The organism is Pseudomonas sp. Ma2-10, from assembly GCF_054330215.1.
In genome coordinates this window covers 1-115343 of sequence record NZ_JBTEYL010000001.1, presented here as the reverse complement: position 1 = coordinate 115343, position 115343 = coordinate 1, and the positions used below count along the sequence as shown (strand labels likewise).

General features: G+C 58.5%; 93 protein-coding genes, 1 tRNA gene and 4 pseudogenes (1 of these 98 running past the window's edge). 56 read left to right on the top strand and 42 right to left on the bottom strand.

The genetic code is table 11. The features are described 5' to 3' along the window. The 4 genes from ACXPVS_RS00490 to ACXPVS_RS00475 all read right to left on the bottom strand — a co-directional run. A protein-coding gene (locus ACXPVS_RS00490; protein ID WP_458508164.1) for a putative bifunctional diguanylate cyclase/phosphodiesterase crosses the window boundary here: on the bottom strand, positions 1-1596 show its 5' portion. Its footprint begins 456 nt before the window's first position; the window shows 1596 of its 2052 coding nt (coding positions 1-1596); its start codon is at positions 1594-1596; its stop codon lies off the left edge, out of view. 524 nt (positions 1597-2120) lie between these two features. Then, positions 2121-2717: a superoxide dismutase gene (locus tag ACXPVS_RS00485; protein ID WP_458508163.1), complete on the bottom strand. Its 597-nt coding sequence runs from the start codon at positions 2715-2717 to the stop codon at positions 2121-2123. 177 nt (positions 2718-2894) lie between these two features. Beyond that, positions 2895-3497, bottom strand: coding sequence for a LysE/ArgO family amino acid transporter (locus ACXPVS_RS00480; RefSeq protein ID WP_458508162.1), 603 nt, complete (start codon positions 3495-3497; stop codon positions 2895-2897). A 7-nt stretch (positions 3498-3504) separates the two neighbouring features. Further along, positions 3505-3906 carry an ACT domain-containing protein gene (locus ACXPVS_RS00475; RefSeq protein WP_033057513.1) on the bottom strand — a complete coding sequence of 134 codons (402 nt, stop codon included), beginning with the start codon at positions 3904-3906 and terminating at the stop codon, positions 3505-3507. Positions 3907-4002: 96 nt separating this feature from the next. On the opposite strand from ACXPVS_RS00475, the gene ACXPVS_RS00470 reads away from it, so the two are divergent. The 3 genes from ACXPVS_RS00470 to ACXPVS_RS00460 all read left to right on the top strand — a co-directional run bounded on the left by ACXPVS_RS00470 (position 4003) and on the right by ACXPVS_RS00460 (position 6945). Further along, positions 4003-4896 carry a LysR family transcriptional regulator ArgP gene (locus ACXPVS_RS00470; RefSeq protein WP_458508161.1) on the top strand — a complete coding sequence of 298 codons (894 nt, stop codon included), beginning with the start codon at positions 4003-4005 and terminating at the stop codon, positions 4894-4896. 68 nt (positions 4897-4964) lie between these two features. Then, positions 4965-5957, top strand: coding sequence for an NAD-dependent epimerase/dehydratase family protein (locus tag ACXPVS_RS00465; RefSeq protein WP_458508160.1), 993 nt, complete (start codon positions 4965-4967; stop codon positions 5955-5957). A 118-nt stretch (positions 5958-6075) separates the two neighbouring features. Then, positions 6076-6945 carry an ATPase gene (locus tag ACXPVS_RS00460; RefSeq protein ID WP_458508159.1) on the top strand — a complete coding sequence of 290 codons (870 nt, stop codon included), beginning with the start codon at positions 6076-6078 and terminating at the stop codon, positions 6943-6945. Between the two features lie 190 nt (positions 6946-7135). Here ACXPVS_RS00460 and ACXPVS_RS00455 read toward each other — a convergent pair. Both ACXPVS_RS00455 and pobA read right to left on the bottom strand, forming a co-directional pair. Continuing rightward, positions 7136-7347 (bottom strand): annotated as a pseudogene (locus ACXPVS_RS00455) (MFS transporter); the annotation flags it as partial. A gap of 48 nt (positions 7348-7395) precedes the next feature. Further along, complete coding sequence (gene pobA, locus ACXPVS_RS00450) at positions 7396-8589, bottom strand: 4-hydroxybenzoate 3-monooxygenase (RefSeq protein ID WP_458508158.1); 1194 nt, start codon at positions 8587-8589, stop codon at positions 7396-7398. 179 nt (positions 8590-8768) lie between these two features. On the opposite strand from pobA, the gene ACXPVS_RS00445 reads away from it, so the two are divergent. Further along, positions 8769-9665, top strand: a complete 897-nt coding sequence (locus tag ACXPVS_RS00445; RefSeq protein WP_458508157.1) for a helix-turn-helix domain-containing protein — start codon at positions 8769-8771, stop codon at positions 9663-9665. Positions 9666-9696: 31 nt separating this feature from the next. Here ACXPVS_RS00445 and ACXPVS_RS00440 read toward each other — a convergent pair whose 3' ends face one another. Both ACXPVS_RS00440 and ACXPVS_RS00435 read right to left on the bottom strand, forming a co-directional pair. Continuing rightward, a complete protein-coding gene (locus ACXPVS_RS00440; protein ID WP_458508156.1) occupies positions 9697-9873 on the bottom strand; it encodes a hypothetical protein in 177 nt (58 codons plus the stop codon). A 121-nt stretch (positions 9874-9994) separates the two neighbouring features. After that, complete coding sequence (locus tag ACXPVS_RS00435) at positions 9995-10900, bottom strand: LysR family transcriptional regulator (protein WP_458508155.1); 906 nt, start codon at positions 10898-10900, stop codon at positions 9995-9997. A gap of 114 nt (positions 10901-11014) precedes the next feature. On the opposite strand from ACXPVS_RS00435, the gene ACXPVS_RS00430 reads away from it, so the two are divergent. Beyond that, the gene (locus tag ACXPVS_RS00430; RefSeq protein ID WP_458508154.1) at positions 11015-11896 is read left to right on the top strand and encodes an MBL fold metallo-hydrolase; all 882 of its coding nucleotides are present in this window, start codon (positions 11015-11017) and stop codon (positions 11894-11896) included. 46 nt (positions 11897-11942) lie between these two features. Here ACXPVS_RS00430 and ACXPVS_RS00425 read toward each other — a convergent pair whose 3' ends face one another. Then, complete coding sequence (locus ACXPVS_RS00425) at positions 11943-12824, bottom strand: LysR substrate-binding domain-containing protein (RefSeq protein WP_458508153.1); 882 nt, start codon at positions 12822-12824, stop codon at positions 11943-11945. A gap of 159 nt (positions 12825-12983) precedes the next feature. Between ACXPVS_RS00425 and ACXPVS_RS00420 the strand changes: the two genes are divergently transcribed. The 6 genes from ACXPVS_RS00420 (at position 12984) to ACXPVS_RS00395 (ending at position 20336) form a co-directional block, all read left to right on the top strand. After that, positions 12984-14621: a 5-guanidino-2-oxopentanoate decarboxylase gene (locus ACXPVS_RS00420; RefSeq protein ID WP_458508152.1), complete on the top strand. Its 1638-nt coding sequence runs from the start codon at positions 12984-12986 to the stop codon at positions 14619-14621. 8 nt (positions 14622-14629) lie between these two features. After that, positions 14630-16078 (top strand): aldehyde dehydrogenase family protein, encoded by a 1449-nt coding sequence (locus ACXPVS_RS00415; protein WP_458508151.1) that lies wholly within the window; start codon positions 14630-14632, stop codon positions 16076-16078. A gap of 218 nt (positions 16079-16296) precedes the next feature. Beyond that, positions 16297-17400 carry an extracellular solute-binding protein gene (locus ACXPVS_RS00410; protein ID WP_458508150.1) on the top strand — a complete coding sequence of 368 codons (1104 nt, stop codon included), beginning with the start codon at positions 16297-16299 and terminating at the stop codon, positions 17398-17400. Positions 17401-17511: 111 nt separating this feature from the next. After that, a complete protein-coding gene (locus tag ACXPVS_RS00405; RefSeq protein WP_458508149.1) occupies positions 17512-18420 on the top strand; it encodes an ABC transporter permease in 909 nt (302 codons plus the stop codon). Further along, entirely contained in the window at positions 18417-19265 is an 849-nt protein-coding gene (locus ACXPVS_RS00400) for an ABC transporter permease (RefSeq protein WP_458508148.1), read from the top strand. Before ACXPVS_RS00405 ends, ACXPVS_RS00400 begins: the two co-directional genes overlap by 4 nt. Before the next feature lie 15 nt (positions 19266-19280). Beyond that, entirely contained in the window at positions 19281-20336 is a 1056-nt protein-coding gene (locus ACXPVS_RS00395; RefSeq protein ID WP_458508147.1) for an ABC transporter ATP-binding protein, read from the top strand. A gap of 62 nt (positions 20337-20398) precedes the next feature. Here ACXPVS_RS00395 and ACXPVS_RS00390 read toward each other — a convergent pair whose 3' ends face one another. Continuing rightward, entirely contained in the window at positions 20399-21328 is a 930-nt protein-coding gene (locus ACXPVS_RS00390; RefSeq protein ID WP_458508146.1) for an AraC family transcriptional regulator N-terminal domain-containing protein, read from the bottom strand. A 335-nt stretch (positions 21329-21663) separates the two neighbouring features. Between ACXPVS_RS00390 and ACXPVS_RS00385 the strand changes: the two genes are divergently transcribed. After that, complete coding sequence (locus tag ACXPVS_RS00385) at positions 21664-22017, top strand: putative quinol monooxygenase (RefSeq protein ID WP_458508145.1); 354 nt, start codon at positions 21664-21666, stop codon at positions 22015-22017. 41 nt (positions 22018-22058) lie between these two features. After that, on the top strand, positions 22059-22289 hold the full coding sequence (locus ACXPVS_RS00380; RefSeq protein ID WP_458508144.1) for a hypothetical protein: 231 nt from the start codon (positions 22059-22061) through the stop codon (positions 22287-22289). On the opposite strand, the gene ACXPVS_RS00375 is transcribed toward ACXPVS_RS00380, so the two are convergent. After that, complete coding sequence (locus tag ACXPVS_RS00375) at positions 22290-22919, bottom strand: flavin reductase family protein (RefSeq protein ID WP_458508143.1); 630 nt, start codon at positions 22917-22919, stop codon at positions 22290-22292. It abuts the gene before it with no gap. A 211-nt stretch (positions 22920-23130) separates the two neighbouring features. Here ACXPVS_RS00375 and ACXPVS_RS00370 point away from each other — a divergent pair, with 211 nt between their 5' ends. Continuing rightward, on the top strand, positions 23131-23886 hold the full coding sequence (locus ACXPVS_RS00370; RefSeq protein ID WP_458508142.1) for a COG4705 family protein: 756 nt from the start codon (positions 23131-23133) through the stop codon (positions 23884-23886). Positions 23887-23952: 66 nt separating this feature from the next. Here ACXPVS_RS00370 and ACXPVS_RS00365 read toward each other — a convergent pair whose 3' ends face one another. The 6 genes from ACXPVS_RS00365 to ACXPVS_RS00340 all read right to left on the bottom strand — a co-directional run bounded on the left by ACXPVS_RS00365 (position 23953) and on the right by ACXPVS_RS00340 (position 37656). After that, the gene (locus tag ACXPVS_RS00365; RefSeq protein ID WP_458508141.1) at positions 23953-25272 is read right to left on the bottom strand and encodes an MFS transporter; all 1320 of its coding nucleotides are present in this window, start codon (positions 25270-25272) and stop codon (positions 23953-23955) included. A gap of 212 nt (positions 25273-25484) precedes the next feature. Next, entirely contained in the window at positions 25485-26810 is a 1326-nt protein-coding gene (locus ACXPVS_RS00360) for a sigma-54-dependent transcriptional regulator (protein WP_458508140.1), read from the bottom strand. Continuing rightward, entirely contained in the window at positions 26804-28570 is a 1767-nt protein-coding gene (locus tag ACXPVS_RS00355; RefSeq protein ID WP_458508139.1) for a sensor histidine kinase, read from the bottom strand. Before ACXPVS_RS00355 ends, ACXPVS_RS00360 begins: the two co-directional genes overlap by 7 nt. A gap of 79 nt (positions 28571-28649) precedes the next feature. Beyond that, complete coding sequence (locus tag ACXPVS_RS00350) at positions 28650-31241, bottom strand: RHS repeat domain-containing protein (RefSeq protein ID WP_458508138.1); 2592 nt, start codon at positions 31239-31241, stop codon at positions 28650-28652. A gap of 146 nt (positions 31242-31387) precedes the next feature. Continuing rightward, positions 31388-35929 (bottom strand): SpvB/TcaC N-terminal domain-containing protein, encoded by a 4542-nt coding sequence (locus ACXPVS_RS00345; protein WP_458508137.1) that lies wholly within the window; start codon positions 35927-35929, stop codon positions 31388-31390. Positions 35930-36132: 203 nt separating this feature from the next. Further along, entirely contained in the window at positions 36133-37656 is a 1524-nt protein-coding gene (locus ACXPVS_RS00340; RefSeq protein ID WP_458508136.1) for a fumarate hydratase, read from the bottom strand. A gap of 347 nt (positions 37657-38003) precedes the next feature. On the opposite strand from ACXPVS_RS00340, the gene ACXPVS_RS00335 reads away from it, so the two are divergent. The 3 genes from ACXPVS_RS00335 to ACXPVS_RS00325 are packed head-to-tail and all read left to right on the top strand — an operon-like array spanning position 38004 to position 40672. Then, entirely contained in the window at positions 38004-39110 is a 1107-nt protein-coding gene (locus ACXPVS_RS00335) for a GGDEF domain-containing protein (RefSeq protein ID WP_458508135.1), read from the top strand. Continuing rightward, positions 39103-40038 (top strand): iron-sulfur-binding ferredoxin reductase, encoded by a 936-nt coding sequence (locus ACXPVS_RS00330; RefSeq protein WP_458508134.1) that lies wholly within the window; start codon positions 39103-39105, stop codon positions 40036-40038. The genes ACXPVS_RS00335 and ACXPVS_RS00330 overlap by 8 nt, the downstream gene beginning before the upstream one ends. 28 nt (positions 40039-40066) lie before the next feature. Then, entirely contained in the window at positions 40067-40672 is a 606-nt protein-coding gene (locus tag ACXPVS_RS00325) for an enoyl-CoA hydratase-related protein (RefSeq protein WP_458508133.1), read from the top strand. A 99-nt stretch (positions 40673-40771) separates the two neighbouring features. Here ACXPVS_RS00325 and pyk read toward each other — a convergent pair whose 3' ends face one another. After that, a complete protein-coding gene (pyk, locus tag ACXPVS_RS00320; protein WP_458508132.1) occupies positions 40772-42223 on the bottom strand; it encodes a pyruvate kinase in 1452 nt (483 codons plus the stop codon). 157 nt (positions 42224-42380) lie between these two features. Here pyk and ACXPVS_RS00315 point away from each other — a divergent pair, with 157 nt between their 5' ends. Together ACXPVS_RS00315 and ACXPVS_RS00310 are read left to right on the top strand one after the other, a co-directional pair. Next, a complete protein-coding gene (locus ACXPVS_RS00315) occupies positions 42381-42767 on the top strand; it encodes a tetratricopeptide repeat protein (protein WP_415757667.1) in 387 nt (128 codons plus the stop codon). 242 nt (positions 42768-43009) lie between these two features. Beyond that, complete coding sequence (locus ACXPVS_RS00310) at positions 43010-43369, top strand: PilZ domain-containing protein (RefSeq protein WP_123367856.1); 360 nt, start codon at positions 43010-43012, stop codon at positions 43367-43369. 60 nt (positions 43370-43429) lie between these two features. Here ACXPVS_RS00310 and ACXPVS_RS00305 read toward each other — a convergent pair. Next, positions 43430-43627, bottom strand: a pseudogene (locus tag ACXPVS_RS00305) (DUF6124 family protein); the annotation flags it as partial. 153 nt (positions 43628-43780) lie between these two features. Here ACXPVS_RS00305 and ACXPVS_RS00300 point away from each other — a divergent pair. From ACXPVS_RS00300 to ACXPVS_RS00285, 4 genes are all read left to right on the top strand, one after another. After that, positions 43781-47812 carry a hypothetical protein gene (locus tag ACXPVS_RS00300; protein WP_458508131.1) on the top strand — a complete coding sequence of 1344 codons (4032 nt, stop codon included), beginning with the start codon at positions 43781-43783 and terminating at the stop codon, positions 47810-47812. Positions 47813-47978: 166 nt separating this feature from the next. Further along, entirely contained in the window at positions 47979-52715 is a 4737-nt protein-coding gene (locus tag ACXPVS_RS00295; RefSeq protein WP_458508130.1) for a Tc toxin subunit A, read from the top strand. 101 nt (positions 52716-52816) lie between these two features. Further along, the gene (locus ACXPVS_RS00290; protein WP_458508129.1) at positions 52817-56929 is read left to right on the top strand and encodes a Tc toxin subunit A-related protein; all 4113 of its coding nucleotides are present in this window, start codon (positions 52817-52819) and stop codon (positions 56927-56929) included. A 69-nt stretch (positions 56930-56998) separates the two neighbouring features. Continuing rightward, the gene (locus ACXPVS_RS00285; protein ID WP_458508128.1) at positions 56999-61207 is read left to right on the top strand and encodes a hypothetical protein; all 4209 of its coding nucleotides are present in this window, start codon (positions 56999-57001) and stop codon (positions 61205-61207) included. A gap of 110 nt (positions 61208-61317) precedes the next feature. Here ACXPVS_RS00285 and ACXPVS_RS00280 read toward each other — a convergent pair whose 3' ends face one another. Genes ACXPVS_RS00280 through ACXPVS_RS00255 form a run of 6 tightly spaced genes read right to left on the bottom strand, consistent with a single transcriptional unit; the run spans position 61318 to position 68034 of the window. After that, positions 61318-62649 (bottom strand): DUF58 domain-containing protein, encoded by a 1332-nt coding sequence (locus ACXPVS_RS00280; RefSeq protein WP_458508127.1) that lies wholly within the window; start codon positions 62647-62649, stop codon positions 61318-61320. Then, on the bottom strand, positions 62646-63647 hold the full coding sequence (locus ACXPVS_RS00275) for an AAA family ATPase (protein ID WP_458508126.1): 1002 nt from the start codon (positions 63645-63647) through the stop codon (positions 62646-62648). Before ACXPVS_RS00275 ends, ACXPVS_RS00280 begins: the two co-directional genes overlap by 4 nt. Beyond that, positions 63644-64807 (bottom strand): DUF4350 domain-containing protein, encoded by a 1164-nt coding sequence (locus tag ACXPVS_RS00270; RefSeq protein WP_458508125.1) that lies wholly within the window; start codon positions 64805-64807, stop codon positions 63644-63646. Before ACXPVS_RS00270 ends, ACXPVS_RS00275 begins: the two co-directional genes overlap by 4 nt. Continuing rightward, positions 64804-66348 (bottom strand): DUF4129 domain-containing protein, encoded by a 1545-nt coding sequence (locus ACXPVS_RS00265; protein WP_458508124.1) that lies wholly within the window; start codon positions 66346-66348, stop codon positions 64804-64806. The genes ACXPVS_RS00270 and ACXPVS_RS00265 overlap by 4 nt, the downstream gene beginning before the upstream one ends. Beyond that, a complete protein-coding gene (locus ACXPVS_RS00260) occupies positions 66335-67312 on the bottom strand; it encodes a stage II sporulation protein M (RefSeq protein WP_458508123.1) in 978 nt (325 codons plus the stop codon). The genes ACXPVS_RS00265 and ACXPVS_RS00260 overlap by 14 nt, the downstream gene beginning before the upstream one ends. After that, a complete protein-coding gene (locus ACXPVS_RS00255) occupies positions 67309-68034 on the bottom strand; it encodes an RDD family protein (RefSeq protein ID WP_458508122.1) in 726 nt (241 codons plus the stop codon). Before ACXPVS_RS00255 ends, ACXPVS_RS00260 begins: the two co-directional genes overlap by 4 nt. Before the next feature lie 183 nt (positions 68035-68217). Here ACXPVS_RS00255 and sbcB point away from each other — a divergent pair, with 183 nt between their 5' ends. Further along, positions 68218-69648, top strand: coding sequence for an exodeoxyribonuclease I (gene sbcB / locus ACXPVS_RS00250; protein WP_458508121.1), 1431 nt, complete (start codon positions 68218-68220; stop codon positions 69646-69648). A gap of 100 nt (positions 69649-69748) precedes the next feature. Here sbcB and mvaT read toward each other — a convergent pair whose 3' ends face one another. Then, positions 69749-70126, bottom strand: a complete 378-nt coding sequence (gene mvaT / locus ACXPVS_RS00245; RefSeq protein ID WP_007933316.1) for a histone-like nucleoid-structuring protein MvaT — start codon at positions 70124-70126, stop codon at positions 69749-69751. A 339-nt stretch (positions 70127-70465) separates the two neighbouring features. On the opposite strand from mvaT, the gene purU reads away from it, so the two are divergent. Together purU and ACXPVS_RS00235 are read left to right on the top strand one after the other, a co-directional pair. Beyond that, positions 70466-71314: a formyltetrahydrofolate deformylase gene (gene purU, locus ACXPVS_RS00240; protein ID WP_458508120.1), complete on the top strand. Its 849-nt coding sequence runs from the start codon at positions 70466-70468 to the stop codon at positions 71312-71314. A gap of 86 nt (positions 71315-71400) precedes the next feature. Continuing rightward, the gene (locus ACXPVS_RS00235; protein WP_458508119.1) at positions 71401-71577 is read left to right on the top strand and encodes a hypothetical protein; all 177 of its coding nucleotides are present in this window, start codon (positions 71401-71403) and stop codon (positions 71575-71577) included. Here the strand turns inward: ACXPVS_RS00235 and ACXPVS_RS00230 are convergent. The 5 genes and pseudogenes from ACXPVS_RS00230 to ACXPVS_RS00210 form a co-directional block, all read right to left on the bottom strand. Then, positions 71564-72559: a lysylphosphatidylglycerol synthase transmembrane domain-containing protein gene (locus ACXPVS_RS00230; RefSeq protein WP_458508118.1), complete on the bottom strand. Its 996-nt coding sequence runs from the start codon at positions 72557-72559 to the stop codon at positions 71564-71566. The two genes, ACXPVS_RS00235 and ACXPVS_RS00230, sit on opposite strands and share 14 nt — an antisense overlap. Then, positions 72556-73332, bottom strand: a complete 777-nt coding sequence (locus tag ACXPVS_RS00225) for a DUF2334 domain-containing protein (protein ID WP_458508117.1) — start codon at positions 73330-73332, stop codon at positions 72556-72558. The genes ACXPVS_RS00230 and ACXPVS_RS00225 overlap by 4 nt, the downstream gene beginning before the upstream one ends. Next, positions 73325-74446 carry a glycosyltransferase family 4 protein gene (locus tag ACXPVS_RS00220; RefSeq protein ID WP_458508116.1) on the bottom strand — a complete coding sequence of 374 codons (1122 nt, stop codon included), beginning with the start codon at positions 74444-74446 and terminating at the stop codon, positions 73325-73327. The genes ACXPVS_RS00225 and ACXPVS_RS00220 overlap by 8 nt, the downstream gene beginning before the upstream one ends. A 106-nt stretch (positions 74447-74552) precedes the next feature. Continuing rightward, positions 74553-75317: a methyl-accepting chemotaxis protein gene (locus tag ACXPVS_RS00215; RefSeq protein ID WP_428608872.1), complete on the bottom strand. Its 765-nt coding sequence runs from the start codon at positions 75315-75317 to the stop codon at positions 74553-74555. Between the two features lie 93 nt (positions 75318-75410). Continuing rightward, positions 75411-76442: pseudogene (locus ACXPVS_RS00210) on the bottom strand (HAMP domain-containing protein); the annotation flags it as partial. Positions 76443-76632: 190 nt separating this feature from the next. On the opposite strand from ACXPVS_RS00210, the gene ACXPVS_RS00205 reads away from it, so the two are divergent. Then, positions 76633-78120 carry a helicase HerA-like domain-containing protein gene (locus tag ACXPVS_RS00205; protein WP_458508115.1) on the top strand — a complete coding sequence of 496 codons (1488 nt, stop codon included), beginning with the start codon at positions 76633-76635 and terminating at the stop codon, positions 78118-78120. 19 nt (positions 78121-78139) lie between these two features. Here the strand turns inward: ACXPVS_RS00205 and ACXPVS_RS00200 are convergent, their stop codons facing one another. Then, positions 78140-78595 (bottom strand): DUF721 domain-containing protein, encoded by a 456-nt coding sequence (locus tag ACXPVS_RS00200; RefSeq protein ID WP_111451433.1) that lies wholly within the window; start codon positions 78593-78595, stop codon positions 78140-78142. Between the two features lie 307 nt (positions 78596-78902). Between ACXPVS_RS00200 and secA the strand changes: the two genes are divergently transcribed. The 4 genes from secA (at position 78903) to ACXPVS_RS00180 (ending at position 84649) form a co-directional block, all read left to right on the top strand. Next, on the top strand, positions 78903-81638 hold the full coding sequence (gene secA, locus ACXPVS_RS00195) for a preprotein translocase subunit SecA (RefSeq protein ID WP_458508114.1): 2736 nt from the start codon (positions 78903-78905) through the stop codon (positions 81636-81638). A gap of 122 nt (positions 81639-81760) precedes the next feature. Continuing rightward, positions 81761-82978 (top strand): bifunctional glutamate N-acetyltransferase/amino-acid acetyltransferase ArgJ, encoded by a 1218-nt coding sequence (argJ, locus tag ACXPVS_RS00190; RefSeq protein WP_458508113.1) that lies wholly within the window; start codon positions 81761-81763, stop codon positions 82976-82978. A 97-nt stretch (positions 82979-83075) separates the two neighbouring features. Then, positions 83076-83708 carry a glutathione S-transferase family protein gene (locus ACXPVS_RS00185; RefSeq protein ID WP_458508112.1) on the top strand — a complete coding sequence of 211 codons (633 nt, stop codon included), beginning with the start codon at positions 83076-83078 and terminating at the stop codon, positions 83706-83708. Further along, on the top strand, positions 83705-84649 hold the full coding sequence (locus tag ACXPVS_RS00180; protein WP_458508111.1) for a Nudix family hydrolase: 945 nt from the start codon (positions 83705-83707) through the stop codon (positions 84647-84649). The genes ACXPVS_RS00185 and ACXPVS_RS00180 overlap by 4 nt, the downstream gene beginning before the upstream one ends. A gap of 43 nt (positions 84650-84692) precedes the next feature. Here ACXPVS_RS00180 and ACXPVS_RS00175 read toward each other — a convergent pair whose 3' ends face one another. From ACXPVS_RS00175 to ACXPVS_RS00165, 3 genes are read right to left on the bottom strand one after another with little or no spacing between them, the layout of a single operon-like run. Then, positions 84693-85274 (bottom strand): cob(I)yrinic acid a,c-diamide adenosyltransferase, encoded by a 582-nt coding sequence (locus tag ACXPVS_RS00175; protein WP_458508110.1) that lies wholly within the window; start codon positions 85272-85274, stop codon positions 84693-84695. A 2-nt stretch (positions 85275-85276) separates the two neighbouring features. Next, positions 85277-87313, bottom strand: coding sequence for a sensor histidine kinase (locus ACXPVS_RS00170; RefSeq protein ID WP_458508109.1), 2037 nt, complete (start codon positions 87311-87313; stop codon positions 85277-85279). Positions 87314-87358: 45 nt separating this feature from the next. Next, a complete protein-coding gene (locus ACXPVS_RS00165) occupies positions 87359-88276 on the bottom strand; it encodes a putative 2-dehydropantoate 2-reductase (protein WP_458508108.1) in 918 nt (305 codons plus the stop codon). A gap of 141 nt (positions 88277-88417) precedes the next feature. Between ACXPVS_RS00165 and ACXPVS_RS00160 the strand changes: the two are divergent. The 3 genes and pseudogenes from ACXPVS_RS00160 to ACXPVS_RS00150 all read left to right on the top strand — a co-directional run. After that, a pseudogene (locus ACXPVS_RS00160) lies at positions 88418-88902 on the top strand (YajQ family cyclic di-GMP-binding protein); the annotation flags it as partial. Position 88903: 1 nt separating this feature from the next. Beyond that, on the top strand, positions 88904-88993 hold a 90-nt coding region (locus tag ACXPVS_RS00155; protein WP_458508511.1), incomplete at its 5' end, for a DUF520 family protein. A gap of 147 nt (positions 88994-89140) precedes the next feature. Beyond that, positions 89141-89983: a mechanosensitive ion channel family protein gene (locus tag ACXPVS_RS00150; RefSeq protein ID WP_458508107.1), complete on the top strand. Its 843-nt coding sequence runs from the start codon at positions 89141-89143 to the stop codon at positions 89981-89983. Positions 89984-90122: 139 nt separating this feature from the next. Here the strand turns inward: ACXPVS_RS00150 and ACXPVS_RS00145 are convergent, their stop codons facing one another. Beyond that, positions 90123-91469 (bottom strand): OprD family porin, encoded by a 1347-nt coding sequence (locus ACXPVS_RS00145; RefSeq protein WP_458508106.1) that lies wholly within the window; start codon positions 91467-91469, stop codon positions 90123-90125. Between the two features lie 916 nt (positions 91470-92385). Here ACXPVS_RS00145 and ACXPVS_RS00140 point away from each other — a divergent pair. Next, positions 92386-92811 (top strand): HIT domain-containing protein, encoded by a 426-nt coding sequence (locus ACXPVS_RS00140; protein ID WP_458508105.1) that lies wholly within the window; start codon positions 92386-92388, stop codon positions 92809-92811. A 3-nt stretch (positions 92812-92814) separates the two neighbouring features. Beyond that, positions 92815-93021, top strand: coding sequence for a SlyX family protein (locus ACXPVS_RS00135; protein WP_008029236.1), 207 nt, complete (start codon positions 92815-92817; stop codon positions 93019-93021). Between the two features lie 70 nt (positions 93022-93091). Here the strand turns inward: ACXPVS_RS00135 and ACXPVS_RS00130 are convergent, their stop codons facing one another. Next, positions 93092-93694: a cold shock domain-containing protein membrane protein gene (locus tag ACXPVS_RS00130; RefSeq protein WP_458508104.1), complete on the bottom strand. Its 603-nt coding sequence runs from the start codon at positions 93692-93694 to the stop codon at positions 93092-93094. 307 nt (positions 93695-94001) lie between these two features. Here ACXPVS_RS00130 and ACXPVS_RS00125 point away from each other — a divergent pair, with 307 nt between their 5' ends. From ACXPVS_RS00125 to nadA, 20 genes are all read left to right on the top strand, one after another. Beyond that, positions 94002-94472 carry a Dps family protein gene (locus tag ACXPVS_RS00125; RefSeq protein WP_458508103.1) on the top strand — a complete coding sequence of 157 codons (471 nt, stop codon included), beginning with the start codon at positions 94002-94004 and terminating at the stop codon, positions 94470-94472. Positions 94473-94742: 270 nt separating this feature from the next. Further along, on the top strand, positions 94743-95081 hold the full coding sequence (locus ACXPVS_RS00120) for a ribbon-helix-helix domain-containing protein (protein WP_458508102.1): 339 nt from the start codon (positions 94743-94745) through the stop codon (positions 95079-95081). 136 nt (positions 95082-95217) lie between these two features. Further along, complete coding sequence (locus ACXPVS_RS00115) at positions 95218-95439, top strand: FmdB family zinc ribbon protein (protein WP_010457489.1); 222 nt, start codon at positions 95218-95220, stop codon at positions 95437-95439. A 94-nt stretch (positions 95440-95533) separates the two neighbouring features. Then, entirely contained in the window at positions 95534-97309 is a 1776-nt protein-coding gene (aspS, locus tag ACXPVS_RS00110) for an aspartate--tRNA ligase (protein WP_458508101.1), read from the top strand. A 123-nt stretch (positions 97310-97432) separates the two neighbouring features. Then, the gene (locus tag ACXPVS_RS00105) at positions 97433-98179 is read left to right on the top strand and encodes a YebC/PmpR family DNA-binding transcriptional regulator (RefSeq protein ID WP_149628447.1); all 747 of its coding nucleotides are present in this window, start codon (positions 97433-97435) and stop codon (positions 98177-98179) included. A gap of 127 nt (positions 98180-98306) precedes the next feature. Then, the gene (gene ruvC, locus ACXPVS_RS00100; protein WP_008147379.1) at positions 98307-98831 is read left to right on the top strand and encodes a crossover junction endodeoxyribonuclease RuvC; all 525 of its coding nucleotides are present in this window, start codon (positions 98307-98309) and stop codon (positions 98829-98831) included. Positions 98832-98946: 115 nt separating this feature from the next. Beyond that, positions 98947-99561: a Holliday junction branch migration protein RuvA gene (ruvA, locus tag ACXPVS_RS00095; RefSeq protein ID WP_458508100.1), complete on the top strand. Its 615-nt coding sequence runs from the start codon at positions 98947-98949 to the stop codon at positions 99559-99561. Further along, positions 99562-100623 carry a Holliday junction branch migration DNA helicase RuvB gene (gene ruvB, locus ACXPVS_RS00090; RefSeq protein ID WP_458508099.1) on the top strand — a complete coding sequence of 354 codons (1062 nt, stop codon included), beginning with the start codon at positions 99562-99564 and terminating at the stop codon, positions 100621-100623. Positions 100624-100750: 127 nt separating this feature from the next. Then, positions 100751-101218, top strand: a complete 468-nt coding sequence (gene ybgC, locus ACXPVS_RS00085) for a tol-pal system-associated acyl-CoA thioesterase (protein WP_008147372.1) — start codon at positions 100751-100753, stop codon at positions 101216-101218. Beyond that, positions 101208-101903: a protein TolQ gene (tolQ, locus tag ACXPVS_RS00080; protein WP_458508098.1), complete on the top strand. Its 696-nt coding sequence runs from the start codon at positions 101208-101210 to the stop codon at positions 101901-101903. Before ybgC ends, tolQ begins: the two co-directional genes overlap by 11 nt. A 23-nt stretch (positions 101904-101926) precedes the next feature. Next, the gene (tolR, locus tag ACXPVS_RS00075; RefSeq protein ID WP_458508510.1) at positions 101927-102379 is read left to right on the top strand and encodes a protein TolR; all 453 of its coding nucleotides are present in this window, start codon (positions 101927-101929) and stop codon (positions 102377-102379) included. After that, complete coding sequence (gene tolA, locus ACXPVS_RS00070) at positions 102379-103458, top strand: cell envelope integrity protein TolA (protein WP_458508097.1); 1080 nt, start codon at positions 102379-102381, stop codon at positions 103456-103458. Before tolR ends, tolA begins: the two co-directional genes overlap by 1 nt. After that, complete coding sequence (gene tolB / locus ACXPVS_RS00065) at positions 103455-104756, top strand: Tol-Pal system beta propeller repeat protein TolB (protein WP_458508096.1); 1302 nt, start codon at positions 103455-103457, stop codon at positions 104754-104756. Before tolA ends, tolB begins: the two co-directional genes overlap by 4 nt. Positions 104757-104808: 52 nt before the next feature. Then, the gene (gene pal / locus ACXPVS_RS00060) at positions 104809-105306 is read left to right on the top strand and encodes a peptidoglycan-associated lipoprotein Pal (RefSeq protein ID WP_458508095.1); all 498 of its coding nucleotides are present in this window, start codon (positions 104809-104811) and stop codon (positions 105304-105306) included. 6 nt (positions 105307-105312) lie between these two features. Next, complete coding sequence (ybgF, locus tag ACXPVS_RS00055; protein ID WP_458508094.1) at positions 105313-106128, top strand: tol-pal system protein YbgF; 816 nt, start codon at positions 105313-105315, stop codon at positions 106126-106128. A 166-nt stretch (positions 106129-106294) separates the two neighbouring features. After that, positions 106295-106942 (top strand): 7-carboxy-7-deazaguanine synthase QueE, encoded by a 648-nt coding sequence (queE, locus tag ACXPVS_RS00050; protein ID WP_458508093.1) that lies wholly within the window; start codon positions 106295-106297, stop codon positions 106940-106942. Between the two features lies 1 nt (position 106943). Beyond that, positions 106944-107636 (top strand): 7-cyano-7-deazaguanine synthase QueC, encoded by a 693-nt coding sequence (gene queC / locus ACXPVS_RS00045; protein ID WP_458508092.1) that lies wholly within the window; start codon positions 106944-106946, stop codon positions 107634-107636. A gap of 63 nt (positions 107637-107699) precedes the next feature. Continuing rightward, positions 107700-107775 (top strand) — tRNA-Lys (locus tag ACXPVS_RS00040). Positions 107776-108258: 483 nt separating this feature from the next. Beyond that, complete coding sequence (locus ACXPVS_RS00035) at positions 108259-110157, top strand: glycosyltransferase (RefSeq protein WP_458508091.1); 1899 nt, start codon at positions 108259-108261, stop codon at positions 110155-110157. A 120-nt stretch (positions 110158-110277) separates the two neighbouring features. Further along, positions 110278-111336: a quinolinate synthase NadA gene (gene nadA / locus ACXPVS_RS00030; RefSeq protein ID WP_458508090.1), complete on the top strand. Its 1059-nt coding sequence runs from the start codon at positions 110278-110280 to the stop codon at positions 111334-111336. Between the two features lie 62 nt (positions 111337-111398). Here nadA and ACXPVS_RS00025 read toward each other — a convergent pair whose 3' ends face one another. The 5 genes from ACXPVS_RS00025 to ACXPVS_RS00005 form a co-directional block, all read right to left on the bottom strand. Continuing rightward, complete coding sequence (locus ACXPVS_RS00025) at positions 111399-111887, bottom strand: RDD family protein (protein ID WP_458508089.1); 489 nt, start codon at positions 111885-111887, stop codon at positions 111399-111401. A 95-nt stretch (positions 111888-111982) separates the two neighbouring features. Beyond that, positions 111983-112195: a cold-shock protein gene (locus tag ACXPVS_RS00020; RefSeq protein ID WP_003175786.1), complete on the bottom strand. Its 213-nt coding sequence runs from the start codon at positions 112193-112195 to the stop codon at positions 111983-111985. Positions 112196-112598: 403 nt separating this feature from the next. Further along, positions 112599-113723 carry a glycine cleavage system aminomethyltransferase GcvT gene (gcvT, locus tag ACXPVS_RS00015; RefSeq protein WP_458508088.1) on the bottom strand — a complete coding sequence of 375 codons (1125 nt, stop codon included), beginning with the start codon at positions 113721-113723 and terminating at the stop codon, positions 112599-112601. Between the two features lie 38 nt (positions 113724-113761). Further along, positions 113762-115138, bottom strand: coding sequence for an L-serine ammonia-lyase (locus ACXPVS_RS00010; RefSeq protein ID WP_458508087.1), 1377 nt, complete (start codon positions 115136-115138; stop codon positions 113762-113764). Positions 115139-115228: 90 nt separating this feature from the next. Continuing rightward, positions 115229-115343 (bottom strand): hypothetical protein (locus tag ACXPVS_RS00005; RefSeq protein ID WP_458508509.1); only part of this gene is annotated, 115 nt, incomplete at its 5' end.

The window sequence follows — 115343 nt, the reverse complement described above, 5'->3', positions numbered from 1 at the left end:
GTTGACCACTCGTGGCAATTCGCAGTGATGGAGCTGCACCGTAGACAGATTCACCGCCATGCGCAGGTCGACGAAACCCTGGTCATGCCAGTCGCGCAATTGCTTGCACGCCTGATCCAGCACCCATTCGCCGATGGCGATGATGGTGCCGCTTTGCTCGGCCAAGGGGATGAACAAGTCCGGCGGAACCAGCCCGTGCTCGGGATGCTGCCAGCGAATCAGCGCCTCGACACCCACCACCCGGTGATCTCGATAGCTGATCTGCGGTTGGTAGACGAGGTAGAGCTGATCACGGGCCAAGGCGTCGCGCAGGTCTTTTTCCAGCTCACGGCGGCGGCGCATCTCGGTGTCGACGCTGGCGATATAGAACTGATAACGGTTGCGCGAGCGAGTCTTGGCCAGGGTCATGGTCTGCTCGGCTTTTTGCAGCAGTTTCTCGGTGCTGTCACCGTCCTCGGGGAACAGCGTGATGCCGATGGTGGCACGCAGGCGGATCTCTTGATGATCGAGGGCGAATGCCGCTTCCAGATCATCGAGAATACTTTGGGCCAGCTCGGCCGCTTCGTAGGGTTGTTCGATATCGGCCTGAACCAGGGCGAACTGGTCGCCGCCTAGGCGGGCGAGGGCGCCCAGGCGTCCGCTGTGAGCGCGCAGGCGATCGGCCAGGGCCAGCAGCAGTTGGTCCCCGGTCTGGTAGCTGAATTGTTCGTTGATGCCCTTGAAGTCGTCGAGGCCGACCACCAACACCGCGACCCGACGCTGCAACTTTCCGGCGTCTACCAGGATTTTGTCCAGTTGCTGCTGTAATTGCTGGCGGTTCGGCAGGCCAGTGAGGAAGTCGTACTGAGCCATGCGTAGCAGGCTGTTTTCCGCTTCGTGGCGCAAATGGGTGTTGCGCTCGATGGACTCGAGCAACTGGTTGGCGGTGTTGATCCAGATCCCCAGTTCGTTCTTTTCATGCCCCTTGAGCAGCGGGATTTTGTGTTGGCTGGGGCGATCCGGATTGATTTCCGTGAGGTGTTCGATGATCCGTGACAGCGGCTTGGTCAGCAGCCAGTGATAGACCAGGTACAGCACCAGCCCCATGGCCATTGCACGCAGCACGCCGGAGATGAAGATGATGACCGAGCTGACGATAAAACTCTGGCCATAGGTGGCGGTGTCGAGGGTGATGCTCAAGTCGCCGTAATACTCGCTGTAAGGACCGCGACCCACCAGTTGTGTGGTGAAGGTGCGTTCCTTGCCGAGGATCAGGTCGGTCAGCCAGCGACTGTCGGAGTGCTGCAGCTCGCGGGACTTTTGCGCGAGCATGGCTTCGTTGGGATGGCCAATGAAGGCCTTGCGCACAGCGTCGTCCTGAAACAGGCCTTCGATAACCTGCATACCCATCTCCCGGTCCAGGCTGTAGACGGCCTGGGTCGAGGGGTCGCGGAACATGTCGAGAATGCGTTGGGCATCGCTGGCCACGGCCTGGTGTGTTTTATAAGCATCGAAAACGATCTGCGCGCAGCTCAAGACCACGCCGACGATCAATGCCGACAGGAGCACGACCCGAAGCAACTTCACCGACAAGCTGTTCTTGAGTTCCAGCTTCAAAGAGTCATTCCTTGTTCCGTGCGGGTAGCGTCAAGTTGCCATGAGTATTGGCAATCCGGTGATGGCAGTCAAAGGGACAATCAATCACTTGGGGTTTTGCCTGTAGCTTGGCCGAAATGCTGCGGTCTGGAGTATTTGCGCTATTTGTACTGTGTCGGTTGTTGAGTCCTTCAACTTGAGGGGGATCTGGATATATTTTCCGTTTGGTTGATGTTAGACGGCTGTGGCCTTGGGGCAAGAGGCTGAAGGCTGGTTTCGCTGTAGGAATCTGGTCTGGCCCCTCGCTTAGGCTCGGCGTTCCTTCCCCCCCGGATGAACACCTTTTCCGAGCATCTTTCTGTTTTTCGGTCGCAAGCGGGCTCAATAACCTTTAGCGGCTGCTGAAAACTCAATGACCGAGAGTGAAATTGTGGCTTAACAATTGGATCGGGCACGGGATAACGTCGATCGCGCAGTCGCCCCGACATTCTCCAGGCAATAAAAAACCCGGCAAAAAAGCCGGGTTTTTTTGACTGGCGTCGATCTTAAGCGGTGAAGGTTTTGCCTTCGAACTGCTCAGCCACGAATGTCCAGTTGACCAGGTTCCAGAACGCTTCGACGTATTTCGGACGAACGTTGCGGTAGTCGATGTAATAAGCGTGTTCCCAGACGTCGCAGGTCAGCAGCGGGGAGTCGCCGTTGGTCAGCGGGTTGCCGGCGCCGATGGTGCTGGCCAGGGCCAGGGAACCGTCAGCTTTTTTCACCAGCCAGCCCCAACCGGAACCGAAGGTGCCGATGGAAGTTTTGCTGAATTCTTCCTTGAACTTGTCGAACGAACCGAAGGCTGCGTTGATCGCCTCGCCAAGTGCGCCGGTTGGTTGACCGCCGGCGTTTGGCGCCAGGCAGTTCCAGTAAAAAGTGTGGTTCCAGACCTGAGCGGCGTTGTTGAAGATACCGCCCGAAGAAGATTTAACGATTTCTTCCAGGCTCTTGCCTTCGAACTCGGTGCCTGGCACCAGGTTGTTCAGGTTCACGACGTAGGTGTTGTGGTGCTTGTCGTGGTGAAATTCCAGTGTTTCCTTGGAAATGTGCGGCTGCAAGGCATCGTGTGCGTAAGGCAGCGGCGGCAATTCGAAAGCCATGATGATTCTCCTAATCAGGTCAGTTGCGGTGAGCGCAAGGCCGATCACGGGCGGCCAGACAAGCGCCGGGGAGTTTGTACTCTTTGCGGCGCATCGGATCGGATCATAGCACCGGGGGTGCGGCATAACCACGCAACAACTGTGTGGAATAGAGGTTCCAAAGCCTTTTGGAATAAATCAGGCGCTGGTGATGAGTTGGGCGGCCACGGTGAACATCATTATGGCGACGAGCAGGTCGAGGACTCTCCAGGTGCTGGGTCGGGCCAACCATGGCGCCAACCACGCGGCGCCCAGCGCCAGGGTGAAAAACCACAGCAACGACGCACTGGCCGCCCCCACGACATAAGCGCCTGGCTCGGTTTGCTGGGCGCCGAGGGAGCCGATCAGCAACACGGTGTCCAGATAAACATGCGGGTTAAGCAGCGTTACGGCCAACGCGCTGAGCATCACCGCGCGCAGTGAACGCACGGTCTGGGTTTCGCCTTGTTGCAGGCTCTGTTTCGAGCAGGCACGACGCAATGCCAGGCTGCCATACCAAATCAGAAACGTTGCGCCACCCCAACGGGCGACTGCCAGCAACGTAGGGTTCTGCGCCAGTACCGTCGCCAGGCCGAATACCCCGGCTGCCACCAGCAGGGCATCGCAGATCACGCAGAGTGCCGCCACGGGCAGGTGATGTTCGCGTCTAAGGCTCTGGGCCAACACAAACGCATTCTGAGTGCCGATCGCCATGATCAGCCCCGCAGCCACCAACAGGCCGTTCACATAGCTTTGCCACATAAGATGTTTACTCCGCGTTGGCCGCCAGATCCCGCAGCACATGCAGGGCGCGTTCGGCATCGGCCTGGCCGACGAATAAATGGTCGTGGTAGTAGCCGGCAATCACGTTGCAACTGATCCCCGCCTGGCCTAATGCCGTGGCGAACGCGGCAGTCAGGCCGACGGCTTCAAGGGCCGAATGCACGTTCAAGGTGATCCAGGCCGCGACGTAATCGAAACTGAAGCCGGCCTTCTCGGCGTGGGAACGTTCCAGAATCACTGTCAGACCTTCCTGCTCGCGAAAGCTGCCGACAATCTCAAGGCCTGCCGGCAACTTGCCGTCGCGCAGGGTGCAGAACACGTATTCGCCGACGTTAAGTTGCGGGCTCATGCTGCGCAGCAGCGTTGCCAATGAAGTTTCGCCAGCCATGTCGATGATCCTTGTTCAAGAGTTCTTGCTGGCCATTCTCCGGTGTCTGGCTGTATAAGAAAAACCAATCATGCTGATCGCTCATTAGGAAAACTGATGTTTGACTATAAATTGCTTTCTGCCTTGGCCGCGGTGGTCGAGCAGGCCGGGTTCGAACGAGCGGCTCAGGTGTTGGGTTTGTCCCAGTCAGCGATCTCCCAGCGCATCAAATTGCTCGAGGCGCGGGTCGGTCAACCAGTGCTGGTGCGGGTGACACCGCCAGCCCCGACCGAAATTGGCCGACGGCTGCTCAACCATGTGCAGCAGGTGCGTTTACTTGAACGGGACTTGCAAACACTGGTGCCGGCACTCGATGAAGAAGGTCTGCCGGAACGTCTGCGCATCGCCTTGAATGCCGACAGCCTCGCCACCTGGTGGGCCGCGGCGGCCGGGGGTTTTTGCGCGGAACAGCATTTGCTGCTCGATCTGGTGGTCGAAGACCAGACCGTCGGCCTCAAACGCATGCGTGCCGGTGAAGTCGCGGCGTGCGTCTGCGCCAGCGAGCGACCGGTGGCCGGCGCGCGCAGCGTTTTGCTGGGGGCCATGCGCTACCGTGCGTTGGCCAGCCCGGCATTTATTGCCCGGCATTTTCCTGAAGGTGTGCGCGCCGATCTGTTGTCGAAAGCGCCCGCGCTGGTGTTTGGTCCTGACGATTTTCTACAGCATCGCTACCTCGCGTCCCTCGGCGTCGATGGCGGATTCGAGCACCATTTATGCCCCTCGTCCGAAGGCTTCATCCGCCTCACGGAAGCGGGACTCGGTTGGGGGCTGGTGCCTGAACTGCAGGTGCGCGAGCAACTGGAGCGCGGTGTATTGGTAGAGCTTTTGCCCGATAAGCCGATCGATGTGCCGCTGTACTGGCATCATTGGCGCAATGGCGGTCAGTTGCTGGGGTTGCTCACCGATCAGTTGGTGCGTTCGTCCAAGCAATGGCTGGTGCCGTTGGACTGACGGGCAGCGTCAAGACCTCACGCCTCACGCCTTACGCAATATGCAAAACGAAATATTCGGAGCAATTCATGAAGATTCTGGTTACCGGCGCAAGCGGCTTCATTGGCGGACGCTTTGCGCGTTTTGCCCTGGAGCAGGGCCTGGACGTGCGGGTCAACGGTCGCCGGGCCGAAAGTGTGGAGCATCTGGTGCGCCGTGGCGCCGAGTTCATCCAGGGTGACTTGTGCGACCCGAAACTGGCACGCGATCTGTGCTCAGACGTCGAAGCCGTGGTGCATTGCGCCGGTGCGGTCGGTTTGTGGGGGCGTTATCAGGACTTCCATCAAGGTAACGTGCAGATCACGGAAAACGTGGTCGAGGCCTGTCTGAAACAGCGGGTTCGGCGACTGGTGCACCTGTCGTCGCCGTCGATCTACTTCGATGGCCGCGATCATCTGGGGCTGACCGAAGAACAGGTGCCCAAGCGCTTCAAGCATCCCTACGCGGCGACCCAATACCTGGCCGAGCAAAAAATTTTCGGTGCTCAGGAGTTCGGCCTCGAAACCCTGGCCCTACGCCCGCGGTTCGTGACAGGGGCTGGCGATATGAGCATCTTTCCACGGCTGCTGAATATGCAGCGTAAAGGACGACTCGCGATCATCGGCAACGGCCTGAACAAGGTCGATTTCACCAGCGTACACAACCTCAATGAAGCGTTGCTCAGCAGTTTACTGGCCAGTGGTTCGGCGTTGGGCAAGGCCTACAACATCAGCAACGGCACGCCGGTGCCGTTGTGGGACGTGGTCAATTACGTGATGCGCAAGATGGATGTCCCACAGGTCACGCGCTACCGTTCCTACGGCTTGGCCTACACCGTTGCGGCGCTCAACGAGGGGGCGTGTACGTTGTGGCCGGGGCGTCCCGAACCAACCCTGTCGCGCCTGGGCATGCAGGTGATGAACAAGAATTTCACTCTGGACATCAGCCGCGCCCGGCATTATCTGGACTACGATCCGAAAGTCAGTCTCTGGACGGCCCTCGATGAGTTCTGCGGCTGGTGGAAGGCCCAGGACATTCGCTGACGCATGGGTTAGGGCCGCGACACTGAACCGAGTTTGGGGTTGAGGGTCAATCGATGCGGCAGTGAGGGTTATACTGCGCCGCATCAAGCCATCACCGCGTTCCACAAAGGTTGACTCAATGTCCATGCGTAACGATGCCAACGACGACTTCGATGATGTACCTAGCTTGCGTGCCGACAGCCTCGACGACGATGATTTTCCGACCACCGCTCGCAACGCCGTGCATTCGCGGACCACGCCAGTCGTCAAAGTCCAACGCCCGAGCACCGGCCCGCTGTGGGCGCTGGTTGGCGCCTTATTCTTTGCTTTTGCAGGCCTTGCCTGGTGGAGCTTCCAGCAGCTCTCGCTGATGGAACAGCAATTGGTGGCGACCCAGGAAAGTTTCGCGCGTATTAGTGAGGATGCGGCGGGGCGCTTACAGGATATTTCCGGCAAGGTGGTCGCCAGTCAGACCAACGTCAACAGCGACAGCGAAGCCTTGAAGCTGCAAATCAAGCAGCTTGAAAACAAACTCCAGGATCAAAGCAAACAACAGCAAGGCGTTGTCGGCCTGACCACCGATCTGGACAAGCGTCTGGCGCAGATGAGCGCACAGAGCACTGATCTGGATAAGCGCTTGGCGCAGATGACCGCTCAGACCACTGAGCAACAGACCGCTACCATTCAATTGCAGGCTCAGGTCAAAGTCTTGAACAGCGATGTCGCCGTGCTGAAAAGCCTCCCGGCGGACACAGACAAATTCGACGCGCAACTTAAAAGCCTAGGCTCGGACATCGTTGCACTGAAGAAACAAGGCAACCCGAGCGCCGCCATCGAGCGTCTGGAACAGGAAGTCATTGTCCTCAAAAGCCAACAGGACAATCGCTCGACGTCAGGCGGGACCAATACCGCCGAATTCGATGCCTTCCGTAGCCAGATCACTCGCAACATCAATACCCTTCAAGCGCAGATCCAGAATTTGCAGCAGCAATTGCGCGCCCGGCCTTGAGCCATGACTCATTCCTGGATGCCCCGGGAGTGATCAGGCGGGGGGTATCAGCGGACTTTATCCGCGTGTTCGGCATGGCAATCGCTGCTGCCAGCCCCAGCAGCGATATCGCCGCGCTGACCATCAACACATTCTGGAAGGTCAGCAGTAACTCCGCCCGCAAGGCGTTTTGCGCCCCCCCCCCAGCGCGGCGCCAAGAATGGCCCTGGCCGACGTGGGTGATACCCAGCAACAAAGAGGTCAAACCGATGATCATCAACAATGTGCCGAGGTAATCGATGATCGGTTTGCGTTGCGGCACTGGCAAACCCACCAACGTTCGATTGGCCACCAGCCAGGCACCGGGCCGGCCACGCTGGCCACTGCGTACAGGCTGCTGAAGTAACCTTGATAGCGGCCGCGCCAGCATCAGGGCGAGCGGGGATGCTCGCCAGTGGAAGTCGATACAGGCTATTCGATAGCCTCGTATGGAAGGCCGACGTAGTTTTCTGCAATGGTTTTTCGACCGGCCTCGGAGTCGACGAAGTACCCCAGTTCCGACTCGGCAATCCGCTGGCTGAAGGCGTCGTTATCGTCAAAGCGGTGCAGCATCGAGGTCATCCACCAGGAAAACCGTTCGGCTTTCCACACCCGGCGCAAGCAGACCTCGGAGTACTTCCCCAGTAAATCCACACGGCCTTCTCGGTAAACCTTCAGCAGAATAGTGAACAGCGTACTGACGTCGCTGGCCGCCAGGTTCAGGCCCTTGGCGCCGGTAGGCGGGACGATGTGTGCGGCGTCGCCGACCAAAAACATCCGCCCATACTGCATCGGTTCGACGACAAAGCTGCGTAGCGGCGCGATGCTTTTTTCGATGGAAGGCCCAGTGACTAACGACGCTGCCAACGCGCAAGGCAGACGGGATTTGAGTTCATCCCAGAAACGCTGATCAGACCAGTTCTCGACGTGCTCGTCGGCCGGCACCTGAAGGTAATAGCGAGTGCGGGTGGCCGAACGCATGCTGCACAGGGCAAAACCACGCTCATGCCGGGCGTAAACCAGCTCTTCGTGCACGGGCGGCGTGTCAGCGAGGATGCCGAGCCAGCCAAACGGATAGACCCGCTCAAACACTTTCAGGCACTCGGCCGGAATCGACTGCCGGGCTACGCCATGGAAGCCGTCGCACCCGGCGATGTAGTCGCAATCGAGTCGATACAGCTCGCCGTCCTTCTCAAAAGTGACGAACGTCTCTTCGGTTTTCATCCCATGAGGAACGACGTTGCTTGCCTCATAAATCGTCTGCGCGCCGGCCTCCCGACGAGCGGCCATCAGGTCGCGGGTGACCTCGGTCTGACCGTAGATCATCACCGTTTTGCCGCCGGTCAGGGCTTGCAGGTCGATGTGTACGCGGCGTGCGTCGAAGGCCAGTTCGAAGCCTGTGTGAAGCAGTCCTTCGGCGTCCATGCGCTGCCCCACCCCTGCCTGACGCAACAGCTCTACCATGCCTTGTTCGAGGACGCCGGCGCGGATTCGTCCGAGCACATAGTCCGGGGTCCGGCGTTCGAGAATGAGGGTGTCGATGCCGGCGTTGTGCAGCAATTGGCCGAGCAATAAACCGGACGGACCGGCGCCGATGATGGCGATTTGGGTTTTTAGCGTTTTCATTGTTTTTATGGCTCGCAAGCTTCACGCGACCAAGGCCGGTGAATAATTTTTATGGATCGAGTGCTTGCATTTTTCTCTCGTGAGTCTGTCAATTGAAGGGGAAAACTGAGCCGATACCTGTACATTCTGCCAATCGGTGCGATTATCGCCCGCCTACCCCCGAGGCCTGGATTGAAGTGATGAACAAGCCTGACCTGCCTTCGATTCCCGTGTTCAAGCTCTACGGTGAAAGCCTGGATTGGCCGACCCCGGACTTGCTGCACTGTGAAACAATTTCCAAACGCAGCCGCGAACACCAGTGGGAAATCAAACCCCACCGCCATGCCGATTTGTGCCAGTTGCTCTTCGTATTCAAAGGTCAGGCAGAGCTTGAAATCGAAGGCAAACGTACGCAATTGACAGAGCCGGCGATCCAGATCCTGCCACCGCTGTCGGTGCACGGCTTCCGGTTTTCCGAGGATGTCGAAGGGTTTGTCGTGACCCTTGCCGCGCCGTTGGTTGCTCATCTTCAAGCGCAACTGGGCAACTCGGTGAACGCCCTGGCCCAGGCCGAAAGTTACCCGGCGGGCAAGGAAGGCGAATACCTCAATAGCCTGTTTTCAGCGCTGCAAGACGAATACACCGGTCACCAGCCGGCTCGCGATATGCTCATGCATTCGCTCGTCAGCGTGATCATGGTGTGGGTCAGCCGCCAGGTGATTTCCCGCCGCAACGCCAGCCAGCGTCCGCAGCGTGCCCGGGAATACCTCAACGGTTTTATCCAACTGGTGGAAGAGACCTATCGCCAGCACATCAAGGTCGAGGACCTGGCCCATCGACTGGGGATTTCCGTGTCCCACCTCAACGGCACCTGCCGTGAGCTGGCGGGACAACCGGCGTTGCAGATCATGCACGAGCGTCAATTGCTGGAGGCCAAGCGCTTGCTGACCTACACCAGCATGACCATTTATGAAATGTCCGACGTGTTGGGGTTCTCTGATCCGACCAACTTCACGCGCCTGTTCCGACGTCGAGTGGGGATCTCGCCCAAGGCATTTCGCGACCGTTTGAAGGCCGATCAGGACAACGAGGCCTGATCCCCTTTGTTACATGAGGGTGTTGTTGTTGTTACTTGAGGGCGTTGAGGGTCGCGTTGTGGGGAATACAGCGATCGAAGTTGCAGCTCGCGTATTCACGGGGCAGTTGTCGCAACTGTTCGACGCGCCAGGCTGCGGTGCCATACAGCGCGATCGTGGCGGCGCAGGTGATGAAAATCGCGAGGTATCTTCTTGTTTTGATGTTCATGGCGTTGACCTCTGAACGAATACCCTTCGGTACTGCTTTTTTCAGCATAGGTCAGTGCCGGTGAGTTGCCAGCAACGTGGTGTCCTGATCGTTCCCTCGCGCTGGGGGAACGATCATTCGGTTACAGGCCGATATCCCACGCAGGCTCTTCGGGAAACCTCAGCACCAGAAAATCCAGCATGCTGCGCAATGCCGCCGGCATGTGTTTGCGGGAGGCGTACACCGCGTAAACATTCATCTGCCGGGGTTCGGCGTGGGGCAGCAGGCGCATCAGTTCGCCGCTGTGGATATGCACGCCGGCCTGATAACTGGGGAGCATCGCCACCCCGGCACCGGCCATCGCCGCGCGCAACAACGTGCTGGTTTCGTTGGCGCTGATGTTGCCCTGCACCGGCACTGACACCGGCTCACCGTCCTCCTGGAAATGCCAGAGGCTTTTGCCGAAGTAGGAGTGGGTCAGGCAATTGTGCTGGCTCAGATCCTCGACCCGCAACGGCGTCGGGTGTTCGAGCAGGTAGGCGGGGGAGGCGCAGATCACCGAGCGGCAGACCGTCAGCCGTCGCGCGATCAGGTTCGGGTCCAGGTCGTTGCTGGTGCGGATCGCCAGATCGATGCGCTCATCCACCAGGTTCACCGTGCGGTCGAGCATCTGCAGGTCGATGCTGACGCCTGGAAAACGTTTGACGTAAGCGGCCATGGCATCCGCCAGTTGCGCCTGACCAAACGAGGTGCTGACGCTGATGCGCAACAGGCCGCGTGGTGCCTCGTCCGGTTCGCTGATGGCGGCTTGCATGTCTGTGCACAGGTCGAGCATCTGCCGACAACGGGGCAGGATTTCACTGCCGGCGGCGGTCAGGCTCAATTTGCGCGTGGTGCGGTGCATCAGGCGTGCGCCGACCCAATCCTCCAGCTCCGCCAGATAGCGCGAAACCACTGGCCGCGAGAGGTCCAGATGATCGGCGGCGGCCGACTGGCTGCCGAGGTCAACCACCGTGACGAACACCCGCATTGCTTGTAGACGATCCATCATTTGCCCGCTTTCAGAAACAAACTATGTTCAAGCTTCGCATTTTTTGTACTGAGTCATGCAACTAAGCTCTGTCCCATCGCCAAGCACGGCATTCGGACAACGGAGCAACAGATGATCGGCTTCACCTCGCTTAAACGTATTTTGCTGGCCAGCGCTACCCTCGGTTTCGCCGCCCACGCGGCGGCTGCCTCGACCCTGACCCTGGATGTCTACAACCCGGGCGACAAGGCGATTTTTCCGGTGACCTCGGTGTTGGTCAGCGGCGAGAAAGACGCGATTTTGGTGGATGCGCAGTTTGGCAAATCCCAGGCCGAACAAGTGGTTGAAAAGATCCGCGCCAGCGGCAAGCAACTGACCACCATCTACATCAGCCACGGTGATCCGGATTACTACTTTGGCCTCGATACCCTGACTGCCGCATTCCCCAACGCCAAAGTGCTGGCCTCGCAGCCGACCGTGGATCACATCCAGAAAACCGTCGACGGCAAACTGGCGTTCTGGGGGCCGAAAATGGGTGCCGATGCACCGGCCAACACCATCGTGCCGGCTGTACTCAAGGGCGACAGCCTGATGCTCGAAGGGCATAAGTTGCAGGTTGTGGGGCTTGAGGGCAAACAGCCGGACCGCACCTTTGTCTGGATTCCGTCGATCAAGGCCGTGGTCGGTGGCGTCGTCGTCGCAGAAAACATCCACGTGTGGATGGCCGACACCCAGACGGCGCAGTCCCACGCCGATTGGCTGATGACGCTGCACGCCATCGAAACGCTGAAGCCGAAAACTATCGTGCCGGGTCATTACCTTGGTGAGAGTGCCCGTTCGCTCGCCGCCGTGCAGTTCACAGCCGATTACATCAAGGCCTTTGACGAAGAAACCGCCAAGGCAAAAGACGCCGCCGCGCTGATCGCTGCGATGAAAAAACGCTACCCGAGGCTGGATGAAGAAAGTTCGCTTGAACTGAGCGCCAAAGTCGCCAAGGGCGAAATGAAGTGGTGACTCACCGCACCTGATCATTCCCACGCGCAGTGGGAACGATCAACCATCAGCGGGAACTTGCCTGCTCCACCAACCACCCCATCAGCTCGCGCAACTTCGGTGAAGGCCCGGGTTTTTCCGGGAAAACCAGGTAATACGCCAACCCGGTCTTCACCTTCAATTCAAACGGCATGACCAGCCGCCCCGCATTCAAATCATCGCCAATCAGCGACCAGTCCCCGATCGCCACGCCTGTCCCTTGGGACGCCATCGACATCGCCAGGTCCAGCGTTTCGAAATGCTGGCCCTTGCCGACATTGCTCAAGCGAATATCCGCGGTGGCCAGCCAGGTCTTCCAGTCCCGTTCATCCCGGGTCGGGTGCAGCAACATGTGCTGCTCCAGATCCTCCGGCGTCAGCAGTGGCACCGGACCTTCGAGCAACGGCTTGGAACAGACCGGTGTCAGTTGTTCATCGAACAAATGAAAAGAGGCCAGCGCGCTGTCCGGGGGGGCGCCATACATCACCGCGGCATCGAACTGCTCGCGATGAAAATCCACACCGTGCTTGACCGTGGTGGTCAATTCCACCGGCACATCCGGGCGTTCCCGTTGCCACCGCAACAAACGTGGCAACAGCCAGCGCATGACACACGTCGGGGCCTTGAGTTGCAGGGTTTCGCGCTTCTCGCCGATCTGGTCCACCGCCTCGTCGATCAAGCCGAAAATCTGCTGCACCCGTGGCAGCCATTCCCGTCCTTGGGCCGTCAGGTCAAGGCCCCGGGCCTGGCGGATGAACAGTTCATAACCCAGATGTTCTTCCAGCCCGGCGATCTGCCGACTTACCGCTCCTTGCGTGATGTACAGCTGTTCGGCGGCCCGGGTGAAGTTGCAGCACTTGGCGGTAATCAGAAAGGTGTGCAGGGCCGGGAGGGGAGGCAATCGTTTCATTGGGATCCAAGGTATGACGTGAGGACATGGCTAGTATGACTTTTTATCCATTGTTGCGGCTACGTGTCGCCCGTTCCAATGAGGCCATCCCTGGACCTGCCGGCTCATCATAAACACTGCGCAGGCCCGGCGTCTCAAACGAACAAGAAGGGCAAAGACATGGCGACGTGCGGCGAAGTATTGGTCAAGTTACTCGAAGATTACGGGGTTGAGCAGGTGTTCGGCATTCCCGGGGTTCACACCGTGGAGCTGTATCGCGGGCTGGCCCGTTCGAGCATCAACCACGTCACTCCGCGTCACGAACAGGGCGCCGGTTTCATGGCCGACGGTTACGCTCGCACCCGCGGCAAACCGGGCGTGTGCTTCATCATCACCGGCCCTGGCATGACCAACATCACCACCGCCATGGGCCAGGCCTACGCCGACTCGATCCCGATGCTGGTGATCTCCAGCGTGCAATCGCGTAGCCAGTTGGGCGGCGGTCGCGGCAAGCTCCACGAGCTGCCGAACCAGAGCGCAATGGTGGGCGGCGTCGCGGCGTTCTCCCACACCTTAATGTCGGCGGCTGAATTGCCGGGCGTGCTGGCGCGTGCCTTTGCCCTGTTCCAGGCCGGCCGTCCGCGTCCTGTGCATATCGAAATTCCGTTGGACGTGCTGGTAGAAGAGGCCGACGACCTGCTCAGCAGTCTCCCGGTGAAGATCGAGCGCGCCGGTGCGTCGCCGAGTGCAATCCGCCGCATGACCGCGCTGCTGGCCGGTGCCAAGCGCCCACTGATTCTCGCCGGTGGCGGCGCCATCGATGCCGCCGCCGAGTTGACGGAACTGGCCGAACTGCTTGACGCCCCGGTGGCCCTGACCATCAACGCCAAAGGCATGCTCGAATCCAACCATCCTTTGTTGATCGGCTCGACTCAGAGCCTGGTCGAGACTCGCGCTTTGGTGGCTGAAGCGGACGTCGTGTTGGCGATCGGCACCGAGCTGGCCGAGACCGATTACGACGTGACCTTCGCGGGCGGTTTCGACATTCCCGGCGTGCTGTTGCGTGTAGACATCGACCCCGACCAGACCGTGCGCAACTACCTGCCGAAGGTTGCGTTGGTGGCCGACTCGCGCAACGCGGCTCAAGCCTTGCTGAGCGAACTGTCCCACCACTCGCTGGCCGAGCGCCGTAACGATTGGGGCCAGGTCCGTGCCGCACGCTTGCGCGACGAACTGGCTGCCACCTGGGATGCGCCGACCCTGGCCCAGACCCGTTTCCTGGAAACTGTTCTGCACGAATTGCCAGAGGCGGTTTTCGTTGGCGATTCGACCCAGCCGGTGTACACCGGCAACCTGACGTTTAACCCGGAGCGCCCGCGTCGCTGGTTCAACTCGTCCACCGGTTACGGCACCCTCGGTTACGCCTTGCCGGCAGCCATCGGCGCCTGGCTCGGCGGTAGCGTCGAAGGCGGTGCCCGGCCTCCCGTGGTGTGCCTGATCGGCGACGGCGGCCTGCAATTTACCCTGCCGGAACTGGCCAGCGCCGTTGAAGCGCGCACCCCGGTGATCGTTTTGCTGTGGAATAACCAGGGCTACGAAGAGATCAAGAAATACATGGTCAACCGCGCCATCGAACCGGTCGGCGTGGATATCTACACCCCGGACTTCATTGGTGTGGCCAAGGCGCTGGGCTGTGCAGCCGAAGCCGTCTGCGGTGTCGAGCAACTGCGCAGCGCAGTGCGCGCCGCGGCGGATCGCCAGGGTCCGACCCTGATTGAAATCGATCAGACTTCGTGGATGAAGGCGGTGTCGAAATGACTTCGCGCATGACTTTCCCAACGGTACTGGATGGCCTGTTCATCGACGGCCAATGGTCCGCTGGCAACGAACACCTGCGCGTGATCAACCCGGCGACCGAAGCCTTGTTGACCACCGTGAACGGCGGCGATGAACGTGCTGTCGATCAAGCCGTCACTGCCGCGACCAACGCCTTCAAGGAGTGGTCGAAAACCACCGGCGCCGAGCGCGGTGTAATCCTGCGCAGAATCGCCGCGGGCGTGCAGGCCGGTCGCGAACAGTTGATGCATTTACAGTCGAGCAACAACGGCAAGCCGCTGTTTGAAGCGGCCATCGATGTCGACGATGTGATTGCGACCTTCGAGTACTACGCAGGTTTAGCCGATGGGCTCGATGCCAAGCAAGACCGCAATGTGGAACTGCCGAGCGACGACTTCAGCGCTCGCGTGCGCCGCGAACCCTGCGGTGTGGTCGGCCTGATCGTGCCGTGGAATTTCCCGATGGTCACCACCGCCTGGAAACTCGCCCCGGCCCTGGCCGCCGGTTGCTGCGTGATACTCAAACCGTCCGAAGTCACGCCGTTGCCGGAGCTGGAACTGGCCGCGATCATCGCTGAGGCCGGCCTGCCCAAGGGCGTGTTCAACCTGGTCTGCGGCACGGGTCTGGCCGTCGGCGCGCCGTTGTCCGCTGATCCGCGCATCGCCAAGATTTCTTTCACCGGCAGCAACGCGGTCGGCGTGCAGGTCATGCAACGCGCAGCAGAAACGGTGAAGGGCGTGAGCCTGGAGCTGGGCGGCAAATCCTCGCTGCTGGTGCTCAAAGACGCAGACATCGAACTGGCCGTGGAAGTGGCCTGTGGCGGCGGGTTCTTCAACGCCGGGCAGATGTGCTCGGCCACCAGCCGCGTATTGATCGCCAATGAACTGGCGGACGAATTCCTCATCCGTTTGAAGGCCCGCGCCGAAGCCATTCGTGTGGCCGACCCGTTCGACCCGAACGTGGAAATGGGCGCACTGGTCAATCAGGCGCAATACCAGCGCGTGCTGGGCCACATCGACCGTGGTTTGAGTGCTGGCGCCAAGCTGGTTTGCGGCGGCAATCGTCCGGCAGACCTGCCGCGCGGTTATTTTTTGCAGCCGACGATTTTCACTGACGTGCCCCCAGGCAGTGCGTTGTGGTGTGAAGAGATCTTCGGGCCGGTGATCTGCGTGCGCAGTTTTGCCACCGAAACCGAGGCGATTGCTTTGGCCAATGACAGCCAATTCGGCCTGGTGGCCAGCGTGGTCACCCGCGACGCCGAAGCGGCCGATCGGGTCGCCAACGCCTTGCAGGCAGGGCTTGTGTGGATCAACGCGCCACAAGTGATCTTCCCGCAGACCGCTTGGGGTGGTTACAAACAGAGCAGCATCGGCCGCGAATTAGGGCCGTGGGGCTTGCAGGCTTTCCAGGAAATCAAACACGTGATTCGAGCGCTCTGACGGCTCGAAAAGGCTCAGTGCATGCCCCGTGATGAGGCATGCACTGGCGTCATGGCTTCAATGAGTTTTTATCGATAGTCAGGTTTTTTGCACGACCTCAGGATGAAGCTGTCGGCTCAACTCAAGCCCTTTGATACCGGGGGTTTGGTGCTGATCTGGGCGCGAAGATGCAACGGTTGCGACCCACCTCATACTTACAAAAATAAAGGGAGTCCTTCATGGGCGAGCATGATTTAAACAGGCGTCAATTTATCAAAACCGTGGGCGTGGCGTCCGTAGCCGCGGCGGCCATGAGCTTGCCCTTCGTCAAGGCCAATGCCAGCGACACGCGCTTCCAGGGCAAGACCCTGCGCCTGCTGACCTGGTCCGATGACACGGGCCTGGCCGCACTGCGCAACATCGCGGCAACCTTCGAAGACAAATACGGCTGCAAGGTCATCGCTGACCGCACCGGCAGTACCTCGGAAATGGTCGCCAAGCTCAAGGCCGCCGGTGATCGCCCGCAGTACGACATCATCACCCTGGCGGGCGTCGGCGCCGAAGGTCTGGCCGCGGCCAACCTGCTGGAAAAACCCGACCTCAACCGCATTCCCAACCTGGTCGACGTGCCGGAGAAGTACCGCACCGGCGCCAATGGCCACGGTATCGGTTACCTCCTGTGGTGCAACAGCCTGGTCTACAGCACCCGCACCATCAAGGAAGCGCCGGACAGCTACGCCGCGATGTGGGACGCCGACCTGGCACCGAGCATCTTCCTGCCGCCGCCGAACTGGACCGAAGCGATGGACCTGATCATCATCGCCGCCAAACTGGCCGGTGGTGACGAACACAACATCGAGCCTGGCTTCAAGAAACTCGCCGAGTTGAAAGATCGCGTAGTGACCCTGGGTGAAAACCCGAACCAGATCGCCGAACTGTTCCGTACCGGTTCTCTGGACATGGGCGGCTTGTACGCCCCGGCATTCTTCCCGAAACAGATCCGCGATCCGGCTTACGGTCTGGGCGCCACCTTCGGCATGAAGGAAGGTTTCTATACCGACCTGATGCTCTCGGTGATGCCAAAGAATCGTCCGGGCGATACCGACCTGACCTACGCCTTCATCAACCACTCTCTGGACCCACTGGTGCAGGGCAAAATGGCTGAGGACATCTACAACGGTCCGGTCAACGCCAAGGCGATCATCTCCGCCGAAGCGCGCAAGAGCCCGTACATCCTCACGCCTGAGCAGATTGCCGAGAAGGCGATCATGCACGACAACGCCTTCCTGGCCTCTGTGCATGACCAATGGATTCGTCGTTACACGGAAATCTTTTCTTCCTGATCGAGTGGCGAACACACAGTCTGAAATCACCTCAGATCCCTTGTGGGAGCGAGCCAGGGTGATTTCAAGAGGTGTGTGCGCCAACTGCTTTCCATTGACGAGACCCTTGCTATGGAACACCAACCTCTGACTCATCCGGTCGCTGTCGCTCCAGTGCGCACCAATCGGGGTGTTTCGCCGACGACGCGTGCCTGGTTTTTCCTCTCGCCGTCGATGTTGTTTCTGGGCGTATTGATCGCCGCCAGCCTCTTGGTACTGCGCATGAGCGTGGGCACCAAGGGCGCGGAATGGACCGGGTTCAGCCTGGCCAGCTACGCCCAACTGCTGGAACCGTATTACCTCAAATCCTTGCTGCTGACCCTGCGTCTGGCGCTGATCAGCGCGGTGATTGCGGTCGTATTGGCGATCCCGGTGGCCTACACCATGTCGCGCCTGACCTCACCGTTTGTACGACGGATCTTCCTCGCCGCGGTGCTGCTGCCATTGCTGGTCAACCTGTTGCTGCAAAGCTACGGCTGGCTGGTGATTCTGGGACCTGGCGGGATGCTCAACCAGGCGCTGATGGGCCTGGGCCTGATCAAGCGCCCGATCATGCTGCTCTACAACCAGAACGGCGTATTGATGGGCCTGGTGCAAACCGCGTTCCCGTTGGCCGTGCTGCCGATTGCCAGCGCCATGCGCGGCGTCGCCCGTACTTATGAAGAAGCCGCTGCAACCCTGGGTGCCAGCCGTTTTCAGGTGTTCCGTCAGGTGGTGCTGCCGATGAGTATGCCGGGGATCATCACCGGTGCGACGTTGGTATTCGCCTACAACGCCAGCAGTTTCGTGGTGCCGTTGTTGCTCGGTGGCCGGCGCGTACCGATGCTGGCCGTGATGGTCCATGATCAGATCGCCCCGCTGATGAACTGGCCCGCCGCCTCCGCTGCCGGTGTGGTGCTGATTGTTACCACGCTCGCGATCATGACCTTGTCCGAATTCATCACTGGCCGTCGTCGGCGCATGCTGGAGGCATCCCAATGAGCACCCTGATCAAAAAGCGTTATGGGCTGCTGCCCGGCGAGACCGGCAAGTTTGCCGGCATCCTCTCGGGCTTCATTCTGCTGCTGGCGGTGTTGCCGATCCTGACCATGATTGTGATGTCGTTCAGCGGTGCGTCGAACCTCGACTTCCCGCCGAGCAGCTACAGCCTGCAGTGGTACAAGGCCGCCTGGCACACCTTCGTGTCGCCGGATTCCAGCGATGTACTGAGCCTCGGCAAAGCCATGACCACCAGCCTGATGGTGGCGTGCCTGACCATGGTGTTCGCCACGATTGTGGCGGTGCCGGCAGCCTATGCCCTGACCCGTTGTGAGTTCCGTGGCAAAGCCGTGGCGCTGCAACTGATGTCGCTGCCGCTGGTGTTTCCGATGGTGGTGTTGGGGCTGGCGTTGCTGCTGGTGTTTGACAGCCTGCCCTTTCAAATCACTACATCGCGGCTGGTGATTGCCCACGTGATCCTGGCGCTGCCGTTCGTGGTGAAAAACTGCACCGCCGCGATGCTCTCCATCGGCAGCGAAGTCGAAGAGGCCGCGCAGATGCTTGGCGCTTCACCGACCCGGGCGATTTTCGATGTAGTGGTGCCGCTGATGAAGTCGGGGATTCTGGCGGGGATGCTGCTGGCATTCATCGTCTCGTTCAACGAATTCACCGTGACCTACTTCCTCTACACCATCGACGTCATGACCGTGCCGATCTGGATGTACAGCCGCACCGTGTCATCGCTCGACCCTACCGTCTTCTCGTTTGCCGTGCTGATCGTGCTGATCGATTTCGTCCTGATCTGGGCGTTGGAGAAGCTGGTCGGTGAAGGTGGCGTTTCGTTCTGATTCTTGAGGTGCAACATGACTGGTCTGATTCTGGAAAACGTCGAGAAACATTACGGCTCGGCCTGCGCGGTAAAGGATGTGAACCTGCATTTGCCCGAGGGCAAACTGGTGTGTTTTCTCGGTCCTTCGGGCTGCGGCAAAACCACGTTGCTGCGAATGATCGCCGGGCTTGAAACCCTCAGCGGCGGCGAGATTCGCCTGGACGGTGAAGACATCGGTCACACGCCGGCGCATCAACGTAACTTCGGCATGGTGTTTCAATCGCTGGCGCTGTTCCCGCACATGACGGTGGGGGAGAACATCGCCTACCCGCTGAAACTGCGTGGCGTCAGCAAGGCTGATCAAAAGGCGCGGGTGGTGGAGTTGCTTGAGTTGATTCAACTGCAGGAAATGATTGATCGCCCGGTGGCAAAACTCTCCGGCGGTCAACGCCAGCGCGTGGCGATTGCCCGGGCGATTGCCAATCACCCGAAAATTCTGCTGCTCGACGAACCGCTGTCGGCACTGGACGCCAAGCTGCGTGAATCGATGCAGGTGGAAATCCGTCAGCTGCAACAACGCTTGAACATCACCACCATCATGGTGACCCACGACCAGCGTGAAGCCATGACCATGGCGGATATCGTTGTGGTATTGGGTGAACATCGGGTGCAGCAAGTGGGCACGCCGATTGAAATCTATCGTCACCCCGCCAATGAGTTTGTTGCGGACTTCATCGGCTCGGGCAATATTTTCCCGGCCACGGCACTGGGCAACGGCAAGATTGGGTTGCCGGGTGGCGATGCGCTGCAAGTGCCGATCTGTAGCAGCATTGTGGTGGGTGAGAAGGTGAGGATGCTGATTCGCCCTGAAGACTTGCAACTGTCGCATCCACAGGCGACGGCGGGGAATCGGCTGCTCGGTAAGGTGACGTTTGTGCGCGATATCGGCGCAACCATTGAAACAACAGTGGAGTGTTCCGGGGTGTCGTTTACGGCGTTGAGTACCCCGTGTCAGGGGTTGGGGTTGAGCATTGGCAATTCGGTGTCGGTGACGTTGCCGGCTGAGGCTTGTCGAGTACTCGGCGCCTGACTGACGAGCCCCATCGCGAGCAAACTGGCGATGGGGCCGGCGAAGCCAGCACAAAAATCAGATCAAACCGTCAACCGCAACCGCGCCAGATCCCGGAGCGGCGGAGCCCCGAACAGCCGGCTGTACTCACGGCTGAATTGCGAGGGGCTTTCATACCCGACCCGATACCCCGCTGCCGAAGCCTCCAAGCCTTCCGCCAGCATCAAGCGCCGCGCTTCTTGCAGGCGAAGTTGCTTCTGATACTGCAACGGGCTCATCGCGGTCATCGCCTTGAACCGATGATGCAACGTCGACACACTCAAGTTCACTTCCTTTGCCAGATCATCGATGCGCAGCGGCTGTTCATAGTTGCCGTTCAGCCATTTGATCGCCTGGCTGATGCGATGGCTCTGGCTGTTGGCGATAGCAATTTCGTACAGCCGATGACCCTGCTGGCTGCGCAATAGTCGATACAGGATTTCCCGGCGAATCAGCGGTGCGAGCATGGCGATGTCTTTTGGCGCGTCCAGCAAGCGTGCCAGACGCAACACCGCGTCAAGCATCGCGGTGTCGATCCGTTCGACATACAAGCCGCGTCCCGTCGGCCGGGTGGGCACACCAAGAGGGCCGGCGTCGGCAATCAGCGCAGAGATTTCCGTCGGGTCGATATCCAGCCGCACCGCGAGGATCGGTTCTTCAGGCGTGACGTTCACCACTCGTCCGCTCAATGGCATCGAGACCGAGACCACCAGGTAATTCAGCGGATCGTAATTGAAGTATTCATCGGCCAGCCTGACCTCTTTTCGCCCCTGCGCCATGATGCACAGCGCTGGTTGCGCCAGTACCGGGGCAAACTCATGGGACTGACTGTGGCGAGACATGATCAGCGAATCGACGGCAGTCTCGTAAATGCCATCCTCCTGAGTGTTGCGGCGGATGATGGCGGCCAATTCCGCGCGCTGTTTTTCCATGTCGGCGTCCAGCGGGGTTTGGAAATGATCGAGCGACGTCATGCGAGGCATCCTCGGTGGAGCGTTGGTCATTGGCTGAGCTTAAGTTTGTGCAAGACAAAGCGGTAGACGCATCCTGCCTCAAGCTTGCCTGATTCTGCATGGCGTGAATTAACGGTGCCTCTATGGCTGCACCACACAGGGAAAACTTGCTTGAACGCCGTGTTTCATCGGCACCAAAGCGTTCACAGGTTGTGACAGGTTCTTCGAGACGCTGCGCAGGATTGTGCAACAAGCCGGCAGGAATCGACTAACCGCGCTTTTATCTGCGCGCTTAACCTTTGATCCTGTCGCAGCCCATCCCACGGCTGCTATTCGACTACCTGGGAGGGTTGAACATGTCTACGCAGATCCCCGTCAGTCATATGGCTTTTGTCCGCGCCCGCGCCGGGCGTTCGGCGGAACTCGGTGCGCGCCTGAGCGCCTTGATCGAGCCGTCCCGCAGTGCGCCGGGTTGCCTGAATTTTGCCCTGCAGCATTCGCAGTGCGATCCGGCGTTGTGGCTGGTGTCCGGTTTCTGGATGAACCAGCAGGCCATGACCGCTTACTTCAGCACCCCGGCCATGCAGATTTTTGCCGAGTTGGTGCAAGACTTGGTGGTCAACAGCCTGGATTTTCATACCTTCAAGGATGTGTCGGTTGCGCAGGCGCTGGGACAGTCTCAGTCGTGGGTACACAAAATGGCGGGTTGAGGGTTTAATGGATCAACTCTCAATCAGCCAGGATCCACGACATGGCACGCAAAGCCTTTGAAACCTTCGAAGCCGTATCTGCCGTAGTACCCCGCGAGGGCGGTTATTACGCCGCGATCGCCACCAAAGCCATCGGTGGTTCGGGTGCACCGCGCTTTCACAAGCTACTCGAAGAACAGACCTTCAAAACTGCCCGCGAGGCCGATGACGCCGCGGCGCTGCAGTTGACACACCTCAAAGACGTCAGCGAAGACGGCGACCTGATCTGGTAATTACTTGACGGCCCCAGGGCGATGCATCTTGAACAACGCCTCAGGCCCCAGCTGGAAATAATCCGCTGGCCCGCCGCCGCGCAGAATCGGTTCTGCCGCGGCGGTGTCGTACACCCCCTCCTTCAACAGCCATTTGGCGATATGCACGGCGACCACTTCGCCGAGAATCAGCCAGCTCGGCACCACGTTGCCATCGGCCCGCTGCAACTGAATGATCTGCGTGACCTTGCACTCGAAGGACACCGGGCTTTCGGCGACGCGCGGCACCTGAATGATTTTCGACGCTGCCGGGGTTAGCCCGGACAGCTCGAACTCGTTGACCTCAGGCCCGACCATGGCAGCGCACTGGTTCATCTGCTCGGCCAGTGAACGGGTTGCCAGGTTCCAGGCGAATTCACCGGTTCGCTCGATGTTATTCAGGCTGTCTTTGCGCCCGACACTGGAAAACCCAATGATCGGCGGAATGTAGTTGAAGGCATTGAAGAAACTGTAAGGCGCCAGGTTCAGGCGGCCATCGGCATCTTGAGAGGAAATCCAGCCAATGGGACGCGGGCCGACGATTGCATTGAACGGGTCATGCGGCAGGCCGTGGCCGTTGGCGGGTTCGTAGAAGTGGATGTCGTCGGGCATGGTGCGGGGTTCCTGAGTTCGGTTTGTAGCGAAGAGGGTCATAGTGCAAGCGGTGGCCAGCAATTTCCAGCGCGACGATTAATCTGGCTCTTTTGCATGTGTGACAGATTTTTCATCAAGCACTTACCAATTTTTCACCGTCCCCTCTCCAGTCTGCGCAACGGCCAAAAGTCTTCAAACGGTCGCCATGAACACTGGAGATTTACCCTCGATGAACAAACTTCCTCAAATCACCCTGGCGTTCTGGGTGATGAAAATCTGTGCGACGACCCTGGGGGAAACCGCGGGTGACTTGCTGTCGATGACTCTCAACGTCGGATACGCCATCAGCTCGCTGATTTTGATCAGCGTGTTCGTACTGACGCTGATCACGCAGTTGATGTCCAAAACCTACAAACCAGTGCTGTACTGGATCGTGATTTTGGCGACCAGCACGGCCGGCACCACCATGTCTGACTTCATGGACCGCACCCTTGGGTTGGGCTATGCCACGGGCTCGATGATCCTGATTGCGATTTTGATAGGGATTTTTGCGGCGTGGCGCTTGAGCGGCGATTCGCTGAACGTCACCAAGGTCCAGACCTTTCGCGGCGAGATGTTCTATTGGATGGCGATACTGTTTTCCAACACCCTGGGCACTGCGCTTGGTGATTACCTAGCCGATGATTCAGGCCTGGGCTTTGCCGGTGGCGCGCTGTTGATTGGCTCAGCCATTGCAGTGGTGGTGTTGCTCAAATACTTCACGAAAATTTCGTCGGTGCTGCTGTTCTGGGTGGCGTTTGTGCTGACGCGGCCGTTCGGCGCGACGATGGGCGACTTCCTGACCAAGCCCCATGAAAAGGGAGGTCTGGATTTCGGTACCATCGGTTCGTCGTTGGTGTTGGCGGGGATTTTGGTGGTGTTGATTGCGGGGGCTTCTTACGTGCAGAGCAAATATGCGAAGCAGGTTGCCGCTGAATTGACTTAAGACCGAGGCGTCCTCATCGCGAGCAAACTCGCGATGAGGCCGTCACAGCCACCATCAATGTGCCTGTCAGTCGGTCTCGATCCGCGAATGCTTGCGGGTGTCTTTCATGGTCACGTAGACCAGCAACGACACGGCAATACACGCCGTGACATACCAGTAGTAACCGGTTTCCATGCCGATGCTCTTGAACCACAGTGCGATGTATTCAGCGGTGCCGCCGAAGATCGACACGGTCAGCGCGTACGGCAGGCCGACGCCCAGCGCACGGATTTCGGTCGGGAACAGTTCGGCTTTGACCACCGCGTTGATCGAGGTGTAACCGCTGACGATGATCAGCGCGGCCATGATCAGGAAGAACGCGCCCCACCAGGTCTGCACGGTGTGCAGGGTGGTCAGGATCGGCACGGTGAACAGCGTCCCGAGAATACCGAAGGCAATCAGGATTGGCCGGCGACCGACTTTATCCGAGAGCCCGCCAACGATCGGTTGCAGGCACATGAACAGAAACAGCGTGGCAGCGGAAATGGTGGTGGAGTCGGAGATGCTCATGCCGACGGTGTTCACCAGGTATTTCTGCATGTACGTGGTGTAGGTGTAGAACGCCAGGGTGCCGCCCATGGTCAGGCCGACCACGGTCATCAGTTCCTTCGGATGGCGCATCAAGGTGCGCATCGCGCTTTCCTTGGACTTCTCTTTCTTGGTGAACGACTCGGTTTCTTCCATGCCACGACGCAAGTACAGCGCGACCACGGCACACAGCGCGCCGATGGCGAACGGGATGCGCCAGCCCCAGGCATACAGTTGCTCAGTGGTCAGGGTCTGTTGCAGCACGATCAGCACCGCCAGGGCGATGAGCTGGCCGGAGATCAGGGTCACGTACTGGAAGCTGGAGTAGAAGCCGCGACGTTCCTTGGTCGCCATCTCGCTGAGGTACGTTGCCGAGGTGCCGTATTCCCCCCCAACCGACAAACCTTGCAGCAGGCGCGCGAATATCAGCAGGATCGGCGCGCCGATGCCGATGGTTTCATAACCCGGACTCAGGGCAATCAGCAGCGAGCCGAAGCACATCAGGTAGACCGAGGCCATCAACGCACGTTTACGACCGGCCTTGTCGGCGTAGAGGCCCATCAGCCAGCCACCGATCGGGCGCATCAGGAAGCCCACGGCGAAAATCGCGGCGGTGTTCAGCAGTTGTGCGGTGGTGTCGCCTTTGGGGAAAAAGGCCTTGGCGAAGTACAGGGAGAAGGCGGCGTAGACGTACCAGTCGTACCACTCGACCATGTTGCCGACCGAGCCGCTGAAGATCGATTTGATGCGACTGCCAGTGGTTCTTTCTTTGGCAGGCGAAGCTGCCGACCCAAGAGGCAGGGTTTGTGAGTTATCCATGACGGATCCTTCATTTAATTGTTTTTGTGGAGCGCGTTGAAACGCAGCCTGCTTGGGCTATAGCAGGAGATGTGCCAAGGGGAAGAGGGCCGGTTTAGAAGGGTTTTGCGGCTTTGATGAGCGGAAATCCGCTTGTGGTGCGCAGGGTGATAGGCGGATTTTTGCCGAGCCTGAGGGTTCCTACGAAGTGGGAACCCTCAGTTAACGATCAGTTAGACAAACATTTCGCGGGTCAGGCCATGCCGCTGCATCTTTTCATTGAACGTCCGGCGCGGCAGTTGCAGCTCTTCAAGCACCGCTTTCACATCGCCCTTATGCCGGGTCAACGCCGCGCGTAGACAATGCGCTTCAAAGGCTTCCTGCTGCGCCGCCAGCGATTGCCCAGGATCGATGCCCGCTGGTTCCGGCTCGCCCAGCCCCAACACTTGCCGCTCGGCCACGTTCGCTAATTCGCGCACATTGCCCGGCCAGTCGTGGCTTAGCAGGTGGCTCAACTGCGGGCCGCTCAGCGGTGGAAAAGTGCGGCCCAAACGCTCAGCGGCATTGTGCGCAAACGACTCGAACAACAACGGAATGTCTTCACGCCGCTCGCGCAACGGTGGCAGCCGCAACTCGGCCACGTTCAACCGATAGGCCAGGTCCTCGCGAAAGCGTCCAGCCCGGGCTTCGTCCAGCAAGTCGGGTTTGGTTGCGGCGATGATCCGCAAATCCACGCGGATGCTCTGATTGGAGCCCAATCGTTCCAGCTTCTGCTCCTGCAACACCCGCAGCAATTTCACCTGCTGGGCCAATGGCATGCTTTCGATTTCATCGAGAAACAGCGTGCCGCCATCGGCATATTCGAGCTTGCCGATGCGTTTGCCCGAGGCGCCGGTGAACGCGCCACTCTCGTGACCGAACAGCTCGGCCTCGAACAACTGCTCGGGGATCGCCGCACAATTCAATGCCACAAAGGGTTTGTCGGCACGCGGACCGAAGTCGTGCAGGCAACGGGCAACCAATTCCTTGCCGCTGCCGGTTTCACCGCGGATCAACACATTGACCGGCAGCGTCGCCAGGTCCAGCACTTGCCGACGCAGCGTCTGCAAACCACGGGACACGCCCAGCAGCGTCGCATCGAGTTTGGCGCGGTTGTCCGCCTGCTCGTGCAGGGCGCGGTTCTCCAGCACCAGCCGCCGTTTGTCCAGCGCACGGCGCAGACTGCCGAGCAGGGTCTCGGGGCTGAAGGGTTTTTCAAGGAAGTCGTAGGCGCCATCGCGCATGGCTTCGACCGCCATCGGCACATCGCCGTGGCCGGTCAGCAGAATCACCGGCAAGTCGGCGTCGCGCCGCTGAACCTCGGCCAGCAGTTCCAGGCCGGTCATGCCCGGCATGCGCACGTCGCTGAGGATGACCCCGGGAAAATGCTTGGGCAGCTGCGCAAGGCATTCATCGGCGCGGCTGAACAACTGGACCTCGAACCCCGACAGGCTCAGCCATTGTTCAACGGCGCTGCGAATACTGCTTTCGTCGTCGACCACCATCACTGAATTCAGCATGAGCCAAGAGCTTCCAGGTCGATGGGCAAGGTCACGGTGAATACCGCGCCGTTTGCATGATTGTCGGCGCTCAGGCGTCCGCCCGATTCGTGAACGATGGCAAAGGATACGGCCAGCCCGAGGCCCAGGCCATCACCCACCGGTTTAGTGGTGAAGAACGGATCAAACACGTTGGCCAAGTGCTCTTCGGCAATGCCGCCACCGTTGTCAGCGACCGTCAGGCGCCAGAGCTGTTCGTCGGCGTCGAGACGGATTTCCAGGCGTTTGCAGGGTTTGTCCTGCATGGCGTCTAGGGCATTGCGCAGCAAATTGATCAGCACCTGCTCCAGGCGAATCGCATCGCCACGCACCCAGGCCGGGCGCGTCAAGTGCAGCACCGTGCTGACCTGTTCATCGCGCAACCGTGTGTCGAGCAGCAGCAACGATTGGTCCACCACCGCCGCCAAATCCAGCCGTTCGCGTAAACCGCTGGGGCTTTTGCGGGCGAAGGTTTTCAGGTGGCCGGTCAGGGCGGCCATGCGCGTCAGCATGTCATCCACTGGTTTGAGTGCCTTGTAAGCGTCGTCGACCCGGCCGTGATCGAGCAGCAGGCGCAAGGTCTCCAGTTGCATGCGCTGGGCGGTCAGGGGTTGGTTGATTTCATGGGCCAGCGCGGCAGACATCTGGCCGAGCGCGGCGAGCTTGGCCGATTGCACCAGACCGTCCTGAGCGGTGCGCAGGTCGCGAGTGCGCTCTTGCACCAGTTGTTCGAGCTCTTCACGACTGCGCTGACGCAGTTTGGCAAGACGCCAGCGCTGATTGAGGAACAGCAACAGAAACACCAGCGCCAGCCACAACCCGGCAGCGGCGAGCGCGGCGTTGCGACTGTCTTCGAAAGCGATTTGCGGACGGCGCAGCAGGTGCAACGTCCAGCCTTCAGCGTTCAGCGGCAGTGATTCCCACAGGTAATCCGCCGTCCCGTCAGGACCCACGACCCGCGACAGATCACTGTTGTCGTCGAAGCGCCGCACCGATTGATACTCGAGCGGTGTCAGCGGTTGTTTGTCGTATTGGCGGGTGGTCTTGAGTTCGGCGTGATCGCTGTCACTCAGCGGTTTTAACAGGCGATAGCGCCAGCCCGGCTGGTTGGCGATGAAGATAATCCCGCGTGCATCGCTGACCAGCAGCGTGTCGCTGCCCTGACGCCATTCGCGCTCCAGTTCCGGAAATTCGAGTTTAACCACCATGGCGCCGAGGAACTGGCCGCTGTCACCGGTAACCGCGCTGGACAGGAAGTAACCGGGAATGCCACTGGTCACCCCCACCGCGTAAAAGCGCCCGGTGCCCTGGGTGCGGGTCTGGCTGAAGTAGGGGCGAAAGCCATAGTTGTGGCCGACATAACTGCTGGGCAGACGCCAATTGCTGGCGGCCACTGCCAGGCCGGTGTTGTCGAGCAGTTCCAGGGTCGAGGATTGCGCCGCGCCGTTGATCTTTTCCAGTTTGCGATTCAGTGCGTCCTGCTGTTCAGCGGATACCGGGCCATTGAGGGCTGCACGCAATTGCGGATCCAGCGCGAGCACGGCGGGCAGGGCGCGGTAGCGATCGATCAGGGTGTGCAGGGAATTGGCGTAGAGCGCCAATTGCTGATTGGCGCGGGCGGCGTCTTCGACCAGGGCCTGGCGTTCGGTGTGGCGCATGGCTAAACCGGCAGCCAAAGTGGCGCCTGCGAGAATCAGCAAAGTGTAGAGCGTCAACCTGGCGGTGCGGGAAATCAAAGGCATGCGGTCGGCATCGGATCAGCCATCGGACCGGCAAGATAGCATGCCGGTGTTGAGTCTCTGTAGTAGTCCTGCGCGCGCTTCAGGCTAGCGGTGAAGGTCGCTTGCTTGGCCAGTCTTGTCGCTGTCTATACCTTGCAATATTTTCCTGTGCTCTTTGCAGTTTCGCCTTGAATATCATCATGTCGGCTTTTACGGTTTTGAGCTCTATCAACTCTGCAGTACCTGTCACCTCACCGGTTGAGTACAGCGTTGAGGTACCTAACGCGATAAAGTCTTCCATTACGAGGTCGAAGTCTACCGCGGCATCGGTGCCCAGTTTCGTATAAGCGTCTTCCAGTCCATTGACCTTCATAGGGCTCAAGCCGTCCTCCATATCATTTGCTTCTTCAGATAGTTTTCCGATCCCGATCAACTCTTTTGCACCATATGTTGTGAGTTTCTTCAGGGCCTTCGTTACTAACATCTTGAAGGCACTTTTTTGACCTTCCGACGTCTTCGGATTGTATTCGTCGACCGTGTTTTTTGCGTGTTGAACAGAAAAAAACGGAGCATTGCTCTTCTTGATTGTTTCCCAAGAAAGCTTGGAGGCCTTGGGCGTAATAGAGGGTTCAAGGTTTGTTTTTTTGCCTATTTTTTTCATGAGTTCACTGGCAGCTGTTTTGGCACCTAAGGCACCAACAGCCGCCATCCCGATGGTCCCCGCTACGGGGATGGTAAACGTGCCAGCCAGCGCCCCCGCTGCCCCACCTGCCAAAGCTGCACTCGTAGTCACGACACCACTCACCATGGTGAATGCGGTGGTTTTAGCGATCGTTCCCTTTAGGGCGTTCTTGTCAAAAAGGTTCTCGAACAAGGCATTCTGATTTCCTATGGCTTTCGTCGCTGGGGATAGGTTTTTAGTGAACGCCCGTATTTCTTCGCGTCGTTCGGCCGGGGTCTTGCTGAACCCGACATCATCGATGTATCGCATGGGGTTATTCCCGACAAACTCATACAGATTCAACCCATCCACATCCCCCGCAGGGTCGGCACTGACCCAATGCTGCAACCACGGCGCGTAATAACGCGCGCCGTAGTAATACAACCCACTGTCATCCATTTCCTTGCCCGAATAGCGGATGGTTTTGTAATCGACGTCCACCTCGCTTCCCCGCGCATACCAGGCGGTGGCGCCGAACGGGTAGTAGCCTTCCTCGCTGATCACTTGCGCCTGTTGATCGAGTTCCAGCGCGCAGGATCCCAAGTGGTCATCGAGGCTGTAGCGCAATTGGTCTTCGGCGATTTTTGCGGGTTTGCCGCAGACCCAGTGCAGGCAACGCACGCTGCCGTGCCCGCCGGGCAGGGTGATCACGTGCAGCTCTTCGCCGCCGTCGCGGGTGCGGATTTCCAGCCCCGGCAGGTAGATCACCTCCTGGAAATGGCTGAGCGAAGAGGTGTGGGTTTCATGGCGTTTGAACACGCGCACGCCTTGGCTGTAGCGGTAGAACTCTTCGTCATTGGGGCCGTTGGCGCGTTTGACCAGAGTCGCCGATTCCAGCTGATCCAGGCTGTTCCACGTCAAGATTTTGCCTGGCTGCAAGTCGTTGAGGTTGCCGTGGCGGTCGAACAATGTTTCGAAGTCCGGTGGCGGATCACCGGGTTTCCAGCGCACGCCACGGTTGCTGACAGGGTCGATGAACATCTCGCGGGTATGCGCGGCGCCCGCACGCACGTGACGTAGTGTGATCAGGTTACCGCCGCAATCGTACTCATAGTTTTGTTGGTAGTTGAGCCTATTGCCGGGATCGCCGGGCAGGGGGCGACCCGGAATATCTGACGGCGGTGCATCGTCGTAACCGGTGGCACTGGTCAGCCGGTACAGCGAGTCATAAGTGAAGTCGCGGTGGCCGTCGATGAGCTGGTTGGCGAAAAAAACCGTCTGGAAAGTATGGTCTTCGATGCGGGTGATGTTGCCGACACGATCGTAGAAATATTCGAAGTTTTGCAGCGCCGGTTCGGCGTTTTTTTGCGCGCGCTGCGTGGACAGGCGGCCATCGGCCGGGTCGTAGGTCCAGCTGCTGAGCACGTCATTGCCGGCGCGTTGTTCGATGATCTGGCCGGCGGGGTTGTACTGCGCGTCTTGCAAAACCGGCTGCCAGTTCGAGTTGCCTTTTATCCGCAGCTCAACCTGTTTGAGCTGCCCGGCAATGTCGTAATGCGACTGTTGCTGGTGGCCACCGGCATCGGCCTGGCTCAACAGCATGCCGAGCGGGCTGTAAATCCGGCTGCTGTGGTAGGGCTGGCCTTCGGCCAGGGTTTGGGTTTCGCGCAGTGGCTGTCCGAGCAGGCCGTAGCTGTCGAGGCTCAGGGTGCCGGAGCGGTCGAGCTGCTTGATCAGTTGGCCCCGCAGGTTAAACGCGGGATCGGCGGATGCATCGGCATAGGAGAAGGTCTCGACGTTTGGCTGGCCGTTTTCCTCGATGGCGAGCGGGCGCAACTGAGGGTCGTAGGTGGTGCGCCAATGACTGCCACGCTGATCCCAACTCTGAAGCTCTTCGCCGGCCAGCCCGGCCAGGCTCAAGCGCCAGCCGGCATCTACAGAGGAGACGTTCAGCGGCTCGCCGGAAAGTCGGTAGGTCGTGCTCAGGTTGGGGACGATACCGAACAGTCGTGGGTCCCATTGTTCGAGCAATCGCCCGGCAGCGTCATGCCGTTGTCGGGTAATCAGGGTTTCCAGTGGCCCGCCGTTGACCTTGCGCAAGTACGCGATTTGGCGAATCGGTAAGCCCCGGCTATCAATGGCCGTCACATTCGGGGTCCGCCAATGAACCGAGGTCGTCATGGCTTGCCTGCCTTCAACCCACTTTCAGGCGGCGCAAGGTAGGTGTCATTAAAGTCCAGGCTGGTGGTGTACCAGGGATGGATGATTTCCAGCGCGACATCCCCTTTGGCGTTGATGACTTTGCTCAGGCGACCGAGCACGTCGTAGAACTGTTGATCGTGATGGCCGAACTCACGGAAGGAATGGTCATTGATATAGCGATGTCCATTGGCGAAGTAAGGGCGAAATACCCGAACAGCCAGCCCTTTGTTGTTGTATTCCACACGTTCGCTGACGCGCCAGCGTTGATCGGCGTGCGCGACCTTTGGCTTGCCGTCTTCAATCACCAGTTCACCGTTTTCCACCACAAACGCCTGTCCCGGCTCGACCAACTGTTTGGTCTGCAATGGCCGGCCGAAACCATCCACAAAGACTTTCATGATCTGGATTTGTTGCAGCTCATCATCCCAATAGCGGTCGGCGGTGAGGACGACGCTGTGCACCGGTTCGCGGGGAACCGTGTGGATCAGGTCGAGCAACGCTTGTTCAGGTGCGGTCAGGGATTTGAGCCGGGACAGACGACGGCGGGCGCTGGCGCGAATATGCAGACTGGGCAACACGTAGCCTTGTGTGACCCAGGTGGTCAGCCAGTCAGGTGTTTGCCTGGCGGAATAAGGGAGTTCGCCCATCCAGCTGAACAGGTCCTTGCGCAATACGCTGGCGGCTTTTTGCAGGGCGCCTTTCGGATCGTCGATGGCCGGGTCCGGACGATGGTCCATAGGACGTTCGTGTTCGTCGAGGGGGCGAAAACCCATTTCTTCGCCGTCCTCAGTTCCATAAAAACTGATGGCAAGGGGTTGTCCGGACGGCTCGTAAAGGGCCTCCTCGATATTGTCATTGGCGTCGATGCTGCGCATGAGTTGCAGCGCGTGATAGTCATAGTCGAAACGGGCTTCGCACCCGTCCGGCTGCGTGATGCTTGTCGGCCGCAGACAGTAGGCGTCGTAGCGGGCTGTCGTGATGCCGGAACTGGGTGTTTCGTTGTACTCCATCACTTTGTAAAAATTATCGAACTCGCCGTACCTGGCAAAACCATACCGGGCCGCCCATAGGTTTCTCTCCTTGTCCTCTTCCTTGTCTGCCTCCTCGTCTATCCCCAGCAACAGAGGCATGGCCGAATAACCTATTTTTTCCAGTTCGTCCCGAATAACGAGCGACGGCACCGTGTCGTAGGCTTGCAGTGCTGTCTTGTCCAGTTGGGCAATTTCCAGCGGTGCCTGCAGTGCCTCGAACTCGGCTTTGCCATCGGCGAGCGGTGTTTGATCGGCAGTCTTGAGGTAGCGATAGACCGACTGCGTGGTCAGTAGCCTCTGAGCGACCCATTCGGGCGAGGCGTACAGCTCGATAAATCGTTCATGGGAGATATCTGCCGGGGTAAGTCCCGCGGGTGCCGTCCCCTTGGGCAAGACCATTGCGTTGCCCCGTTGCAGATAGGGCAGACCGAGTCGCCAGCCTTGCAGGTCCTCCTGCAAATGAATGTACTCTGCGCGCGATTCGCTCAGGTAATAGGACTGTTGAGCCGGATCGTGGGCATCCGTCCACCATTGTTTTTCATCAACCTCATCGAACGGCGGATCGTCATCATCCGGGTTTCTGCGTCGGGCATAACTGACCGTGATGGCATGCACAGGCAGACCGAACTCGTCATGGCCCAACGTGATTTCATGTCGGCACAACGGGTCATTCTCGAAACGTTCGTATTGATAGCTGATCTTTTCCAGTTGCAAGGGCAGCATGATCGGGTACGCGTCATGGTCTCCCTTTTTGCGCAGCTCGCGGACCTTGTAGCGGCTTTCCTCCACCGCGAACGGCACCGCCGTGGACAGGTCATCGTCGCCAGCGTAGGTCTCCACGCGCAACACTGAACCTGCAAGGGCGCAGGCGATTTCGTGGGCGGTGGCTTCATCGGGCGGCGGGATCGGGTCATCGAACGCGTCGTTGCGGTGATCCAGGCAAAACAGCGTGGGTTTCAAATCACACGCTTCGGCGTCACGGTTGAAATAGCCATCGCGGGGCAAGTCGATTTGCCGTCCGGTGTGAAACCAGGTGCAGACCAGCGCCGGAGCGGTAAAGCCGATGTCGTCTGCACGTGCGGCAGTTTCGCTGTCGGTCTGGCGCATCAGGCCAAAGCCGCGAAACTCGCGGTTGCGGCCGTCGTAGTAACCCTGCAAGTACTGGAAAAACTGGTTCAGGCGGTTGCCGGTGATTTCATCGAGTTGGCGTTGTTGCTTGACCACGGGCACCGGGAACGGCAAGTAACACGCGGGGTCGATCGCCGGTTTTTCATCCAGCCATTCCTGTGCCGAACTGCGATACACCACCTGGGTACCGCAACCCATGTTGTTGTTACTGGCGACCAGCAGGTAAGGCTTGGCGCTGACGAAATCGTAGCGCCAGTGCTGTGGTTTCATGTGCGGCACGGTCAGGATCAGGCTCGCGCAACCCAGGCCTTGCAAGTCGGCGAGGGTGACCTGGCACAGGTTGTCGTAGCGGATTTCTTCGGGCCACGGGACCGTTACAGGGATTTGCGCCAGGCCATTGCCGCCGTGATTGAAATAGACCTCGAAACAATCGGACTTCAGATAAATCAGTGCCGGTGCACCGGAGCCGTCCAGGTCGGCAATCCGTACCCGCGCCGCGTCGAATGTCGCGTAATCGAAGGGCAGGGGACTCATGACAAAACCCTTGCCGAACCGACCGTGACCGAGGTTCGGCCAGCATTTGATTTCGTCGTGCCGGATGCGGCACAGCTCGGTCATGTCGCTGCCCAGCAAGTTGCTCAGCATCACCAGTTCGGTGCGGGAGTTGCTGAACAGCGGCAGGCGATCGGTGTCCGGCTTGTGCACGACTTCCTGGCCCGGCGCGAAACCTTCCTCACGCCGATTGGCGTACAGGCGCACGCTTAGCGGGCCGATCAGTGCCATCGAGCTGAGCCCGTCGCCCCTGAAATCGCCAGACTGTGAAAGCGTGTGGAAAAACTCCAACGGGAATGCCGTAAAAGGAATGAACCCTGACCAGCTGCGATCGGGATTCAGGGTGTGGAAACCGCTCACGCCGGGTGAGGCGAGGATCCAGTCGAGCCGACCGTCGCCGGTCAGATCGGTCAACGCCTGATAGGTCGGTTGATTGCGATTGGCCACGGGAATTCGGGACAGTTCTGCCCACGGGCCGTAGTGGATGTCATCGGTTCCCGTCGGCGCGCGCAAGGGTTCACGGTAGTACCAGCTCTGGTCGTAACGACAGAGAAAACCCGGCACGCCTTCACCGAACAAATCAACGCACTGATAGCGAGCACCGTCCTCGATACCGGGCATGTGTTCGAAGGGGAAGAACGAGGTCGACTGCTTGTTGAGTTCGAAGCCCGAATAGTCGAATTCCACCGGTGGCATATTTTCCACGGCGCCGCTGGCGTCGTACGCCTGGTAGTGCACTGCTGCCAGTTGGGTGTACGCCAGAGCAGTCGTTTGGTATTGCAGCAGTAATCGTCGAATCAACGCCGGCTTTTGATCCGGTGTTGCGGGGACATGGTGAAACATCAAAACCTGATGGCACAGGCGTCGGGTGCCCAGTTCGAAACCATAGGTGTAGCTGTGGAAGGGGTCGCTGCGCAGTTGCCACTGGCCATAACCCTCGCCGGGAGTATTGAACGGCGGGCCGTAGAGCGGTTTTTTTTGCAGATCTTGGGTCCGTTCGCCGTAGTCGAACACCAGGTGGAAATGCCAGTTCAGAGTCGCCGGGTTTTCCACCGTCCAGGTGTACAAGTCTTTGCTGGCCAGGGCATTGCCGTAATACACCCGGCGCAGGTAGCGCTGGGCACGATAGTCGTGCGAGTCATCCGGGGTATGGGCCTGATCTTCGGGCTGGTAGTCAAAACAAATGTGTTCGCCGTGGGGGTTCATGCTTTCGAGCAGTAGCCACACACCGATACGCTGTGGCGCGTCAGCGTTGTTCGGGTCGACAGGTTCGGCACGGCGCGAAGCGTCGGTCTTGCCGTAGACATGCAGGCTGCCATCGGCCCCGTGCACCAGCCAGAAGGGGGGTTGGTCTCGCGGCTGCCATAGCTCGATCAGGTCAAACGAACGCTCGATCCGCGGCCAGTAGCGCACCACGCGGTGCTCACCAATATCGAGTTCGTGGTAGTGGGCCACGGTTCTGGTCTTTGGCTTGCCCGCGTCATCCAGCTCGGGCATCAACTCCTCGCCACCAGGGCCGACCATGATGTCGACGTCGAGGTAATCAGGCGCTCCCTTGCTGGTCTGGCGAGTGATAGCACTGACACCCAAACGCCAGCCGATGCCGAACGGACCGTTGCCGCCCTGGCTGTCATAGGCCAACACCATGGCGGGATCGAAACCGCGCCCGCCTGAAAGGGGCAGCGGCAATTCGAACGAGGCACTGCCTGTCACGCCGACCGATCCCCAGTTTTTACCAATCGTGGCAATGGAAGCACTCTTGGCGATGGAGGGCTCGGTGATGCTCAGGGAGGCTTGCTTTGCCATGGGGCTGATCCTGTGTCGGCTTTGCGCCAACAGTAACAAGATCAAGGTGCTGCGTGACCTGTCAGATATGACAGGTAAGACCGGTATTTTTAGACCCGATAAGTTGGACCACGCGACGCTTTATTGCGAAGGGTAAAACGCTGCCAAAAAAAACGGCCGGGTCATCTAAAAGACGACCCGGCCGTATTGGCACGTTGAAGCGCTTACTGCACTTCCACCGCCAGGCTTTCACTGATCTTTTTCTGCCAGATGGCAGGACCGGTGATGTGTACCGACTCACCCTTGCTGTCGACGGCAACAGTGACGGGCATGTCCTTGACGTCGAACTCGTAGATCGCTTCCATGCCCAGTTCGGCGAAAGCCACCACGCGGGACTTCTTGATGGCTTGTGCCACCAGGTAAGCCGCGCCGCCGACTGCCATCAGGTAAACGGCTTTGTGGTCCTTGATCGCTTCGATGGCGGTAGGGCCGCGCTCGGATTTGCCGATCATGCCCAACAGGCCGGTTTGCTCGAGGATCTGACGGGTGAACTTGTCCATCCGCGTCGCGGTGGTCGGACCGGCAGGGCCTACCACTTCTTCGCGCACCGGATCAACCGGGCCGACGTAGTAGATGAAGCGACCTTTCAGGTCGACCGGCAGGGTTTCACCCTTGTTCAGCATCTCGACCATGCGCTTGTGCGCCGCGTCGCGACCGGTGAGCATCTTGCCGTTGAGCAGGACGGTTTCGCCCGGCTTCCAGCTCTGCACGTCTTCCGGGGTCAGGGTATCGAGGTTGACGCGACGGGCCGATGGGCCGGCTTCCCAGACGATTTCCGGGTAGGCGTCCAGCGGTGGCGCTTCCAAGGACGCCGGGCCGGAACCGTCGAGCACGAAGTGCGCGTGACGGGTGGCGGCGCAGTTCGGGATCATGCACACCGGCAACGAAGCGGCGTGGGTTGGGTAATCCATGATCTTCACGTCGAGCACGGTGGTCAGGCCACCGAGGCCCTGGGCGCCGATGCCCAGTTGGTTGACCTTTTCGAACAGCTCCAGGCGCATCTCTTCGATACGGTTGGACGGGCCGCGTTTCTTCAGCTCGTGAATGTCGATGGATTCCATCAACACTTCCTTGGCCATGACGGCGGCTTTCTCGGCGGTGCCGCCGATGCCGATGCCGAGCATGCCCGGTGGGCACCAGCCGGCGCCCATGGTTGGCACGGTCTTCAGGACCCAGTCGACGATCGAGTCGGACGGGTTGAGCATCGCCATCTTCGACTTGTTCTCGGAGCCGCCGCCCTTGGCCGCCACGTCCACTTCCACGGTGTTACCCGGAACGATGGAGTAGTGGATAACGGCCGGGGTGTTGTCCTTGGTGTTTCTGCGAGCGCCCGCCGGGTCGGCGAGGATCGAGGCACGCAGGACGTTTTCCGGCAGGTTGTAAGCCTGGCGCACGCCTTGGTTGATCATGTCGTCCAGGCCCATGGTGGCGCCATCCCAACGTACGTCCATGCCGACGCGGACAAACACGGTGACGATGCCGGTGTCCTGGCAAATCGGGCGGTGGCCGGTGGCGCACATCCGCGAGTTGATCAGGATTTGCGCCATGGAGTCACGGGCCGCTGGCGATTCTTCGCGCAGGTAGGCTTCGTGCATCGCCTGGATGAAGTCAACGGGGTGGTAATAGGAAATGAACTGCAGGGCGTCGGCAACGCTCTGAATCAGGTCGTCTTGCTTGATCACGGTCATGAGTCGCGCTCCTCTAAAAGACGGGAACATTCAATAAGGTGCTTGCAGCTTGGGTGCATCGGTCGGTTGCAAGCACCTTTACAAGGCACGCCGGGGCTGCTGGCGCGACGCTAAAAAGGCGCGGCAGTATACCGCGCCTCGGTTCCGGGCACACCCGCCGACAGTCAATCGTTGGTCGCCTATCGAACATGGCTCCTGTAGCAAGGACCAGCAAAACAGTCAGCGTTCTGGCGCCAGTTTTTCGCCCTGAAAATTGAATGGTCATTTATCAGGCACGCTACTAAAGTGGCATTCGGTCTGTAGAGTAGGACACTCAAGCAGCCTCCCTTCGCACGGTGAGTCAACGATTGACCCATAACGCCATCCAGCGCTTGTTGCTCAAACGCTTTGCCCTCGCAGCCGGCACCTACGCCCTGGCTTTGTTGCTGTTGTGGCTGGCGTTTTTCACCGGTCATTACGATGAACCCCTGTCCAACGTGGCCATCGGCAGTGCGCTGGTGGTCATCAGTCAGGCCGCGTTGTTCGCGGTGTTTTACAGTGGCTGCAACCTGCGTTTTTCCGACCCCAGCCTGACTGAAGCGCAAGTGTTGTTGGGGCTGGGTTGGCAAACCTGGGTGATCGCCAATCTGGACGAGGCACGCGGCGCGTTCCTGGTGTTCTATGTGCTGATTCTGCTGTTCGGGTTGTTCCATCTTTCGCGCGTGGCCTTTGCGCGGTGCGCGCTACTGGTGTTCGTAAGTTTCTGCGCGATCACGCTGTGGGAGGGCTACCACTTCCAGTTGCCCGACCCGGCACTGGCCGCGTTGCAGGTGTGCGTGCTGCTCATCGTGTTGGTCTGGCTGGAACTTTATGCCCGTCACGTCCAGGCCTCCCGTCAACGCATGCGTCAGCGCCGGTTTGCCTTGCAGGCGCATCAGGACACTCTGCGCGGGATGATGCGCCAGCTTGAAGAACTGGTGGCCACCGACGAACTGACCGGGCTGTTTAATCGCCGGCATTTCCTGCGCCTCGCCTCCCGCGAGCTGAAGGCCATGGACGTCGGTGTCATGCATGGCCTGGCGTTGATCGACCTCGACCATTTCAAACGGATCAACGATGTGCACGGCCATGCCGCGGGTGATCAGGTGCTGCAAGCCTTTGCCGCCGTGGCCACCGCCTGCTTGCGCGATGGCGATGTTCTGGCCCGTTACGGTGGCGAAGAATTTGTCGTGCTGTTGCCCGATTGCAACGCCGAGCGCTTGACCTCCTGTTGCGAGCGGCTGCGCATTGCCTTCACCGATGTAGAACTGATCGGACTCAACGTCGCCCATCTCAGCTTGTCGGCGGGCATGACGTTGCTCGAACTGGGCGACGATCTCGATGAAGCCTTGCAGCGCGCCGATCAGGCGCTTTATCGCGCCAAGCGTGACGGCCGCAATCGTTGCGCAGCTGCGTGGGAGAACGTCGATGCCTGAGTTACGTGTCGGCGAACGTCAATGGTCGGTGGCAGCGGGCAGCAATTTGCTCGATGCGTTGAATCAGAACGGCGTGTCTGTGCCTTACAGCTGTCGCGCCGGCAGTTGCCACGCCTGCCTGGTGCAATGTGTCCAAGGGCTGCCGAGTGACAGCCGCCCCGACGTCCTGAGCGCAGACCAGCGTCAGCAAGGCTGGCGCCTGGCGTGTCAGTGTCAGGTGGTCGAGGACTTGCAGGTGCACACCTTCGATCCTCGGCAGGATGGCCGCCCGGCCGAGGTGACTGCCGTCGATTGGTTGAGCGCCAGCGTGTTGCGTTTGCGCCTGACCCCTCAAAGCCCTTTGCGCTACAGCGCCGGGCAGCATCTGGTGTTGTGGGCGGGCAACGTGGCGCGGCCGTACTCATTGGCCAGCCTGCCGGAAGAAGACCGCTTTCTGGAGTTTCATCTTGATTGCCGCCAGCCGGGGGAATTCAGCGACGCGGCCCGCCAGCTGAAAATCGGCGATTCGATCCGCCTCGGCGAATTGCGCGGCGGGGCATTGCATTACGACCCGGACTGGAACACCCGACCGCTTTGGCTGATGGCCGCCGGCACGGGTTTGGGGCCATTGTTCGGTATCTTGCGTGAAGCGCTACGGCAAGATCACCAAGGTGCCGTTCGCGTCATTCATCTGGCCCATGATTGCGAGGCGCATTACCTGGCCAAACCCCTGCAGGCCATGGCCGTGAGCCGCCCGAACCTGAGCGTTGAGCTGTGGACCGCGGCCGAGTTGCCAGAGGCTTTGGCACAACTGCGGCTTGTTTCACGGCAAACCCTGGCCTTACTCTGCGGGGCCCCTGACAGCGTCGACGCCTTTGCCCGGCGCTTGTACCTGGCGGGATTGCCGCGCAATCAACTGCTGGCGGATGTCTTTGTTCTGCGTGGTTGAGCGCTGATTTTCAGACACCGAGACCACCATGAGCGATGCCATCCAGCTGGAACGTGAGCGCGGCTTGCTGACCCTTCGCCTCAACCGCCCCGGCAAAAAAAACGCCTTGACCCGCGCCATGTACAGCCACTTGGCGCAAGCGTTGAAACAGGCGGATTGCGACCCTGAAGTCAACGCCGTGGCCGGTGCAGCCGTGGGCATTGGCACGACAATGTTGCTGCATTGTGATCTGGTGTATGTCAGCCGCGATGCGCGCCTTCGGATGCCGTTCGTGAATATCGGCCTTTGCCCGCAGTTCGGTTCGAGCCTGATCCTGCCACGACTGCTCGGGCAGGCCAAAGCCGCTGAGTTGTTGCTGCTTGGCGAAGGTTTCAGTGGTGAACAAGCCGCGCAGTGGGGGATTGCGACCGAAGCCTTGGACAGTGGCGATGCGGTGTTGGCCAAAGCGCGGGAGATGGCGTTGCGTTTCGAGTCGCTGCCACCGGAAGCGGTGCGTATCAGCAAGCAATTGATGAAAGCCCCGGACCGCGAACATCTGCGCAAGGCAATAGAAGAAGAGCGCGCACAGTTCACCCAACGGTTGCGCTCGCCGGAAGCGATTGCGGCGTTGACCGGGTTTATCAAACGGCATTGATAGCCGATCGTTTCCACGCTTGGCGTGGGAGCGATCATCGGAAAGCAAAAAGCCCCGCCATGTGAATGGCGGGGCTTTTGTTTTTCAGCAACCGGTCAATCAGACCATCGGGTCGCCAACGTGCAGGATTTTCATCCCGTTGGTGCCGCCGATGGTGTGGTAGCTGTCGCCCTTGGTCAGGATGACCCAGTCGCCTTTCTCGACTACGCCGCGCTTGAGCAACTCGTCGATCGCGGCCTGGCTGACTTGCTCAGGCGGCAGCGATGCCGGGTCGAACGGGACGGTGTAGACGCCACGAAACATGGCCGCGCGGGCCTGGGTTTCGCGGTGCGGGGAGAATGCGTAGATCGGTATCGAGGAACGGATGCGCGACATGATCAACGGCGTGTAGCCACTTTCGGTCAAGGCAATGATCGCTTTCACACCCGGGAAGTGGTTGGCGGTGTACATGGCCGCCAGGGCGATGCTCTGGTCGCAGCTTTCGAAGACCTTGCCGATGCGGTGGCTGGAGGTCTTGCTGGTTGGATGCTTTTCAGCGCCGACGCAGATGCGCGCCATGGCTTGCACCGCTTCCAGCGGGTACAGACCAGCAGCACTTTCAGCCGAGAGCATCACGGCGTCGGTGTAGTCGAGCACGGCGTTGGCTATGTCGGACACTTCGGCGCGGGTCGGCATCGGGTTCTGGATCATCGACTCCATCATCTGGGTCGCCACGATCACAGCTTTGTTGTGGCGGCGCGCGTGCAGAATGATTTTCTTCTGAATGCCCACCAGCTCGGCGTCGCCGATTTCCACACCCAGGTCACCGCGAGCCACCATCACGGCGTCGGATGCATTGATCAGCGCGTCGAGGGTTTCGTCGTCGGCCACGGCTTCGGCGCGTTCGATCTTCGCCACCAGCCAGGCAGTACCGCCGGCCTCGTCGCGCAGTTGACGGGCGTATTCCATGTCGGCAGCGTCACGCGGGAAGGACACGGCGAGGTAGTCGACTTCCATTTCGGCCGCGAGTTTGATATCCGCCTTGTCTTTTTCAGTCAGGGCCGGAGCGGTCAGGCCGCCACCGCGACGGTTGATGCCTTTATGGTCGGACAGCGGGCCGCCGATCAGCACGGTGCAGTTCAGCTCGGTGGCATTGGCGGTATCAACGCGCATCACCACGCGGCCGTCGTCGAGCAGCAGCTCGTCGCCCACGCCGCAGTCCTTGACCAGGTCCGGGTAGTCGATGCCGACCACTTGCTGGTTGCCTTCAGTCAACGGATGGCTGGTGGAGAAGGTGAACTGATCACCGATCTTCAGCTCGATCTTCTTGTTGGCGAATTTGGCGATACGGATTTTCGGGCCTTGCAGGTCACCCAACAGGGCGACGAAACGGCCGTGCTTGGCCGCGAGGTCACGCACCAGCTTTGCGCGAGCCTTGTGCTCGTCGGGGGTGCCGTGGGAGAAGTTCAGGCGGGCGACGTCCAGGCCAGCCAGAATCAGCTGTTCGAGAACTTCCGGCGAGTTACTGGCCGGGCCAAGGGTGGCGACGATTTTGGTGCGACGGACGGACATGCATAGACTCCTGAGTTCAAGCGCTGAGTGAGGCTACTATGCTCTCCGGTTGTAGTCATTGTTCATATGCACTACTTATTCGTTTGTTTATTGAAACGAACATTCCTGAAGATTTCGCGCCACGGGTCGATACAGAACTCAAGACAGGAGAACCCCCATGCGATTCGTGCTCATTGCCGCCCTTGCCATCAGTGCCCTCAGCGTCACGGGCTGCACCCGTTGGTCGATGAACCATCATTTGAATAACGCCTACAGCGCCTATGACCGCGGCAACTGCGAACAGGTCATGCTTGAACTGTCCAAAGTCGAACGCGCCAGCCGAGCTCGGCCTTACGTGTGGCCGGAAGCATCGATGATGCGCGGTTTGTGTCTGGAACGGCAGAAACTGTTTGTCGATGCGGCGCAAACCTACCAGTTCATCATCGCCTCGTACCCGCAAAGTGAATACGCCTACCGCGCCCGCGCCCGCCTGGAAACCTTGCAGTCGCTGGGTCACTATCCGCTGCGAAGTGCTGCTGCGGTCGTGCGCCCGACGCAGTTCTGATTGTCGTAGTTGCTCAAAGGCTGGCTCACCTGCAGTGGTGAGCTATAGTCGAATAGATCGGTTTAAAGGCTGCCTCTGAACCGAGGTAACACCTGTGATCGGCAGGAGTAAGCGACAGCGGCTTTATGGACTGTCGCACCGGGATCGGGGAGAGCGCGCCCATGCCTCTGTATAAAAAGAAGCAGGCCCGTTCCGAAGCATTAGTGCGGCTCTGCTTAAGAGCCTTGCCGGGCCATTTGCGCATGTTCACTGACCGCCGGATCGAGCGGCATCAACTGCCGTATTTTCTAAGAGTGTTCAACAGCGTCACCGACAAACCCATCGGCTTTCTGGGCAACGTGTCCGAAGACGGGCTGATGCTGATCAGTCAGTTGCCGATGATGATCGGCGCCGATTTCGATTTGCGCCTGAAAATCCCCGCCAGCGATGGCTGCATGCAGGTCATTGATCTTCAGGCGTGTTGCCTGTGGTGCCATGAAGACACGACCCCTCACCACTATGACGCCGGGTTCAGCCTGCAACGGGCACCGCCGGAGTATGGCCAATTGGTCAGCGCCTTGAAGCAATACTTCAGTTTTCAGCCGTTGCCTGCTTCGGCCTGAAATCTACGCAATCTTGGCGATGACGTCAGCGCAAACAACAAAAAACCAACGGCTGAAATGCTACGTCGTCTTGATCGCCATCTCGTTCGCCAGCGACCTCTCCACCAGCAACAACCCCAACTCACTCATCCGATAAATCGCCATCGCCAGGTGACGCGGTCTGTCGTCCAGGCTTTCAGCCAGGTCGAGCAGCAGAATGCTGACGGTCGAAAAGGTCTCGTAGGTCTGGATGGTCAAGGCTTCGGCGGTTGCATCGGGGCTGAGGGGTTGAAAACATTGGAGAAAGTGATGGGGTGTAGGATGACCGTTCGTCGTTACTGTCACATTTGACAGGTAGTAGAAGCTTGAGGAGTGGCATAGAAATAAACCTGAGTCCTTTATCACTAGAGAAATGAACTTAGGGGGTGTTGTATGTCAGGCGACTCGGACGAGAAAGTGTCTGCTGCGGGGGGCGAGGATTCTGCCAGTAAAGAGGCACGTAATCTTGAAGAGTCTCTTTCTGGAGATACCCTGCCGGCCCCCGCCGAAATCATGGTCGCTGGGGCATTTGAGTCGCCAGGGTTATTACTTAGTGGATTGGAAATTGGGTATCCTCCTAATCGAAGTATCGTCAACCAAAATCGTGGATATATACAGTTCAATATTGCGCAGCAAGGTTGGCATCAGGCTACGATTGTTTTTATGGTTAACTATAGAACCGTCTTCTCGAGAGAACAAATTTGGTATCAAGGTGTTAATTGGAATTACTTGTACAGTGATAGTCCTAGCGTTGGTGTTGGGGATTACGCAACGTGGTGGTATTTTAATGACCGGAAATCTGACATTGTTTATAGGTCTGTCTATGTAAGTGATTTACCTGTCATTGATTTTCCGGCTCAAAATGCCATTATCTCTGAACGTTATCCGCGTATTTACGGAACGGGCGGCGGGGATTGCACTCTGCAAATTGTAAATAATCGATTGATTGGTTTTTTTGGAGGTAGGTTCAGTGCGGCCGAGAACGCTTGGTCTATCTATCCCGACGCACCTCTGCCCTACGGTGATTATTCAATCTACCTTGAACAATCCAAGGACACTTACACTACTCGTCGCACCGCAGACCGTACATTCCGAATAATAGGGGCGGAAGTAACTCAGCCGCGAGCAAATGAAGTTGTGCGCAGCGACTTGATTTCCTTCAAGGGCGCAGCCAATGTAAATGCCAAAGTTTGTGTGGTCAGGGCGACCAATCATTGGGATGTGTTCAGCGAGGTAGTTACCGTTTCAGTTTTCGGTCGATGGGAAGCGCGGCGGAATGTAATGCTGCCAAGTGGTGACATCAGTGTACAAGCTCAATACATATTGAGTGGCGTCCCCCTCGGTTATTCGGACCCCGTGACTTTTAAACTGTTAGGTGCGCCGGCCATCACCGGCCCCGCTACCGAGCAGAACATGTCGTTTAACGTGACCGGCAACAATGGCTTGCCGGGCTCCATTGTCGATATCTATATCGATCTGGCGTCTACGCACGTGGGACGGGGAGGGGTGTATAACACCGGTGACAAAACCTGGTACGCGACAGTGAACCTTGAGCCCGGCACTGTTTCGTTGGTGGCGGAGCAAAGCCAGGCAGGCGTGAGCTCCGGGAGAGGTGTTCCGCGCGAGTTCAGAATCCGCCCCCCCCAGTTACCGCCAATCACTGTCACGTACCCCAACGAGACCACTGTGCGCTTGTCCGGCACGGCATATAACGCTGTGGGCGCGGATACGAAGGTCCATATTCATTACAGGAGCAATAGTTCGCCGGCCTTGCCGGATGTCGCTGTCTCAAACGGAAACTGGACAAAGGACATCACGGGCCTGTTGCCAAGTAACTCTCAATACGCATACGACGTGCAGCAGAGCGTTACTGATGGCGTCGGTGGTCGGATCAGGAACACGGGGTGGACCGAGGCACTGGTGACGGTGAATACACCCATGCCGACCCTCAATGCTCCCACTCTGAGCGGACAGATCCCGAGGTTCAGTGGGACGCGCAATGTTTGGGAGGGCGCTGGGGCGGGGGATATTCAAATCCAGCTCAATAACCAAACACATACACTCCTTCCGAACCCGCAAGGTTCGGTGACATCCTGGAGTATCACGGCCACGGGCAAGATTGCCCCGGGCAGTTACACCGTCAAAGCGCGGCAAGGAATCAATAGCCGCTGGTCGGAGTTTACGGTGCTGAGTGCGCCGCTGATCATCAAACCTGACCCGTCGCTCGTCACCAAACCCGGCAGCGCGCCCGTGGAGCTAACGACAGAGTTCAACGGCACCACCTGGCCGAATGCCGATGTCGTCGTGCGCTACAAGGATGGCGCGCAGATCCACGCGTTCAAGTCCAACGCCACGACAGGGAATTGGGGTTTTAACGCCACGCTGAAGTCTCCCGGCTCGATCACCGTTCAGGTACAAGCGACGTTTGGCGGACAGGCATCCACCTGGAAGGATCACACCTTCACGGTCAAAACCCCGGTGCCGGGCATTACTTACCCGCAGAACAATAACGAGGTGGGTTTCAAACTCATCGTCCGGGGCACGAACGCTTTCCCGGGCAGCACGATCAAAGTGTGCGACGCAACGAGCAGCAACAAGGTGCTGGGGCAAACGACCGTATCGACCACGGGTGCCTGGGCGGTTGAGCTCGACAAGGAGTTCGAGAAAGAGGGGCAGCAGGTTATCTATGTCGTGCAAGAGTTCGGGACGTATCCATCCGAACCCAGTGACGAGATAGTCTTCAACGTCAAGGTGGGGTTGCCGGTCATCACCACGCCCGCTGCCAATGCCCGGTTTGCTCGCAGCAGCGAGGTGGTGGGAACCGGTATACCCGGAGCGTCGGTCACGCTGAAGATTGGCAACACGGTGATTGCATCCGACATTCCGGTGGGCGCGAATGGCCAATGGCACCGGACTGTCAACCTGCCGACCGTGGGCTCGACAACAATGGTGGCCGAGCAGAGTTACAAGGGCGGGAAGCGGGCCAGTATCGATCGTGTGTTCACCGTCGTGCCGAATGCGCCGGTGATCGAAAGCCCGAGCGGGGGCGAATTCGTCACGCCAGCGTGGGTAGTGGCGTCCGGGGCGGGTTATCCCGGCGATACGGTGAGAGTGACGCGGGATGGTTACACGGAGGTCATCGGTAGTTTTGTGGTGGGTCCGCAGGGTTACTGGTCTGGCAAATTGACCCATGTGCTGGGAGGGGCAGATCCTTACTTGTATCGTGCACTCAGTACCCTTAATGCCGTGGTGTCGGACTGGAGTGTCGCCAGCGTGACGTTGCTCGCTGCCGGGCCGACCCTTTACGAACCGGCCGCCGGTGACTGGGTGGGCGCCCAACCGTTTTACCGGGGGCTGGCCACGCCGGGGGCGGCGATCACCGTTGCCTCCTGCTTCAACCCTGCGCAGGTGCTGGCGTCCACAACTGCCGATGCCTACGGGCGATGGGAGATACAGAGTTCGCAGACGTTGCCGGAGGGGGCTTGCCGGGTCGTGGTGCAACAAATCTCTGGGGGCGTCGTATCGGAGCGGGTCGAAAGCGGGCGTTTTATGGTGGAGAAATTGCCCAGGGACTTCACGGCACCGACGATCGATTATCCAAAGCCAGGTGACCGCGTGGGGCGCAAGCCGGTGATGTCGGGCAGTGGTGTGCCAGGGGCGTATGTTCAGATTTTTAAAGCAGGCGTCCTCACCGAATTGGCCGGTGGTTTCGTGGACCGCGAGGGGCGTTGGACGGCCAGTTTCACGGCAGCGTTGCCGGTAGGGGCGTTTACCTGTTCTGTTCGTCAGCTCCGGGATGATGTGTCGTCGGCCTTGCGGCTGTCGAATCAGGCGTTGACTGTGGTTCAGGTACCCGCCAATTTTCCAGGCCCCGTCATTATCGGGCCGCAGATGAACGAACAAGTCGAAGTGCAGCCACTGATCAGCGGTACTGGCATGCCGGGTGCCCGTATCGATGTGCATAAACACAACAACCTGACGCAGGTCGAAGCCAGCGCCATCGTGGATGCACAGGGCGTGTGGTCGGTTCGTCTGCCTGTGCTGACTGTTGGACCGCATCAGATTGTGGCGCGACAGTTTATCGACGGCCAGCTCTCAGTCTTTTTCGGCCCGATCAACGTCACCGTGACAAACACAATCAGACCCCTGGTCATGCTCAGCCCACAGAGCAACGCCCAAGTCCCCCCTCGCCCATTGATCCGCGGCATCGCATTGCCGGGGGCGACCGTGAACCTGCGCGAGAACGGTGACGGTAATACCGGTTACGGCACGGGTGTGGCGGACGCTCAGGGGCATTGGGCGATCGTCGTCACACGTACGTTGCCAATTGGCCCGTTTGTCATTACCGGGAATGTAACCAAAGCAGGGACACCGTCTGGCTGGATGCCGGTGCCCGTCCGGTTGCGGGTGGTTAACGCGGGTTGAATGAGCGTTCATGTCGATGCGTGAATATTTAGATAAATAGTTGCGTTTACTGTCATTTATGACAGTAGGCGCGGCTCCGATGCAGGTATTGAATCTCCCCACAGTACGCGCTTTTCAAGCGCCCAGGCCGATGCTCGGCGCTATCGGTCAATCAAGGAGCATGACAATGACAGGTTCCAGTCTTCGTCCCAGCCAGCAACTGCTGGTTAATCTCTTCGATGAGGCGCGCATTGCCCGGTTGGGCACGTTGCAGGCGTTCATGGACAAGGGCGGTAACGTGTTCGATCTGGTGCAGCGATGCCACGCCGATCTGTGCAAGGAGTTCAAACTCACCGCGCACGAGGGGCGTCTGTTGCTGCAGCGCAGTTACAGCCTGGCCCGGTACCTGGCGCGTGAGTTCCGCGAGCAGCGTTTGACGCGCCACGAGGATGTCGGCCGCGGGCCCCGTACCGGCGTGCGAGCGCTGGTTGACGGGCCGACGTTCGCCGATCTGTTCAAGCCGGATCTGGCCAACAGCAGCCCCGCCGGGTCTATTGAATCGAGCGTTTCCCCGGTGGCGTACCTGATGTCGATCATTCAATGGGCGTTACTCAATGTTGAGCCCAGCGGGGCGCCAGGGCAAAGCATTGGTCTGAACGTGCGACGTCCCGATCTGTGGGCTCTTTTGATCGACGAGGGCGCGGTCAATCGTGTGGAACCGGCGATCAGTATCGTGACCGAGGTGTTGATGGCCAACATCGAGGCCAACAAGCAGGTCCCGTTGGACATCGACGGTTTGCTGATCACCGCGCGCTACCCCAATACACTACCTTTCGACCGCTCCTGGCAAACCATTGAACATGCCGTCAAGGCTCGCAGGACGTCCAACCTGCTGGGCGATATCGTGCGCCTGACTGACTTGCAGTATCCGTACTTCAAGGAAACGGGTGCCCGTGGTGCCAATTCCGATATTGCCTTGCGCATGACGTCAGGCCTGGCACCCGGACAGCAGGCACTGTTGACCGAGCCTGGGCGCACGCCCGCCTCGTCCTCCCGCGGTGATAAAAGACCGGCGCTGCCCTGGGTCAACCCGCGAACCCGGCATGTCGTTGAGCCATCGAATACTCCGATCGAGGACTTTTTTCGGGACAACTTCAACTGTGAACGCTATCAGGAATTGCTGGACCTCGATGCGTTCAGCCGGGCCACGCAGCTTGATCAGACCGGGGTGGAGGCGCTGTTTTCCATTGGCTCGTTTGCCCCTGTGTTGTCTCCCAATGCCCCGGCCCTGCTCAGGGGGCGAGACCCGCTCAAGCCGATCGACGAAACCAATCCTGCCGCACCGACCACCCCGGTCGATTTCGGATCGGTGTATGTCAATGGTGGCCAGGGAGAGCCGATCTCTCTGCAAAGGGAGAGCAACGGCAACGCAGTGAATTTCAAGCTCAAGAATCTGGACAGCAGCAACCAGCATCGTTTTGACCGCATCAATCGCAAGGTGCGCCTGGATCGCTGGCTGGGTCTGGCGGCCTACGAGACTGACCAATTGATCATTGCGTCAATCAACGCCGAAAACCGTGGAGGATCGGCGCGCGTCAAAGTTATCTGGATCACTGATGACACGATGCGCTCTATTGGCCTGTTTCAAGAGTTGCGAGGCGATTACGGCTGTACGGCGGAAGAGTGTGCGGCCTTTCTGGACGTTGTTTCGGTGTATGGGCGGGGCAAGGAACTCTCGCAGTTCGACCGTATTTACAACGCGCAATCGTTGTTCCTCAAGCCCCTGCAGATCGATGACGTCGAGTTCTCCGTGGTCCCGCAAAACGACGAAGATCAACGTACCGCCGATCACATTTGTGCGGCCCTGGGCATTACCTTCAGCACTTACCGGTATCTGGCCGTGTTGATTGCGATTGCCCATGACCCGGGGGCCGGCATGTCGGCCATGAAGCTCAAGCGCAGCCTCTCGGTGCTATCGAGTTTTTATCGACTGGTGCGGTTGCCTCGCTTGTTTGGCATCAGCCCGCTGGAAGGGGTGGCGCTGCTGGATTTTCTGGATACCGAAAACGATGGTTGGCTCGCCCGGTTGGCGGGGCCTACGCAGGTTGCCCTGCACAAGTTCACGACGCAGACCGATACGTTGAGTGCTATCCATGCAGCGCTTACGGCAGTGTTTTGGAGCCGGCACGAACAGTTGAGCGCAATGTGGCTGATGCAGCATGTGCAGCCGGTGCCGGTGCCGGTGGCGGCGGCCGATGCGGAACTCAAGTTGCTGGAGCAATTGAATACCCAGCTGCAACCGGTACGCATGAGCGAAGTGCTACTGCTGGACGCAGGGGTACCACCCGACAAGCCCCTTCGAGGCTGGATGCAGCTGCTTGCAGAGTTGGTGGACGGTGCCGGGCTGATAATCGGCCGGAGCGGGGAGTCCGAAAGCAGTTACCGGGACCGCGCCAGTGTGGAAATCAATGCGGCAGTGAAGGCCGCCGGCGTTCCGTTAGAGAGCATGCCCTGGGTAGAAGACACCATCCTGACGGCGGTATTAAAGACCCGGACGGGGCAGCGCACGGTGGTGCAGGAAAGTTTTGCGGTGTATCTGGAGTTGTCTTCGGACCTGGTATTGCCGGTTATCGACTGGTCGGGCGGTAATGTCTATCAACTCCTTGACCAGGCGATCAAGGCCATTCCCGCAGGCCTGCCGGCGGAAGCCGCCGAGGAGCCGGTTGAGCCCCCTGAACCTGAGGAGTCCGAGCGACGGGAGTTTTTGCGGTTGCTCGTCGAGTTGAGCCGGCGCAGTAGCGTGGCCCGCGAGATCAAGCTCAGTTCGGCGATGTTGGTGCAGTACCTGGAAGGTGGACAATCGACCTGGTTCGGCGTGGAGGACAGAAGCGAGCTGTCACTCAGAACCATCTTCTATCTGACTCTGTACGGTCGGGCCGTGAAACTGGCCAGGCAACCGGCTGAGAAACTGCTCGACTACTTGAAAATGGTCAATCAACTGCCCGAGGACCTCTCCGAGGATGCCCTGAGCCTGGTACGTGATGCGGCGGCCGGGAAGTTGGCCGACTTTTTCGGCTGTGGCATCAGAGACGTTCTGGAGTGCGCCGCCCATGTCAACCCGCCTGCGCAGGACGGATCCGAGGCACCCAAACCGCTGATCCGCAACCTGCCGCAACTGGCGTTGCTGTTGCGGTTACTGGAAGGCGAGGAGCTGACAGGCATGGGGTTCACAACGTTGCTGACGTTGGGACGTTTGACGCCTAAAAGCAGCGACGAAGCCTATCGCGAGGCCGCAGAGCGTGCGCTGGAAAGCCTGTCGCGGGTGTCTGTGGACGGACAGGACGAGCCCCTTGGCGAGTTCGGCCAAAGCCTTGATGTACGTTGCCAGGTGGACAACAAAAAACTGGTGGCCAATGTGCCGGGTGAAATGGCGACCTTCACTCTGGTCCTGCGCAACTTCGCCGGTGAGTTGATGAAGTATGTCGATGTGTACTGGAGCCACAGCGGAGTCGGGGTGCTGTTGGATTACGCCACCCGTACCGACCATGAGGGCAAGACGTCGACCCGATTGCTGGCCGAGAGTGAAATGGGCGCTGCTCATGTGTCGTATAGGCTGGACATGCGTGAAGAGGTCCATGCGGGCACCGTAGTGATCGATTGCGGTGATGCTCTGTACTTTGAGACGTTCAGTAAAGAGGTCGTGCCGGATCGCGAATTGCTGGCCGATGGAAAAGACACCGCCAGGGTTTCGGTGCGGGTCATCGATGAATATGGAAACCTGGCCATCGGCAAGCCGATTTCCTGGTCCTCGATGTTGGGCACGATCAGTCCGGAAGAAACCTTCACCAACAGCGAGGGTATCGCCAGAGTGTACGTGACTAGCCGGCAGCCGGGGGCGGAGAGAGTCATTGCCCGCCATGCGCTCAGCGGGGAGGCCACAGTGTTCACCGACATCAGATTTGTCGATGAGCCCCGCATCAAAGCCTTTTATATCGACTCGGCAGCCGTGTCTGGCCAGTCGTTGCGGTTGGTATGTGATGTGATCGGGTTAGACGGTAAAGGGTATGCGGGCTACGACGTTCGATGGAGTGTGGGAATCAATGTGGGAACCGCGAAGACCGATGAACACGGTCGTGCTGTCTGGACGTCCAGGTTGGACAGCGCAGGTGAATCGGAGGTGACGGCGGAAGTCGGCACGCTCGGTCTGCAGGAACGTATAGAGATCTTTGTGGCTGAGGATGTGTTGATTACGGACTGGTCCACCGACTATAGGGCGCCTGTCGCGGGGGCGCGTGAGCCGAGCATGCTCTGGATCGAGCTCAAGGACAGCCTCTCGGACGGTGCTCGTCCGATCCCGAAGTATCCGGTCAGATGGAGCATTGAATCGAGCTCGAAAAAAGGGGCCGCCCCCCAAAGCATTACGATCGAAACCGATTCGGCCGGGCGCTCGACGTTCCCATTCAAGGTCAGTAACGAAGGGGCGTACAAGGTAACGGCACAACCGGAAGACCAGGACTCCGAGGAGGTTTTCAACCTGACCGTCGAGGCGGCTTTCATATGGGACGTCAAGCTCTTCAGGCTGGAGGACGGCGTCGAACACCCCGTAGAACAGGTGAACGACACGCTGCCCTTGCTGAGAAACAGTCGCTACCGGCTGGAGATCGAGCCGGTGAGTGCGCTGCCCGAAAGGGAAAAGGCGACCGCCGTTGTCGGCTGGAGTGCCGTCCATAGCGCCGCCGCAATGGGCATAACGTTCACGCCAAGGCTTGCCGCTACCGAAGCGTTTAAACCGGGCGAACCGTTGTCCTGGCTCATCGATTGCGCCGATGTGCGCGATGGCGATTTCCAGTTGGCACTCAATTGCTCGCAAGTGAGCGAGCTTTTATTTTTGCCGGGCACGTTGAGAAAACCTGCCGCGAGCTGAATGTCTCGCCGGGGCACCAGGCCCTGGCGTTCGGTAAACCACGGTTGCCCCTGCGCCCGTTGTCGGGCTGAGGCATTGAGTTAACAGGATGGGAGTCCAACATGTCGATGTCCAACCAGGGCCCAATGGCTCAGTCATTGCTCGACGCCGTCGCCAGCCTCGCGCGCAATACACGACTGATTACACAACCGGGTGGCGTAAAACCGGTGACCCGGGACGATTTGTACGAGCTGTTGTTCGTCGACCCGCAGGTCAGTGCCGAGCCTCGGACCACTCATGTGGCGCAGGCGATCGCCAGCGTCCAGCAGTACATCAACAGCGTATACAACGGCATGGAACCGGGTTATTCCGAGGCGCGTTTCGACCCTGAAGATGTGGAGTACTGGCAGAACATCGAAAGTCGCTTTGATATCTGGGCCGCCAATCAAATGGTCGAGGATTACCCGGAAAATTTTATCGATCCCTCGTTGCGGATCAAACGGACGAGTTTGTTCAAAACCCTTGAAAGCAACCTGAACCAGACGCGGCTCACCGAAGATTCCGTGCACAGTGCGATCAAGGAGTATTTGCGAGCCTTCCAGGAAACCTGTGACATGGAGGTGCTCAGCGGTTATATCGACCGCAGCGACTTCAAGGACGCCACTTATTATTTCATCGGCAGGGAGCGCACTCCGCCTTACCGGTATTTCTGGCGTAAGGCGCGGATCGATGTCTCTGCCAACCCGAACTATGTCAACCCGACGGCCTGGGGCGAGTGGCAATCGATCGATATTCCGTTGACTGAAACGATGCTGGATATTCGTCCCGTGTTCTGGAGGGGACGTTTGTCCGTGGTCTGGGCCACCTGGGCCGAGGCGCTGACTAACGATGAAGGTCAGCAGGTGGAGCCGGCGCGGCTGGACGTGCTGGCGTCTTTCGTGACAATCAGCGGGCAATGGTCCGCTCCGGTGACTTTGCACCAGTCGCAGTACGACAAGGACTTTGAACCGTTAACGGGGCGTCTGGTAGCGGTGGTGTTTGCCGAGCAACGCGGCGCGGATGACAAACTGGCGGTGTGTTTCACCGGCCTCTCATCGATGGACGAGGATGACGACGGCAAGCCTTCCATCTACGAGATCCGTGACACGCTGTTTCGCAAGCGGCCGAACGAAATGGCCGCCCTGTTGGAGTTGGCGCACGTACGGTTCAAGGACCGCGATACGTTGCAGTTCTCCGTCATGCCGCAGGAGCGCATTTCGTTGACGGTGGACAGTACAACCAACGAGTCGGGAGACCTGAATGAGCACCTCAAGCTGGAGGTGACCATTGCGCGCGAGTTGGTAGCCGGCACGCTGAAGGACGTCCTGCGGGTGCGGGGGACCTGCGACAAGAACCTTGGCGGCGTGGAGGCGACGTTCAAACTTGAATCCACCACCGCGACAGAAGTAGACCCGGCACCATGGACAGGCAAGCTCAAGATCGACGGAAATCTGCGCACGCCGTGGATGAAAATAGAACGCGGTGGTGGTGAATTACCCATCAATAAGGCGATTCCTTTTGTGTTTGGGGCCGAGGGGCATGGTCGCAACGCTTTCGAGGTGAAGCTGTCCTCATTACCGCCAACGTATGTGGTGCCAAAACTCCATCGAAGCCCCGACTCGGCGGCGCAGTTTCTGGACTTCAATCATGCGATCGCCGGGCAAAAATTCCGTTACACCCGACTGAATACGCTGATTGGCCCGCAACTGGTGGCCCGGGCAGATATTTCCGTGGCGGCGGTACTGGACTGGACGACCCAGCATTTGCCAGAACCCGCGCTGCCCGGTGGTGCCGTGGAAATCAATGGCCCCTTCGACGGCAGCAATGGGCTGTACTTCTGGGAGTTGTTTTTTCACCTGGTGCACCTGGTCACCCATCGCCTGCGCGATGAAGGGCGTTTTCTTGAGGCTCAGCGCTGGAGTCATTACCTGTTCGATCCGCAATTGAAGGCGCAGTCTTTTGCGGAGATCGAACCCGGTGTGCCGGACGCCCCCGACTATTGGCGCTGTCGGCCGCTCAACCTGGCGGGCGACATTGCCCATGAACTGGCCTTGCCCAATGACCCGGACGCCATTGCCTATGGCAAACCCAGGCATTACCAGATTGCCTTGTTCATGGGGTATGTGCGTACGCTGATCGAATGGGGCGACTGGTTGTACCGGCAGTTGACCCGCGACAGTCTGGCGGCGGCGCAATTGCATTACTTGCGTGCGCAGTCGCTGATGGGCGAAGCCCCTGAGTTTGGTACGGCCAACGATTGGGTGCCCCAACCCATCGAAGATCTGATTAGCGAACTGGGCGAACGTCAGACATTGAGGGAGTTCGAGCAAACATTTGTGCTGTCGGCGGACACTTGGCCCCAGGGCACGACCACCCGACCCCGACTGGAGATGCTGGGGGTCAACGTCTTTCGGGCACCGCTCAACCAGGAGTGGCTGAATACTTACCGTGAAATCAGTCAACGAATGTTCAACCTGCGTCACTACCTGACGCTGGATGGCAAACCGTTGTCCCTGCCCCTTTACGCGCCGCCAGTGGACCCTCGGGAACTGTTGCGGGCACAAGCGGCCGGCACCGATGGTCTGGCACGACGGATGGGGGGGCAACTGGTGGTGCCACCGTATCGGTTCCGCACGATGCTGGAAATGGCCTTGCGTGCCGTGGAAACCCATGCGCGTTTTGGCGAGCAATTGCGCCTTCATATGGAGCAGCGTGATCGCGGCCAGCAGGAGGAATTGCAACAGAGCCATTTGATCGAGTTGGGTGCCTTTGCCGAAAATGTTCAGAAGGAAACCATCAGCCAGTTGCAAGAGGCCAGGAATGCGTTGTTGCAAACCCGGGGGCAGGTGCAGGCACGCATGGTGCATTTCGAGCAGTTATCCCGCGAGAATGTGTCGGTGGTCGAATACGAGGTCATGGATCAAATACTGGCTAGCAAAATATTTGCTGCCACGGGTTCCGCGTTGAACGGCGTGGGCGCCATTGTCGATACATTTCCCAATGTCTTCGGTCTGGCCAATGGCGGTCATCAGGTTGGCAGCCCCTTTCGTGCTGTAGGTTACGGGATGCAGGTGATCTCGGAAGGCTTGCTCATGGACGCCGACCGCATGGCCAACTCCGAAAACTACCGGCGCCGCCAGCAAGACTGGAACTTCAACAGCCAGCAGGCCAGCCTTGAACTGCTGGCGATGGATCAGCAACTGCTGGCTCATGACCACTCCATCAGCGCGGCCACGGCGAGCCTGCGCCAGACCGAAACCGCGAGTGCCCAGGCTCAGGCGCTTTACACGTTTTACAAACAGGAGCGCTTGACCACGGTCGAACTCAGCTCCTGGATGCTGGGCCAGATGAAGAACCTTTATTTTCCGGCCCATGATGCGGTGATCTCACTGTGTCAGACCGTTGAAACCTGCATGCGCTACGAAACCGGCGACTATGACACCAAGTCCTTTATTCGCCCGGAAGTGTGGATGGAGAAGTACCACGGCCTGACGGCGGCCGAGTCGCTGAAACTGGACTTGCTGTTGCTGGAAAGCGAGTACCTCAAACGTCACGAACGACGGCTGGAACTGGTCAAGACGGTGTCGTTGCGACAGCTGTTCGACAATCCGGTTCATGAGCCGGAGCCAGGCTTTGCCAATTGGCGGGAGGCCCTGAAGGTATTTGATCCCGTTACCGGGTCGGGCAGCCTGAACTTCAACCTTCCCCAAAAACTGTTCGACCTCGATTACCCGGGGCATTACTGCCGGCAGATCATTTCGATCAGCGTTTCGCTGCCAGTACTGGTGGGGCCTTATCAGGACGTGCGAGCGACTCTGGTGCAGCGTGGCAGCCATACGTTGACCAAACCACTGTTTTCAGCGGTGCAGTTCATGCACGGCGTGAAGGACAGCGCGGCGGGGCCGGATATCAAGATCAACGTGCGTAACAGCCAACAGATCTGTGTTTCCACTGGCCTGGACGATAACGGCATGGTCGTCATGGCGACCGACGACCGTTACCTGCCCTTCGAAGGTACCGGTGCGGTGTCGAATTGGACGTTGAGCTTCCCCCGGCATGGCAAGGAAGAACAAGCGTCAATGCTTGCGACTCTGAACGACATCATTGTGACCGTCCGCTATCTGGCCAGGGATGGCGGACCGGAGCTGGCACGCGAGGTGGAAACGCTGCTCGCCCCCCCGAAGACGACGCCGTGAGTTCCAGCGAGGGGTTTTCGGTGGGTTGCGCAGTCGGCGACTTTGGTTGAACACAAGGACTTGATCATCATGAATAAGAAATCCGTAAGGAAAGGCGAGAGCCTGATAGTCAATGGCAGTTTTGACAAAGATGATTGGTTTGAAGGGTGGAAAAAGGGTGCACCCCCCCACCACGCTGCCAGCCTGGAGGAACCCGATTATGAAGGGGGACGGATCTACGTCGCGCGCCTGGTCGTTCAGGCAACTCTCGAGCAAAAGTTTCCATTGCCGGTGCTGCGCAGCGAGGGTGTGACTCATGTATTGAGCTTTCTGTATCAAAGTACGCGAGCAAACGGCTTTTTCCGAATCGCCCACGATGATGTATGGGGAGAGAACATTGACCTGCCGGTTGGGACCGTGGTGGCGTCAGACGACCCGCCGAACGAGATCCTCTCGGTAGAGGACCCTCTGGATTTCATTCCCGCGTATCGCGAATACGTAGTTGACCTTCAGCCCAATGACCGCAATGAGTCACTTGCCGTGCTTTTTGGTTTTCCGGACGTACGCGAGCCCGCCGGCATGAGCTTTACCCGTGTGCACTTCGGGATTCAACTGGAGCCTTTGCAGCTGCTTCATGTGCAGGTCGATGAGCAGACGCACGCCGATGGAACCGTTTATGTGTGCCGGGGAGCCACTGGCGTCGGGGCCTCGCACAGGCTGACGTTCCAGGAGACGGCTGGCGGCGCGTGGCAAGGCTCCGAAGTTGCCTTATTGATGGCTGACGAAAACGAGGACCTTGACCCAAATGTGGTCATTGACCCCGAACTGAATAAATTGCAGGTGCTGGAAAGCCCTTGGTTATTCAGTATCTCGGACACTGCATCTGTGCGTGAGCTTGAACTGATGATTGTCAGCAGGTGGGATGCAGAACCTTATCCTTTGAAACTGTCGATCGGCGATCACCGCGTCGCATTGGCAGACCCCAAAAACGGTGATTTCGATCCGATCGTCAATAAGCAGTCAGTCCGTCTGACAGGCACGGTGAAATCGTTTTACACCGACCTCCCCCTTGTGGATCGCCGGGTTGTCTGGTTGCTGGAAGGTGAGTCGAAAGTCACCCACACCGACAGCTCCGGTGGTGTCGACGTTGAATACTCGCCTGCGGTAACCGGCCTGCAACAGGTCAACATTGCGATCGATAGCCCTTACTACACGTCCGGCGAGTTGAATGAAACGCTGGAAGTCAAAGTGCTGGCGGCTGATCCATTCGACACTGCACAGGTGGCTTTTGAGGGCGGAGCCCAATCGTCCTGGGGTAGCAGGGCCGGCTATCCTCACCGCGGGGGAGTGTTCACCGTCCGCGTGAGTGCGTCGCCGGGCAGCGAGCTGCCGGACTATCCGTTGATGTTGATCTGGAAAGGTGAATCGGCTGAGTCGCTCGGCGTTACCGTGACTCCGCCACTGAATACGACTGTTGATTGGCAAAGCGGGGAGGTCGTCTGGACACTCGATTGCACTCAGGCAACGAAGGACGGCGAGTTTGAGTTGCTGTTGGCGGCAAAGCGGTTGCAAGACACGTCCAGCTCCAATCGGATGTCGCTGGGGCTCAACCGGTACATTGTCGGTGATACGCGCCAGGCCAATCGCTCCCCGGTAATCGATCAAGCTGAGCGCGTGCAAGTGCTGTTGCAGCTTGTGGAACCTGAGACCCGGGAGGGTGTGGAGAACGTGGAAGTCGAATGGCAGACGCCTGGCGGTCTAGTCAAGACGTTCACCGGCCAAGGGGGCTGGACGGAGTTGTCCTATCAGCCGACTTTAGATGGCACTCAGTGTCTTGTCGCCACAATCCAAGTTCGCGGCGAGGAGGGCGAACCGCTTGAAGAGACATTCCCGTTCACGGCCTGGCGGACGAACCCCTGGAAGGCCGAGGTTGAGTGGACGATCGGCAACCCGCTCGTACCCGCAGCGCTCGGTTTTGTCTGCTGGCGCGGCGAGACCGTTACCCTGACACTTACACCCAAGTCTGGCAGCCAGTTGCTCGACAAGGATGTAACGCTGGACTGGCGCAATTCTGATCCGGACCTGGGACTGACGTTTGACCCACCCATTGGCGTGCCAAAAAAGCTTACCGCTACCGGACTGCAATGGACGATCACGGGGGGGACAACGAAGAGCGGCAGGTTCGAGTTGAAGCTGAGCGCTCTCGAGGTGATCAGTCAGGACCTGGAGCAGTCTGGCCGATTGATCTCCCGAAATCTTGCCGATGAGGGCCGCGTCTCGCTGGATACAACCCCGGTGCTTTCCGCTGTTTCGTCGTACCCGTGCCTTGGGGCGAAGCATGCATTCTCATTCCTGCCCAATCCATTGGGGCCTCTGTCCGGTTTATCGATGGTACTCGACTGGAACGGCATACCGGTTGAGCAACTGAACGTGATCGTCGAGCCTGCTGTGGGCACTGGTGTCGAGATCTTATCGGGTGGGGCCCGATGGTCGCTCGATTGCCGTAACAGCCAGCATGCAGGCGACTTCTCACTGCAGTTGACGTTGCCTCAACCGGCTATGTCCTCGACATCGATGGCCATGTCACTGGGGCACAACCGGCTGGAAATCATCGGCCAGCGCGAGGCGACGATCAGACCGGTGCTGGCGGAGAATGAAAGTGCCAGGGTGTGGGTTCAAGTGGGCTCGTTTTACACAAAAGCCCCCGTGGCGAATATTCCCGTGAGCTGGAAAGGAAAGGAAGATGCGCAAGCGTTGATCGTGCCCACTCGGGGGGACGGCTGGTCATCCTATGCCTATCAACCGAAGACCACAGGCCCGGCTGAGGTCAAGGCTGAGGTAAACAGCCCTTACACGGGGCAATCATCATCGGCTTCCCTGGAGGTTGACGCGTTGCCGACAAGCCCGTGGCTAGACATGGTCTTTTACCGAGACCTTGAGCCGGGTCAAAAACTGGGGGAAAAAACGGCGTTTCCACGTCGCGCCAACGATTATTCGTACAGCATTGCCCCTTCAGTAATCGGCAATCCACTCATGGATATCCCTGTGAGGTTGGGCTGGGCGGGGACATTGCCGAACGACCTGAGCGTAACCGTGGCACCGGCGCTGGGCGAAAAACGGTTGATGGGCATGGCAGGGCTGACATGGAATGCTGAATGTGGCGATAAAAAGGACGGAAGTTTTCGTTGGTTTGCCGAGGCTGCCAATTTGCTTGAGCTGTCGCCACAGCAGTCGTTTTCATTAGGCATCCCGTATGACCGCCCCCTGCCCTCGATTCTTCAGGCTGATGACAATTGCCTGAATCTTGCCTTGTTCGCCGGTAATCCGGTTATCAATATAGGTCTCTGGGAGGGAATTAAAGTAGGGCAACTGTGCTGGTTGAGTTGCCGTTGCACCAGTGCCTCGGGTCGTGTTGAAGTCATTCAGCTTTGGAACGCTGCGAAGGTCAACGCTGCGGAGATCACTGCCGGCCGTCTGCACAAGCAAATCCCGCGAGACAGATTGGTTGCGTTGGGAAATTTGACGGAACTTGAGGTGATCTTTTCCTGGGGGGAGACTACTGATAAGAACAAGGCGATCAGCTCTCTGGTTGCACGCTATACCGTGATCGATATGGAAATTGCTGAAGCCGTCGGGGAAGTGCTCAATCTTGCAGTGTTCGCCGGTAATCCATATTTCAATATAACTATCTGGGACGGTATCAGGATTTATCAAAAAGTCTGGTTGAGTTGCGAGGACGAGAGCGGCGAAGTCTTTGAACTCTGGAGAGCTTCGAATGTTAATGAATCAGAGGCCGAAAATGGCTTGAGTGCAAAGATTCCTCGAGGCCGTCTGGATGCGATGGACAACGGAGTGAAACTGGAACTGATCCTGTTCGTCACGTTTAGTGGTAGTGCTGATAAATCTACGGCAACCAAATTTCCGGTTATGCGCTATACCTTGGTCGATCTGCCTCCCCCCACCATTGATAAAGCTGTCGGGAATGCACTCAAACTTGCAGAGTTCAGCGGTCATCCGACTATAAAAATGGAGGCCTGGAAAGGCATAACAGAAAATCAATTTGTCTGGCTGAGTTGCAAATGTACCAGCCCCTTGGGCTCTGTTGATGTCATTGATCTTTGGGTCGCCTCGAGAATCCTCTCGCGAGAGCTAAACGGCTTGAGCAAAGCGATTCCGCGAAACCGTCTGGAGGCGTTGGTTAATTTGTCGACACTTGAGGTGATTTTTCTCTGGGGCAAGACCAACGATAAGAACAAGGCGCTCAGTTTTCCGGTTGCAACATACACCGTACATCTGTGAGCAAAATCCGGAGGGGGTCAGGTGTTGTCTTTGTCCGAATGGCGGGAACCGCTCGCCGGGGACAGTACGAAAAGTCGCCGAGCATCGATCGGGTAGTTTTCGTACAGAGCCTAGAACACTCCCGCTTTTTTCCAGGCCAGATAGTGCGTCACAAGTTGGCTACCCAACTCCCCGGGCCGAGCATCCAGCACCGGAACGCCATGAGCACTCAACCGCTCATGGAGTTCGGCCCGTTCATTCAAGTAATCCACCATCCCGCAATAGGCCAACGCCTCCGGCAAGGTTTGCACCGGCGCATGCCGCAGATTGTCGAGCAAGTCTTCGCGCAGACTCGCCACTAGCACCCGATGCTGTTTGCTCAGTCGTTTGACGGCGGTGAGCAATTCTTCATCATCTTCATCCCGCAAGTTAGTCACCAGCACCACCAGCGCCCGGCGTTTTTGTCGGGCCAGTAACTGGTTGGCGGCGGCCTGATAATCGGCTGGGCGTTGGGTGCTATTGAGGTCATAGACAGCGTTGAGCAGGACCTTGAGTTGTTCAGTGCCTTTGACCGGGGCGAGGTAATGCGGTCGGTCACAGGCGAACGTACTCAGGCCCACTGCATCGCCTTGGCGAAGGGCGATGTAGCTGAGCAACAGGCAGGCGTTGAGTGCGTGATCGAAATGCGCGAGTTCTCCATCCTGGCTGCGCATCAGTCGGCCGCAATCGAGCATGAAGATGATCTGCTGGTCGCGCTCGTCCTGATACTCGCGGGCAATCGGCGTGCGTTGTCGGGCGGTGGCTTTCCAGTCGATCTGGCGCAGGCTGTCACCTTCGCGGAATTCCCTTAATTGATGGAATTCAAGGCCCAACCCGCGACGCTGGCGCTGGCGGACGCCGAGTTGGCTCAGCCAGTTGTCCACTGCCAGTAATTGGCCGCCGTAGAGGCGGGCGAAGTCCGGGTAGACGCGGGTGTTGTCGGCCACGTTGAGCAAGCGTTTGTCAGACCACAGGCCCAATGGGCTGGGCAGGTTGATTTCGCAGTGTTCGAAGGTGAAGTGGCCGCGCTTGAGCGGGCGCAGACGATAGCCGATCTGGCTGTGCTGGCCGGGCTGCAATTCGATCGACAGGGGCAGGTTTTCGAAGCTCAGGCCTTCCGGCACATGGTCGAAAATCTGTACGGTCAGTGGTTGTGCAAAATCATGCTCGATCTCCAGTCGCACTTCGCCCCATCGACCGAGTGCAAGGCTACCGGGCATTTGTCGCTGGAGGCGGGGTGAGGGCAGGCGCTTGAGACGGACACCGTCGAGTACTGCCAAGGCCAGCAGCGCCAACAGCAATCCCCAATTGATCGACAACAGGCTCCGGGGAACCGCGAATTCCAATGCCCGCAACGCGCCCAGCACGATGCCGATGGACAGCAGCAATGCGAGCCAGATCAGCTGCAGGCGCGAGGGTTTCACAGGCGTGGTGCCGACACTTGATCGAGCAGTTGCTTGAGCACCTGATCGACGTCCAGCCCTTCGATGTCCAGCTCCGGCGCAATCCGCACACGGTGACGCAACACCGCCAATGCGCAGCCTTTGATGTCATCCGGAATCACGAACTCGCCGCCACGCAACAACGCTCGCGCCCGCGCGCAGCGCACCAGGGCAATGGAGGCCCGTGGCCCGGCGCCGAGAGTCAGGCCCGGCCAGGTGCGGGTGGTGCGGGCCAGGCGCACGGCATAGTCGAGCACCTGATCGTCCATCGGCAGGTCGCTGGCAATGCGCTGCAAGGCCAGCACGTCCTTGGCTTGCAACACGGTGCGCAGGGGTTGTACGTCGAGCATGTCGGCCCGGGTCGAGCGACTGACCTGGCGGACCATGTTCAATTCTTGCTCGGCGTCGGGGTAGTCCATGCGCACCTTGAGCATGAAGCGATCAAGCTCGGCTTCCGGCAGCGGGTAAGTGCCTTCCTGTTCGATGGGGTTTTGCGTGGCGAGCACCATGAACGGTTGCACGATGGGCAGGGCACGGCCTTCGAGGGTGACTTGCCGTTCCTGCATGGCTTCGAGCAGTGCGGCCTGGGTTTTCGCCGGGGCGCGGTTGATCTCGTCGGCCAGCAAAAGGTTGGTGAAGAGCGGGCCCTTGCGCAGTTTGAACTGCTCGGTCTGCAGGTCGTAAACGGCGTGCCCGGTGACATCGCTGGGCATCAGGTCCGGGGTGAACTGGATACGTGCGAACTCGCCGCCGAAGCAGCGGGCGAGGGCGCGCACCAGCAACGTCTTGCCCAGGCCCGGCACGCCTTCGAGCAGAACATGGCCGCCGGCGATCAGTGCGGTAAGGACGTCCTCGATCACGGTGTTTTGGCCGATCACGGCTTTTTGCAGTTCAGTTCTTACTGCTTGGGCCAACTGGCTGGCGCGCTGGCGTTGCTGCGCGGCGTGGCTCAGCGCGCCGGGCTCGATCTGTTCACTCATAAGGCGTTCCTCAAGGTTTGGAGGTGGGCGACCTGACGGCTGAATTCAGCGCTGGACTGCCGCTGTTTCGGTCGCGAGCTCATGGCCTGGCTGATAGCGCGTGTGGGTTGGCCGGTCAGACGTGTGAGCACCAGCCATTGTTCGGCAACACCGAGTTGTTCGAAACCGGGATGACGGCGCCGCACACGACGCAAGATGTCGTGCTGCAAGGCTTGCAGCAGGTGCTGCTGACCGTTTTGGCGCAACATGAAATCGGCGCTGGCGCGCAGGTGCTCCTGAAGTCGGCGGCGGGCCCTTGGGACCGGTTCCAGCAGCGGACCCTGGCGCACGCCGACGTGCCAGATACCAAGACCGATCAGGGCAAAAAGGGCGACCAATGCCTGGGGGAAATAGCGCAGGAGCAGGGTCAGCAGACTGTCGTGATCGGTATTGAACAGCAGGGTCACGTTCGTGTCCGCGGTCAGGTACCAGAGCAGCCAGGCGTTGTCGTACTGGTCGATGGCTGGGGTTTTCCACAGGTCGGCGTCGGTGACCACGGTGATCGACCCGAGCCCGTGATTGAGCTGCATCATGTGCGTGGCCTTGCCGCTGTTGGCCCAGGCTTGCGCGAGGTTTTTCGGATCTTCGAGATGGAACGCGATATCGAAACCGACGTAGGCCGGTGCGTCTTCGTCTTCAAGGTACAGCTTGGTCAGCTTGGGGTTAGGATCGTCGTCGATAGCGGGCGGCGGGTCCTTGAGGTTCTTGCTCAGCAACTGGTGCAGCTGCACCCGGTCGAGCAACAGGTCATTGCTTTGGCCGGTCTTTTCATCCCACAGCGACTGGGCAACAAACAAAAGACGCCCGCCGGCGCGGGTCCAGTTCAGCACCTGATCGATCTGGCGCGGGGTCATGTTGTACCGGTCCCCGAGCAATAACAGACTGTGCTGATGCGGCTCCAGGGTGGGCAGAATGTCGAGGCTGTTGGCGTGGTTCACCGACAGGCCCTGTTTGCGCAGGAAATGCTCGGCGGCGAGATAGGGGTTGGCCTGGGCTTCGGGCGAGGGGCCGTGATCGATGTCTGCCTGATAGGGCGTCGCCTTGAGGTACAGATAAACACTCGGCGCGATCAATAGCACGGCGATGAACACGCCGACCGCCTGCCAGCGTTGCCGGTTCAACGCAACGCTCCGGGGCTGAACAAGGCTCGCCAGCCATCGCAGAGTTCCTGTTGCAAATGCGCGGGAGGCAGGCGATGCCCGTAGGCCATGTTCTGCCAATGCCCGGTCAAGCTTTTACTGAAGGCCAGCAAGGCAGGTTGTTGCAGGTGTTCGATGCGCTCCAGGACCTGGCCTTCGGTGTCGGCGGGTTTCAGCGCCATGTTGAAGTCGTGTAGCAAGTGGCTGAGCAGGCCGCGATAGAGCAATCCGAGGGCCTCGCGAGGATGGGTTTGCCAGAGACGTTCGGCGCTGGCGGCGATGTCGGCAGGCAGGGTTTCGCGGTTGAGGTCCAGGCCGAAAGCCTGTTGCGGTAACGGCCGCGTGACCTTGCTGTTTAAGGCCGGTCGACGGCTGACGAAGGCTTGCAACCCGTCACGGTAATGCCAGATCAATAGGCCAATGGCCCCGATCACGGCACCCCACAACACCACCTCAATCAGCGTCGCCGCTGAGCCGAAGCGTTGGTTGTCCAGAAGCTTGAGCAGCGCCTCCAGCCATTCGGGGACATTGCCCTCGTCCGCCGTGTCGGCGGCTGGTTTTTCCTCGCCAAACCGATAGCGCGTGACCGATTCTTTGTTCTTGAACGGAGGCTGATCGAGGATCGCTTTGATGCTGTCCCGGGATGCCTGACTGGTCAGTGGCTGGTCCAGCAGGCGTGGGGTGTCGGGTGAAATGACTGGCTCGGCGGCCCATACGGTTGGCGCTGTCGGCATCAACAGGAACACCGCCAGCAGCAGGGTGACGGCGGCGCTGGTCAGGCGTTGGCGCATGCGGCGGAACACCAGTTCGATATCCCAGGCCTCCAGCACCGTGCGCCGATTCAGATATAGGCTGAACCCGCAGGCGACATAAATCGGTTCCCAGGCAATCAGTACCAGTGCGTAAAAGGCATTGGTCAGGTGCTCCAGCCATCGCCAGTCCTGTGTGGTGGCAGTGATCAAAGTCTGCCAGCTCCAGTCGAGTTCGACCTGTTGCGGCAAGAACAGGTAAAACAGCACCATCAGGCCGATCCATAGCGTGCCTTCCAGATGTACGCCGATGATGGTCAGCCACCGCGCGGCACCGGCGTTGCGCTGCAACAGAGCCTGCAAGCGCTGTTGTCGTGGCTGACCACTCAGCCCTTCGAGTTGCACCACCGGCATCAGGAAACTGCGACTTAGGCTCAGGCGCCGCCAGGTCAGACTCATCAGCAGTTGCGGTTGGAGCAACCGTGGGAATTGGCGCAGCGCCTGCTTCAGCGTGGGCGTTTCGCCAAACATGGCTTTGGACAGTATGTACAGCGGCAAGCGGTCGAACGCTGGTTTCAGCCACCAGAAAATGAACACGGCGAGGAAGGGCGAATCCCACAGCAGCCAACTGAGCAGGGCGAAAATCGGCAAGGTCACGATGGCCCAACTGGTCATCAGCAGACGCCGGTGTCGCTGGCTCAGCAGGACGCCCAGGTCCATGGCTTCCCAGGTGGTGCGCGGGCGGATGACAACCGTGGCGTCACTCAGGCGCATGGCGGGTCCGTCCGGCAAATAGCAGATAAACCGCCACCAACAACCAGAGCGCTGCGCCGACCAGGTATTTGGTCAGTGGCGCGACCCCGACCGTGGACGACCAGTACGCTTCGATAAACGCCGCAATCAGCAGAAACAGCATGACCCCGCAAATCAGCAGCACGCTCTTGCGTGCCGCCAATCGCAGGGCTTCGGAGCGGAGCAGGCGTCCCGGCGCGATCAAGGCCCAACCCAGTTGCAGGCCGGCGGCACCGGCCAGTGCGATAGCACTCAGTTCGAAGGCGCCGTGGCCAACCACGAATGACCAGAAGGTTTGTCCGTAGCCGATGTGCGTCAGGTGCCCGGCCACCGCGCCGATCATCAAACCGTTGAAGAACAGGAAAAACGCGCTGCCCAGGCCAAACAGCACACCGCTGGCGAAGGTCTGAAAGGCGATGCCGATGTTGTGCATGATGTAGTAACCGAACATCACCCAGTCTTCACTGGCCGCCCGTTCCGCCGATCGCCCCAGGTGACCGGCTTCGGGGTCGTACATGCCTTGCATCTCGCTGATCTGCTCGGCCGGGATCAGGTTGTAGACCAGATCGGGGAACAGATACACCAGCAGTGCGATGCCGATCAGGCTGCCAAAAAACATCAGGCCAGCGGCGAGCACAAAGCGCCACTGTTGACGCACCAGTCGCGGGAAGTCCGCCAGGATGAAGCTCAGCACGTTGGCACCCAATCGACTGCGGTGGCGATAAAGCTGTTGATGTCCGCGCAGGACCTGTTGCTGTAATGAGTCGATCAGAAAACTGCTGTAACCACGTTCCTGGGCCAGCGCCAGGTGTTGGCAGAGACGACGATAATCGCTTGGAAAACGGGCGACTCGTTCGGCTTCCTTGCCTTGCTCCAGTTGTTCAAGCACGAAAGCAAATTGCTCCCATTCGGCCTTGTGGCGAGTTTCGAAAAGGCTTTGCTTCATGTCGGGCCCAACAAGCCGCGGGCGATGCCATTGAGTTCGTCCACGGCCCCTGGCGCCGACACCTGCAACGGTTGCGCGAGTAGGGCCGCCAGCTCTTTGACCCGTGCTTCAGAGAGTTCACCCTGACGCTCGGCAAACCCGAGGATGGCGCGTTGTTCGGTCAGCGTCAGCGCAAAGGCCGGGCGCCGGGGCTGGATGTCAGGCAGTTGCGGTCGGGCAAGCGGTTGTTCGCGGTAGATCACCAGCGTGCCGGCAGCCAGATCGCCGAGGCGCTTGAAGGTAGGATGTTGCAGGCAACTGATGGCCCCGAGGAAATAGCCGAACGGCAGCATGTCGACAAATCGCAGCAGGTTGCGCAGCAGCGAAGCAGACCAGCCGATCGGCGTGCCATCGTCCTGTACCACTCGCAGGCCCATCCACTGTTTGCCTGGCGAACGACCCTGGTTGAGCACTTCGAACAGCACCATGTACCACCAACTCACCACGAACAACAGAATCGAGCCGAGCCCTGCACCGAGTTTTCCGAGGAACGCCAGGACAATAAATAGCAGGCCGACGATCAACCCGCGCAGCCCGAGATCGATGGCGAACGCCAGCGCACGAACCATCAACCCGGCCGGGCGCAGTGGCAGGTCGATGCCTTCCGGCGTTTCGACTAGATACCGCGTATCCAGTGGCGGGGACAGCGTCGCTTTCCTTGGCCGTGCTGTGGTCTCGAGCATGGGCAACCTTGATGTGGCCTGTTCGGGATTCGATGTCCGTCCGATGCTAGCAGCCTCTCGGGGGAAAACGACATAACTATGTATTGCACGGTAAATGGCCAGAGGTGATTGAATGACGAGATGACTGGCCGGGGTGGGATGTGAACGCCTAGACTTCGCCGATCTTCAGTTCAGGAATAGCCCGTGACCTCTATCTTCTGGTACGACTATGAAACCACTGGCATCAACCCCCGTTGCGACCGCCCGCTGCAAATGGCGGGGATTCGCACTGACTTCGATCTCAATGAAATAGACGAGCCGGTCAATCTTTACTGCCAGCCCAGTGAAGACATCCTGCCCCATCCGGCGGCTTGCGTGATCACGGGTATCACGCCCGGCCGACTGGCCGAGCAAGGCTTGAGCGAAGCCGATTTCATGACTCGGGTGCATGCCCAACTCGCAGCGCCCGGCACGTGCGGGGCGGGGTACAACACGTTGCGTTTCGATGACGAGATGACCCGTTACAGTCTTTACCGAAACTTTTTCGACCCTTATGCGCGTGAGTGGCAGGGCGGTAATAGCCGCTGGGACCTGATCGATGTGGTGCGTGCAGCGTATGCCTTGCGCCCTGACGGCATCGTTTGGCCGACGGACGAGGAGGGGCGGATAACGCTCAAACTCGAACGCCTGACCGCCGCCAATGGCATTGATCACGGAAATGCTCACGAAGCGCTTTCGGATGTTCGCGCCACCATCGCCCTGGCGCGTCTGATCCGGGAAAAACAGCCGAAGTTGTATGACTGGTTGTTTCAGTTGCGCGGTAAACAAAAGGTGATGGATCAGATTCGGCTGTTGCAGCCAATGGTGCACATCTCCGGGCGCTTTTCAGCGGCGCGCAATTATGTCGGTGTGGTGCTGCCCCTGGCCTGGCACCCGCGCAACAAGAACGCCTTGATTGTCTGTGACCTGCACCTGGACCCTCAGGGCTTACTCGATCTTGATGCCGACACCTTGCGTCAACGGCTGTATACCCGTCGCGATGACTTGGCCGAGGGCGAGTTGCCGGTGCCGCTCAAACTTATCCACATCAATAAATGCCCGGTGGTGGCGCCGTTGTCGGTACTTCGCTCTGAAGATCAGCAACGATTGGGGCTGGATATGTCGCTCTACCAAGAGCGCGCGCTGCGGCTAAGTGACGCACAAACAGTTTGGCGAGATAAAGTTCAGGCGATTTACGCCAGCGAAGATTTCACCCAGAGCCAAGACCCTGAACAGCAGTTATACGATGGTTTTATCGGTGATCGGGATCGGCGTCTTTGTGAGCAAGTCAGGTCTGCCGACCCGGCTCAATTAGCGCAACAGCAATGGCCTTTCGATGATGAACGATTGCCTGAATTATTGTTTCGATATCGTGCACGCAACTTTCCCGATACGTTGAGTTTTGAAGAGCAAGAGCGCTGGCGAATATTCTGTCAGCAACGTTTGTCAGAACCCGAGTGGGGGGCGCCAAATACGCTAGAAACTTTTGTAGAGGCCGCAGCCCAATGGAGTGTTACGGCTACATCGTTTCAGCGAGAGGTGCTGGATGAATGGCAGAATTATGTCGAAGGATTACGCAAACGTTTGAATCTTTGAAATCGAAAATGTTCAGGTGCTGAATGCCGAGCATAAAAAAACGCCAGCAGATGCTGGCGTTTTTTTGGGTCGCGAATGAGTCTGCGACAAGCGCTACGGCTTAGCCCAACAGGGTAGCCCAGCCTTCAACCACGTCACCGCCCCACTTGGCTTTCCACTCTTTCAGCGTTTTGTGGTTGCCACCTTTGGTTTCGATGACTTCGCCGTTGTGCGGGTTTTTGTATTGTTTAACTTTGCGAGCACGCTTGGTGCCAGTCGTTTTTACTGCGCCGCCGCGTGGTGCTTTGGTTTTGGACTCTGGATCCAATAGCGCAATGATGTCACGCAGAGACTTGGAGTACTCGCCCATCAGGGTGCGCAGTTTGCCTTCGAATTCCAGCTCGGTTTGCAGTTTGTCGTCTTGGGACAGGTTCTTCAAACGGGCTTGCAGCTCTTTGATAGCTTCTTCGGTGGCGCGATATTCGTTGATCAAGGACATGAGGATTACCTTATGTAGGGCGCTGGATGGCAGGTGACAGTGCGGCAATAATAGTCAGGGTGTTTCACCAAGTAAACATTTAACCGGAGTTTTATTTAAATTAGTTGCGATGCATAGGGCACAAATTGCAGGTGTAGTTAAATAGTGTGATGCAGTCATCACAGATATTCACAATTGGGCACTTGAAGATTGGCAACAGGAACACCATTGCGCGGGTCGCGGGGGCTGCCAGAACCTCACGTGTCCACCTTCATTCCGGGCAAGGCGTCATCAATACTGCAGTTTTGCTGCGCAATCGCTAGAATGACCGCCTTTGCGAAGTTCTGGAGTTTGACCCTCATGCGCACTTTTCGGCTGGTGATTGCTTGCCCGGACCGCGTCGGCATCGTTGCTAAAGTCAGTAACTTTCTGGCGTCACATAACGGCTGGATCACTGAAGCGAGCCATCACTCGGACAATCTCAGTGGCTGGTTCTTCATGCGTCACGAAATTCGTGCCGATTCGCTGCCTTTCGGAATCGATGCCTTGCGCGAAGCGTTTACACCGATTGCCGAAGAGTTCTCGATGAACTGGCGCATCACCGATACCGAGCAGAAAAAGCGCGTGGTACTGATGGCCAGTCGCGAGTCTCACTGCCTCGCCGACTTATTGCACCGCTGGCACAGTGATGAGCTGGATTGCGAAATTTCCTGCGTGATTTCCAACCATGACGACTTGCGCAGCATGGTCGAGTGGCACGCGATTCCGTATTACCACGTACCGGTCAATCCGCAGGACAAAGAGCCGGCATTCGCCGAAGTCTCACGCCTGGTCAAACAGCACGATGCCGAAGTAGTCGTACTTGCCCGCTACATGCAAATCCTGCCGCCCGAGTTGTGCCGCGAATATGCTCACAAGGTCATAAACATTCACCACAGCTTCCTGCCTTCGTTCGTCGGTGCCAAGCCGTATCACCAGGCATCGATGCGTGGCGTGAAGTTGATCGGCGCTACTTGCCACTACGTGACCGAGGAGCTGGATGCCGGTCCGATCATCGAACAGGACGTCGTTCGCGTCAGCCACAGTGACAGCATCGACGACATGGTGCGTTTCGGTCGGGACGTCGAGAAGATGGTGCTGGCCCGTGGTCTGCGTTATCACCTGGAAGATCGGGTATTGGTGCACGGCAACAAAACCGTCGTGTTTTGATAGCCATTGGACACAGTTGAAATTCGAAGGGCCTGGGCGTTCAATCGCTTCAGGCCCTTCGCCGTTTCTGTATTGAGGACATGACCATGGCCGATCCACTGGACAAAACCACTTCCAGGGCGCCCGCTACATTGGGAGAGGGCTGTTTGAGCCGCTACGACCCGGATGACATGAACCCCGAAGACGGCACGGAGTTTCCCGGCGCCGCCGAGTTGTGGGAACAGTTGCAGAAAGAGCCCGACGATAAAACTAAGCCTGTTTGAACCTCATCAACTTCTTCAGCAGCGGCCGCCCAAACATCAGTAAAAATACCGGCCCGCCGACGACCAGATAAAAGTAATAAATCACCGCCCGCCAGATCAGAATCGCCGCCGCCGCGGTGGATTTTCCCACCATCGGTGCAAGCAGCGCCGCCGACGTCAACTCCGTCGCCCCGGCACCGCCCGGCAACAGGCTGAACTGCCCCGCACTTAACGAAAGCATCTGGATCAGAAAGCTCCAGGCCCATTGCAAATCCGCCCCAAGCCCACGCAATGCCAGATACAGCACGCTATAGCGCAAGATCCAATGCAGGCAGGTCAGGGCAAACACCGTGATGAGTGTCTGAAAGGGCAGCTTCAATGTGTCCGTGAACGCCGCCAGAAAGTGCAGGAGTTTTCGCGCCCAGCGCAGGCGCGTGGTGGCTTTGACATTCAGGCGCGCGAGAAACCGACCGCTCAGACGAATCAGTATTCGATGATAGCGGGCGACCATCAAACAACTGAACAACCCGCCGAACATCGAAATGGCGCTGACGGTCAGTAGCCATTCCATGCGTTGGCTGAGGTGCTGGAACAACGCATAAATCAGGATCCCGCTCAGCGCACAAAGAAAAAACAGCAAATCGCTCAACTGATCCATGGCGAACACGGCGCTGCCCCGGGCCGGACGCACGCCATTGCGCGCCAACAGCGCCATGATCGTCAGCGGACCGCCGCTGCCGCCCGGTGTTGCGCAATAGGCGAACTCGGCGGCCATCACCACCCCGAGACTTTTGAGCGGGCCCACCTTATCGCGCTGTTCCCCGAGTAACAGGCGCAAGCGCATCGTGTTCAGCACCCAGCACAGCAGGATCATGCCGAACATGATCAGCAGCCATTGCAGTGGAAAGCTTCGCAGCCGATACCAGGTTTCGTTACCGCCCAACAGCGACGGAATCAGCACCGCAGCGAGCAGCGCGACGAGCAGCACAATCGCGCGATTCATGCGGCGCGACCCATACGGTCGCTTTGCAGCGCCAGCCAGCGTGCTTTGGTCATCGGCACGCGTCCCTCGTCGAGCAAGCGCTTGAGGGTTTGCAGCCAGTAAGAGCGGGAGAACTCATGGCGCATATCGACCGGGTGCAGGCCGAGACGAATCACCGGTGCTTGCCGCCAGCGCTGTTCGCGTTGATCGCTGACCCGCTTCGACACCCCCCGGCGCCAGGCACTGCGCGCACTCCAGACCAACCCTGGCGCATCAACCGCGCTGAAGTCCGGTAGACGATACAGATGCTGCGAATCGCTGGTGTAACGCAAGGGTAACTGGCGCAAGGCCTGGCGCGTCCCTTCGCTCATCAACCAGGCCGGGGCGACGAAGCCCTCCAGCGGCCAGTGATAACGGTGGAACACTTCAATGCCATCACGCAGGCGGGCGAAGGCGTCTTCTTGAGACAGGCTGTAAAACTCGCCTTCGTGGGTGTAGATCCGGCGCATGAACCAGTCTCGTGGCGTAGTGGGAGTGGGCGCGTCATCGCAATGAAAGTAACCGTGCAATGCCAGTTCGTCACCTCGGTCGATACGACGGGTGAGTAAACGTCGAAATCCCGGATGCTCCTCCAGATCGTTGTGTTTGTGGAAGTTGGGCACCACCAGCCAAGTCATCGGCACTTCGCCCAAGGTGTCGACGGCGTCGACAAAGGGTTGATAATCGGCCCAGGTTTGCGGTGCAACGTCGTGCAGCACGAGCAACAGGCTGGGTGGGTTCATGGGCTCAACCATTGGCTGTCAGCGGCAAGTGGCTGCCGAGCACGGCGTGATAGTGCCCCAGCAGGCTGTGGACTACCGTGTCCCAGGAGTAATACCGCTCGACATGGCTGCGGGCCTGTTTGCCCAAAACGACGCTGCCCGAGCTGAATAGCTCGCGTACGGCGTTGGCCATCGCCCATGAATTATTAGGCGGGCAGAGCAGGCCGCATTGATCGGTGATGATTTCCTGAAAGGCCCCGGCCGCCACGGCTACCACCGGAATGCCACTGGCCATGGCTTCAAGAACCACCAGGCCGAATGTTTCCTGATCACCGGCGTGCAGCAGCGCGTCGGCGCTGGCCATCAATCGCGCCACGTGTGCCCCCGTACAGAACTCACCGATCACGGTAACGTTGTCGGGCACTGCAGCCGGCATCGAGGAACCTACCAGCAGCAGGTGATAGCGTCGACCCAGGCGTTTCATGCAGTCGAGCAGCACCGGCAGGTTTTTTTCCTTGGACCCGCGCCCGGCGAAAATCAGCAAATGAGTGTTTTCATCAATGCCCAATTCGGCCCGCAAGCCCGTGTCTCGTGCAGAGGGATTGAAGGTTTGCAAATCGACACCCAGCGGTTGAACAAAAACATTCTTCACCCCCAGCCCGATCAGTTTGTCGGCCATGACCTGGCTGGGTGCCAGAACCCGATCGAAGTTGCCATAGAGCTTGCTGACATAGGCTTCGACGTTGGTGGTGACCCAGCTGCCCATGCGGTTGCTGAGCAGCAGAGGCAGGTCCGAATGATAAAAGCCGATCACCGGGACATCGAGTTGCCGCCGGGCGTCGAGGGCTGCCCATGCAGTGAGGTAGGGGTCGCCGACCTCGATCAGGTCGGGCTGTAAATCCTGCAGAACATTGCGCCATGGCGCGAGACGGAGGGGGAAACGATAACCCTTGCCGAAGGGCAGGGCGGGGGCCGGAACCGTGTAAACGCCATCCTGTTCGCTTAAGTAAGCCCCAGGGATCAGCAGACTGTGGCGAATGCCTGGCTTGATGCTCAGGCGACGGTGTTTTGCATCCAGATAAGTGCGCACGCCACCGCTGGCAGGGGCGTAGAACATGGTTATGTCAGCGATATGCACGATGAACATCCCTCCGGCCCGTTGTGCTCCCTTGGTTGACCTTTATGAAGGATAGATGTTCGGTTGGGGTTTTGTGGCGGGGAGCTGGCCTCTTCGTGAAGAGGCCAGTTAGACGTTAGATTCGGAAACTGCCCACCAACTGTTTCAGGCGCGCGGCCTGCTGCTCAAGATCCGAGCATGCGCGCAATGTCGATTGCAGGTTTTCCACCCCCTCCTGATTCAGTGTGTTGATCTCGGTAATGTCGACGTTGATCGATTCCACCACCGCAGTCTGTTCCTCGGTCGCCGTGGCCACCGACTGGTTCATCCCGTCAATCTCGCCAATACGCAACGTCACGCTGTTCAACCGCTCGCCGGCCAGGTTGGCGATTTCGACGCTGTCCTGACTGTGGCGCTGGCTGTCGCTCATGGTACTGACGGATTCGCGGGCGCCGACTTGCAGCTCCTCGATCATCGTCTGCACCTGTTGCGCCGATTCTTGAGTGCGGTGCGCCAGGTTGCGCACCTCATCGGCCACCACGGCAAAACCCCGACCGGCTTCACCGGCACGTGCTGCTTCGATGGCCGCGTTCAGCGCCAACAGGTTGGTTTGCTGGGAAATGCTGGTGATCACTTCGAGTATCTGCCCGATGTTCACGGTTTTGCTGTTCAGCGATTCGATGTTGGTGCTTGAGGCGCTGAGCATGCTCGACAGCTGATTCATCGCGACAATGCTGCGATCCACCACTTGCTGACCATCTTCGGCCAGGCTGCGGGCATCGCTGGCCTGACTCGATGCTTGTGCGGCGTTGCGGGCGATTTCCTGAGCGGCGGCGCCGAGCTGGTTGATCGCCGCGGCGACGCTGCTGGTGCGCGAAGCCTGTTGGTCGGAGTTGAACATCGAGGAGTTCGAGGCGGCCACTACACGCAGAGCCACTTCGTTGACTTGCCCGGTGGCTGATGACACTTCGCGGATCGAACCGTGAATGCGTTCCACGAAGCGGTTGAACGCGGTACCGAGGACACCGAATTCGTCGTTGTTCACGATGGTCAGGCGTTTGGTCAGGTCGCCTTCGCCGTCGGCGATGTCTGCCATGGCGCGGGTCATGACGTGCAGTGGCTGGATCAGGATGCGGATCAGCATGCCCAGCAGAGCGATGATGATGGCTACGGCAATGACCGTCGCAACGACCGCCGAGGCGCGGAATTCGGCGAGCATCGAGAAGGCTTTGTCTTTATCTACCGATAGACCGATGTACCAGTTGACTGATGGCAGGCCTTTAATTGGGGTGAAGGTGACGATGCGGGTTTTGCCGTCGACTTCCACTTCACTGAAGTCGCTGCTCAGGCGCGGGGTACTTTTCGGGTATGCCTCGCTCAAGGACTTCATCACCATGGCTTTTTCCGGGTGGACCAGAATCTTGCCGTCGGCGCTCACCAGAAACGCGTAACCCATGCCGTCGAAGTCGCGGGCACTGAGGGTGTCGATCAGGGTTTGCAGGCTCAGGTCGCCGCCCACCACACCGACGCTTTGCCCGGCCTTTTTCGAGGCGGTGGCGATCGAGATGATGGTCTGGCCGGTGGCTGCGTCGATGTAGGGTTCGGTCAGGGTGGCGGTGCTGCTGCTTTCGGCGCCTTTGTACCAAGGGCGAACCCGTGGGTCGAAGCCATCAGGCATCTTCGCATCCGGGCGGATGGTGAAGTGGCCGGTGGCGTCGCCCAGGTAGGACGCCATGAAGGTCGACGTCAGGGCTTTCTGCTCAAGCAGGCGGGAGACGGTGGCCTGTTCGGGGTTGATGGCGATGTTCTGGGCGAGGTTGTCGATCAACAGGATACGACCGGCCAGCCAGGTCTGGATGTTGTTGGCGGTGACGTCGCCCATCTCATTGAGGTAGTTATCCAGGTCTTCGCGAATGGCATTGCGCTGCAAATAGTCGTTGTACAGCGTGAACGTGGCGAAGGCGGCAATAACGATGAGGGCGGCGGCAAGCAGGATTTTATGGCTGAAGCGCAGATTTTTGTTCATGGCTTGGGGAGGTCCGCTAAGGTCTTATTGTTCGGGGCGCGTTGCTGTTAATGCGCGCAAAATGAGTGCGCAACAGAGCGAGTCGATAATTCCTGCTCTCCATAGAGGAATGTCGCACCTTGCTTTCAATTGGGTCTTTCGCTTATTTCTATCGGCCGCGAACGCACAAAGATTAACCATGGGTGACAAAATGCCTGACTCATTACAACTCGTTATCGGTGCCGACCTCGCGGGGCAGCCCGTTGCCCAGGCCATGCGTCTGGCGAACCGTCATGGTTTGGTCGCGGGCGCTACCGGGACGGGCAAAACCGTCACCTTGCAACGGATGGTCGAAGCATTCAGCGATGCCGGCGTGGCGGTGTTTGCCGCGGATATCAAGGGTGACCTGTGTGGTCTGGGCGCGGCCGGCAACCCTCAAGGCAAAATCGCCGAGCGCATCGCCGGGATGCCCTGGCTGAACCACACGCCTCAAGCGTATCCGGTAACCCTGTGGGACATTCACGGCCAGTCCGGTCATCCGTTGCGCACAACCTTGAGCGAAATGGGGCCGTTATTGATTGGCAGCCTGCTGGAGCTGACCGACAGTCAGCAGTCGGCGCTGTACGCCGCGTTCAAGGTGGCGGACCGTGAAGGGCTGTTGCTGTTGGACCTCAAGGACTTGAAGGCACTGCTCAATCACTTGCGTGAGAACCCCGAATTACTGGGTGACGACGCCGCGCTGCTGACCACCGGTTCCAGTCAGGCGCTGTTGCGGCGTCTGGCGACCCTGGAACAGCAGGGCGCCGAAGCGCTGTTCGGTGAGCCGGCGCTGCAACTCGAAGACATTCTGCAGCCGACCGCCGAGGGCCGCGGGCGCATTCACCTGCTCGATGCCCGCCGTCTGGTGCACGAAGCGCCGAAGGTCTACGCGACGTTCCTGTTGTGGTTGCTGGCCGAACTGTTCGAGCAACTACCGGAACGCGGCGATGCGGACAAACCGCTGCTGGCGCTGTTTTTTGACGAAGCACATTTATTGTTCGCCGGTACGCCCAAGGCGTTGCAGGATCGTCTGGAACAGGTGGTGCGGCTGATACGCTCAAAAGGAGTTGGCGTGTATTTCGTCACCCAATCGCCGGGCGATTTGCCGGATGACGTGCTGGCTCAGCTCGGTATGCGCATTCAGCATGGCTTGCGCGCGTTCACCGCCAAGGAGCAGAAATCCCTGCGAGCGGTGGCCGAAGGTTTCCGGCCGAACCCGGCGTTCGATGCCTTGTCGGTGTTGACCGAGCTTGGGATTGGCGAGGCGCTGGTTGGCACGCTGCAGGACAAGGGCACGCCAGAGATCGTCCAGCGGGTTTTGGTGGCACCGCCGCAATCGCGGATCGGGCCACTGAGCGAAACTGAACGCACAGTGCTGATCTCGGGCTCGCCATTCAAGGGCCGGTATGACAAACCCGTTGATCGTGAATCGGCTTATGAAGTGTTGATGGCGCGCAAAGGGTTGGCGTCAGAACCTGACGCTGTTCCGGGCAAACCGGCAGCCGAAGAGCCAAGCTTCACCGACAAGGCCGCGCAATTCCTCGGCACCGCGGCGGGGCAGGCGCTGAAATCAGCGATGCGCCAGGCGGCCAATCAATTTGGCCGGCAGTTGGTACGCGGCTTGATGGGCTCGCTGCTCGGGGGCAGCAAGCGTCGCTAAATAGATCTTGGGGTCTCTGTCATGCCTTGGGTTTGGCGTGAGCCGCAAGGCGTTCCAGCGCCGCCCGCAGATTCGGATCGCTGATGCCATCGGCGGTGGCCTGAATGGTCGCGCCTGCATCGGTCGACAAGCTGATGGTATGGCCGGCCGCCCCTTGCTGAACCGTGGGCGGCTGAACCTTGAACAGAATCCGCGTCAGGCTGGCGAATTCGTCGAACATCTGTAATTGCCGTTGCAGACGCTTTTGCTGATAACGCAGGCGGGTCGCCCAATGACCGTCGGTCACTATCAGCAACAAGCTGCCTTCGCGCCACGACGCCACATGGCAATGCTCGCGGGCGGCGGGCTGCAATTGGCTTTCGAGCAGACGTTGTAAATGACCCAGGCGTTGAGCGTGGCCAAAAATGGCTTTCAGCGGTTTGGCTTCGCGAAGCAGAACGGCGGGTGCTCTGGCCGTAAGAGGGCGAAAAGCCATGATCAGACACCTGAAGTAACAGAGCCGCCATATTAGCAGAAAGCACTGGATGCACCCGCCCCATTGCTTTGCGAGCGCTTTACCCATTAAATCAACAAGTAACTTCTGCAACGTACAGCTTGAAGTTCAGTAAAAAGCCCCTATTTTAAGTAGGTCCCGTCACAGCGCTGTGCCAGCATCGTGGAATAACGCCACTTTCCTCACCATCGTTTCCGGGTAGAATGCTCGTTCGCATGCGGCCATGAGGGCTGCACGGGCGACTCACGGGGCCGCCCTCCATCCCTTTAGTGTGGAAGATCCTGCCGATATGTTTGCGCCTTTGTTAAAGAAACTTTTTGGAAGCAAGAACGAGCGTGAAGTCAAACGCATGCACAAGACGGTGCAACTCGTCAATGCCTTCGAAGAGCAAATGGTGGCCCTCTCGGACGATCAATTGCGTGCCAAGACAGAAGAGTTCAAGGCCCGCATCGCCAAAGGGGAAACCCTCGACAAGCTCCTGCCAGAAGCCTTTGCGGTCGCCCGCGAAGCCGGCAAGCGCGTCATGGGCATGCGCCACTTCGATGTCCAGCTGATCGGCGGCATGACCTTGCATGAAGGCCAGATTGCAGAAATGCGTACCGGTGAAGGCAAGACCCTGGTGGCTACACTGGGCGTTTACCTCAACGCACTGTCCGGCAAAGGCGTGCACGTTGTTACCGTGAACGATTATTTGGCCCGCCGTGACGCCAATTGGATGCGTCCCCTCTACGAATTCCTTGGCATGACGGTCGGTGTGGTTACACCTTTCCAGCCGCCGGAAGAGAAACGTCTGGCCTACGCCGCTGACATTACCTACGGCACCAACAACGAATTCGGTTTCGACTACCTGCGTGACAACATGGCGTTCAGCATGGAAGAAAAATTCCAGCGCGAACTCAATTTTGCCGTGATCGACGAAGTCGACTCCATCCTCATCGACGAAGCCCGTACCCCGCTGATCATTTCCGGTCAGGCCGAGGACAGCTCCAAGCTGTACATCGAGATCAACAAACTGATCCCGCAGCTTGAGTTGCACGTCGAAGAGGTTGAAGGCGAAGTCACCAAGGCCGGCCACTACACCGTCGACGAGAAGACCCGTCAGGTTGAGCTCAACGAAGCCGGTCACCAGTTCATCGAAGACATGCTGGCCCGCGTTGGCCTGCTGGCTGAAGGCGAGAGCCTGTACTCGTCGCACAACCTCGGTCTGCTGACTCACGTTTATGCCGGTCTGCGCGCTCATAAACTGTTCAATCTCAACATCGAATACATCGTGCAGGATGGCCAGGTCGTTCTGGTCGACGAACACACCGGTCGCACCATGCCGGGTCGCCGTCTGTCCGAAGGCCTGCACCAGGCCATCGAAGCCAAGGAAAACCTGAACATTCAGGCCGAAAGCCAGACCTTGGCCTCGACCACGTTCCAGAACTACTTCCGTCTGTACAACAAGCTGTCCGGCATGACCGGTACCGCTGACACCGAAGCATTTGAATTCCACCAGATCTACGGTCTGTCGGTGATGGTTATCCCGCCGAACAAACCGCTGGCGCGCAAAGACTACAACGACCTGGTGTTCCTGACCGCCGAAGAGAAATACGCGGCGATCATCACTGACATCAAGGAATGCATAACCCAGGGCCGTCCGGTGCTGGTGGGTACTGCAACCATCGAAACTTCCGAGCACATGTCTGCGCTGTTGCACAAGGAAGGCATCGAACACAAGGTTCTGAACGCCAAGTTTCACGAAAAAGAAGCCGAGATCATTGCCCAGGCCGGTCGTCCAGGCGCACTGACCATCGCCACCAACATGGCCGGTCGTGGTACCGACATCCTGTTGGGCGGTAACTGGGAAGTGGAAGTGGCCACCCTGGAAGACCCGACCCCTGAGCAGATTGCCCAGATCAAGGCCGACTGGCAGAAACGTCACCAGCAAGTGCTCGAATCGGGCGGTTTGCAGGTGATTGCTTCCGAGCGTCACGAATCGCGCCGTATCGACAACCAGTTGCGTGGTCGTGCCGGTCGTCAGGGTGACGCCGGTTCCAGCCGTTTCTACCTGTCGCTGGAAGACAGCCTGATGCGCATCTTCGCCTCTGATCGGGTGAAGAACTTCATGAAGGCCCTGGGCATGCAGCCTGGCGAGGCGATCGAGCACCGTATGGTGACCAACGCCATCGAGAAGGCTCAGCGCAAGGTTGAAGGTCGCAACTTCGATATTCGTAAGCAACTGCTCGAGTTCGACGACGTTAACAACGAACAGCGTAAAGTGATCTATCACATGCGTAACAGTTTGTTGGCTGCCGACAACATCGGTGAAACCATCGCCGACTTCCGTCAGGACGTGCTCAACGCAACCGTCATCGTGCATATTCCACCGCAATCGCTGCCTGAACAGTGGGACGTGGCCGGTCTGGAAGCGGCGTTGCAGAGCGACTTCGGTGTGGCGCTGCCGATCCAGAAATGGCTCGACGAAGATGACCACCTGTACGAAGAAACCCTGCGCGAGAAGCTCATGACCGAGCTGCTGGCCGCGTACAACGAGAAAGAAGAGCAGGCGAGCGCCGAAGCGCTGCGCACCTTCGAGAAGCAAATCGTTCTGCGTGTGCTCGACGACCTGTGGAAAGACCACCTGTCGACCATGGATCACCTGCGTCATGGCATCCACTTGCGTGGTTATGCACAGAAGAACCCGAAGCAAGAGTACAAGCGCGAGTCCTTCACGCTGTTCTCCGAGCTGCTGGATTCGATCAAGCGCGACTCGATCCGTGTGCTGTCCCACGTTCAGGTTCGCCGCGAAGATCCGATCGAAGAAGAACAACGCCTGCGTCAGGAGGCCGAAGCACTGGCTGCGCGCATGCAGTTCCTGCACGACGAAGCGCCGGGGCTCGAGCAACCGGAACAGCGAGGTGAGGAGGTCGATGTCGCCCTTGCCGTCGCTCCGGTACGCAGTGAACAGAAGCTGGGCCGTAACGAACTTTGCTACTGCGGTTCGGGCAAGAAGTTCAAGCATTGCCACGGGCAGATCCAGTAAAACCCGTTTCATACGCTGAAATACCCGCGCCGCGACCGGCTTATGCCGTCGCGGCGTTTTGCCATTTAAACCACCGTTCTTCCTGAAAGCGGTGCTGACATCATTTATTTAGGAGCGCATTCATGGCTGTTGGTCTTGGTCCTTTGCCAACGTTGCACCCGGTTGCCGGTTTTGAACTCGGTATCGCCTCGGCTGGCATCAAACGCCCAGGGCGCAAGGATGTTGTGGTCATGCGCTGTGCCGAAGGTTCCACGGTCGCTGGCGTGTTCACGCTGAACGCCTTTTGCGCGGCTCCTGTGATCCTGGCCAAGCAGCGTGTGCAAGGTCCGGTGCGTTACCTGTTGACCAATACCGGCAATGCCAACGCCGGCACTGGTGAACCAGGCCTTGCCGCCGCCGAGCGTACGTGCGCCAAACTGGCTGAGCTGGCCGGCGTCGACGCCAGCCTGGTGCTGCCGTACTCCACCGGTGTCATCGGCGAACCGCTGCCGGTCGAGAAAATCGAAGGGGCTCTGCAAGCCGCCCTCGACGACCTGTCGGTCAACAATTGGGAAGCGGCCGCCACCGGCATCATGACCACCGACACCCTGCCCAAAGGTGCCAGCCGCCAGTTCCAGCATGACGGCGTGACCATCACCGTCACCGGTATCAGCAAAGGCGCGGGCATGATCCGCCCGAACATGGCGACCATGCTCGGCTACATCGCCACCGACGCCAAAGTCTCCCGCGACGTGCTGCAAAACCTGCTGCTGGACGGTGCCAACAAGTCGTTCAACCGCATCACCATCGACGGCGACACCTCGACCAATGACTGCTGCATGCTGATCGCCACCGGTCAGGCAGCACTGCCGGAAATCACTGAAGCCGGCGGTGATTTGTTCGCCAAGCTGAAACAGGCTGTGTTCGAAGTGTGCATGGACGTGGCCCAGGCCATCGTTCGTGACGGCGAAGGCGCGACCAAGTTTGTGACCGTTGAAGTCAACGGCGGCGGCAATCACCAGGAGTGCCTGGACGTCGGTTACACCGTGGCTCACTCGCCACTGATCAAGACCGCACTGTTCGCCTCCGACCCGAACTGGGGCCGCATTCTGGCCGCCGTCGGCCGTGCCGGCGTACCGAATCTGGACGTGAGCAAAATCGACGTGTTCCTCGGTGATGTCTGTATCGCCAGTCGTGGCGCACGTGCATCGACTTACACCGAAGCCCAGGGCTCGGCCGTGATGCAGGAGGAAGAAATCACGATCCGTATCGAATTGGGTCGCGGTGATTGCAGCGAAACCATCTGGACCACTGACCTGTCCCACGAATACGTGAAAATCAACGCCGAATACCGCACTTAAGCCAGACCGGGTCGCCCCCATCGCGGGTAATCCCGCGATGATGGCCGACCAGACACTAACGATTCTGGCCCATACCCCCTATCAAAAGGTCCCGAGCATGAGCCTTCACCTGATCATCGGCGACAAACTGATTTCCTCCTGGTCCCTGCGCGGCGCTTTGGCCCTCGACCTGGCCGGCGCCCCTTACACCGAAGAACTGATCAAGTTGAACCAGGCGGATACGCGTGAGCGTCTGCTCAAGCACTCGCCGGCCGCGAAAGTCCCACTGCTGAAAACCGAACACGGCACCATCGCCGATTCCCTGGCGATTGCCGAGTATCTGGCAGAGCAGTTTCCCGACGCCGGCCTCTGGCCCAAAGACACCGCCGCCCGCGCCCAGGCCCGTTCGGCTTGCGCGCAGATGCACAGCGGTTTCTTCGCCTTGCGCGGCAACATGCCATTCGACTTGAGCCACGACGCTGCATTGTCGCCGACACCGGCCGACGTCCAGGCCGACATTGAGCGTATGTTGGCGTTGTGGGCCGAGTGCCGTGCCGCCACCACCGAAACCGGTCCGTTCCTGTTTGGCGGCGCGACCCTGGCCGATGCCTTCTTCGCGCCGATCGCCGTACGCCTGCGCACCTATCAGGTGAGGCTGCCCGCAGCGGACGCGGCCTACGTCGAAACCATCTACCAATGGCCAGCCTTCAAGGCTTGGCGGAAGGCTGGTCTGGAGGAAGTAGAACGGTGAAACGAGTCCACGTAGCTGCCGCTGTTATCCGTGATGGCAGTGGCAAGATCCTCATTGCCCGCCGTGCCGACACCCAGCATCAAGGTGGGCTGTGGGAATTTCCCGGTGGCAAGGTCGAGGTCGACGAATCCGTCGAAACCGCCCTCGCTCGCGAACTCCTTGAAGAGTTGGGCATCGTGGTCAACGCGGCTCGTCCGTTGATCAAGGTCCGGCACGACTACCCGGACAAGCAAGTGTTGCTGGACGTTTGGGAAGTCTCGGCTTTTACCGGCGAACCGCACGGCGCCGAAGGCCAGCCGTTGGAATGGGTCGCGCCCCGCGATCTGCTGAACTACGAGTTCCCGGCGGCCAACCAGCCGATTGTTGCGGCTGCACGGTTACCTGAGCAGTATTTGATTACCCCGCAAGACCTGGAAACCCCGGCCTTGCTACGCGGTATTCAAAAAGCCATTGCCAGCGGTATCAAGCTGATCCAGTTGCGAGCACCCAACGGCTACGATCCGAAGTACCGCGATCTGGCGGTGGACGCGGCGGGGTTGTGTGCGGGCAAGGCGCAGTTGATGATCAAAGGGCCGTTCGAATGGCTGGGTGATTTCCCGTCCGCCGGTTGGCACATCACCTCCGCGCAACTGCGCAAATATGCGGCGGCTGGCCGCCCGTTACCGGCGTCGCGCTGGCTGGCGGCGTCCTGCCATAACGCTGAAGAACTGGCGTTGGCCGAGCAGATGGGGGTGGATTTTGTGACCCTGTCACCGGTGCAACCGACCCTGACTCATCCGGGTGCTCAACCGCTGGGTTGGGGGCAAGCTTGCGCGTTGATCGAAGGTTTCAGCAAACCGGTGTTCTTGCTCGGTGGCGTTGGCCCGGCGGATCTTCAGAAAGCCTGGGAAGCGGGCGCACAGGGTACGGCGGGGATCCGGGCGTTTTGGCCTGAGGCTTAACGCCCGATCGTTCCCACGCACGCGTGGGAACGATCCGTTACGCTCAGTTGGAAGGTTTCGCTGCCGGCTGCCACAAAATCTCGGCAATCCCTTGCCGCTTGGCAATCAACCGCGCCACCACAAACAACAAGTCCGACAACCGATTGATATACGCCAACCCAGCCCCGTCCAATGGTTCGACAGCATTCAAATGCTGACACCGCCGCTCCGCACTACGCGCCAGGCTTCTGCACACATGGGCCTGAGCAATCAACGCCGAACCACCTGGCAGAATGAAATTCTCCAGCGGCCCCAGCTCTTCATTCCATGCATCGATCGCCGTTTCCAGACGTTCGACTTCTGCCGTGTTCAAGGCCTGATACACCGGCATCGCCAACTCACCGCCCAGATCAAACAACCGATGTTGGCAAGGCGCTAAAACCTCAATCACCTCGTTCAATCCGGGATAGGTGCCACGTTCCATCGCCAACCCGGCCAATAGCACTCCCACCTGACTGTTCAGCGTATCGACCTCGCCAATGGCTTCGATCCGTGGATGGTCCTTTGGCACGCGGCGGCCGTCGCCCAGCCCGGTTTCGCCTTTGTCGCCGGTGCGGGTGTAAATCTTCGACAAGCGAAAGCCCATGGTTACCTCGATAGCTGATTGAGTTCTTGAGAGACGAGCGCGGAGCCCGCCAAGGGCAGGCGCAAGGTGAAACACGTGCCTTGGCCCAGGGTCGATTGCACTTCCATCTGACCCTTGTGGTTGTTGGTAATGATGAAGTACGAGACCGACAGGCCAAGGCCGGTGCCCTGACCGATTTCCTTGGTGGTGAAAAATGGCTCGAAGGTGCGTTTGCGCACGCTTTCGCTCATACCGACGCCATTGTCCTCAACCTGGATTTCCGCCCAGGGGGGATTCAGTTTGGTGCGCAGAATGATCCGTCCCGGCTCGGGGTCGTCTTCACGTTGGTGAATGGCCTGAGCGGCGTTTTTCAACAGATTGAGCAGCACCTGCTCCAGTTCGTTCGCCGTGCCGGGCACGGGGCCGAGTTGTGGATCGAACTGGCGAATGATTGCCTGGCCCTTGAAGTCGAAACCGATCGTCAGGTCGAAGTCGTTGCTGGCGATTTCCACTGCTTGATCGATCAGCGCCGGCAGGTCGCACGGGGCCATTTGCCGGGTACTGCGGCGACTGAAGCTGAGCATGTGCGTGACAATCTTTGCCGCCCGGGCGCCAGCCTGTTGAATGCCGTCGAGCAACTGCGGCACTTCGCGTGCTTGCAGGTATTTGTTAACCGTATCCAGTGCGATCCCGGTTTGCTCGGCTTGTTCGAGATTCTTCGGCAGATCAGGCGAAAGGCGTCGGCGAATGTTTTGCACGTTGTGCAGGATCGCGCCTAACGGGTTGTTGATCTCGTGAGCCATGCCCGCGGCGAGGCCACCGACCGAGAGCATTTTTTCCGACTGCACCATCATTTCTTCCAGCGACAGACGCTGAGTGATGTCGTCGATCCGGATCACCACGCCGCGCCCGGCACCACCCATCAGCGGGTAAAACGTCAGGGCGTAGTGCTTGGGTTCTTCGTCCTTGAGCCACGTCACTCGTTCAATCTTGGCAACCGTGTGTTGCTCGACGGTTTGCTTGAGTTGCGGCAAGAACTGCTTGAGCGGTTCGAACGCGAGAAAAATCGGCTGGTTCAAAGCTTCGTCCAGGCGCGTACCAGACAGGGCGCTGGCCTCCTGATTCCACTGGGTTACGTAGAGCTGTTCATCAAGGGCGATCAGCGCCGAGGGCATGGAGTCGATGATGCTGTTGAGGTAGTTCTGGAAACCGGTGAGCTTCTTCTCGATCTTGCTGCGCACCTGAACTTCGAGCTCCAGTTTGCGATTGGTATGACGGGTTTCTTCGGCCAGGCCCTGAGCCTGGTCATACGCCGCCTGGGAATCGTCCCGGGCCCGCTTGAGTTGCTGCTCCCGGGCTTCGATCCGCGAGAGCATGGTGTTGAACGCCTCGGCGAGGCTGCCGATTTCGTCATGGTTGCCGCGGGAGGCGCGCAGGGCGTAGTTCTCTTCCCGGGTCACTTGCCGGGACAACTCTTCGAGCTGATGAATTGGCCGGGTGATCAGGCGTTTGATCTGCCGGGCGATCACCAGCCACAACAGCACACTGAAGATCAGAATCCCGAGGCTGGCGGTCAGGGTCCCGGTGTAGAACGCCATTGGCAGTTCGCTGCTGGCGACCAGTAACAGGTGACCTGGCACGGTGCCGGGGCGGGGCAGGGTGATGATTTGGTTGCTGCGAAACTCGGTGGCTTGCCAGGATTCAATGTGCCGGTAACGTGTTGGCAGGCTCAGGTTGTCGCCATGCTGCAACTGCGCCAGACGCTCGCCCTTGCCATCATAAAGGGCCGCCGCACGCAGCGGTGAATAGCTGTTGAGCTCGTTGAGCAGGCGTTCGGCACTTTGCGGTGACTGCAAGGCTTCGGACACCAGGCTGGGGTTGGACACCAGGCGGCCGATGGTCTGCAAGGCCTGAGGGGCCATGCTTTCCTGGGAAATGTAGTACGCAGCGCTGATAAAGGTCAGGTTGGCGACCAGCAGGACGGTGGTCAACAGCACCAGCAGGGCGGCCAGTAATTTCTGGCCGACCGGAAGGTTTTCAAGACGCTGGCGCAATGGCATCAGGTTCATCGCTGAAAAGGAACAAGTGGCCAGCGTAGCCGCTGCTCAGTCGCTGGGCAATCCAAGGCTGTGAAGATGGGTGATCAACCGTTGCTCAAGTTGATTGAGGTGCGGCAGGTTCAACTGATGCCTCGCGGCAGCTTTGCAGGCATGACCCAATAGATAGCTGATCTCGGTCCGGCGCTGGTTTGCGACGTCCTGGTACATCGAAGAGTAGTTGGCGGCGGTCGCGTGAATCACCCGTTCGACTTCCTGTTGAAGGTCCTCGGCTGCTGCTGGTTGACCGCACCGCTCAAGCAGCTCGGTCAATTCGACGCAAAGGGTAGCGATTTCGCAGTGGTGTTCCTGCAAACCGCCATTGCGGCAATCGTGCAGCACGGTCAGCGGATTGATCGCGCAGTTAAGCGCCAGTTTTCGCCACAGCCGGGTCAGAATGTCGGTGCTCCACTCGTGGGGAATACCGGCGGCGCTCACGTCATCCAGCCAGATCGGCGCCACGGGATGCCCGGCATCCCCCAGCCAGGTGTAACCATGGCCGGCGAACACCACGCGCCAGTCGCCATCGCGAAAGGCGCCTTCGGTGCTTGACGCGCTAATGCAGCGTGCCTGCGGCACCTGCGTGGCGACGGCGTCCTGACTGCCAAGACCGTTCTGCAGCAGGATCAGCTCGGCGTCGGTAGCCAGGCGCGGTGCCAGTTGGGCCACTGCTTTCTCGGCATCGTAGGCTTTACACGCTACCAACAGACGGTTGATCGGTTCGCTGTTGTCGGGTGTCTCGGCGGGCACTGGATAGCACTTCGCTTCACCGTGTTCGACCAGCGTCAGCCCACCCGCCGCCTCATACGCCTCTAAGCGTGCAGCGTCCCGCACGATCAGCTTGACCGGCACGCCGGCCCGGGCCAGTCGAGTAGCCCATAAGGTGCCAAGGCTGCCGGCGCCCAGAACATGCCAGGTGGTGGGCATCAGGTTTTTGCTCTGTTTATCGCGCGCATGGGAGGCTCGCAGTGAATGATGGGAAAGACCCGTTATAATCAGCGCGGATTTTAACCGCAAGCCAGGCGTGCTCCATCGTGATTGAGCATGCCCTTTTATTGGAGAGATTACATGCCGTCGTTCGACGTGGTATCCGAACTGGACAAACACGAAGTCACCAACGCGGTCGAGAACGCCGTCAAGGAACTCGATCGTCGTTATGACCTGAAAGGCAAAGGCAGCTTCGAGTTCAAGGAAAAGGACCTGACCGTCAACCTGACCGCTGAAGCCGATTTCCAGCTCGAAGCGATGATTGAGATCCTCAAGCTCGCCCTGGTCAAGCGCAAAATCGACGTGCAGTGCCTTGAAATCAAGGATGCCTATGCGTCGGGCAAACTGATGAAGCAAGAAGCGGTCCTCAAGGAAGGCATCGACAAAGAGATGGCGAAGAAAATCGTCGCTCATGTCAAAGACGCCAAGCTCAAGGTTCAGGCTGCCATTCAGGGTGAGCAGGTGCGCATTACCGGCAAGAAGCGTGATGACTTGCAGGAAGCCATTGCGGCCCTGCGCGCCAAGACTTTCGATATGCCGCTGCAGTTCAACAACTTCCGCGATTGNAAGAAGCGTGATGACTTGCAGGAAGCCATTGCGGCCCTGCGCGCCAAGACTTTCGATATGCCGCTGCAGTTCAACAACTTCCGCGATTGACCTTTCAGGCGGGAACCCTGTGGGAGCGAGACCGGCTTGCCGGCGAAAGCGGTGTGTCATTCAATAGTGATTTCGACTGATATGCCCTCTTCGCCGGCAAGCCGGTCTCGCTCCCACCCGGATTGTGCTTAACCCAGGAGAATGTAGATGGATTTGAATACTGAAATAGACAGCTTGGTCAAGGCATCCCAAGCCTGGATTCCGATGATCATGGAATACGGCAGCCGCGTGCTGCTGGCGGTGATCACCCTGAGCATCGGCTGGTGGCTGATCAACAAGGTGACGCAAAAGCTCGGTGGTTTGCTGGCGCTGCGTAATGCCGACCTGGCATTGCAAGGGTTTATCAGTAACTTGGCAAACGTCATTCTCAAGATACTGCTGATGGTCAGCGTAGCGTCGATGATTGGTGTTGAAACCACGTCGTTCGTTGCGGCCATCGGTGCGGCCGGTCTGGCCATCGGTCTGGCCTTGCAGGGCAGTCTGGCGAACTTCGCCGGCGGCGTGCTGATTCTGTTGTTCCGCCCGTTCCGCATTGGAGACTGGATCGAAGCCCAAGGTGTCATGGGCACCGTGGACAGCATTCAGATCTTCCACACCGTGCTGCGTACGGGAGATAACAAAACCATCATCGTCCCTAACGGTAACTTGTCTAACGGCATCATCATCAACACAAATCGGCAGCCAACCCGCAAAGTCGTGTTTGATGTGGGGGTGGATTACGAAGCGGATTTGCAGAAGGCTCGCGCAGTATTGCTGGAACTGGCCAAGGATGAGCGTGTACTGACTGATCCGGCTCCACAAGCAGTCATTACTACCTTAGGCGACAGTTCGATTACTGTTTCGCTGCGGGTGTGGGTCAAGACGGCGGATTACTGGGATGTGATGTTCATGTTCAACGAACAGTCTCGTGATCGTTTGAAAACGGCCGGTATTGATATCCCGTTTCCACAGCGGGTGATTCGAGTGGTTCAGGAAGCAGCCGTGCAGTGATCCGTCTTTCGACCATGTCTGACTCTTAGGTCAGGCATGCTCTGGAAAATTCGATTATCTAGATGCTGTGTTGTAGCCAATAAAAAGGCCCATCCGAAGATGGGCCTTTTGTTTGTTACCGCAAATTAACTGCTTGCGATTACAAGATCGACAGCGGGTAGTCAACGATCAGGCGGAACTCTTTGATATCGCCTTCACCTTGGTCAGCATTAGCGAAGTGCCATGCTTGACGAATGCGGAAGGAGAGATCTTTTGCCGGGCCAGTCTGAACAACGTACTTGGCTTCGAGGTTGGTTTCGTTGTGCTTGCCATCTTCACCGTACAGACCCGCGTAAGAACTGCCTGCAGGTGTGTGGGTGCCGTCGATGCCCCAACCTTTAACATACCGGGTCATGAAGCTCAGACCAGGAACGCCGTACTCGGCCATTTTCAGGTCGTAACGAACCTGAGCAGACTTCTCGCCAGGGGCGTTGAAGTCAGAGTACTGGATGGAGTTGGCGAGGAAGACCGAGTCGCCGCCGCGATTGTTCTTGCCGATACCGATGTAGTCGAACGGGGTATCGCCATTAACCTTTTGGAAGGCCAGGGTGATGGTGTGTGCTTTCAGGAACGAAAGAGCAGTTGCCAGCGAGAATGCTGTGTTGCTGATGTCGCCAGCTTTCGCGCTACCGGTATCAGTGGTGCGGTAGATGTTGAAATCGGTGTTCAACGACGTGTCACCACCAAACGGAGTGGTGAGGTTCACGTTGGCGTAGTACTGGTTCCAGATGTCTTCCAGCTTGGCGCCGTACAGCGAGGCGCTCAGGTTTTCGGTGATACCGTACCTGCCACCGAAATAGTCGATAGTGTTGGCTTCAACGCCTGCGTAGGTTGCATACAGGCCGCCATCACGGGCGTTTTTGTCCTGGCTGGAACCCGAGTAGAAGTGACCGGCTTCGAGGTCAAGGTCTTTGACTTCACTGCTTTGCAGTTGGAAACCGCTGGCAACTTGCGGAAGGATACGGGAACCGCCAACAGCGAACACTGGAGCAGTGCTTGGCCGCATATCGCCGACTTTCAACTCGGTTTTGGAGACGCGGAATTTAACGGCTGCGCCGGCTTTGCCTTGGCTGTCGTTGACGTCACGGCCACCGTTGGCATTGACGGTATCGCTACGGCTCATGTTGCCCGAACCGGAAGTGCCATCGCCACCATCCAGTTTAACGGCCAAGTAACCGAATGCATCAACGCCAACGCCAACAGTACCCTGGGTGTAACCGGAGCTGAAGTTGCCCCAAATGCCCTGGGTCCAGTCTTTTACGTCGCGGGCGCCGTCTTTGTTGTCACGGTTGAAGTAGTAGTTGCGAAGCAGCAAGTCGAACTTGGCGTCTTCAACAAAACCTTTGGCTTCAGCCTGGTCACTTACAAAAGGTGCGGCCGTAGCCAATTGAGTACTGGCTGCTGCTGCAACTGCCAGTGCGATCATGCTCCACTTCATCACGCGCATCGTGATTTGCTCCTTTGGTTTTAGAAGAGTACTGCCGTCCCACCTGATTTATTATCTGGGCGGCTCTTTCTTTTTGTGTCGGCGCAAACTTATATCACGCCGACCCTGTTGGCGATACTTGCGTATCTACCCTTTCGGCTTCTTTACGAGCCTGTCGCAAATAGCGTGGTAGATGTCGCAAATTTACAGCCTCAATGCAAGCGGGCTGGCAACTTTAGCGTTGTTTTCCAGAGCCTGAGCATCGGTAAAAAGAGTCCCTGGTGAAACGTTTGGATCTCCATCGGGCAACCCTGCCACTGTTTTTATTTGCCTTAAGAGCGTCCACTTCCCGTGGTTGCTCTAGAGGCGATGTGGGTGTGAATGCAACAAACGTGCACAAAACAGAATCCAGCTGGTTTTTTTTCTGAAAGTCTGCCTGTCGCTGTAAAAGCCTCATAAAACCGGGGTGTTCAAGCACGTTTTCTTCGGGCTTGACGCCTTGGTTTGCATCGTGTTGTACCCTCGTGGTCGACTGCGTGACAACCCCAAACGTTACCGGTTCACCCCGCCAGTGAGTAAATGGCGGATACCTGACCGACTCAGCGTAGACGCACTGTGCGTTTTTGGTGCAAAAAATTTTAATCGTTGTACGAAATTCGGACAGTGCGGCCGTTTGCCAAATTCGAACGCGTCGTTGTTTGTCAGTCAGTTCGGCGATTTTTGTGTGGCTGCTGGTTCTGTAATGGTGCGTCCTGACTGAAAATGACTCATCGTGGGGCGCGTGACCGTTCGTTTGTAGGTTCCCGGGACGGCTTCGACACTGGTTCGTCGTGAAGCGTGCGGCGTTCGCAGGTATGCTGCCGTCCTGTCGCTTGGTGCGCCGTCTCTCGGGATGGGCGCTAAGCTGAAAAATGATGACCCGGCGGGAGTGCGCGCAGTGTTTGCTTTAGATCCACGACTTCAACAAGACACGTTACCGATCGGGGATTTCCCACTCTGCCGGTTGCTGCTGTCCAACGATTCGACCTACCCCTGGTTCATTCTGGTGCCACGTCGCGAGGATATCAGTGAGATATTTCAGTTAGGTGTCGCAGATCAACAGCAGCTGTGGCAGGAAACGACCGCACTGGCAGAAATGCTCAAGGACTCGTTTGACGCGGACAAATTGAATGTCGCAGCCTTGGGTAACGTCGTCAGTCAGTTGCACATGCATGTAATTGTGCGCAAGCGAGAGGACGCCGCTTGGCCGGCGCCGGTCTGGGGTCAACACCCGGCCAAGCCTTATGGCTCAGAGCAGATTGCGTTGATTCGCGAACGGTTGCGCCTGGTATTGACCGATGATTTCACGTTTCTGGAGGGTTGAATCATGAGCCTGGAAGAACGCGTTACCGATCTGGAGAGCCAGTTGGCGTTTCAGGATGACACCATCCAGGCATTGAGTGATGTGCTGGCGACGCAGCAGCGAGCGGTTGAGCGCCTGCAACTGCAAATGGCCGCATTGCTCAAGCGGCAAGAGGAAATGGCCGGTCAGTTCGAGACGTTTGAAGAAGAAGCGCCACCGCCGCATTACTAAGTGTGACCAACAGATGGGCAATAAAAAACCGCGAACAGCCAGGCTGTCCGCGGTTTTTTTTAGCCTTGAATCAACGGCGCGGCAGGGCAGCGATCACATCTTCGGCTTGCAGGCCTTTGTCACGATTCATGACGGAGAACTCCACGCGCTGGCCTTCGACCAGAACACGATGACCTTCGCCACGAATGGCCCGGAAATGCACGAAGATATCGTCGCCGGAGTCACGGGAAATAAAGCCGAAGCCTTTGGAGGTGTTGAACCACTTGACGGTGCCGGTATCGCGGTTGCTCATGTCATAGCTTGGCGAGGCGGCGGCCGGTGAAGATCTGTAGAAGCTGATGGCCAGGTGCAGAAGAACGGCAATCAGGGCCGCGACCAGGCTGAACAGAACAGCAGGTTGACCGGCAATGACCGGCATCGGCGCGATCAGCGTCAGGGTTTGCAGGACGACGGCCAGAACCAGCAGGGCGCTGACCAGGTTTTGCAGTTGATGACGCGGGCCTTTGTTCCAGTAAGGGATAACAGGAGCGAGGGTGAGGTTGAGCAGGCCGAAAAAGGCCAGGTACAGCGCATCAGATTGTTGCAGGTAAGGTATGGCTTCGGATCGCAGGCTAGGGATGAAGGACAACAGCAAGGCTGCTGCGCCCATTAGCAGGTGGACAATTTTCAACATTTTGATTAACTCACGTTAAGACGGATCACAAGGAAGAGCTGATTGAGCACGGTTCGCTTCAGAACAATAAGAGGCGTTGGACACGTACCCGGTACCAGCCTATGCGCAGCCCCCGGAAAATAGGCGGTAGCGACACACTGCCTATTTAACAGCAAAGCCTGCGGCTACTCAAATCAGGCAGTCCAGCGGTGCCCTGAGGGTCGATTTGTCGCAGGTAACCGCAGAACCCGAGGCTGCGGGGTGCCGACAGGCTTGCTAGAGTGGTCCTGCACCTGTCGGATGAATTTCATCACCTTAGGGGAAACACATGGCAATCGATATCGGTATCAGTGAAGAAGATCGCAAGTCCATCGTTGACGGACTTTCCCGCCTGCTGTCGGACACTTATGTACTTTATTTGAAAACCCATAACTTCCATTGGAACGTTACCGGTCCGATGTTTCGGACCCTGCACTTGATGTTCGAGGAGCAATATAACGAGTTGGCCCTGGCCGTCGATTCGGTTGCCGAGCGAATTCGCGCTCTCGGATTTCCTGCCCCGGGCGCCTATTCTATTTATGCGCGTCTTTCTTCCATTAAGGAGGAGGAGGGTGTGCCCAGCGCCGAAGACATGATCAAGCAACTTGTCGACGGCCAGGAGGCGGTCACGCGTACTGCACGCGGGATCTTTCCACTGCTCGACAAGGTCAGTGACGAGCCAACGGCTGATCTTCTGACCCAGCGAATGCAAGTCCACGAGAAAACCGCGTGGATGCTGCGTTCCCTGCTGGACCAGTAACAATAGGGGTGCGCGGATGGCGCCCTTGGGGTGTTATTCGCGGCCTGTCTTCTCGTGACTTTAAATGTCTTTTTGTTGAGTGATTTTACGCTCATGCGTGTAGGGGATTATCCGGCGTAGGACGGTCTCCATGATCGCCCTTCAGTTGTTGGCTTATCCTACATTGATGGTCATAAAGTCATCTGGATATAACTTTGCGCCTGCGCTTTTATAGAGAAACAGCTTGTTGCTCTTATAAAAAAGCAAGGATGGCAAAGGAGTGTCAACGATATGGTTTACGAAGGCAGGCGAAGCGAGGGGAGTGGCGGTCCAGTTAAGGATATAAGGATCGATCCATTTGTCAGTGAATTTGATATGGGCCTGGCCCAGCCTTTATCCCGATCAGTGCGGTTGAATGGTTTTGCAACCTGCTTGCGGCTTGAGCAGGTCTATTGGGATATTTTGGGCGACATGGCCAAGGTCAACTGCTGTACGGTCAGTGCGCTGCTGTCCCATGTGGATCGCGAGGTGCATTTACGTCACGGCGGGGTCAAGAACTTCACCGGGCTGGTGCGGGTTGTGTGCGTCGTGCACAGCCTGAAGGAAGGCGGCTGCGTCGCCATGCCTTAGCCGCAGGGGTGGAATGGGTAGAGTGTCGGTCTGTGCAGTCTTACGGCTGCACAGGCTGCATTTAATGGATATAATCCCGCTCTTTGCCGCAAAACCCAGCGTATGCGGTAGCAATCTGATCGCCGAGACAACCCCCATGCCGATGTACGACTATCAATGTGCTTCCTGTGGTCATCAGTTGGAAGCCATTCAAAAGATCAGCGCAGCACCGCTGGTCGACTGCCCGGCCTGCCAAGCGCCAGAGCTTAAGAAGATGCTGTCCATGCCGGGCTTCCGCCTTAGCGGCACCGGCTGGTACGAAACCGATTTCAAGACCGGTTCCAAGAAGAATCTGGCCGGCGGCGACAAAGCTGACTAGGGTCTGGAGCCTGAGTTGAACGACACGTGCGAGCTCTTGCAACATCTGCAAGGCCTCCAACCGAATTTCGATTACGAGAAGTGAAACCACTACCATGATGCGCAGCCATTATTGCGGCCAACTGAACGAAGCCCTGGAAGGCCAGGAAATTACCCTTTGCGGATGGGTTCACCGTCGCCGTGACCACGGTGGTGTGATTTTCCTCGATATCCGTGATCGTGACGGTCTGGCTCAGGTGGTGTTCGACCCGGACCGCGCTGAAACCTTCGCCGCCGCTGATCGCGTGCGCAGCGAATACGTGGTCAAGGTCACCGGCAAGGTGCGCCTGCGCCCGGCCGGTGCCGGCAACGCCAACATGGCGTCGGGCATGATCGAAGTGCTGGGCTACGAGCTGGAAGTACTGAACGAAGCCGAAACCCCGCCGTTCCCGCTGAACGAGTTCTCCGACGTCGGCGAAGAAACCCGCCTGCGTTATCGCTTCATCGACCTGCGTCGTCCGGAAATGCTCGAGAAGCTGCGCCTGCGTTCGCGCATGACCACCAGCATCCGTCGCTACCTGGACGAGAACGGCTTCCTCGACGTCGAGACGCCGATCCTGACTCGCGCTACCCCGGAAGGTGCGCGCGATTACCTGGTGCCGAGCCGTACTCACGCCGGTTCGTTCTTCGCCTTGCCGCAATCGCCGCAGCTGTTCAAGCAACTGTTGATGGTTGCCGGCTTCGATCGCTACTACCAGATCGCCAAGTGCTTCCGCGACGAAGACCTGCGTGCCGACCGCCAGCCTGAATTCACTCAGATCGACATCGAAACCAGCTTCCTCGATGAAAAAGACATCATCGGTATCACCGAAGGCATGATCCGCAACCTGTTCAAGGAAGTGCTGGATCTGGAATTCGGTGAGTTTCCGCACATGACCTACGAAGAGGCCATGCGTCGTTACGGTTCCGACAAGCCGGACCTGCGTAACCCGCTGGAACTGGTTGACGTTGCCGATCAACTGAAAGAAGTCGACTTCAAGGTGTTCAGCGGCCCTGCCAACGACCCGAAATGCCGCATCGCCGCCTTGCGCGTTCCAGGCGCGGCGAGCATGCCGCGCAAGCAGATCGACGACTACACCAAGTTCGTCGGCATCTACGGCGCCAAGGGCCTGGCGTACATCAAGGTCAACGAGCGCGCCAAAGGCGTTGAAGGTCTGCAATCGCCGATCGTCAAGAACATCCCTGAAGCCAACCTCAATGTGATCCTTGATCGCGTTGGCGCGGTTGACGGCGACATCGTGTTCTTCGGTGCCGACAAAGCCAAGATCGTCAGCGAAGCCCTGGGCGCGCTGCGGATCAAGGTCGGTAACGATCTGAACCTGCTGACGTGCGAGTGGGCACCGATGTGGGTTGTCGACTTCCCGATGTTCGAAGAGAACGACGACGGTAGCTTCACTGCCTTGCACCACCCGTTCACCGCGCCGAAGTGCACCCCGGAAGAACTGGAAGCCAACCCGGCGACCGCTCTGTCCCGTGCCTACGACATGGTGCTGAACGGCACCGAGCTGGGTGGCGGTTCGATCCGTATCCACCGCAAGGAAATGCAACAGTCGGTGTTCCGTCTGCTGGGTATCAGTGAAGCGGAACAGGAAGAGAAATTCGGCTTCCTGCTCGACGCCCTGAAATACGGCGCGCCGCCGCACGGTGGTCTGGCCTTTGGTCTGGACCGTCTGGTGATGCTGATGACGGGCGCCCAGTCGATCCGTGAAGTGATCGCCTTCCCGAAAACCCAGAGCGCCGCTTGCGTCATGACTCAGGCCCCGGGTGCGGTAGATGCCAAGGCCCTGCGCGAACTGCACATTCGTCTGCGCGAAACGCCTAAAGCTGAGTAAGACTGACCAGTAGGGCGCATCTTCGGATGCGCCCTTTCTTTATAGAATGGTCGAGATTTTTATTTGCCGGCTGGTGCGTCATGGCGTGGCGGGCAATGTTTCAAAGAGAATTCGGAGCGAGTTATGGCGGGTCATTCCAAGTGGGCGAACATCAAGCACCGCAAAGAACGTCAGGATGCCAAGAAGGGCAAGATTTTCACCAAGTGGATTCGTGAGCTGACCGTTGCTGCGCGTCAGGGCGGTAGTGATCCGGGTTCAAACCCGCGTTTGCGACTGGCGCTGGACAAGGCCCTCGGCGCGAACATGAGCCGGGACATTATCGACCGGGCGGTCGCCCGCGGCGCGGGTGCTGCCGACACCGACGACATGGTCGAGTTGACCTACGAAGGCTACGGTCCGGGCGGCGTGGCGGTGATGGTCGAGTGCATGACCGACAACCGCAACCGCACTGCCGCCGCTGTTCGCCATGCATTCAGCAAGTGCGGCGGCAACCTCGGTACGGATGGTTCGGTGGCCTATCTGTTCGAGCGCAAGGGGCAGATTTCCTTCGCGCCGGGCGTCGATGAAGATGCGCTGATGGAAGCGGCGATGGAGGCCGATGCCGATGACGTGGTGACCCACGAAGACGGCTCCATCGACGTATTCACCTCGTTCGCCGGTTTCTACTCCGTGCGTAACGCGCTGGAGGCGGCCGGTTTCAAAGGCGATGATGCGGAAATCGTGATGCTGCCGACCACCAGCGCCGAACTGGACCTGGAAGGCGCCGAGAAGGTTCTCAAGCTGATCGACATGCTTGAAGACCTGGATGACGTGCAGAACGTCTACTCCAACGCAGACATTCCAGAGGCCGTCGCCGCACAGCTCGGTTGATTGATCTGCAATACTCTTGAAGCCGGAAGTGCAAGCCGTGATGACCTCACCGCCACGCACGTCCGGCTTCTGCCTTTACGCCGTGCAAGTGTTTGCCGGCGGGCATCATTTTGAAGCTGCAGGCGTTATGACTTTAATTCTTGGTATCGACCCCGGCTCGCGCATTACCGGTTATGGCGTAGTGCGTGATACCGGGCGTGGTTGCGTTTACGTGGCGTCGGGCTGCATTCGCACAGGTTCCGGCGAGCTGCATGAGCGCCTGCAAATCGTCTATCGCGGCGTGCGCGAAGTCATCCAGACCTACGGCCCGGTGACCATGGGCATCGAAAAGGTCTTCATGGCACGCAACGCCGACTCTGCGTTGAAACTTGGCCAGGCCCGCGGCGCAGCTATCGTTGCCGGGGCGGAAGAAAGCCTGGAAATCGCTGAATACACCGCGACACAGGTCAAGCAAGCAGTGACCGGGACCGGCGCGGCGAATAAAGAGCAGGTGCAAATGATGGTCATGCACATGCTGAAACTGACCAGCAAGCCGCAAATTGATGCCTCGGACGCCCTGGCCATTGCCATTTGCCATGCTCACACCCGTTCCAGCCTGTTGCCCCATGGCCTGGGTACGGCACGCAGTCGTGGCGGGCGCTTGCGTCTCTGATAGCATCAGCAATCATTTTTTATCGAGCGAGGGTTTTGCGCCTGTACCGTCGGCGCAAGCCCCTCGCTCTGTCAGTCGCCAGCATTGATCTGGCCAACGCTCAAGGATCTGAAACGTGATTGGACGCTTGCGCGGCACTCTGGCTGAGAAACAGCCGCCGCACCTGATACTGGATGTAAACGGTCTGGGGTACGAACTGGAAGTGCCCATGACCACGCTTTATCGCTTGCCGTCGGTCGGTGAACCGCTGACCTTGCACACCCATTTGGTCGTACGCGAGGACGCGCAGTTACTCTATGGCTTCTTCGGCAAGCGTGAGCGAGACTTTTTTCGCGAGTTGATCCGTCTCAATGGCGTAGGGCCGAAACTGGCGCTGGCCCTGATGTCGAGCCTGGAAGTCGATGAGCTGGTCCGCTGCGTGCAGTCCCAAGACACCTCGGCCCTGACCAAGGTGCCGGGCGTGGGCAAGAAGACTGCCGAGCGTTTGCTGGTGGAACTCAAGGATCGCTTCAAGGCCTGGGAAACCGTACCGGCGATGTTCGCTTTGGTACCAAACCAGCCGGGTGAGCCAGATACGACGCCGGTCGCCACCGCCGAAAATGACGCGGTCAGCGCGCTGATCTCCCTGGGCTACAAGCCGCAGGAAGCCAGCAAGGCGATTTCTGCGATCAAGGAGAAAGGTTTGAGCAGTGAAGACATGATTCGTCGTGCCCTGAAGGGAATGATCTAAGTGATTGAAGCTGATCGTCTGATTACCGCCACGCCTGGCCCTCGTGACCGCGAAGAAGTCCAGGATCGGGCGATTCGTCCTGTCAGCCTGGCCGAGTACATTGGGCAGCCGACCGTTCGCGAGCAAATGGAGTTGTTCATCCAGGCTGCCCGTGGGCGCAATGAATCCCTGGATCACACACTGATTTTCGGCCCGCCGGGTCTGGGTAAAACTACCTTGGCCAACATCATCGCCCAGGAAATGGGTGTCTCGATCAAGAGCACCTCGGGCCCCGTGCTTGAGCGCCCGGGTGATCTGGCTGCGCTGCTGACCAATCTTGAGCCACACGACGTGCTGTTCATCGACGAAATCCATCGGCTCTCGCCGATCGTCGAAGAAGTGCTGTATCCGGCCATGGAAGATTTCCAGCTCGACATCATGATCGGCGAAGGGCCGGCCGCGCGGTCGATCAAGCTGGATCTGCCGCCGTTCACCCTGGTCGGTGCGACGACGCGGGCGGGGATGCTGACGAATCCGCTGCGCGACCGCTTCGGCATCGTCCAGCGCCTGGAGTTCTACAACATCGCGGATCTGGCAACGATTGTCAGTCGTTCGGCGGATATCCTCGGCTTACCGCTGGACCCGGAAGGCGCCTTCGAGATCGCCCGCCGTGCCCGTGGTACGCCGCGGATCGCCAACCGCTTGTTGCGCCGGGTACGGGATTTCGCCGAAGTACGCGCCAAGGGGCACATCACCAAACCAGTCGCCGACCTGGCCTTGAACCTGCTGGATGTCGATGAGCGTGGTTTCGATCACCAGGATCGACGTCTGTTGTTGACCATGATTGAGAAGTTCGACGGTGGGCCGGTCGGGGTCGATAGCCTCGCCGCGGCCATTAGTGAAGAGCGACACACTATTGAAGACGTGCTGGAGCCGTACCTGATCCAGCAGGGCTACATCATGCGTACGCCACGGGGGCGTGTGGTGACCCGGCATGCGTACCTGCACTTCGGTTTAAACATCCCGTCACGATTGGGCGAGATGCCCGTGGTAGACGAGTTCCTCGATGCCGTGGACGATTAATAACCTTTGCGCGCTGATTTATTCGGGGTTTGTGCGGTCCTAGGACCGTACTTTCACCAGAAAGCCGTGAATCAATGAAAAACAGTTGCCTGGCCGGATTGGCAACCTGAGGAGTAAGCACTAGAGTATGCGCGCGCAAAACGGGCTTGAGCCTTTCGCACTTCGTTGTCGCGTTTATTACGAGGACACCGATGCGGGCGGCATCGTGTATTACGTTAATTACCTCAAGTTTATGGAACGGGCTCGAACCGAGCGGCTCCGGGAGCTGGGCTTTGCTCAATCCCAGCTTGCCGGTGAGGACCTGTTGTTCGTCGTGCATTCCAGCGAAGCGCGTTATCACGCGCCGGCGCGACTGGACGACGAGCTGCTGGTAAGCGCTGAAGTAATCGAGTTGAACCGTGTCAGCCTGCGTTTCAAACAGCAGGTCAGGCGAGCCACGGATAATGCGCTGCTCTGCGAAGGGCAGTTTTTGGTGGCCTGTGTGCGCACTAACAGTTTGAAACCCCGGGCCATTCCCGAAGCTCTACGTGCGGCCTTTGCCGACGTGAGCGGCGCGGGTACACACTCAAAGCAGGAGATAAAGCGTGGAAGCTAACGTCGTCGACCATTCCTCCATGTGGAGCCTGGTCAGCAATGCCAGTATCGTGGTGCAACTGGTAATGCTGATCCTGGTAGCCGCATCGGTGACCTCATGGATCATGATCTTTCAGCGCAGCAACCTGCTGCGCGCCGGTCGACGTGCCCTGGAGAGCTTTGAAGAGCGCTTCTGGTCGGGTATCGACCTGTCCAAACTCTACCGTCAGGCCGGCAGCAACCCTGATCCGGATTCGGGTGTAGAGCAGATCTTCCGTGCCGGTTTCAAGGAATTCTCCCGTCTGCGCCAGCAGCCAGGCGTTGACCCGGAAGCGGTCATGGAGGGCGTGGCCCGTGCCATGCGCGTGGCTATTTCCCGCGAAGAAGAAAAGCTCGAGCAGAGCCTGCCGTTCCTCGCGACCGTAGGTTCCGTCAGCCCGTACATCGGTCTGTTCGGTACCGTCTGGGGGATCATGAACTCCTTCCGTGGTCTGGCAACTGCCCAGCAAGCCACCTTGGCCACTGTGGCTCCAGGTATTGCCGAGGCGCTGATTGCGACCGCGATCGGTCTGTTTGCCGCCATCCCGGCCGTTATCGCGTACAACCGTTTTGCTGCTCGCGGCGAAACCCTGCTGAGCCGTTACTACACCTTCGCCGATGAATTCCAGGCGATCCTGCACCGCAAAGTGCACACCAGCGAAGAATAAGCAGGTAATTTCCAATGGCTTTAATCGTTCGGGCTCGCAAAAAGCGCAAGCCGGTTGCCGAGATGAACGTGGTGCCTTACATCGACGTGATGTTGGTGCTGCTGGTCATCTTCATGGTGACCGCTCCGATGCTCAATCAGGGCGTGAAAGTTGATTTGCCCAAGGTTTCCAGCGAAGCCCTGCCGCAGGACAACAACACCCAGGTCCTGACCATTTCGATCAAGTCTGACAAGACCTACTACTGGAACCTTGGCAGCGAAGTCGACACTGAAAAGCAACAGGACAAGGCCATGACCTTGCCACAGATGACTGACGCGGTGACCAAGATCATTCGCGCCGGTACTGAAGGCGGCAAGCGTACTCAGGTGTTCATCCGCGGCGACAAGACCGTCGACTACGGTTCCGTCATGGGCGCCATGGGCGGGTTGCAGAAAGCCGGGGTCGGTAATGTTGGCTTGATTACCGAGGCACCCTGATGCAGCAAATGCGAGAGCCGTCCGCCTCGGAAAGCTACTTCTGGCCTAGTGTCTGGGCGCTTGTCTTGCACGTGCTGGTTTTCGGCATGCTGTTCGTCAGTTTCGCCTTCACGCCCGAACTGCCGCCGGCCAAGCCGATTGTCCAGGCGACCCTGTACCAACTGAAATCGAAAAGTCAGGCGACCACCCAGACCAATCAGAAGATTGCGGGTGAGGCGAAGAAATCCGCCGCGCGCCAGACTGAAGTCGAGCAGATGGAACAGAAAAAGATCGAGCAGGAAGCGATCAAGGCCGCGGAACAAAAGAAGGAAGATGCGGCTCAAAAAGCCGAAGAATCCAAAAAGGCCGACGAGACGAAAAAAGCGCAAGAGGCAAAAAAGGCTGATGAAGCCAAGAAAGCCGATGAAGCGAAGAAGACCGCCGAAGCTAAAAAGGTCGAAGAGAAACAATTGGCTGATATAGCCAAGAAGAAGTCTGAAGAAGAAGCCAAGAAAGCAGCTGAAGAAGAGGCCAAGAAAGCGGCCGCTGAAGAAGCGAAGAAAAAGATCGTCGAAGACGCGAAGAAGAAAGCCGCGGAAGACGCCAAGAAGAAATCTGAAGCTGAAGTGGCGAAGAAGAAAGTCGCCGAAGACGCGAAGAAGAAAGCTGCTGCCGATGCTGCGAAGAAAAAATCGCAGGAAGCAGCGCGTAAATCCGTCGAAGAGAAAAAGGCTCAGGCCCTGGCAGATTTGCTTTCCGACACGCCGCAGCGTCAGCAGGCCTTGGCGGATGAACAGGGTGACGAAGTCGCCGGTAGTTTCGATGATCTGATCCGTGCGCGTGCAGCGGAAGGCTGGGCTCGTCCACCTTCGGCTCGCAAAGGCATGACAGTCGTATTGCAAATCGGCATGTTGCCGGACGGTACGTTGACTTCGGTCAGCGTGGCCAAGCCTAGCGGCGATGGTCCGTTCGACGCTTCGGCTGTAGCAGCGGTGAAGAATATTGGACGTTTGACAGAAATGCAGGGAATGAAGCCGAGCGATTTCGCTCCGTATCGTTCATTCAAGATGACATTCACACCTGAGGATCTAGCCTTGTGAGAAACCTTCTTCGAGGAATGCTTGTCGTTATCTGCTGCCTGGCAGGGATAGCGGCAGCTGATGAAAAAAACATTCTGGTCACCAGCGGCAGTGATCGGGCCACCCCGATCGCAGTCGTTCCGTTTGGCAACCAGGGCGGCAGTGTTCTGCCGGACGACATGGCCGAAATCATCGGTAACGACCTGCGCAACTCGGGTTACTACTCGCCAATTCCAAAACAGAACATGATCAGCCAGCCAAGCCAGGCCAGCGAAATCATCTTCCGTGACTTCAAGGCGCTGGGCGCCCAGTACGTCATGGTCGGCAGCATTGCTCCAGCGGGTGGTCGTCTGCAGGTCCAATACACACTGTTCAACGTCGCCACCGAGCAGCAAGTGTTGACCGGCAGCGTGTCGGGCAGCGTCGATCAACTGCGCGACATGTCGCACTACATTGCGGACCAGTCGTTCGAAAAACTCACCGGTATCAAAGGTGCGTTCTCGACTCGTCTGTTGTACGTGACAGCTGAGCGTTTCTCCGAGAAAAACACTCGCTACACCCTGCAACGTTCGGACTATGACGGTGCCCGTGCCGTGACCCTGCTGCAATCGCGCGAGCCGATCCTGTCGCCGCGTTTCGCACCGGACGGCAAGCGCATCGTTTATGTATCGTTCGAGCAGAAGCGTCCGCGCATCTTCATGCAGAACATCGACACTGGTCGCCGTGAGCAGGTCACCAACTTCGAAGGCCTGAATGGCGCGCCAGCATGGTCGCCGGATGGTCAGCGTCTGGCGTTCGTGTTGTCGAAAGACGGTAACCCTGACATCTATGTGATGAACCTGGGTTCGCGTCAGATCAGTCGCGTCACTAACGGTCCGGGCATCAACACCGAACCGTTCTGGGGTAAAGATGGTTCGACCATCTACTTCACCTCGGACCGTGGCGGCAAGCCACAGATCTACAAAACCAGCGTAAGCGGTGGTGGTGCGGAGCGTGTGACCTTTATCGGTAACTACAACGCCAACCCTAAACTTTCGGCTGACGAAAAGACCCTGGTGATGATCCATCGTCAGGAAGGTTTCACTAATTTCAAGGTGGCGGCCCAGGATTTGCAGCGCGGAAGCGTAAAAATCCTCACTGATAGCACTCTGGACGAGTCGCCTACTGTTGCGCCCAACGGCACCATGGTAATCTACGCCACCCGCCAGCAGGGCCGGGGAGTCTTGATGCTCGTGTCCATTAATGGACGCGTAAGGCTCCCGCTTCCTACCGCACAAGGCGAAGTCAGAGAACCTTCCTGGTCCCCTTACCTGAACTGACGCGGCGCTACACGTTGTACTTAACACACTGGGGTTCATTAGGAGTTTCACGATGGAAATGCTGAAGTTTGGTAAATTTGCTGCGCTGGCTCTGGCCATGGCTGTAGCTGTAGGTTGCTCGTCCAAAGGCGGCGACAATGCCGGTGAAGGCGCTGTCGATCCAAACGCTGGTTACGGCGCTAACACTGGTGCTGTTGACGGCTCCCTGAGCGAAGAAGCTGCTCTGCGCGCAATCACCACCTTCTACTTCGAATACGACAGCTCGGACCTGAAGCCAGAAGCAATGCGCGCTCTGGACGTTCACGCCAAAGACCTGAAAGCAAACGGCGCTCGCGTTGTTCTGGAAGGCAACACCGACGAACGTGGTACTCGTGAGTACAACATGGCACTGGGCGAGCGTCGTGCGAAAACCGTTCAGCGTTACCTGGTACTGCAAGGTGTTTCCCCAGCTCAGCTGGAACTGGTTTCCTACGGCGAAGAGCGTCCAGTTGCTACCGGCAACGAAGAGCAGTCCTGGGCTCAAAACCGTCGCGTCGAACTGCGTAAGTAATTCGTCATGCGAACGTGCCGTCGTGCTGTAACTGTTTTGGCTCTCAGCCTCGCACCGCTTGCGGTGTGGGCTGCGGTTCCTGTGGTCGATAACGACTCCGGCTATACCAATAGCGGGAGTAGTAGTTATCCGCCTGCAGGTTACGGTACGAGCGGCGCCTATGCCGGGGGAGGGGTTTCGGCCCCTGTCTCGGCACAGGGCGAGCTGTTCAACCAACTGCAATCGATGCAGGAGCAGATCTCGCGCCAACAAGGCGTCATCGAAGTTCTGCAAAATGATGTAGCGCGCATGAAGCAAGAAAGCCTGGAGCGATATCAGGATCTTGATCGGCGCATAGGAACCGGTGTTGCACCCGCCGCGACTCCTGATAATTCTTCCCCCGGTGGCAGTTTGAATGCCCCCGGTGCAGCAGTGGGCGCAGCAGCCGCGGGTAGCGAGCCCGCTGATCCGGTGAAGGAAAAACTGTATTACGATGCAGCCTTCGACCTGATCAAAGCCAAGGACTTCGACAAGGCCAGCCAGGCTTTTGCCGCATTCCTGCGCAAGTACCCGAACAGTCAGTACGCGGGTAATGCCCAGTACTGGTTGGGAGAAGTGAACTTGGCCAAAGGCGATCTGCAAGGTGCCGGTCAGGCTTTTGCCAAGGTTTCACAGCTGTACCCCAAGCATTCAAAAGTGCCTGATTCGCTGTACAAGCTGGCTGATGTAGAGCGCCGCCTTGGTCATCCCGACAAGGTCAAAGGCATTCTGCAACAGGTCGTGTCGCAATACCCGGGCACTTCCGCTGCTCAGTTGGCCCAGCGCGACTTGCAACGCATGTAGGGCTGCTTGACCTGTTTTGAAGAAACCCGCGCTTGTCGCGGGTTTTTTCGTTAGAATTCACGCCCTTTTTATGACACACGCTTTTTGGGATCTGCGCGATGGCGGGGTTCCTTGAAGTGCCTGACGGAGGCGGACAGCCTGTTTAGCTGTTATGCCCGTGGCGACTATGCAAGACACATTGAGAATCACCGAAGTTTTCTACTCGTTGCAGGGTGAAACGCGGACTGCCGGCCTGCCCACTGTTTTTGTGCGCCTGACCGGTTGCCCATTGCGTTGCCAATACTGCGACAGCGCTTATGCATTCACTGGCGGCACCCTTCGCACGCTCGACGACATCCTGGAGCAAGTGGCCGGTTTTCGTCCGCGTTACGTCTGTGTCACCGGCGGCGAGCCGCTGGCGCAACCCAACGCCATCCCGTTGCTCAAGCAGTTGTGTGACGCCGGTTACGAGGTCTCGCTGGAAACCAGCGGTGCCCTGGATATCTCGGCGGTCGATCCACGGGTCAGTCGCGTCGTCGACCTGAAAACCCCGGGTTCGAAAGAAGCCCATCGCAACCGCTACGAGAACATCGAACGGCTCACGCGCAACGATCAGGTGAAGTTCGTCATCTGCTCGCGGGAAGACTATGACTGGGCCGTGTCCAAGCTGATCCAGTACGGTCTGGATCAGCGTGCCGGCGAAGTCCTGTTCTCGCCAAGTCACCATGACCTCAATGCTCGGGACCTGGCTGACTGGGTGGTGGCGGACAACCTGCCAGTGCGTCTGCAATTGCAGTTGCATAAATATCTTTGGAATGACGAGCCGGGGCGCTGAAATGACTGAACAACTGAACACTACCGAAAAACGTGCAGTCATCCTGCTGTCCGGCGGCCTGGACTCGGCGACCGTCGTGGCCATGGCTCGCGCGGAAGGCTACAGCTGCTACACCATGAGCTTCGACTACGGTCAGCGGTCTCAAGCAGAGTTGCACGCCGCTGCACGCGTTGCCCGTGACCTGGGTGTGGTCGAGCACAAGGTGATCGGTCTCAACCTGAACGGTATGGGCGGCTCGGCACTGACTGACAGCAGCATCGACATTCCGGAGGAACTGGGGGAGGGCATTCCAGTCACTTACGTGCCGGCGCGCAACACGGTATTCCTGTCGCTGGCGTTGGGTTGGGCTGAAGTGCTCGGCGCGCGTGACATCTTTATTGGTGTGAACGCGGTGGATTACTCCGGTTACCCGGATTGCCGTCCCGAGTTCATCGCGGCTTTCGAGCGCATGGCCAATCTGGCGACCAAGGCCGGTGTAGAAGGGAATGGTTTCCGTATTCAGGCGCCACTGCAGAACCTCAGCAAGGCGCAGATCGTCCAGGCAGGCGTGAAGCTGGGCGTCGATTACGGTCTGACTGTTTCGTGCTATCAGGCCGACGATAACGGCCGGGCGTGCGGCAAATGCGACAGCTGCCGCCTGCGCGCAGAAGGCTTTGCAGCGGCCGGCGTAAGCGACCCAACACCTTATTTTTGATTTATTTCAAATTAGGTGTTGAATAGTCCTTAAAAATCAGTATTATACGCGCCACCACACAGCGGGTCGTTAGCTCAGTTGGTAGAGCAGTTGGCTTTTAACCAATTGGTCGTAGGTTCGAATCCCACACGACCCACCATTTTTGTAGCCGTTTTAAAAGTCTGGAAGGCCCACGCAAGTGAGGATTTCCGGATTTTTTTTTGCCCGCGATTTGTCGAATTCAAACGACACTCACGCGGTCACCTCCCCCCGAGCCATTCAAGAGCCCACGTCACTGCGCAAGGTGAGAGCCGGGTCTCGCCGCCACCGCTGCAGTACGCAGGATTTCGCAATTGACCTGTCAGAGTTGTCAGTAGCCAGAGTCCATAGGGCGGCGTAAATTTAATTCATCCCGTCTCGGGATTGCTTGAATAAGCAGCTGGATGAAAGATAGACAGCAAGTCCTCCAAATACGAAAAGGGGCTTGCATGCTCCACCGATTTTTCATAGTGCAGTCAGGTTCGACGTACAACTACGTCTTATCCATGTACTTGAGTCGCGTGGGGCTATTTCCAAAAAAAAACCGTTTCCATTACTTTCGGTGGTTTCAGGATGAACCCCACTTAGGGAGAAAAACCCAATCATGGATGCCCTGTATTTTGGAGCGCTTGTTTATGCCGTGGGAGGTCTGATTCTCTATGCAAGATATTTTAGCGGCCAAGCAACTGATCTATTTTGGATCGGTGTGTTTATCGCTGGTCTATTTGTAGTCGTCGCTATCTGGTCAGTTGTTGGTAGTTTTAGCAGCGTTTTGGTGCTTGGACTCGCAAGCGTATTGTCTAATTTGTTCGCATGTGTAGTCGTCAGGCGATTCACAGGGTTTGGTGTCTGTCTACTAACGTGTAACATTTATTTGGTGATGGGCGCCTCTGCATTCTTCCATGACCTGGCAGGCTCTTTAAATGGGTCGCTGCCGCTTAAAGTCACTGCCTATACGTTTATGTTGGTAGCGTTGCTCGTCATGGCAAAAGAGGCGTTATGGGGAGGGTTGATAGATTTTTCAGAATTTTCACTTCGCTTTAAAAAACGTGACAGTGCGGCAAAAGCATTGAGCGTGACCAGAGGGAGCGTATTTCCCAAAGTGTCAATTCATGTTCCTTGTTATAAAGAACCGCCACAGTTGATGATCGATACGCTGGATGCTCTGTCCCAACTGCGGTACGAAAACTTTGAAGTCATCGTCGTCGACAACAACACCAAAGACCCTTCGCTCTGGCGACCAGTCGAAGATCACTGCAGGAGGCTGGGGGCGCGTTTCAGTTTCTTCCACATCGACCCGCTTCCTGGCGCCAAGGCGGGCGCCATCAACTTTGCTCTGCGTCACTCAGAGTCGGAAGCCAGCATAATTGCTGTAGTCGATGCGGACTATATCGTAGAGCCAGACTTTCTCAGGACCTTTGTTCCGCTCTTCGAGGATCGGCAGGTCGCCTTCGTGCAAACGAGTCATGATTATCGCAAGTGGCAATGTAGTTCATTCATGGCAAGCGTGTACTACTATCATGTCTATATGCCGTACCAAAAAATAATCTATCCAGCAGCTAACGAATATGGCGCTGCCAATCTGGTTGGTACGATGTGCATGATTCGTAGATCTATGCTTGAGGAAGTAGGCGGGTGGGCAGAGTGGAGTTTGTCTGAAGATGATGAACTGGCACTGAGGCTTCAGGCCAAGGGTTATATGGGTCATGTTTTTGCGGATACGTGGGGGCGTGGATTGATCCCAGAGACATTTGAAGCTGTAAAAAAGCAATTGTTTCGATGGTTGGCAGGACCTGTTCAGGAATTCAGAAAGCACTGGCGATTACATCTCGGGATTGCTGTTGACGGTTTAACTGTTGCGCAAAAAATATTTCGGCTAAATCGTCTTCTCGGTTACCTTGTTTCCGGTTTTTCCTTCGTGCCCAGCCTGCTGTTATTGATTTTCAGCGTGTACTGTATTGCGACTAGTAGGGTTGTGTTTGTTTCAAGCGCCGTGTGGGTTTATATTTTTCTGAGTCTATTCACCACTCACCTGAAAATTGCAATCAATGTGAAGCGTCTGGGTGGGCGCTGTATCAAGGATCATCTATTGGTTTTTCTCATGGGCAATGCCCTTCGATGGACGACAGTCATTGCCTTTTTTGTTCCGGTACTAAAGTTCAGGATGGAATGGGTCAGGACAGATAAATTTAAGCAGTCGGCAAGTTTTGCCAGAGCCCTGGCGTCATCCCGAACCGAAACAATCATTGCGTTGATCTACTGCTCGATCTCGATGGTTTTATTTTATTTTGCGGACTTCATAAAGTTTGATGTCGTTGCGCTCGGCTCGATGTGGATGTTTGCTCAAGGATTGGCTTTCCTGTGCGCCCTGGTCATGGCGGTAGTCGGCGAACGTGCGCTCGTTGACGCTATACCGGAAATCGTAAGTCCAGGCATGCCGGGTGAGGGTGCACCGAGTGACACAAGTCAGAATCATCTTTTGCATCCACGGGATATTCTGTAGCCTTGCCCGGCTCCAACGCTGTGCCTGATGAATACTCACTCTCCCGGCGGTACCCATAAGTGGTCCGGAGCCGGGTGTATACTCGACTTTCGCGCGAAAGCGCCCGCAGGTCTTGCGATCATGACGCAAATTTCCGAACGCCTTCTGGTTCAAGCCCACCTCGACGCCAAGCAGCCCAAGCCGCTGACTGTCGAGGAGGAGGCCTATTACCGTGCCGCCATCGCTGCCGAGCTCAAGGCTCAGGATGCGGTGCTGGTGGCCCACTTCTATTGCGATCCGGTGATTCAGGCCCTGGCCGAAGAAACCGGTGGCTGCGTCTCCGACTCGCTGGAGATGGCCCGCTTCGGTAGCGCTCACCCGGCCAAGACCGTGGTGGTCGCCGGTGTGAAGTTCATGGGCGAGACCGCCAAAATCCTCAACCCTGAAAAACGCATCCTGATGCCGACCCTGGAGGCGACCTGCTCGCTGGACTTGGGTTGCCCGGTGGACGAGTTCTCGGCGTTCTGCGATCAGCACCCGGAACGTACCGTGGTGGTGTATGCCAACACGTCGGCGGCGGTCAAAGCCCGGGCGGATTGGGTGGTGACTTCAAGCTGCGCGCTGGAGATCGTCGAAAGCCTGATGGATAACGGCGAAACCATCATTTGGGGCCCGGACAAACACTTGGGCACCTACATCCAGCGCCAGACCGGCGCGGACATGCTGCTGTGGGACGGTGCCTGCATCGTTCACGAAGAGTTCAAGTCCAAACAGCTCGAAGACATGAAGGCGCTGTACCCGGACGCAGCGATTCTGGTGCATCCGGAGTCGCCGACGTCGGTGATCGAGTTGGCGGATGCCGTCGGTTCTACCAGTCAGTTGATTGCGGCAGCGAAAAGCCTGCCAAACCAGACCCTGATCGTCGCCACCGACCGCGGCATCTTCTACAAGATGCAGCAGCTGTGCCCGGACAAGGTCTTTATCGAAGCGCCAACGGCTGGTAACGGCGCCGCATGCCGTAGTTGCGCACATTGCCCGTGGATGGCGATGAATACCCTTGAGCGCCTGCTGAAGAGCTTGAAGGAAGGGGCGAATGAGATCTTTGTCGATCCTGCCTTGATCCCGCAGGCGATTCGCCCGCTCAAGCGCATGCTCGACTTCACGCAGGCTGCGCGGATGAAATTGGCCGGAAACGCCTGATTCGCCGTCAGTGAGGCAAAAAAACGCCCCGATTTGATCGGGGCGTTTTTGCATTTGCTGGATTACTTGGTTTTCTTTGGAATCCGCACGAGCTGGGTATTGGAGTAGATGTCATGCCAGCTGCGTTTCTGTTTGTCGAACAGCGACCAGAAGAAACCCAGCCCGACGCACAGCAAGGACGCTATCGACACCACAAAGCGCAACAACGCCTGCCAAAGGCTGATGGATGAGCCGTCGACGTTTTGCACGCGTATGCACCAGACCTGCATGCCCAGGGTCTGACCGGACCAGGTCCAGAACTTGGCGAAGAAGCCGAACAGCACAAACAGCAGCACCGTCGACAGTAATGGATCGCCGTCCAGCGCGCCGGCTTCGGTCAGCGTGCGCATCTTGTCTTCGCCGATGATCGCCATCTGGATCAGCTTGTAAATCCCGCTGGTGACGATCAGCAGGGCGGTACACAACAAGAAGTCATAGAACATCGCTGCCAGACGACGACCCAGGGTGGCAGCGGGAAAGTCGCCCTGGGGTTTGAGCAGGTGTTTCGACATGGCAGCCTCTGGACGGAAAAAGAAGCCATTTTACGGATTTACGCGCACAAAAAAGCCCCTGATGTCAGCATCAGGGGCTTTTTCGTTACAGAAGGTTAGGCTTCTGCTTGTACTTCGTCAGCCTGCATGCCTTTCTGGCCTTGCACCGCAACGAAAGTCACTTTCTGGCCTTCTTTCAGGCTCTTGAAGCCGTTGCCCTGAATAGCGCGGAAATGCACGAACAGATCCGGACCACTTTCTGGCGTGATAAAACCAAAACCTTTCTCGTCGTTAAACCACTTGACGGTACCGCTCTGACGTTGGGACATTTCTTATTTCCTTTGACGCAAAAATTAATGACAGCCTCCTTCTTGTGAAAGAGTACTGGGGCTGGTTGCAGGAGAGTAAGAAGACGTCGAGCGGGATGTAGCTAACTTGTAGGCTACTGCCCAGGTCACGATTCCAAGCGACCCATGCAAACACAGTGGACAAACTCTACGCCAACTACGGGAGGAAAAACAACCCCTGTAGAGGGCCCGGATTTGCTCGCTATGGGGCGTTTATGTCGCAACTAGTGTTGGCTGATGCAATCGCCGTGTTCAATTGTTTTCGGTCGTTATAAGCAACGTTCATAAACGAAGCATTCAGGTAAAGTGATGCACTGTTTTGTGGCGGTTGCGTTACACAATAGTGCGTTGTTAACGCAACCGCGTTACTTATAGAAACAGTCAATCAGCCGCGGTAGTAGCGTTGTGGAACAAATGGCATTTTGCTTACAAGCAAAGGCACCTTTTTCCCACGAACAATCGCCCATACCGGCGTATCCAGAGCGATATAAGCACTGTCGACGTAACCCATCGCCAAAGGGCCGCCCAAGGTCGGACCGAAGCCACCGCTGCAAACCGTACCAATGATGTCGCCTGCTTCATTGACGATCTCCGCACCTTCGCGCACCGGCGTGCGTTCCTGAGGCAACAGGCCAACGCGTTTGCGGCTGACACCGGCTTGTTGCTGTCCGAACACGGTTTCTGCGCCAGGGAAGCCACCGGCACGTGCGCCATCAGCGCGACGAGGCTTGGAGATGGCCCACAGCAGGCTTGCTTGGATCGGGGTGGTCTCGGTGTTCATGTCGTGGCCGTAGAGGCACAGGCCGGCTTCCAGGCGCAGCGAGTCGCGAGCGCCAAGGCCGATGGCCGCCACTTCAGGTTCGGCCAACAGGGCGCGAGCCAGGTCTTCGGCGTTGGCGGCCGGCACGGAGATTTCGTAACCGTCTTCACCGGTGTAGCCCGAACGGCTGACAAAGCAGTCCACACCCAGCAGCTTCACGCGGGCGAACTGCATGAAGGTCATCTTCGCCACTTCAGGTGCCAGGCGCGCGAGCGCAGTGACGGCGGCCGGACCTTGCAGAGCGAGCAGGGCGCGTTCTTCAAACAGCGGCTCGATAGTGCATTGGTCGCCGATGTATTTGCGCAGATGCGCCAGGTCCTGGTCCTTGCAGGCGGCGTTGACCACCAGGAACAGTTCGTCGTTACCCAGGTTGGCGACCATCAGGTCGTCGAGGATGCCCCCCGTTTCGTTGGTGAACATCGCGTAGCGCTGCGTGCCCACTGGCAGGTCGATGATGTCGACCGGTACCAGGCTTTCCAGCGCCTTGGCGGCATTGGCGCCGGTCAGACGGATCTGACCCATGTGCGAGACATCGAACAGCCCGGCCTGATCACGGGTGTGCTGGTGTTCTTTCATCACGCCGAGCGGGTATTGCACCGGCATGTCATAGCCTGCAAACGGCACCATGCGGGCGCCGAGTTCGATGTGCAGTGCGTGCAGCGGGGTTTTCGACAGTTGTTCGGTGGGCATATTCAGCTCCTGAAAAAGTGTGCAGATGCGCGTAAGCATCAGCACTCGATAATGTTGACCGCCAAACCGCCACGGGCGGTTTCCTTGTATTTGCTTTTCATGTCGGCGCCGGTCTGGCGCATGGTGCGGATGACCTTGTCGAGTGAGACGAAGTGCTGACCGTCGCCACGCAGGGCGATGCGCACCGCATTGATCGCCTTGACCGACCCCATGGCGTTGCGCTCGATGCAAGGCACTTGCACCAGCCCGCCAATCGGGTCGCAGGTCAGGCCGAGGTTGTGTTCCATGCCGATTTCGGCGGCGTTTTCCACTTGCTGTACGGTGCCACCAAGCACTTCGCACAAAGCACCGGCCGCCATGGAGCAGGCCACGCCAACTTCACCCTGACAGCCGACTTCTGCACCGGAGATCGACGCGTTTTCTTTATAGAGAATGCCGATCGCGGCCGCGGTCAGCAGAAAACGCACGACGCCGTCTTCGTTGGCCCCGGCGATGAAGCGCATGTAGTAATGCAAAACAGCGGGGACGATCCCTGCCGCACCGTTGGTAGGAGCCGTCACCACGCGCCCGCCGTTGGCGTTTTCTTCGTTGACTGCCAGTGCGTAGAGGTTGACCCAGTCCAGCACCGACAGGGGATCGCGCAGGGACGATTCCGGGTTCTTGCACAGTTGCCGATGCAGCGCGGCGGCCCGACGTTTGACCTTCAGTCCACCCGGCAGGATGCCTTCGTTGCGGCAACCGGCATCGACGCAGTCCTGCATGACTTGCCAGATGTTCAGCAGGCCGGCGCGGGTTTGCGCTTCCGGGCGCCAGGCGCTTTCGTTGGTCAGCATCACCTGGCTGATGGACAAGCCGTAGGTGGCGCAGTGATCGAGCAAATCCTTGGCGCTTTTGAACGGGAAGGTCAGTGGCGTGGCGTCTTCGACGATGCGGTCGGCGCCGGCGGCGTCTTCATCGACCACAAAACCACCGCCGACCGAGTAGTACTCGCGGCTGCGGATCTGTATGCCCGCGGCATCAAAGGCGCGAAAGATCATGCCGTTGGGGTGATAAGCCAACGGTTTGCGGATCATCGCCAAATGTTCTTTCTCATTGAACGCAATGCTGTGTTCGCCAAGCAGGTTCAAGCGACCATTGCCGCGAATCTCTTGCAGACGGGCGGCGACGGTTTCAGTGTTCACGGTGTCCGGGTGTTCGCCTTCCAGACCCAGCAACACAGCCTTGTCGCTGCCGTGGCCTTTGCCGGTGGCGCCGAGTGATCCGTAGAGCTCGATTTTGACGCAGGTGGTCGTGGCCAGCAGCCCTTCACGGCGCAAACCTTCGGCGAATCGTGCCGCAGCACGCATCGGGCCGACGGTGTGGGAGCTGGAGGGGCCGATGCCAATCTTGAACAGGTCGAACACGCTTAAAGACATGGTTGTTCTCCGGTTTCTTGTTATAGGAATTGGCTGAATCCGAAACGTGTTGCAAACGCTGTGGGGGCGAGCGAACCCGCCCCCTATAGATCAAGCGTAGCTTTCGATCGACGGGCAGGCACAGATCAGATTGCGATCGCCGAACACGTTGTCGACGCGACCGACCGGTGGCCAGTACTTGCCTTCGATCAGCGACGCAACCGGA

What these genes read in the sequence shown, in the direction of transcription:
- ACXPVS_RS00485 (WP_458508163.1), bottom strand. Translation starts at nt 2,717, where the DNA reads ATGGCTTTCGAATTGCCGCCGCTGCCTTACGCACACGATGCCTTGCAG.
- ACXPVS_RS00480 (WP_458508162.1), bottom strand. Translation starts at nt 3,497, where the DNA reads ATGTGGCAAAGCTATGTGAACGGCCTGTTGGTGGCTGCGGGGCTGATC.
- ACXPVS_RS00475 (WP_033057513.1), bottom strand. Translation starts at nt 3,906, where the DNA reads ATGGCTGGCGAAACTTCATTGGCAACGCTGCTGCGCAGCATGAGCCCG.
- ACXPVS_RS00470 (WP_458508161.1), top strand. Translation starts at nt 4,003, where the DNA reads ATGTTTGACTATAAATTGCTTTCTGCCTTGGCCGCGGTGGTCGAGCAG.
- ACXPVS_RS00465 (WP_458508160.1), top strand. Translation starts at nt 4,965, where the DNA reads ATGAAGATTCTGGTTACCGGCGCAAGCGGCTTCATTGGCGGACGCTTT.
- ACXPVS_RS00460 (WP_458508159.1), top strand. Translation starts at nt 6,076, where the DNA reads ATGTCCATGCGTAACGATGCCAACGACGACTTCGATGATGTACCTAGC.
- pobA (WP_458508158.1), bottom strand. Translation starts at nt 8,589, where the DNA reads ATGAAAACGCTAAAAACCCAAATCGCCATCATCGGCGCCGGTCCGTCC.
- ACXPVS_RS00445 (WP_458508157.1), top strand. Translation starts at nt 8,769, where the DNA reads ATGAACAAGCCTGACCTGCCTTCGATTCCCGTGTTCAAGCTCTACGGT.
- ACXPVS_RS00440 (WP_458508156.1), bottom strand. Translation starts at nt 9,873, where the DNA reads ATGAACATCAAAACAAGAAGATACCTCGCGATTTTCATCACCTGCGCC.
- ACXPVS_RS00435 (WP_458508155.1), bottom strand. Translation starts at nt 10,900, where the DNA reads ATGGATCGTCTACAAGCAATGCGGGTGTTCGTCACGGTGGTTGACCTC.
- ACXPVS_RS00430 (WP_458508154.1), top strand. Translation starts at nt 11,015, where the DNA reads ATGATCGGCTTCACCTCGCTTAAACGTATTTTGCTGGCCAGCGCTACC.
- ACXPVS_RS00425 (WP_458508153.1), bottom strand. Translation starts at nt 12,824, where the DNA reads ATGAAACGATTGCCTCCCCTCCCGGCCCTGCACACCTTTCTGATTACC.
- ACXPVS_RS00420 (WP_458508152.1), top strand. Translation starts at nt 12,984, where the DNA reads ATGGCGACGTGCGGCGAAGTATTGGTCAAGTTACTCGAAGATTACGGG.
- ACXPVS_RS00415 (WP_458508151.1), top strand. Translation starts at nt 14,630, where the DNA reads ATGACTTTCCCAACGGTACTGGATGGCCTGTTCATCGACGGCCAATGG.
- ACXPVS_RS00410 (WP_458508150.1), top strand. Translation starts at nt 16,297, where the DNA reads ATGGGCGAGCATGATTTAAACAGGCGTCAATTTATCAAAACCGTGGGC.
- ACXPVS_RS00405 (WP_458508149.1), top strand. Translation starts at nt 17,512, where the DNA reads ATGGAACACCAACCTCTGACTCATCCGGTCGCTGTCGCTCCAGTGCGC.
- ACXPVS_RS00400 (WP_458508148.1), top strand. Translation starts at nt 18,417, where the DNA reads ATGAGCACCCTGATCAAAAAGCGTTATGGGCTGCTGCCCGGCGAGACC.
- ACXPVS_RS00395 (WP_458508147.1), top strand. Translation starts at nt 19,281, where the DNA reads ATGACTGGTCTGATTCTGGAAAACGTCGAGAAACATTACGGCTCGGCC.
- ACXPVS_RS00390 (WP_458508146.1), bottom strand. Translation starts at nt 21,328, where the DNA reads ATGACGTCGCTCGATCATTTCCAAACCCCGCTGGACGCCGACATGGAA.
- ACXPVS_RS00385 (WP_458508145.1), top strand. Translation starts at nt 21,664, where the DNA reads ATGTCTACGCAGATCCCCGTCAGTCATATGGCTTTTGTCCGCGCCCGC.
- ACXPVS_RS00380 (WP_458508144.1), top strand. Translation starts at nt 22,059, where the DNA reads ATGGCACGCAAAGCCTTTGAAACCTTCGAAGCCGTATCTGCCGTAGTA.
- ACXPVS_RS00375 (WP_458508143.1), bottom strand. Translation starts at nt 22,919, where the DNA reads ATGCCCGACGACATCCACTTCTACGAACCCGCCAACGGCCACGGCCTG.
- ACXPVS_RS00370 (WP_458508142.1), top strand. Translation starts at nt 23,131, where the DNA reads ATGAACAAACTTCCTCAAATCACCCTGGCGTTCTGGGTGATGAAAATC.
- ACXPVS_RS00365 (WP_458508141.1), bottom strand. Translation starts at nt 25,272, where the DNA reads ATGGATAACTCACAAACCCTGCCTCTTGGGTCGGCAGCTTCGCCTGCC.
- ACXPVS_RS00360 (WP_458508140.1), bottom strand. Translation starts at nt 26,810, where the DNA reads ATGCTGAATTCAGTGATGGTGGTCGACGACGAAAGCAGTATTCGCAGC.
- ACXPVS_RS00355 (WP_458508139.1), bottom strand. Translation starts at nt 28,570, where the DNA reads ATGCCTTTGATTTCCCGCACCGCCAGGTTGACGCTCTACACTTTGCTG.
- ACXPVS_RS00345 (WP_458508137.1), bottom strand. Translation starts at nt 35,929, where the DNA reads ATGGCAAAGCAAGCCTCCCTGAGCATCACCGAGCCCTCCATCGCCAAG.
- ACXPVS_RS00340 (WP_458508136.1), bottom strand. Translation starts at nt 37,656, where the DNA reads ATGACCGTGATCAAGCAAGACGACCTGATTCAGAGCGTTGCCGACGCC.
- ACXPVS_RS00330 (WP_458508134.1), top strand. Translation starts at nt 39,103, where the DNA reads ATGCCTGAGTTACGTGTCGGCGAACGTCAATGGTCGGTGGCAGCGGGC.
- ACXPVS_RS00325 (WP_458508133.1), top strand. Translation starts at nt 40,067, where the DNA reads ATGAGCGATGCCATCCAGCTGGAACGTGAGCGCGGCTTGCTGACCCTT.
- pyk (WP_458508132.1), bottom strand. Translation starts at nt 42,223, where the DNA reads ATGTCCGTCCGTCGCACCAAAATCGTCGCCACCCTTGGCCCGGCCAGT.
- ACXPVS_RS00315 (WP_415757667.1), top strand. Translation starts at nt 42,381, where the DNA reads ATGCGATTCGTGCTCATTGCCGCCCTTGCCATCAGTGCCCTCAGCGTC.
- ACXPVS_RS00310 (WP_123367856.1), top strand. Translation starts at nt 43,010, where the DNA reads ATGTTCACTGACCGCCGGATCGAGCGGCATCAACTGCCGTATTTTCTA.
- ACXPVS_RS00300 (WP_458508131.1), top strand. Translation starts at nt 43,781, where the DNA reads ATGTCAGGCGACTCGGACGAGAAAGTGTCTGCTGCGGGGGGCGAGGAT.
- ACXPVS_RS00295 (WP_458508130.1), top strand. Translation starts at nt 47,979, where the DNA reads ATGACAGGTTCCAGTCTTCGTCCCAGCCAGCAACTGCTGGTTAATCTC.
- ACXPVS_RS00290 (WP_458508129.1), top strand. Translation starts at nt 52,817, where the DNA reads ATGTCGATGTCCAACCAGGGCCCAATGGCTCAGTCATTGCTCGACGCC.
- ACXPVS_RS00285 (WP_458508128.1), top strand. Translation starts at nt 56,999, where the DNA reads ATGAATAAGAAATCCGTAAGGAAAGGCGAGAGCCTGATAGTCAATGGC.
- ACXPVS_RS00275 (WP_458508126.1), bottom strand. Translation starts at nt 63,647, where the DNA reads ATGAGTGAACAGATCGAGCCCGGCGCGCTGAGCCACGCCGCGCAGCAA.
- ACXPVS_RS00265 (WP_458508124.1), bottom strand. Translation starts at nt 66,348, where the DNA reads ATGCGCCTGAGTGACGCCACGGTTGTCATCCGCCCGCGCACCACCTGG.
- ACXPVS_RS00260 (WP_458508123.1), bottom strand. Translation starts at nt 67,312, where the DNA reads ATGAAGCAAAGCCTTTTCGAAACTCGCCACAAGGCCGAATGGGAGCAA.
- ACXPVS_RS00255 (WP_458508122.1), bottom strand. Translation starts at nt 68,034, where the DNA reads ATGCTCGAGACCACAGCACGGCCAAGGAAAGCGACGCTGTCCCCGCCA.
- mvaT (WP_007933316.1), bottom strand. Translation starts at nt 70,126, where the DNA reads ATGTCCTTGATCAACGAATATCGCGCCACCGAAGAAGCTATCAAAGAG.
- purU (WP_458508120.1), top strand. Translation starts at nt 70,466, where the DNA reads ATGCGCACTTTTCGGCTGGTGATTGCTTGCCCGGACCGCGTCGGCATC.
- ACXPVS_RS00235 (WP_458508119.1), top strand. Translation starts at nt 71,401, where the DNA reads ATGGCCGATCCACTGGACAAAACCACTTCCAGGGCGCCCGCTACATTG.
- ACXPVS_RS00230 (WP_458508118.1), bottom strand. Translation starts at nt 72,559, where the DNA reads ATGAATCGCGCGATTGTGCTGCTCGTCGCGCTGCTCGCTGCGGTGCTG.
- ACXPVS_RS00225 (WP_458508117.1), bottom strand. Translation starts at nt 73,332, where the DNA reads ATGGTTGAGCCCATGAACCCACCCAGCCTGTTGCTCGTGCTGCACGAC.
- ACXPVS_RS00220 (WP_458508116.1), bottom strand. Translation starts at nt 74,446, where the DNA reads ATGTTCATCGTGCATATCGCTGACATAACCATGTTCTACGCCCCTGCC.
- ACXPVS_RS00215 (WP_428608872.1), bottom strand. Translation starts at nt 75,317, where the DNA reads ATGTTCAACTCCGACCAACAGGCTTCGCGCACCAGCAGCGTCGCCGCG.
- ACXPVS_RS00205 (WP_458508115.1), top strand. Translation starts at nt 76,633, where the DNA reads ATGCCTGACTCATTACAACTCGTTATCGGTGCCGACCTCGCGGGGCAG.
- ACXPVS_RS00200 (WP_111451433.1), bottom strand. Translation starts at nt 78,595, where the DNA reads ATGGCTTTTCGCCCTCTTACGGCCAGAGCACCCGCCGTTCTGCTTCGC.
- secA (WP_458508114.1), top strand. Translation starts at nt 78,903, where the DNA reads ATGTTTGCGCCTTTGTTAAAGAAACTTTTTGGAAGCAAGAACGAGCGT.
- argJ (WP_458508113.1), top strand. Translation starts at nt 81,761, where the DNA reads ATGGCTGTTGGTCTTGGTCCTTTGCCAACGTTGCACCCGGTTGCCGGT.
- ACXPVS_RS00185 (WP_458508112.1), top strand. Translation starts at nt 83,076, where the DNA reads ATGAGCCTTCACCTGATCATCGGCGACAAACTGATTTCCTCCTGGTCC.
- ACXPVS_RS00175 (WP_458508110.1), bottom strand. Translation starts at nt 85,274, where the DNA reads ATGGGCTTTCGCTTGTCGAAGATTTACACCCGCACCGGCGACAAAGGC.
- ACXPVS_RS00170 (WP_458508109.1), bottom strand. Translation starts at nt 87,313, where the DNA reads ATGCCATTGCGCCAGCGTCTTGAAAACCTTCCGGTCGGCCAGAAATTA.
- ACXPVS_RS00165 (WP_458508108.1), bottom strand. Translation starts at nt 88,276, where the DNA reads ATGCCCACCACCTGGCATGTTCTGGGCGCCGGCAGCCTTGGCACCTTA.
- ACXPVS_RS00150 (WP_458508107.1), top strand. Translation starts at nt 89,141, where the DNA reads ATGGATTTGAATACTGAAATAGACAGCTTGGTCAAGGCATCCCAAGCC.
- ACXPVS_RS00145 (WP_458508106.1), bottom strand. Translation starts at nt 91,469, where the DNA reads ATGCGCGTGATGAAGTGGAGCATGATCGCACTGGCAGTTGCAGCAGCA.
- ACXPVS_RS00135 (WP_008029236.1), top strand. Translation starts at nt 92,815, where the DNA reads ATGAGCCTGGAAGAACGCGTTACCGATCTGGAGAGCCAGTTGGCGTTT.
- ACXPVS_RS00130 (WP_458508104.1), bottom strand. Translation starts at nt 93,694, where the DNA reads ATGTTGAAAATTGTCCACCTGCTAATGGGCGCAGCAGCCTTGCTGTTG.
- ACXPVS_RS00125 (WP_458508103.1), top strand. Translation starts at nt 94,002, where the DNA reads ATGGCAATCGATATCGGTATCAGTGAAGAAGATCGCAAGTCCATCGTT.
- ACXPVS_RS00120 (WP_458508102.1), top strand. Translation starts at nt 94,743, where the DNA reads ATGGTTTACGAAGGCAGGCGAAGCGAGGGGAGTGGCGGTCCAGTTAAG.
- ACXPVS_RS00115 (WP_010457489.1), top strand. Translation starts at nt 95,218, where the DNA reads ATGCCGATGTACGACTATCAATGTGCTTCCTGTGGTCATCAGTTGGAA.
- aspS (WP_458508101.1), top strand. Translation starts at nt 95,534, where the DNA reads ATGATGCGCAGCCATTATTGCGGCCAACTGAACGAAGCCCTGGAAGGC.
- ACXPVS_RS00105 (WP_149628447.1), top strand. Translation starts at nt 97,433, where the DNA reads ATGGCGGGTCATTCCAAGTGGGCGAACATCAAGCACCGCAAAGAACGT.
- ruvC (WP_008147379.1), top strand. Translation starts at nt 98,307, where the DNA reads ATGACTTTAATTCTTGGTATCGACCCCGGCTCGCGCATTACCGGTTAT.
- ybgC (WP_008147372.1), top strand. Translation starts at nt 100,751, where the DNA reads ATGCGCGCGCAAAACGGGCTTGAGCCTTTCGCACTTCGTTGTCGCGTT.
- tolA (WP_458508097.1), top strand. Translation starts at nt 102,379, where the DNA reads ATGCAGCAAATGCGAGAGCCGTCCGCCTCGGAAAGCTACTTCTGGCCT.
- pal (WP_458508095.1), top strand. Translation starts at nt 104,809, where the DNA reads ATGGAAATGCTGAAGTTTGGTAAATTTGCTGCGCTGGCTCTGGCCATG.
- ybgF (WP_458508094.1), top strand. Translation starts at nt 105,313, where the DNA reads ATGCGAACGTGCCGTCGTGCTGTAACTGTTTTGGCTCTCAGCCTCGCA.
- queE (WP_458508093.1), top strand. Translation starts at nt 106,295, where the DNA reads ATGCAAGACACATTGAGAATCACCGAAGTTTTCTACTCGTTGCAGGGT.
- queC (WP_458508092.1), top strand. Translation starts at nt 106,944, where the DNA reads ATGACTGAACAACTGAACACTACCGAAAAACGTGCAGTCATCCTGCTG.
- ACXPVS_RS00035 (WP_458508091.1), top strand. Translation starts at nt 108,259, where the DNA reads ATGGATGCCCTGTATTTTGGAGCGCTTGTTTATGCCGTGGGAGGTCTG.
- nadA (WP_458508090.1), top strand. Translation starts at nt 110,278, where the DNA reads ATGACGCAAATTTCCGAACGCCTTCTGGTTCAAGCCCACCTCGACGCC.
- ACXPVS_RS00025 (WP_458508089.1), bottom strand. Translation starts at nt 111,887, where the DNA reads ATGTCGAAACACCTGCTCAAACCCCAGGGCGACTTTCCCGCTGCCACC.
- ACXPVS_RS00020 (WP_003175786.1), bottom strand. Translation starts at nt 112,195, where the DNA reads ATGTCCCAACGTCAGAGCGGTACCGTCAAGTGGTTTAACGACGAGAAA.
- gcvT (WP_458508088.1), bottom strand. Translation starts at nt 113,723, where the DNA reads ATGCCCACCGAACAACTGTCGAAAACCCCGCTGCACGCACTGCACATC.
- ACXPVS_RS00010 (WP_458508087.1), bottom strand. Translation starts at nt 115,138, where the DNA reads ATGTCTTTAAGCGTGTTCGACCTGTTCAAGATTGGCATCGGCCCCTCC.